The sequence below is a fragment of the Lutimaribacter degradans genome (assembly GCF_023703375.1).
GTDB lineage: Bacteria > Pseudomonadota > Alphaproteobacteria > Rhodobacterales > Rhodobacteraceae > Lutimaribacter > Lutimaribacter degradans.
In genome coordinates this window covers 56,518-169,611 of record NZ_JAMQGO010000007.1, presented here as the reverse complement: position 1 = coordinate 169,611, position 113,094 = coordinate 56,518, and the positions used below count along the sequence as shown (strand labels likewise).

Annotated in this window: 111 protein-coding genes and 1 pseudogene (2 of these 112 cut by a window edge); 60 read left to right on the top strand and 52 right to left on the bottom strand. The window is 62.5% G+C overall.

Annotation, left to right across the window (positions count from 1 at the left end):
* The 4 genes in view from M8744_RS12080 to M8744_RS12065 are tightly spaced (at most 27 nt apart) and all read right to left on the bottom strand, a layout consistent with a single transcriptional unit that may run on beyond the window.
* Positions 1-196: the start of an extracellular solute-binding protein gene (locus tag M8744_RS12080; RefSeq protein WP_251417025.1), read on the bottom strand. 833 nt of this gene lie to the left of the window's left edge; the window shows 196 of its 1,029 coding nt (coding positions 1-196); it begins with the start codon at positions 194-196; the stop codon falls past the left edge of the window.
* A gap of 27 nt (positions 197-223) precedes the next feature.
* Positions 224-1,024: an ABC transporter permease gene (locus tag M8744_RS12075; protein ID WP_251417019.1), complete on the bottom strand. Its 801-nt coding sequence runs from the start codon at positions 1,022-1,024 to the stop codon at positions 224-226.
* On the bottom strand, positions 1,017-1,919 hold the full coding sequence (locus M8744_RS12070; RefSeq protein WP_251417013.1) for an ABC transporter permease: 903 nt from the start codon (positions 1,917-1,919) through the stop codon (positions 1,017-1,019). Before M8744_RS12070 ends, M8744_RS12075 begins: the two co-directional genes overlap by 8 nt.
* Before the next feature lie 4 nt (positions 1,920-1,923).
* The gene (locus tag M8744_RS12065) at positions 1,924-2,997 is read right to left on the bottom strand and encodes an ABC transporter ATP-binding protein (RefSeq protein ID WP_251417009.1); all 1,074 of its coding nucleotides are present in this window, start codon (positions 2,995-2,997) and stop codon (positions 1,924-1,926) included.
* A gap of 221 nt (positions 2,998-3,218) precedes the next feature.
* On the opposite strand from M8744_RS12065, the gene M8744_RS12060 reads away from it, so the two are divergent.
* From M8744_RS12060 to M8744_RS12050, 3 genes are read left to right on the top strand one after another with little or no spacing between them, the layout of a single operon-like run.
* Entirely contained in the window at positions 3,219-3,950 is a 732-nt protein-coding gene (locus M8744_RS12060; protein ID WP_251417003.1) for an ABC transporter ATP-binding protein, read from the top strand.
* A 26-nt stretch (positions 3,951-3,976) separates the two neighbouring features.
* Positions 3,977-6,313 carry an ABC transporter permease gene (locus tag M8744_RS12055; RefSeq protein ID WP_251416982.1) on the top strand — a complete coding sequence of 779 codons (2,337 nt, stop codon included), beginning with the start codon at positions 3,977-3,979 and terminating at the stop codon, positions 6,311-6,313.
* Positions 6,314-6,316: 3 nt separating this feature from the next.
* Positions 6,317-7,525, top strand: coding sequence for an efflux RND transporter periplasmic adaptor subunit (locus M8744_RS12050; protein ID WP_251416978.1), 1,209 nt, complete (start codon positions 6,317-6,319; stop codon positions 7,523-7,525).
* 3 nt (positions 7,526-7,528) lie between these two features.
* Here the strand turns inward: M8744_RS12050 and M8744_RS12045 are convergent, their stop codons facing one another.
* Genes M8744_RS12045 through M8744_RS12025 form a run of 5 tightly spaced genes read right to left on the bottom strand, consistent with a single transcriptional unit; the run spans position 7,529 to position 14,086 of the window.
* Positions 7,529-9,088 carry an indolepyruvate oxidoreductase subunit beta family protein gene (locus M8744_RS12045; protein ID WP_251416972.1) on the bottom strand — a complete coding sequence of 520 codons (1,560 nt, stop codon included), beginning with the start codon at positions 9,086-9,088 and terminating at the stop codon, positions 7,529-7,531.
* Positions 9,085-11,235 carry a thiamine pyrophosphate-dependent enzyme gene (locus M8744_RS12040; protein ID WP_251416969.1) on the bottom strand — a complete coding sequence of 717 codons (2,151 nt, stop codon included), beginning with the start codon at positions 11,233-11,235 and terminating at the stop codon, positions 9,085-9,087. Before M8744_RS12040 ends, M8744_RS12045 begins: the two co-directional genes overlap by 4 nt.
* Before the next feature lie 9 nt (positions 11,236-11,244).
* Complete coding sequence (locus tag M8744_RS12035; protein WP_251416962.1) at positions 11,245-11,727, bottom strand: MarR family winged helix-turn-helix transcriptional regulator; 483 nt, start codon at positions 11,725-11,727, stop codon at positions 11,245-11,247.
* A complete protein-coding gene (locus M8744_RS12030) occupies positions 11,724-13,289 on the bottom strand; it encodes a phytoene desaturase family protein (RefSeq protein WP_251416957.1) in 1,566 nt (521 codons plus the stop codon). Before M8744_RS12030 ends, M8744_RS12035 begins: the two co-directional genes overlap by 4 nt.
* 5 nt (positions 13,290-13,294) lie before the next feature.
* Positions 13,295-14,086 (bottom strand): cyclase family protein, encoded by a 792-nt coding sequence (locus M8744_RS12025; RefSeq protein WP_251416951.1) that lies wholly within the window; start codon positions 14,084-14,086, stop codon positions 13,295-13,297.
* A 109-nt stretch (positions 14,087-14,195) separates the two neighbouring features.
* On the opposite strand from M8744_RS12025, the gene M8744_RS12020 reads away from it, so the two are divergent.
* From M8744_RS12020 to mnmH, 7 genes are all read left to right on the top strand, one after another.
* On the top strand, positions 14,196-15,767 hold the full coding sequence (locus tag M8744_RS12020; protein ID WP_251416945.1) for a phytoene desaturase family protein: 1,572 nt from the start codon (positions 14,196-14,198) through the stop codon (positions 15,765-15,767).
* Positions 15,768-15,802: 35 nt separating this feature from the next.
* A complete protein-coding gene (locus M8744_RS12015; protein WP_251416938.1) occupies positions 15,803-17,332 on the top strand; it encodes an ABC transporter substrate-binding protein in 1,530 nt (509 codons plus the stop codon).
* Between the two features lie 83 nt (positions 17,333-17,415).
* Positions 17,416-18,417 carry an ABC transporter permease gene (locus M8744_RS12010; RefSeq protein WP_251416931.1) on the top strand — a complete coding sequence of 334 codons (1,002 nt, stop codon included), beginning with the start codon at positions 17,416-17,418 and terminating at the stop codon, positions 18,415-18,417.
* Positions 18,410-19,261 carry an ABC transporter permease gene (locus M8744_RS12005; RefSeq protein WP_251416925.1) on the top strand — a complete coding sequence of 284 codons (852 nt, stop codon included), beginning with the start codon at positions 18,410-18,412 and terminating at the stop codon, positions 19,259-19,261. Before M8744_RS12010 ends, M8744_RS12005 begins: the two co-directional genes overlap by 8 nt.
* On the top strand, positions 19,258-20,124 hold the full coding sequence (locus M8744_RS12000; RefSeq protein WP_251416919.1) for an ABC transporter ATP-binding protein: 867 nt from the start codon (positions 19,258-19,260) through the stop codon (positions 20,122-20,124). The genes M8744_RS12005 and M8744_RS12000 overlap by 4 nt, the downstream gene beginning before the upstream one ends.
* A complete protein-coding gene (locus tag M8744_RS11995; protein WP_251416912.1) occupies positions 20,121-20,924 on the top strand; it encodes an ATP-binding cassette domain-containing protein in 804 nt (267 codons plus the stop codon). The genes M8744_RS12000 and M8744_RS11995 overlap by 4 nt, the downstream gene beginning before the upstream one ends.
* A 132-nt stretch (positions 20,925-21,056) precedes the next feature.
* Positions 21,057-22,097, top strand: a complete 1,041-nt coding sequence (gene mnmH / locus M8744_RS11990; protein WP_251416894.1) for a tRNA 2-selenouridine(34) synthase MnmH — start codon at positions 21,057-21,059, stop codon at positions 22,095-22,097.
* Here the strand turns inward: mnmH and selD are convergent.
* Positions 22,084-24,261, bottom strand: a complete 2,178-nt coding sequence (gene selD / locus M8744_RS11985) for a selenide, water dikinase SelD (RefSeq protein ID WP_251416876.1) — start codon at positions 24,259-24,261, stop codon at positions 22,084-22,086. The genes mnmH and selD overlap by 14 nt on opposite strands.
* Before the next feature lie 109 nt (positions 24,262-24,370).
* The gene (locus tag M8744_RS11980) at positions 24,371-25,885 is read right to left on the bottom strand and encodes a malonate--CoA ligase (protein WP_251416861.1); all 1,515 of its coding nucleotides are present in this window, start codon (positions 25,883-25,885) and stop codon (positions 24,371-24,373) included.
* 106 nt (positions 25,886-25,991) lie between these two features.
* On the opposite strand from M8744_RS11980, the gene M8744_RS11975 reads away from it, so the two are divergent.
* Positions 25,992-26,915 (top strand): DMT family transporter, encoded by a 924-nt coding sequence (locus M8744_RS11975; protein ID WP_251416856.1) that lies wholly within the window; start codon positions 25,992-25,994, stop codon positions 26,913-26,915.
* A gap of 64 nt (positions 26,916-26,979) precedes the next feature.
* Here M8744_RS11975 and M8744_RS11970 read toward each other — a convergent pair whose 3' ends face one another.
* From M8744_RS11970 to M8744_RS11950, 5 genes are all read right to left on the bottom strand, one after another.
* The gene (locus M8744_RS11970; RefSeq protein ID WP_251416853.1) at positions 26,980-28,320 is read right to left on the bottom strand and encodes an NAD(P)/FAD-dependent oxidoreductase; all 1,341 of its coding nucleotides are present in this window, start codon (positions 28,318-28,320) and stop codon (positions 26,980-26,982) included.
* Positions 28,317-29,135, bottom strand: coding sequence for an ABC transporter permease (locus M8744_RS11965; RefSeq protein WP_251416848.1), 819 nt, complete (start codon positions 29,133-29,135; stop codon positions 28,317-28,319). The genes M8744_RS11970 and M8744_RS11965 overlap by 4 nt, the downstream gene beginning before the upstream one ends.
* Positions 29,136-29,138: 3 nt before the next feature.
* Complete coding sequence (locus tag M8744_RS11960; protein ID WP_251416843.1) at positions 29,139-30,029, bottom strand: ABC transporter permease subunit; 891 nt, start codon at positions 30,027-30,029, stop codon at positions 29,139-29,141.
* Between the two features lie 3 nt (positions 30,030-30,032).
* The gene (locus tag M8744_RS11955) at positions 30,033-31,157 is read right to left on the bottom strand and encodes an ABC transporter ATP-binding protein (protein WP_251416830.1); all 1,125 of its coding nucleotides are present in this window, start codon (positions 31,155-31,157) and stop codon (positions 30,033-30,035) included.
* 66 nt (positions 31,158-31,223) lie between these two features.
* Positions 31,224-32,309, bottom strand: a complete 1,086-nt coding sequence (locus tag M8744_RS11950) for a polyamine ABC transporter substrate-binding protein (RefSeq protein ID WP_251416824.1) — start codon at positions 32,307-32,309, stop codon at positions 31,224-31,226.
* Positions 32,310-32,455: 146 nt separating this feature from the next.
* On the opposite strand from M8744_RS11950, the gene M8744_RS11945 reads away from it, so the two are divergent.
* On the top strand, positions 32,456-33,148 hold the full coding sequence (locus tag M8744_RS11945; protein ID WP_252409439.1) for a GntR family transcriptional regulator: 693 nt from the start codon (positions 32,456-32,458) through the stop codon (positions 33,146-33,148).
* 80 nt (positions 33,149-33,228) lie between these two features.
* Complete coding sequence (locus M8744_RS11940) at positions 33,229-34,626, top strand: aspartate aminotransferase family protein (protein WP_251416811.1); 1,398 nt, start codon at positions 33,229-33,231, stop codon at positions 34,624-34,626.
* 100 nt (positions 34,627-34,726) lie between these two features.
* Here the strand turns inward: M8744_RS11940 and M8744_RS11935 are convergent, their stop codons facing one another.
* Entirely contained in the window at positions 34,727-35,911 is a 1,185-nt protein-coding gene (locus tag M8744_RS11935; protein ID WP_251416805.1) for a M24 family metallopeptidase, read from the bottom strand.
* Between the two features lie 258 nt (positions 35,912-36,169).
* Between M8744_RS11935 and M8744_RS11930 the strand changes: the two genes are divergently transcribed.
* The 6 genes and pseudogenes from M8744_RS11930 (at position 36,170) to cobO (ending at position 42,401) form a co-directional block, all read left to right on the top strand.
* On the top strand, positions 36,170-37,270 hold the full coding sequence (locus tag M8744_RS11930) for an ABC transporter ATP-binding protein (protein WP_251416784.1): 1,101 nt from the start codon (positions 36,170-36,172) through the stop codon (positions 37,268-37,270).
* Positions 37,271-37,383: 113 nt separating this feature from the next.
* Positions 37,384-38,493, top strand: a complete 1,110-nt coding sequence (locus tag M8744_RS11925; protein ID WP_251416777.1) for an extracellular solute-binding protein — start codon at positions 37,384-37,386, stop codon at positions 38,491-38,493.
* 89 nt (positions 38,494-38,582) lie between these two features.
* Positions 38,583-40,163, top strand: coding sequence for an ABC transporter permease (locus tag M8744_RS11920; protein ID WP_251416772.1), 1,581 nt, complete (start codon positions 38,583-38,585; stop codon positions 40,161-40,163).
* 14 nt (positions 40,164-40,177) lie between these two features.
* Positions 40,178-41,023: pseudogene (locus M8744_RS11915) on the top strand (ABC transporter permease); the annotation flags it as partial.
* Positions 41,023-41,799: an SDR family NAD(P)-dependent oxidoreductase gene (locus M8744_RS11910; RefSeq protein WP_251416759.1), complete on the top strand. Its 777-nt coding sequence runs from the start codon at positions 41,023-41,025 to the stop codon at positions 41,797-41,799. The pseudogene M8744_RS11915 and the gene M8744_RS11910, both read left to right, overlap by 1 nt.
* A gap of 2 nt (positions 41,800-41,801) precedes the next feature.
* Positions 41,802-42,401 (top strand): cob(I)yrinic acid a,c-diamide adenosyltransferase, encoded by a 600-nt coding sequence (gene cobO / locus M8744_RS11905; RefSeq protein WP_251416751.1) that lies wholly within the window; start codon positions 41,802-41,804, stop codon positions 42,399-42,401.
* 80 nt (positions 42,402-42,481) lie between these two features.
* Here the strand turns inward: cobO and M8744_RS11900 are convergent, their stop codons facing one another.
* Positions 42,482-43,075, bottom strand: coding sequence for a cysteine hydrolase family protein (locus M8744_RS11900; RefSeq protein WP_251416734.1), 594 nt, complete (start codon positions 43,073-43,075; stop codon positions 42,482-42,484).
* A 108-nt stretch (positions 43,076-43,183) separates the two neighbouring features.
* On the opposite strand from M8744_RS11900, the gene M8744_RS11895 reads away from it, so the two are divergent.
* Positions 43,184-43,807: a 2-hydroxychromene-2-carboxylate isomerase gene (locus M8744_RS11895; RefSeq protein WP_251416731.1), complete on the top strand. Its 624-nt coding sequence runs from the start codon at positions 43,184-43,186 to the stop codon at positions 43,805-43,807.
* Positions 43,808-43,902: 95 nt separating this feature from the next.
* On the opposite strand, the gene M8744_RS11890 is transcribed toward M8744_RS11895, so the two are convergent.
* On the bottom strand, positions 43,903-44,769 hold the full coding sequence (locus M8744_RS11890; protein ID WP_251416729.1) for a branched-chain amino acid aminotransferase: 867 nt from the start codon (positions 44,767-44,769) through the stop codon (positions 43,903-43,905).
* Positions 44,770-44,938: 169 nt separating this feature from the next.
* Between M8744_RS11890 and M8744_RS11885 the strand changes: the two genes are divergently transcribed.
* The 6 genes from M8744_RS11885 (at position 44,939) to dxs (ending at position 50,218) form a co-directional block, all read left to right on the top strand.
* Complete coding sequence (locus M8744_RS11885) at positions 44,939-45,436, top strand: MarR family winged helix-turn-helix transcriptional regulator (RefSeq protein ID WP_251416715.1); 498 nt, start codon at positions 44,939-44,941, stop codon at positions 45,434-45,436.
* A complete protein-coding gene (locus M8744_RS11880; protein WP_251416696.1) occupies positions 45,433-46,146 on the top strand; it encodes a response regulator in 714 nt (237 codons plus the stop codon). The genes M8744_RS11885 and M8744_RS11880 overlap by 4 nt, the downstream gene beginning before the upstream one ends.
* 81 nt (positions 46,147-46,227) lie before the next feature.
* Complete coding sequence (locus tag M8744_RS11875) at positions 46,228-47,157, top strand: histone deacetylase family protein (protein ID WP_251416681.1); 930 nt, start codon at positions 46,228-46,230, stop codon at positions 47,155-47,157.
* Positions 47,154-47,396, top strand: a complete 243-nt coding sequence (locus M8744_RS11870) for an exodeoxyribonuclease VII small subunit (RefSeq protein WP_251416678.1) — start codon at positions 47,154-47,156, stop codon at positions 47,394-47,396. The genes M8744_RS11875 and M8744_RS11870 overlap by 4 nt, the downstream gene beginning before the upstream one ends.
* A 3-nt stretch (positions 47,397-47,399) precedes the next feature.
* Positions 47,400-48,266 (top strand): polyprenyl synthetase family protein, encoded by an 867-nt coding sequence (locus M8744_RS11865; protein ID WP_434481366.1) that lies wholly within the window; start codon positions 47,400-47,402, stop codon positions 48,264-48,266.
* A gap of 26 nt (positions 48,267-48,292) precedes the next feature.
* The gene (dxs, locus tag M8744_RS11860) at positions 48,293-50,218 is read left to right on the top strand and encodes a 1-deoxy-D-xylulose-5-phosphate synthase (protein ID WP_251416662.1); all 1,926 of its coding nucleotides are present in this window, start codon (positions 48,293-48,295) and stop codon (positions 50,216-50,218) included.
* Positions 50,219-50,233: 15 nt separating this feature from the next.
* Here the strand turns inward: dxs and M8744_RS11855 are convergent, their stop codons facing one another.
* Both M8744_RS11855 and M8744_RS11850 read right to left on the bottom strand, forming a co-directional pair.
* Positions 50,234-50,827 (bottom strand): exopolysaccharide biosynthesis protein, encoded by a 594-nt coding sequence (locus M8744_RS11855; protein WP_251416645.1) that lies wholly within the window; start codon positions 50,825-50,827, stop codon positions 50,234-50,236.
* Entirely contained in the window at positions 50,827-51,684 is an 858-nt protein-coding gene (locus tag M8744_RS11850) for an SDR family oxidoreductase (protein ID WP_251416642.1), read from the bottom strand. Before M8744_RS11850 ends, M8744_RS11855 begins: the two co-directional genes overlap by 1 nt.
* Positions 51,685-51,790: 106 nt before the next feature.
* On the opposite strand from M8744_RS11850, the gene paaA reads away from it, so the two are divergent.
* The 5 genes from paaA (at position 51,791) to M8744_RS11825 (ending at position 55,450) form a co-directional block, all read left to right on the top strand.
* Complete coding sequence (gene paaA / locus M8744_RS11845) at positions 51,791-52,774, top strand: 1,2-phenylacetyl-CoA epoxidase subunit PaaA (RefSeq protein ID WP_251416639.1); 984 nt, start codon at positions 51,791-51,793, stop codon at positions 52,772-52,774.
* A gap of 120 nt (positions 52,775-52,894) precedes the next feature.
* Complete coding sequence (paaB, locus tag M8744_RS11840) at positions 52,895-53,176, top strand: 1,2-phenylacetyl-CoA epoxidase subunit PaaB (RefSeq protein ID WP_251416636.1); 282 nt, start codon at positions 52,895-52,897, stop codon at positions 53,174-53,176.
* A complete protein-coding gene (paaC, locus tag M8744_RS11835) occupies positions 53,176-53,925 on the top strand; it encodes a 1,2-phenylacetyl-CoA epoxidase subunit PaaC (protein WP_251416620.1) in 750 nt (249 codons plus the stop codon). The genes paaB and paaC overlap by 1 nt, the downstream gene beginning before the upstream one ends.
* Entirely contained in the window at positions 53,922-54,398 is a 477-nt protein-coding gene (gene paaD / locus M8744_RS11830; protein WP_251416591.1) for a 1,2-phenylacetyl-CoA epoxidase subunit PaaD, read from the top strand. Before paaC ends, paaD begins: the two co-directional genes overlap by 4 nt.
* Positions 54,399-54,406: 8 nt before the next feature.
* A complete protein-coding gene (locus M8744_RS11825) occupies positions 54,407-55,450 on the top strand; it encodes a 2Fe-2S iron-sulfur cluster-binding protein (protein ID WP_251416564.1) in 1,044 nt (347 codons plus the stop codon).
* Positions 55,451-55,518: 68 nt separating this feature from the next.
* Here M8744_RS11825 and M8744_RS11820 read toward each other — a convergent pair whose 3' ends face one another.
* The 3 genes from M8744_RS11820 to M8744_RS11810 form a co-directional block, all read right to left on the bottom strand.
* Positions 55,519-56,244 carry a metallophosphoesterase family protein gene (locus tag M8744_RS11820; protein WP_251416561.1) on the bottom strand — a complete coding sequence of 242 codons (726 nt, stop codon included), beginning with the start codon at positions 56,242-56,244 and terminating at the stop codon, positions 55,519-55,521.
* Between the two features lie 158 nt (positions 56,245-56,402).
* Complete coding sequence (gene serA / locus M8744_RS11815) at positions 56,403-57,998, bottom strand: phosphoglycerate dehydrogenase (protein ID WP_251416557.1); 1,596 nt, start codon at positions 57,996-57,998, stop codon at positions 56,403-56,405.
* A gap of 86 nt (positions 57,999-58,084) precedes the next feature.
* Complete coding sequence (locus M8744_RS11810) at positions 58,085-59,227, bottom strand: phosphoserine transaminase (RefSeq protein WP_251416553.1); 1,143 nt, start codon at positions 59,225-59,227, stop codon at positions 58,085-58,087.
* A gap of 228 nt (positions 59,228-59,455) precedes the next feature.
* Here M8744_RS11810 and serB point away from each other — a divergent pair, with 228 nt between their 5' ends.
* Positions 59,456-60,325, top strand: coding sequence for a phosphoserine phosphatase SerB (serB, locus tag M8744_RS11805; protein ID WP_251416550.1), 870 nt, complete (start codon positions 59,456-59,458; stop codon positions 60,323-60,325).
* Here serB and M8744_RS11800 read toward each other — a convergent pair whose 3' ends face one another.
* Positions 60,326-61,321: an asparaginase gene (locus M8744_RS11800; RefSeq protein WP_251416545.1), complete on the bottom strand. Its 996-nt coding sequence runs from the start codon at positions 61,319-61,321 to the stop codon at positions 60,326-60,328.
* Positions 61,322-61,487: 166 nt separating this feature from the next.
* Here M8744_RS11800 and M8744_RS11795 point away from each other — a divergent pair, with 166 nt between their 5' ends.
* Both M8744_RS11795 and M8744_RS11790 read left to right on the top strand, forming a co-directional pair.
* On the top strand, positions 61,488-62,015 hold the full coding sequence (locus M8744_RS11795) for an invasion associated locus B family protein (RefSeq protein WP_251416541.1): 528 nt from the start codon (positions 61,488-61,490) through the stop codon (positions 62,013-62,015).
* Positions 62,016-62,355: 340 nt separating this feature from the next.
* Complete coding sequence (locus M8744_RS11790) at positions 62,356-63,534, top strand: aminotransferase class I/II-fold pyridoxal phosphate-dependent enzyme (RefSeq protein WP_251417111.1); 1,179 nt, start codon at positions 62,356-62,358, stop codon at positions 63,532-63,534.
* Here M8744_RS11790 and M8744_RS17890 read toward each other — a convergent pair.
* Complete coding sequence (locus M8744_RS17890) at positions 63,531-63,653, bottom strand: hypothetical protein (protein WP_491624918.1); 123 nt, start codon at positions 63,651-63,653, stop codon at positions 63,531-63,533. The genes M8744_RS11790 and M8744_RS17890 overlap by 4 nt on opposite strands.
* Here M8744_RS17890 and M8744_RS11785 point away from each other — a divergent pair.
* Together M8744_RS11785 and M8744_RS11780 are read left to right on the top strand one after the other, a co-directional pair.
* Positions 63,610-66,501: a DNA translocase FtsK gene (locus M8744_RS11785; protein WP_491624917.1), complete on the top strand. Its 2,892-nt coding sequence runs from the start codon at positions 63,610-63,612 to the stop codon at positions 66,499-66,501. The genes M8744_RS17890 and M8744_RS11785 overlap by 44 nt on opposite strands.
* Positions 66,502-66,581: 80 nt before the next feature.
* Positions 66,582-67,187 (top strand): LolA family protein, encoded by a 606-nt coding sequence (locus M8744_RS11780; protein WP_251416504.1) that lies wholly within the window; start codon positions 66,582-66,584, stop codon positions 67,185-67,187.
* Positions 67,188-67,274: 87 nt separating this feature from the next.
* Here the strand turns inward: M8744_RS11780 and M8744_RS11775 are convergent, their stop codons facing one another.
* From M8744_RS11775 to trhO, 7 genes are all read right to left on the bottom strand, one after another.
* On the bottom strand, positions 67,275-68,201 hold the full coding sequence (locus M8744_RS11775) for a calcium-binding protein (protein ID WP_251416501.1): 927 nt from the start codon (positions 68,199-68,201) through the stop codon (positions 67,275-67,277).
* Positions 68,202-68,285: 84 nt separating this feature from the next.
* The gene (locus tag M8744_RS11770) at positions 68,286-68,561 is read right to left on the bottom strand and encodes a DUF5665 domain-containing protein (protein ID WP_251416484.1); all 276 of its coding nucleotides are present in this window, start codon (positions 68,559-68,561) and stop codon (positions 68,286-68,288) included.
* Entirely contained in the window at positions 68,554-69,090 is a 537-nt protein-coding gene (locus M8744_RS11765; RefSeq protein ID WP_251416481.1) for a DUF1643 domain-containing protein, read from the bottom strand. Before M8744_RS11765 ends, M8744_RS11770 begins: the two co-directional genes overlap by 8 nt.
* Positions 69,087-69,992 carry a tRNA pseudouridine(55) synthase TruB gene (gene truB, locus M8744_RS11760; protein WP_251416478.1) on the bottom strand — a complete coding sequence of 302 codons (906 nt, stop codon included), beginning with the start codon at positions 69,990-69,992 and terminating at the stop codon, positions 69,087-69,089. Before truB ends, M8744_RS11765 begins: the two co-directional genes overlap by 4 nt.
* Before the next feature lie 63 nt (positions 69,993-70,055).
* Positions 70,056-71,381 (bottom strand): UDP-glucose dehydrogenase family protein, encoded by a 1,326-nt coding sequence (locus M8744_RS11755; RefSeq protein ID WP_251416475.1) that lies wholly within the window; start codon positions 71,379-71,381, stop codon positions 70,056-70,058.
* A 116-nt stretch (positions 71,382-71,497) separates the two neighbouring features.
* Positions 71,498-73,384 carry a polysaccharide biosynthesis protein gene (locus M8744_RS11750; protein WP_251416472.1) on the bottom strand — a complete coding sequence of 629 codons (1,887 nt, stop codon included), beginning with the start codon at positions 73,382-73,384 and terminating at the stop codon, positions 71,498-71,500.
* 233 nt (positions 73,385-73,617) lie between these two features.
* The gene (gene trhO / locus M8744_RS11745; RefSeq protein ID WP_251416469.1) at positions 73,618-74,532 is read right to left on the bottom strand and encodes an oxygen-dependent tRNA uridine(34) hydroxylase TrhO; all 915 of its coding nucleotides are present in this window, start codon (positions 74,530-74,532) and stop codon (positions 73,618-73,620) included.
* A gap of 98 nt (positions 74,533-74,630) precedes the next feature.
* Here trhO and pncA point away from each other — a divergent pair, with 98 nt between their 5' ends.
* The 5 genes from pncA (at position 74,631) to M8744_RS11720 (ending at position 79,506) form a co-directional block, all read left to right on the top strand.
* A complete protein-coding gene (gene pncA / locus M8744_RS11740) occupies positions 74,631-75,236 on the top strand; it encodes a bifunctional nicotinamidase/pyrazinamidase (protein ID WP_251416466.1) in 606 nt (201 codons plus the stop codon).
* Positions 75,237-75,254: 18 nt separating this feature from the next.
* Positions 75,255-75,638 (top strand): hypothetical protein, encoded by a 384-nt coding sequence (locus tag M8744_RS11735; protein ID WP_251416434.1) that lies wholly within the window; start codon positions 75,255-75,257, stop codon positions 75,636-75,638.
* On the top strand, positions 75,631-76,476 hold the full coding sequence (locus tag M8744_RS11730) for an FkbM family methyltransferase (RefSeq protein ID WP_251416429.1): 846 nt from the start codon (positions 75,631-75,633) through the stop codon (positions 76,474-76,476). The genes M8744_RS11735 and M8744_RS11730 overlap by 8 nt, the downstream gene beginning before the upstream one ends.
* A 72-nt stretch (positions 76,477-76,548) precedes the next feature.
* A complete protein-coding gene (gene pncB, locus M8744_RS11725) occupies positions 76,549-77,841 on the top strand; it encodes a nicotinate phosphoribosyltransferase (protein WP_251416414.1) in 1,293 nt (430 codons plus the stop codon).
* Between the two features lie 90 nt (positions 77,842-77,931).
* Positions 77,932-79,506 (top strand): class I adenylate-forming enzyme family protein, encoded by a 1,575-nt coding sequence (locus M8744_RS11720; RefSeq protein ID WP_251416411.1) that lies wholly within the window; start codon positions 77,932-77,934, stop codon positions 79,504-79,506.
* A gap of 6 nt (positions 79,507-79,512) precedes the next feature.
* Here the strand turns inward: M8744_RS11720 and aroQ are convergent, their stop codons facing one another.
* The 4 genes from aroQ to M8744_RS11700 form a co-directional block, all read right to left on the bottom strand.
* Complete coding sequence (gene aroQ / locus M8744_RS11715) at positions 79,513-79,950, bottom strand: type II 3-dehydroquinate dehydratase (protein ID WP_251416408.1); 438 nt, start codon at positions 79,948-79,950, stop codon at positions 79,513-79,515.
* 246 nt (positions 79,951-80,196) lie between these two features.
* Positions 80,197-80,706: a peptide-methionine (S)-S-oxide reductase MsrA gene (gene msrA, locus M8744_RS11710; RefSeq protein ID WP_251416393.1), complete on the bottom strand. Its 510-nt coding sequence runs from the start codon at positions 80,704-80,706 to the stop codon at positions 80,197-80,199.
* Positions 80,703-81,152 (bottom strand): peptide-methionine (R)-S-oxide reductase MsrB, encoded by a 450-nt coding sequence (gene msrB / locus M8744_RS11705; protein WP_251416375.1) that lies wholly within the window; start codon positions 81,150-81,152, stop codon positions 80,703-80,705. The genes msrA and msrB overlap by 4 nt, the downstream gene beginning before the upstream one ends.
* An 89-nt stretch (positions 81,153-81,241) precedes the next feature.
* Positions 81,242-81,748 carry a dual specificity protein phosphatase family protein gene (locus M8744_RS11700; RefSeq protein ID WP_251417094.1) on the bottom strand — a complete coding sequence of 169 codons (507 nt, stop codon included), beginning with the start codon at positions 81,746-81,748 and terminating at the stop codon, positions 81,242-81,244.
* A gap of 407 nt (positions 81,749-82,155) precedes the next feature.
* On the opposite strand from M8744_RS11700, the gene M8744_RS11695 reads away from it, so the two are divergent.
* The 3 genes from M8744_RS11695 (at position 82,156) to recR (ending at position 85,045) form a co-directional block, all read left to right on the top strand.
* Positions 82,156-83,925 carry a DNA polymerase III subunit gamma/tau gene (locus M8744_RS11695; RefSeq protein WP_251416358.1) on the top strand — a complete coding sequence of 590 codons (1,770 nt, stop codon included), beginning with the start codon at positions 82,156-82,158 and terminating at the stop codon, positions 83,923-83,925.
* Positions 83,926-84,027: 102 nt separating this feature from the next.
* Positions 84,028-84,372, top strand: coding sequence for a YbaB/EbfC family nucleoid-associated protein (locus M8744_RS11690; protein ID WP_251416356.1), 345 nt, complete (start codon positions 84,028-84,030; stop codon positions 84,370-84,372).
* Positions 84,373-84,451: 79 nt separating this feature from the next.
* Positions 84,452-85,045 carry a recombination mediator RecR gene (gene recR, locus M8744_RS11685; RefSeq protein ID WP_251416341.1) on the top strand — a complete coding sequence of 198 codons (594 nt, stop codon included), beginning with the start codon at positions 84,452-84,454 and terminating at the stop codon, positions 85,043-85,045.
* A gap of 83 nt (positions 85,046-85,128) precedes the next feature.
* Here recR and M8744_RS11680 read toward each other — a convergent pair whose 3' ends face one another.
* Entirely contained in the window at positions 85,129-85,872 is a 744-nt protein-coding gene (locus M8744_RS11680; protein ID WP_251416324.1) for a DUF1013 domain-containing protein, read from the bottom strand.
* Positions 85,873-85,996: 124 nt separating this feature from the next.
* On the opposite strand from M8744_RS11680, the gene M8744_RS11675 reads away from it, so the two are divergent.
* Positions 85,997-86,647, top strand: coding sequence for a ribonuclease T2 family protein (locus M8744_RS11675; RefSeq protein WP_251416321.1), 651 nt, complete (start codon positions 85,997-85,999; stop codon positions 86,645-86,647).
* 78 nt (positions 86,648-86,725) lie between these two features.
* Here M8744_RS11675 and M8744_RS11670 read toward each other — a convergent pair whose 3' ends face one another.
* The 3 genes from M8744_RS11670 to M8744_RS11660 all read right to left on the bottom strand — a co-directional run bounded on the left by M8744_RS11670 (position 86,726) and on the right by M8744_RS11660 (position 89,056).
* Positions 86,726-87,133: an H-NS histone family protein gene (locus M8744_RS11670; protein ID WP_353049792.1), complete on the bottom strand. Its 408-nt coding sequence runs from the start codon at positions 87,131-87,133 to the stop codon at positions 86,726-86,728.
* 121 nt (positions 87,134-87,254) lie between these two features.
* Positions 87,255-88,238: an NAD(P)H-quinone oxidoreductase gene (locus M8744_RS11665; RefSeq protein ID WP_251416318.1), complete on the bottom strand. Its 984-nt coding sequence runs from the start codon at positions 88,236-88,238 to the stop codon at positions 87,255-87,257.
* Between the two features lie 134 nt (positions 88,239-88,372).
* Positions 88,373-89,056, bottom strand: coding sequence for a COQ9 family protein (locus tag M8744_RS11660; protein ID WP_251416315.1), 684 nt, complete (start codon positions 89,054-89,056; stop codon positions 88,373-88,375).
* Positions 89,057-89,171: 115 nt separating this feature from the next.
* Between M8744_RS11660 and rpsU the strand changes: the two genes are divergently transcribed.
* Entirely contained in the window at positions 89,172-89,378 is a 207-nt protein-coding gene (gene rpsU / locus M8744_RS11655; protein ID WP_009806335.1) for a 30S ribosomal protein S21, read from the top strand.
* 70 nt (positions 89,379-89,448) lie between these two features.
* On the opposite strand, the gene M8744_RS11650 is transcribed toward rpsU, so the two are convergent.
* Genes M8744_RS11650 through M8744_RS11640 form a run of 3 tightly spaced genes read right to left on the bottom strand, consistent with a single transcriptional unit; the run spans position 89,449 to position 92,104 of the window.
* Positions 89,449-89,907, bottom strand: a complete 459-nt coding sequence (locus tag M8744_RS11650; protein WP_251416304.1) for a GAF domain-containing protein — start codon at positions 89,905-89,907, stop codon at positions 89,449-89,451.
* Positions 89,904-90,932 (bottom strand): alpha/beta hydrolase, encoded by a 1,029-nt coding sequence (locus M8744_RS11645; RefSeq protein WP_251416302.1) that lies wholly within the window; start codon positions 90,930-90,932, stop codon positions 89,904-89,906. Before M8744_RS11645 ends, M8744_RS11650 begins: the two co-directional genes overlap by 4 nt.
* Complete coding sequence (locus tag M8744_RS11640; protein ID WP_251416296.1) at positions 90,932-92,104, bottom strand: thiolase family protein; 1,173 nt, start codon at positions 92,102-92,104, stop codon at positions 90,932-90,934. Before M8744_RS11640 ends, M8744_RS11645 begins: the two co-directional genes overlap by 1 nt.
* Before the next feature lie 100 nt (positions 92,105-92,204).
* Between M8744_RS11640 and M8744_RS11635 the strand changes: the two genes are divergently transcribed.
* From M8744_RS11635 to M8744_RS11625, 3 genes are all read left to right on the top strand, one after another.
* Positions 92,205-92,540 (top strand): STAS domain-containing protein, encoded by a 336-nt coding sequence (locus tag M8744_RS11635; protein ID WP_251416294.1) that lies wholly within the window; start codon positions 92,205-92,207, stop codon positions 92,538-92,540.
* A complete protein-coding gene (locus M8744_RS11630; protein WP_251416293.1) occupies positions 92,533-93,048 on the top strand; it encodes an ATP-binding protein in 516 nt (171 codons plus the stop codon). The genes M8744_RS11635 and M8744_RS11630 overlap by 8 nt, the downstream gene beginning before the upstream one ends.
* 189 nt (positions 93,049-93,237) lie before the next feature.
* Positions 93,238-94,812 carry a gamma-glutamyltransferase family protein gene (locus M8744_RS11625; protein ID WP_251416292.1) on the top strand — a complete coding sequence of 525 codons (1,575 nt, stop codon included), beginning with the start codon at positions 93,238-93,240 and terminating at the stop codon, positions 94,810-94,812.
* 52 nt (positions 94,813-94,864) lie between these two features.
* Here M8744_RS11625 and M8744_RS11620 read toward each other — a convergent pair whose 3' ends face one another.
* Positions 94,865-95,683, bottom strand: a complete 819-nt coding sequence (locus M8744_RS11620; RefSeq protein ID WP_251416291.1) for a sulfotransferase family protein — start codon at positions 95,681-95,683, stop codon at positions 94,865-94,867.
* Positions 95,684-95,839: 156 nt separating this feature from the next.
* Between M8744_RS11620 and M8744_RS11615 the strand changes: the two genes are divergently transcribed.
* Complete coding sequence (locus M8744_RS11615) at positions 95,840-97,417, top strand: DUF5928 domain-containing protein (RefSeq protein ID WP_251416289.1); 1,578 nt, start codon at positions 95,840-95,842, stop codon at positions 97,415-97,417.
* Positions 97,418-97,425: 8 nt separating this feature from the next.
* Positions 97,426-97,812, top strand: coding sequence for an HIT domain-containing protein (locus M8744_RS11610; protein WP_251416269.1), 387 nt, complete (start codon positions 97,426-97,428; stop codon positions 97,810-97,812).
* On the opposite strand, the gene uraH is transcribed toward M8744_RS11610, so the two are convergent.
* On the bottom strand, positions 97,809-98,168 hold the full coding sequence (uraH, locus tag M8744_RS11605; RefSeq protein ID WP_251416256.1) for a hydroxyisourate hydrolase: 360 nt from the start codon (positions 98,166-98,168) through the stop codon (positions 97,809-97,811). The genes M8744_RS11610 and uraH overlap by 4 nt on opposite strands.
* A 154-nt stretch (positions 98,169-98,322) precedes the next feature.
* On the opposite strand from uraH, the gene puuE reads away from it, so the two are divergent.
* The 5 genes from puuE (at position 98,323) to M8744_RS11580 (ending at position 103,896) form a co-directional block, all read left to right on the top strand.
* Positions 98,323-99,735 (top strand): allantoinase PuuE, encoded by a 1,413-nt coding sequence (puuE, locus tag M8744_RS11600; protein ID WP_251416238.1) that lies wholly within the window; start codon positions 98,323-98,325, stop codon positions 99,733-99,735.
* Positions 99,732-100,553, top strand: a complete 822-nt coding sequence (locus tag M8744_RS11595) for a bifunctional allantoicase/(S)-ureidoglycine aminohydrolase (protein WP_251416220.1) — start codon at positions 99,732-99,734, stop codon at positions 100,551-100,553. Before puuE ends, M8744_RS11595 begins: the two co-directional genes overlap by 4 nt.
* Before the next feature lie 58 nt (positions 100,554-100,611).
* Complete coding sequence (locus M8744_RS11590) at positions 100,612-101,097, top strand: ureidoglycolate lyase (protein WP_251416205.1); 486 nt, start codon at positions 100,612-100,614, stop codon at positions 101,095-101,097.
* Positions 101,098-101,148: 51 nt separating this feature from the next.
* Complete coding sequence (locus M8744_RS11585) at positions 101,149-102,498, top strand: uracil-xanthine permease family protein (RefSeq protein ID WP_251416202.1); 1,350 nt, start codon at positions 101,149-101,151, stop codon at positions 102,496-102,498.
* A 165-nt stretch (positions 102,499-102,663) separates the two neighbouring features.
* Positions 102,664-103,896: an MFS transporter gene (locus M8744_RS11580; protein WP_251416199.1), complete on the top strand. Its 1,233-nt coding sequence runs from the start codon at positions 102,664-102,666 to the stop codon at positions 103,894-103,896.
* 17 nt (positions 103,897-103,913) lie between these two features.
* Here M8744_RS11580 and M8744_RS11575 read toward each other — a convergent pair whose 3' ends face one another.
* The 6 genes from M8744_RS11575 to M8744_RS11550 all read right to left on the bottom strand — a co-directional run bounded on the left by M8744_RS11575 (position 103,914) and on the right by M8744_RS11550 (position 109,155).
* Positions 103,914-104,831 carry an ornithine cyclodeaminase family protein gene (locus M8744_RS11575; RefSeq protein WP_251416197.1) on the bottom strand — a complete coding sequence of 306 codons (918 nt, stop codon included), beginning with the start codon at positions 104,829-104,831 and terminating at the stop codon, positions 103,914-103,916.
* Positions 104,828-105,445 carry an HAD-IA family hydrolase gene (locus M8744_RS11570; RefSeq protein ID WP_251416194.1) on the bottom strand — a complete coding sequence of 206 codons (618 nt, stop codon included), beginning with the start codon at positions 105,443-105,445 and terminating at the stop codon, positions 104,828-104,830. The genes M8744_RS11575 and M8744_RS11570 overlap by 4 nt, the downstream gene beginning before the upstream one ends.
* 4 nt (positions 105,446-105,449) lie before the next feature.
* Complete coding sequence (locus tag M8744_RS11565; protein ID WP_251416191.1) at positions 105,450-105,899, bottom strand: YaiI/YqxD family protein; 450 nt, start codon at positions 105,897-105,899, stop codon at positions 105,450-105,452.
* Complete coding sequence (gene sthA / locus M8744_RS11560; protein WP_251416189.1) at positions 105,896-107,323, bottom strand: Si-specific NAD(P)(+) transhydrogenase; 1,428 nt, start codon at positions 107,321-107,323, stop codon at positions 105,896-105,898. Before sthA ends, M8744_RS11565 begins: the two co-directional genes overlap by 4 nt.
* Before the next feature lie 8 nt (positions 107,324-107,331).
* A complete protein-coding gene (gene fghA, locus M8744_RS11555; RefSeq protein WP_251416186.1) occupies positions 107,332-108,162 on the bottom strand; it encodes an S-formylglutathione hydrolase in 831 nt (276 codons plus the stop codon).
* Positions 108,163-108,225: 63 nt separating this feature from the next.
* On the bottom strand, positions 108,226-109,155 hold the full coding sequence (locus M8744_RS11550; RefSeq protein WP_251416183.1) for an AEC family transporter: 930 nt from the start codon (positions 109,153-109,155) through the stop codon (positions 108,226-108,228).
* A gap of 356 nt (positions 109,156-109,511) precedes the next feature.
* Here M8744_RS11550 and M8744_RS11545 point away from each other — a divergent pair, with 356 nt between their 5' ends.
* The 4 genes from M8744_RS11545 to M8744_RS11530 all read left to right on the top strand — a co-directional run.
* Complete coding sequence (locus M8744_RS11545; RefSeq protein ID WP_251416180.1) at positions 109,512-109,805, top strand: type II toxin-antitoxin system Phd/YefM family antitoxin; 294 nt, start codon at positions 109,512-109,514, stop codon at positions 109,803-109,805.
* A gap of 84 nt (positions 109,806-109,889) precedes the next feature.
* Positions 109,890-110,987, top strand: a complete 1,098-nt coding sequence (locus tag M8744_RS11540) for a THUMP domain-containing class I SAM-dependent RNA methyltransferase (RefSeq protein WP_251416177.1) — start codon at positions 109,890-109,892, stop codon at positions 110,985-110,987.
* Between the two features lie 39 nt (positions 110,988-111,026).
* Positions 111,027-112,865 carry a DNA mismatch repair endonuclease MutL gene (mutL, locus tag M8744_RS11535; RefSeq protein WP_251416174.1) on the top strand — a complete coding sequence of 613 codons (1,839 nt, stop codon included), beginning with the start codon at positions 111,027-111,029 and terminating at the stop codon, positions 112,863-112,865.
* Positions 112,862-113,094: the beginning of a DNA recombination protein RmuC gene (locus M8744_RS11530; protein WP_251416171.1), read on the top strand. It continues 943 nt past the right edge of the window; 233 of the gene's 1,176 nt are visible here — the first part of the coding sequence; its start codon is at positions 112,862-112,864; its stop codon lies off the right edge, out of view. The genes mutL and M8744_RS11530 overlap by 4 nt, the downstream gene beginning before the upstream one ends.

The window sequence follows — 113,094 nt, the reverse complement described above, 5'->3', positions numbered from 1 at the left end:
TGATCTTGGCCAGCGCGGTGTCGTTGCTGTCATAGTCGGTGATCGTGACATCGACATCGTATTCCTGTTCGAATTTCTCGATCATCTCGGGGCTGGTGTAGTTGCCCCAGTTGTAGATGTTCAGGCTGCCTTCGGCCTGGGCCGCACCGGCCACGGCCATCGCGGCCAGAACAGTAAATGATCTTGTCAGTTTCATATTGAACCCTCCTGTTGGTTCTGTCGGTTATTTCTTGGTTCGGCTGAGAAAGAAGAACCCCATCACCATCACGACCGATATGGCCAGAAGCGCCGTTGAAATGGCGTTGACCTCGGGGGTGACGACTCGGCGTAGCTGCCCCAGCATGTAGGTGGGCAGTGTATCCTGCCCGGCGGATTTCACGAACTCTGTAATCACCACGTCATCCAGCGAGATGACAAAGGCCAGCATCGCACCGGCCAGGATGCCGGGCCACAGTTGCGGTAGCGTCACGCGCCGAAAGACCCGCCACGGCGTGCCGTAAAGATCCATCGCCGCGTGTTCCAGGCTCAGGTCCATGCCCTGCAAACGGGCGCGGATGGGCATGTAGGCAAAAGGCAGGCAAAATGCCGAGTGTGCAATGATCAGGTAGAACAACCCGGTATAGCCGGTCGCGACCTTGATCATGGCGAAAAAGATCAACAGCGCCACGGCGGTCACGATTTCAGGCACCATCAACGGTTGGTTGATCATCGCGAATATAAGCGTGTAGCCGCGGAATGAGCCTTGCCGCGTCGTGGCCAGCGCTGCCAGAACCGCACAGGTGGTGGCGATCAGGGTGGCCCAGAACGCGATGACCAGCGACCGGACCGTGGCAGCTTGTACCTGGTCATTATCCCAGGCGCTGACATACCAGCGCCAGCTGAACCCTTCCCAGATCGCAACCGACGTGCCGGCGTTGAAAGAATAGACCACCAGCAGGACGATCGGCAGATATAGGATCACGAAACAGGCCATCGCGATGGTGGCAAAGCCGGTCTGACGGCGAATGTCGAAGCCCTTAGCCATGTCGCACCTCTTCGTTTCCGGCGGCGCGAACGTATAGGATCAGCGCGACCATCACGATTGCCAGCAAGGTCAGCGAAAGCGCCGCGCCCAAGGGCCAGTTGCGCCCCGCCCCGAACTGCAATTCGATAAGGTTGCCCAGCATCAGTTGCTTGCCGCCGCCCAGGACGCGCGGCGTGACATAGGCACCGAGGCTAGGTACGAACACCAGGATCGACCCCGCGATCACACCGGGTTTCGCCAATGGGAAAATCACCTTGCGCAGCACCCGCCAGCGGCTGGCGTAAAGGTCGTACCCCGCCTCGACCAACGTGAAATCGAACCGCTCCAGCGAGGCGTATATCGGCAACACCATCAGCGGCAGATACACGTAGGCCATGCCCAGCAGAATCGCGAATTCAGTGAACAGCATCTGTATGGGTTCGTCGATGATCCCCAGCGCCAGAAGAACGCTGTTTATCGCACCCTCGGCGCGGATCAACTCCATGATTGCAAAGGTGCGGATCAGAAGGTTCGTCCAGAACGGGATGATGATCAGCAGCATCCAGATGTCGCGCTTGTCCTTCGGGCGCGTGGCGATGAAATAGGCGGTGGGAAAGCCGAAGACGAATGTCAGAAACGCGGTCAGAAGCGATAGCTTTATCGACCGCCAGAAAATCGACAGATGTGCATCGGCAAGGGTGACTTCCTCGGTAAAGAAATCCTGTTCGAACACGACGTTGAACCAGGCGTCGGTTGAAAACTCCCACAGAATTCCGCCGTAATCGCCCGGTGTCAGGAAAGAATAGACCAGCACGATCAAGAGCGGGCCCGAGGCGGCAAAGATCAAGACCGCCAGCGCCGGCGCAAGCAACAGCCAGCGCGAGCGTGCGGTGCGGGTGGCTGCGGCGTCGCTCATGGCCTCAGTCCCTCAGAACCTGGCCGACGCCGGGAGCCAGCGTAACGGTGACAGCATCGCCCACCGACCAGCCCTGTGCCGTGCCGGGTTGGTTCTGCTGACGCAGCACGAAGCGCGCCCCGCCATCCAGGTCGACGTGAAAATGCGTATCTGTGCCGAAATAGACCACATTGGCCAGCGTGCCGGGCAGGGCCGCACCATCGCCCCCCGACAGGCTGGCATGTTCGGGCCGCACCGCCAGGGTCACGGGGCCGGGGGCCACACCGTCGCGCGGTGCGCGCACCTCCGTCTCGACGCCCGAGGGCAGGCGTATCCGGGCGGTTTCACCCTCGGTTGCCAGCAACTCGACCTCCAGGAAATTCGTGTCACCGATGAAATCGGCGACGAAGCGTTCGGCCGGGTGGTCGTAGATGTCGCGCGGCCCACCGATCTGGCGAATATCGCCGGCATTCATTACCGCGATCCGGTCGGACATGGTCAGGGCCTCTTCCTGGTCGTGGGTGACGAAAACGAACGTGATCCCGGTTTCCGATTGCAGGCGCTTCAGCTCAAGTTGCATGTCCTTTCGCAGCTTGAAATCCAGCGCTGACAGCGGCTCGTCCAGCAACAAGACCTTGGGCCGTGGTGCCAGCGCGCGGGCCAGCGCCACGCGCTGCTGCTGCCCGCCCGAGATTTCGCTGGTCTTGCGGTCTGCCATCGGTGTCATCCGCACCAGTTCCAGCATCTGGTCGACCGTCGCCTTGATCTCGGCGCTTGGCTTGTCGAGCATTTCAAGACCGAAAGCGATGTTCTGCGCCACGGTCATATGCGGAAACAGGGCATAAGACTGGAACACCGTGTTCACCGGGCGGCGATAGGGTGGCAGTTTTACCAGGTCCTGGCCTTCCAGCTTCACCGCGCCATGCGTGGGATCAATGAAACCCGCGATCACCCGCAACAACGTGGTCTTGCCGCAGCCCGACGGGCCCAAAAGCGTGAAAAATTCGTTCTCGCGGATGGTCACCGATACATCGTCAAGCGCCGTGAATGGCGCACCGCGACCAGTGAAAATCTTCGAGACATTCGCGATTTCGATCATGAAGTCGGTCCCCTGTTCATAATTTGATCAAAACTTATCGCTCATCTAAAATCAATTTCTTTGTCACATCGCGGCGCGAACTCGGGCGACCGGGGGTGAAAACATGGGCATGGCCCTAGGCGGCGGGCCTCGTGTCGCGCATGATCGAGCCATGTTTGATGCGGGTCAAAGCGCGGCCCTTGTCGGTTGACACACTAGGTGACGCAGCGCGAGGCAAGGAAATGATGCAAGTAGCACCTGATGCAGACCGCCCGGTGTTTCGCACGCGGGGCCTGACCAAGGTTTATGGCGGCGGCGACATGGCCGAGGTGCGCGCGCTGGATGGCGTTGACCTGGATTTACCCGAGGGTGAGATGGTCGTGCTGTTGGGCCCTTCGGGCAGCGGAAAGTCAACGCTGCTGAATATCATCGGCGGTCTGGATCATGCCACCAGCGGCCAGGCGTGGTTTCGCGATGCCGAGCTGACCGCGATGACAGACCGGCAATTGACGCGCTATCGCCGCGATCACGTGGGATTTGTTTTCCAGTTCTACAATCTGGTGGCTAGCCTGACCGCACGCGAGAACGTGGCGCTGGTGACGGATGTGGCCGAGAACCCGATGGACCCGGACGAGGCATTGGGCCTTGTCGGTTTGTCTGGGCGGATGGACCATTTCCCGGCGCAGATGTCGGGCGGCGAACAGCAGCGCGTGGCCATTGCCCGCGCTATCGCCAAGCGCCCCGGTGTTCTGCTGTGTGACGAGCCCACCGGCGCCTTGGACAGCAAGACCGGCACTGCCGTTCTGGCCGCGCTGGAAGAGGTGAACAACCGCTTTGGAACAACCACGCTGGTGATCACGCATAATGCGGGCATCCGCAAGATGGCGCATCGGGTGATTCGTTTTCACGATGGCCGCGTGGCCGAGATTATCGAAAACGAAACGCGCCTGCCCGCCTCCGAGATCGTCTGGTGATGTTGCACGCGTTGGACAGAAAGCTGGTGCGCGATCTTTGGCGGCTCAAGGCGCAGGTTCTGGCCATCGCGCTGGTGCTGGGCTGTGGCGTGGCGATTTTCCTGACGAGCCTTGGCATGGTGCGCGCGTTGGAGGCGACGCTGGAAGATTATTACAGCCGCCAGCATTTCGCGCAGGTATTCGCCAGTGCCCGGCGCGCGCCCATGTCGGTTCTGCGCGACGTGGCCGCCATTGACGGTGTGCGGGCGGCCGAGGCGCGGGTCACCGGCTGGGTGGTGCTCGATCTGCAGCGCCGGGCGGCACCCGCGTCGGGGCGGGTTCTGTCACTGCCCGCGGATGGTGGGGTGTTGAACCGCCCGGTTCTGGTCGATGGGCGCCTGCCGAGTCCGGACGCCAATACCGAGGTTGCGGTGACCGACCGTTTCGCCCGCGCCAACGGGTTCCGCCCCGGTGACCGTTTTGCCGCCATCGTTGACGGGACGCGGCAGCAATGGACGATAACTGGCACGCTGCGCAGCCCCGAATTCATCTATACGCTTCCACCCGGCGGGTTGATGCCCGATGACGAGGGGTTTGGCATCATCTGGATGCCCGAACGGGCCGCCGCGGCGAGTTTCGGAATGAAAGGCGCGTTCAACGATATTTCGCTGGCCCTGCGCCGCGACGCCAACACGCAAAGGGTAATCGACAGGTTAGATGCCCTGCTGGATGAATGGGGCGGCACCGGCGCCCACGATCGCGAAACCCAGGTCAGCCATTCCTTCATCCAGGCCGAGCTGGACCAGCTGCGCAGCATGTCTGCCGTGCTGCCGCCGATTTTTTTCGGCATCGCCGCCTTCCTGGTGAACATGGTGCTGGGCCGTATCGTGTCTTTGGAGCGGGCGGAGATCGGGTTGCTCAAGGCTCTGGGGTATCGTGATTGGGAAATCGCCCTGCACTATCTGATGATGGCCGCGTTGGTGGCCGCCTTGGGCATCGGCATCGGCTGGTCTGCCGGGGCTTGGTTGTCCGAGGGCATGTCCCAGCTTTATGCTCGCTTTTTCGATTTTCCATGGCTCGTGCGACCGCACGATCTTGATGTCTATGCGCTGGCCGGCCTGATCGGTCTGGCATCTGCCGCACTGGGCGCATTGCGCGCGGCCTGGTCGGCGGCGCGGCTGGCCCCTGCCGTGGCGATGGCCCCGCCCGCGCCGCCCAGGTTCCGCAAGGGCCGGCTGGATGCGCTGGCCCACGCCCTGCGCCTTCCGCAGACCGCGATGATGGTGCTGCGCGGGGTGCTGCGCTGGCCGGTGCGGGCCGGGTTCACGACCTTGGGCCTTTCGCTGGGTGTCGCGATTCTCGTGGCATCGAATTTCATGCTGTCCTCGTTGGACGAGGTCGTGGATATCGCGTTTTTCCAATCGAACCGTCAACATGCCAGCCTGATCCTTGCGCAAGAGGCAGGATTGGAGGCCGTGACCGCCGCGCGGCACTTGCCCGGTGTGATGGCGGTCGAGCCGCAGTTCGACCTGCCGGTAACGCTGCATAACGGCGCGCGTTCAAAGAAGCTGGCGATCACCGCGCGTCTGCCCGGCGGCGATCTGGCCCGCACGCTGGATATCGACGGCGCGCCCGTGCCCCTGCCCGAACAGGGGATACTGCTGTCGGAACAATTGGCCCGGCAGTTGGGTCTTGGCGTGGGCGATGTGGTGCGTGTCGAGTTATCGGGAATACGCGATGGCACCTTCTCGGTGCCGATCGCGGCGATAACGAAGCAGTATATCGGTCTGGGTGCCTACATGCAGCTTGATGCCCTGGCCGCCCACTTGCGCGAGGCCCCGCGCGTCACCGCCCTTAACCTGTGGATCGACATGGGCCAGCTGCCTGAACTTCAGGCGCGACTGAAGGAAATGCCGATGTTGTCGACCGTTGTCATGCTGACCGATATGCGCGACAGCTTTCAGCAAACGATCAGTGAAAACGTCCGTATCACCACGGTTCTGTTCATCACCATTTCGGTGCTGATCACCGTTGGCGTGGCCTATAATGGTGCGCGGATCCAATTGTCTGAACGCGCGCGCGAACTCGCCAGCCTTCGCATCCTGGGCTTTACCCAGGCCGAGGTATCGTCAATTCTGATGGGGGAGACCGCGCTGCTGGCGTTGGTAGCACAGCCGCTGGGCTGGGCCATTGGAGCGTGGATTTCCTGGGCGATGATGACCGGGTTCGACAGTGACCTGTATCGCATTCCGCTTGTCCTGACGCCGGCCAGCTTCGCCAAGGCCAGCCTTGTCACCCTAGCGGCCGTCGCCGCGTCGGCGCTACTGGTGCGGCGCAGGCTGGACCGCGCCGATCTTGTTGCCGTTCTGAAAACACGAGAGTGAGCGATGCACAGACAAACCCGCCTGATCCTGATTGTCCTGCTTGCTGCAGCCATCGTCGGCGCGCTGCTTTGGGCGGCGTTACGCCCGGTGCCCGTCACGGCCGAATTGGCCACTGTCGCGCGGGGGCCGATGCGCGTGACCGTGGATGTCGATGGCACCACCCGTATCCGCGAGGTTTACGAGGTCGCATCGCCCATCGCCGGAACCGCCGAGCGCGCACCCGTGCGGGTGGGTGATCGCGTGATCGCGGGTGAAACCGTTGTTGCCGTGGTTGAACCGATCGCGCCCAGCCTGCTGGATGCGCGCAGCCGCAGCCAGGCGCAGGCAGCCATATCCGAGGCACAGGCGGCGTTGGCCGTGGCCGATAGCCAGCTTTTGCAAGCCGAGGAAGAACTGAATTATGCCCAAAGCCAATACAACCGCGTGCAAGAGCTGGTTGAGCGAGGGGTTGCCTCGATCGTGCGGCTTGAGGATGCGGCGCAAGCGCTGAACGTGCGCCGTGCCGCCCGCGATGCCGCGCAATCGGCCCGCGACATGGCACGAGGCACGCTGGAACGTGCGCAGGCCGCGTTGATCGGGCCGGGCGAGCGCAGTGATGACAGCGAATGTTGCGTGCGGATCGCCGCGCCGGCCGATGGCGTGGTTTTGTCAGTTGATCGCATCAGCGAACGCCCGGTGTTTGCCGGGCAGACGTTATTGTCTATCGGCGATCCGACCGACCTGGAAATCGTCGCCGACCCGCTGTCGCGCGACGCGGTGCGTATACCCGAAAATGCACGTGCTATCGTTGATCGCTGGGGCGGTGACACCGCGCTTGAGGCCCGATTGCGCCAGATCGAGCCTTCGGCGCGCACAGAGGTATCGGCCCTCGGGATCGAGGAACAGCGCGTCGAGGCGATATTCGACATCACCGACCCCGCCGATACGCGCCCGGGCCTGGGCAATGGCTATGCCGTGCGGCTGGCAATCGTCGTGTGGGAGGCGGATGACGCCCTGCTGGTTCCTCTGGGCGCATTGTTTCGCGACGGCGATGATTGGGCGGCCTTCGCGGTGCATGACGGTATCGCGCGGCAGGTGAAGGTCACCTTGGGCCAGCATAACGACCGCGTGGCGCAGGTGCTGGGCGGATTGGCCGAGGGCGACCGGGTGATCGTGCACCCTGGCGACTCGGTGATCGAAGGGGTGCAGATCAGCCCGGCGCAGCCGGAATAGGCCCTAACCGGAGAAAGATCGCACGGTTTTCAGCGCGCCTTCCAGCGCGTCGCCCTTTTCGTCTTGCAATGCCGCCTCGCGCAGGCGGGCCACCCAGTCGGGGCCGTCTTCACGATGCGCGACAAGCGCAGCACCTTCAAGCACGCGATCGAATTTCGACAGGCCGCGCGCGTGGGTGTCGGAATAGCCCTTGATCAGGCGGCGGCAGCGGATGATTTCAACCGCCATGCCGTAGCGATCGGGCAGATGCGCCATCGCGGTGTCAAGCCAGCGGTCAAGATGATCCATCTCCAACGCATGACGCCGAGTTTTCAGGCGCCAGCCCTTCATGCCACCAAGAATGTAAAGCATGATGAAGGCGCGCAAACTGTCGGTGCGCAGGCGGCGCCCCTTGTTGAACCACCGATCAAGCCGTGCCATCCATTTCGGGCTGTCCTCGATCTTGGCGCCTAGCCTCGCGGGTAGCATCCCGGCGACTTCCTCGGCCCTTGGATGCATGAACTCGGTCAATTGCAGCACCTGTGCGTCGCCCGCGCCCATTTCCGCGCGGATACGGTCGAACCGGCGGGCGCGGGTTTTCAGGTCGGCCACGCGGATCACATCGTCATAGGCCATGGCGTTGGCAATGTATTTTGCCGCCTCGTGCGACAATTGATGCCCGTTCTCGGCGTGGTCGCGGGCCAGAACGGTATCGAGCTTGTCCAGGTAGGCCGCGCCGTAATCGACATCCTGGAAGTTCACGACCTTGCGCAGGCCGGGCAGGGCCATTTCCGCGACGGGGGCCGGCATCGCTTCGACACGGGCGACCATTGCCTCCCACTTGCGCATGGCATGTTTGGGGCCGCGCACGCCCTGGGTCACCTGCACGGGTTGCGGCGCGGACTCGGCGATTTCGTTTTCGGGGTTCTGCGCGGCCTCGAAGCCGGCGCCAAAGGCCCGCAGGCTTGCCTCGACTCCCTTGCCGCTGGCGCGGATCGCCTCCTCGAAGGCCGCGCGGTCGAACGGCAGCGCGCCCGAGCCGGCCAGCGCGCCGAACAGAGATGCCGAGATGACCGAGCCTTGTGAAACCGCCGCCTGCTCCATATCGGCCATGATCACGCGCTGCGCGGCAATTTCGGCGGCGGCGCGCACTTCGTCGGCATCGGCGATGCCGTCACCCGGCGTCATCTTTTCCGACACGGCAAGCGCCCGGTGGGTCGACGCGATCAGCGTCGTGCGGTCGGGCGTCACGAAACCGCGTATGATGGCGCGGCCTGCCTCCATCATCTCGGCCGCGATCAGGATATCCACGTCGCCCGAGGCCGGCGCGAGCGAGAACACCGGTTCTGGTTGGCCCGCTTCTTTAGGGGCCATTTCAATGTAATAGATCGTCGCGCCGGTACGTTGCGCCACGCCGGCAACGCTTGTTGCCTGCGCTGCATATCCTTGCGCACGGGCCAGATTTTCGATCCAACTGGTCAGAACGCCACCGCCCTGGCCGCCCACGGCCATGACCGCCAGCTTGATGATGCCTGCCAGCCGTTCATCGGGCGTGCGGGCCCGCAGTTCGGTTGCCACGTTCATTGCGCCACCCCCGTAACGTCAAGCCGCTTGGCATCGCGCCGGGCCTGTAGCCATCCGATCACCTTTTGACGGGTGCCGGACCACCATTTTTCAAGACCGGACGGGTTATGCACCACGTCGGCGCGATAGAAACTGGGGCACAGCACGGCGGCATCCGCCACCTCGCCACAGTTGCCGCAGCCCACGCATGTCTGGTCAATGCTGGCGACCGGATCGTCACGCAGCGGATCATCCAGCGTTTTCAGCGACAGCGACGGGCAACCCGACAGGCGGATGCAGGCGTGATCGCCGGTGCAGATATCCTCGTCGACGCCGAAACGCGGCGCCTCGACCCGGCGGCCATCGGCAATTGCCTTTTTCTTGATCGGCTTTTCGCGGCGCTGCCGGTTCAGCATACATTCCGAACTGGCGACGATTACCTTGGGCCCGTCGTAATCGGTGGTCAGGGCCTCATGGATGATCTCGCGCATCTTGGGTACGTCATAGGTGCGGTCGATCTGGCGAATCCACTCCACGCCCACGCCTTTCAGCGCCTTGGAAATCGGGTTGTTGGTGGATTTCGTGTCGTTGTGCGCGCGCGATGACAGGATGTCCTGCCCGCCGGTGGCGGCGGAATAATAGTTATCGACGATAATCGCCACGCTGTCGGACTTGTTGAACACCATGTTCCCGATCGAAGATGACAGCCCGTTGTGCCAGAAACCACCATCGCCCAGGATCGAGATTGCCCGCCGTTCGCCCCCGCCGTCGAAGGCGGCGTTCGACGCCGGGCCCAGACCATACCCCATGGTCTGCCCGCCAATCTCGAACGGCGGCAAAGATGCAAAAAGGTGACAGCCAATATCGCCCGAGATCTGGTGCTGGCCCAGTTCCTCTTGCACCAGTTTCATCGCGGCAAAGATCGGTCGCTCCGGGCAGCCGGTGCAGAACCCGGGCGGGCGGATCGGTACGGTGCTGAACAGATCGGGAATTTCCGGTTTCGGCTCGTTCGGTGCCAGAACCGCGCCGGGCAACATGTCGGCGGCGTGTTCCTTCAGGAAAGCGGTAACGCCATCCAGCATCACCTGCCCGGTGTACTCGCCCGCAAGCGGCAGCATGTCCTTGCCGTGCAGCTTTATCTTGGAGCCTTCGCGATACAGAATCGAGCCCATCTGCTGTTCGATGAACTCGGGCTGTCCTTCTTCGATGACAAGTACGGCATCCTTGCCCTTGGCAAATTCCAGGAATTCGTCGCGCACCAGCGGGTAGGTCACGTTCAGGCAGTAGATCGGAATGTCGGTTTGGCCGTAAATGTCGGCCAGGCCAAGCCGCTGCAACGCGCGGATCACGCCGTTATACATACCGCCTTGGCAGACAAGGCCGATACGGGATTTTTTCGGCCCGAACTGCTCGTTCAGGCCATTCTCCATGATGAATTTTTCTGCCGCGGGCCAGCGTTTATTCACCTTGTCCTGCTCGTGCATGTAGGACATGGGCGGTAGCACCACGCGCGAGAAATCCTTTTGCGGGTTCGAAAGCGCGTTGCGCACCGACAGGGTGGGCCGGCGGTTGTCGCGTGTCGGGAAACTGCCCGTGACATGGCACGACCGGATGCGCACCATCAGCATGACCGGGGTGTTGCTGGCCTCGGACAGCTCGAACCCGTCGCCGACCGCCTTGACGATAGAAGGCAGGTTGGGCCGCGGGTCCAGCAGCCAGAACTGCGATTTCATGGCGAATGCGTGGCTGCGTTCCTGCATGATGGAACTGCCCTCGCCGTAATCTTCGCCCACGATGACCAGCGCGCCGCCATTCACGCCCGATGATGCCAGGTTGGCCAGAGCGTCCGATGCGACGTTGACGCCGACCGAGCCCTTGAACGTCACGGCCCCGCGGATGGGGTAGTGCACGCTGGCGGCCAGCATTGCCGCTGCGGCGGCCTCGGAGGCGTTCGCCTCGAACCGCACGTCCAGCTCGGACATCAGGTCTTCGGCGTCGGCCAGCACGTCCATCAGGTGCGAAATCGGTGCCCCCTGATAGCCGCCGACATAGCCCACGCCATTTTCTAAAAGCGCCTTGGTCAGCGCAAGGATGCCCTCGCCGGTAAAGGTATCGCCGTCGCCTTTTCGCAGGTGTTCGACCTCGGCCTTGAACGAGCGTTCTGCCATTTCTCTCCCTCAGAAATCGTGGACGCGCACGTTGCGCAGGATCTTTTGCAGCGTGCCGACAAAGGCGCGCTGTTCATCAGCGGATATGCCGCGGAACATTTGGCCATAGCTTTTCACCATGTGCGGCCACAGCCTTTCATAGGTGGCTCGGCCTGCGTCGGTCAGGTAGATCCGCGTGGCGCGGCTGTCGGTGCTGTCGGCCTCGCGGCGGATCAGGCCGTCACGGACAAGGCTGTCCAAGGCACGCGACATGGTGGATTGTTCAACCACCGCATAAACCGAAAGCTCGCGGATGAGGATGCCATCAATAACCGACAGAACGGCAAGCGAGCGCATCTGCGGCGTGGTCAGCCCAAGCGCCGCCATTTCTTCGCGCAGGGACGCATTGTAGCGCCCCATGATGCGGTTCATCAGGTAGGGGGCGAAATTATCCAGCCCCATTTCCCCCAGCCTTGGCGGCGCCCCCGGGGTTGTTTGCGCCTCTTCGATCATGCGCCCAGCCTCTTGGCCAAATTATACCCCGATCCACCACCCAGGCCGGGCCCGGGGTGGGTCGAGGCACCGATATGGTGCAGGTTGCGGAATCGCGTCGCGTTGTTGACCGATTGCGGGAAGGGGCGCCAGACAAAGAACTGATCGATGGTGCATGCACCGCCATATGGATCGCCGCCGACAAGGTTCATGTTCAGCCCGGCAAGGTCGGCGGGCGAATAGGCGCGGCGGGCCAGCTTTATCTTGTCGAAATTGCGGATATGCTGGCGGAGGATGTTTTCCAGCCGGTCGGCGAACGCTTCGCGCGTCGCTTCGGTCCAATCCGGGCCGGTGCCGATCTCGCCCGCGGCGTCGCCCTTGATGGTGCGGGGCGCGTCTGGAATTTGCAGCCACAAGATACCCTTGCCTTCGGGGCAGCGGCTCGGGTCCAGCCGGTGCGGCTGACCCACGCAGATCGTCGGGGCCTCGGGCAGCAGGCCGCGCTCGGCCTCGTTGCAGGATTTCGATACGCTGTCGATTCCGTCGGTCAGATGGATCAGCGCCACGTCTTCCAGCCCCTCGGTGGCCCATTCGGGCTGGCCATCCAGCGCATAGTGCAGTTGGAAATTGCCGCGCCCGTGACGGAAATGCGCAGTCGCCTGCTGCTCGGCATCGCTTGGTTGCTCCAGCAGGCGGCCATAAAGCTGTTGTGGCGTTACGCTGGCGATCACGGCACGCGCGTCGATGCGTTTGCCGTCAGCGGTTTCCACGCCCACCGCACGGTCGCCATCTGTGAGGATGCGTGCGACGTCTACGCCGGTGCGAACCTCGCCGCCGAATGCCTCGATCAGGCTGCGAAAGGCATCTGCCGCGCGTGCTGCGCCGCCCTTGACCACAGGCGCGCCCGCGGCCTCTAGCGCAAAGGCGATGACCCGGCCCATCTGGCCTGAATATGTGCTTTCCGGTGTCAGCCCAGCATGCAGCACCCAAGGGGCGTAAAGCGCCTGTGCCTGCGGGCTTGCATAGCCCGTTTCCAACCAGCCTCGGGCCGGTTGTAAGGCCTGGCCGAGATACGTCTTGAGCCCGTTGAGCCCGCGCTTGCGCGCTTGCCGGAACATCAGCCGAACCATGGGCCAGGACCATAGCGACTGCCCCAGCAGCGAGAACAGAAAATCTGCGTCCTGCTCGATGCTTCCCACGTCTGCCGCGTGCCGGTCGCCATCACCGGCGGCCAGGGCATTGAGTGCAGTGACATTGGCCGCGCGATCCATTTTCAGGAACGCCGCCGTGCCGTCGGGGCGCAGCGCCGCGGTGGGTGTATCGCTGTGGCAGAATTCCAGCCCGTGCCGGGCCAGGTCGTCGGCCAGTTCGGCATAGGCGGGGGACGTGATGAACAGCACAAAGGTTGCCGCCATCACGTCATGATGAAAACCGGGCTGCGTGATTTCTTCGGTCATCATGCAACCGCCCAAACGCTCTTCGCGTTCAAGCAACAGAACCTGCCGCCCCTTTTTTGCCAGCAGGGCGGCCGAGACCAGCGCGTTTATGCCAGACCCTATGACGATATGCGGCAGCCCGGTCATGCGATTCAGCCCTTGGGAACCAGCGCCAACGCGCGGATGGGGCTGCCGGTGCCACGCTGGATTTTCAGCGGCGCCGCGATCAGGATGGCGCCCTTGGCGGGCAGCTTGTCCAGGTTCGCCAGCGACGCCAGGCCAAAGCAGTTGTCACGGTGCAGGAAGTTGTGGGCCGGATAGGGCGGCTCCATCCCGCCGGCGCAGCCCGCGTCGGTGCCGATGCACTGGCTGCCCCAACCAACGATCTTCTTTGAAAGCAGGTATTCCACGCATTCCGGTGTCGGCCCGGGGCTGTGCGGCCCGTTTTCATCGGCATTCAGGAACAGGTTTTCATCATGTGCGCGCTTGTCCCAGTCGGTGCGCATCACAACCCATTCGCCGGCACCGATTTCACCGTGCTCGGCTTCCCACGCCTTGACGTGTTCGGGTGTCAGCAGGAAATCGGCGTCGGCGGCACTTTCCTTGGAGCAGTCGATCACGTTCACGGGTGCCACCACACGCTGGATGTTCAGCGAGTCGGTATAACCGTCTTCGTAATCCTTGCCGGTGATCCAGTGATGCGGCGCATCGAAGTGGGTGCCGGAATGTTCGCCCAGCACCATCCAGTTCCAGGCAAAGAACGGGCCGTCCTCGTCATACTCACTGATCTTGTGAATCTCGATCTGCGGGGTGTTCTTTGCGAAATCGGGTGGCAGCTTCAAAAGCGGTGTGTCCGGGCCAAGCGTGCCCGTGCAATCAACCACTTCGACCGATCCCGAAAGCAGCATCGACCCCAAGTCTGAAAGAACGTTGGCTGCAGTCATTTCAATTGTCTCCCTGATGTGCCGACGGGTTGAACCCGTCTGAATACCACGATTCATGCTAGACAGAATTAAATGCGTTTGCAAATATATATGTGTTAAGGAGATAGTCATGAGCGACAAGACCGATGCCATCGTTATCGGGGCGGGGCACAACAGCCTGGCGTGTGCGGCGCATCTTTCGGCCAAGGGCTGGAGCGTGCGTGTGCTGGAGCAGGCGGGTGTGCCCGGTGGCGCGGTGAAGTCGGGGGAATACACCGCGCCCGGCTTTGTTCATGATTGGGCCGCGATGAACCTTTCGCTATTCGCTGGCTCTGCATTTCATCAGAAATACGCTGAAAATCTGGCCGGACACGGATTGGCGTTTGCGCCGGCATCCGATTGTTTCGCCAGTGTTTTCCCAGATGATACATGGCTCGGTGTCTCCAATGATCCCGAGGTGACAGCGGCACGCATACGCGCCGAAAACCCCCGCGACGCAGACGCGTGGGAGGCCCTGACAGCCGAGTTTCCCGACTTCGCCGAGACCCTTGTCGCGGTTCTGGGAAGCCCCATGAAAGCGCGTGCATTTGCATCTTTAGGATGGAAAACCTGGCGCAAGCGCGGCAGCGGCGGCACGCTGGACTTCGCGCGTTTCCTGCTGTCCAGCCCGCGTGGCTGGCTGTCCGAAACCTTCGAATCGCCCAAGCTTCGCGCGCTGCTTGGGGCATGGGGCCTGCATCTGGATTTCGCGCCCGACATCGCGGGCGGGGCGATGTTTCCCTATCTCGAAGGCATGGCGAACCAGGCGTTCGGCATGGTTCTGGCGCAGGGTGGGGCAAGCACCGTGACCACCGCCCTGGTCAAGATGATCGAGTCGCAGGGCGGCACGGTCACATGCAACGCGCGGGTTGATCGTATCGTGCATGACAACGGCCGCGCCACTGGCGTTGTTCTGGCCGATGGTACCACGCTAAGCGCCGAAAAGGCGGTGATTGCCAATGTCGCGCCAAGGAACCTGGCCAAGCTGACGGGGGATACCGGAGAAAAGAGGTTTGACAGCGGCCTTGCCAAGTATGCCCACGCGCCGGGCACGATGATGATCCACCTGGCGATGGATGCCCTGCCAGACTGGGCCGCGGGCCCCGAGTTGCAAAGCTTTGCCTACGTTCACATCGCACCCGATCTTGACCAGATGGCGCGCACCTATGCACAGGCCAAGGCGGGGCTTTTGCCTGATCAGCCGGTCGTCGTGTGTGGCCAGCCCACGGTGGTCGATCCGGGCCGCGCGCCCGATGGCAAGCATGTCTTGTGGTTGCAGGTGCGCATGGCGCCCGGCCAGATTCTGGGCGATGCGGCAGGCAAGATCACCGCGACCGACTGGGACAGCGCCGCCGAACCCTTTGGCGACCGTGCGTTGGACCTGTTGGAGCAATACGCCCCCGGCACGCGTGACAAGATCATCGGCCAGCGCATCGTTAGCCCCGTCGCGCTCGAGGCTGACAACCCCAATCTTGTTGGCGGCGACCAGGTTTGCGGTAGCCACCACCTGACACAGCATTTCATGTATCGCCCCGTTCGTGGATATGCGGACGGCACGACCCCGATTGACGGGCTCTACCTGACCGGCGCGGCCGTGTGGCCCGGCGGGGGTACGGGGGCCGGATCGGGCTACCTTCTTGGCCGGAAACTGGCCGGGGAATGAATCAAAAACCAAACAAACAACAGGGAAACGCAACAATGAAACTGTCAAGACGCACGCTTTTAAAGGCATCTGCCGCCACGGCTGCATTTGCCACCGCCGGCCTGCCCGCTTTTGCCCAGGATATCGACGAACTGGTGATTGCCTATAACGTCAACCTGCCCAGCTGGGACCCGACCGTTGGCCCCAGCGCTGTGAACCCGACGATCCAGGGACTCTACCAGTCGGTTTTCGACATGTATATTCACCAGAACCCCGACCTGTCGTTCGACGACTCGGGTCTGATCACCGATTGGGGCTGGAACGAGGATAACACGCAGGTCTGGATGGACGTGCGCGAGGGTGTGACCTGGCACAACGGCGACCCCTTCACCGCCGAGGATGTGGCCTGGTCGCTGGAGCGCGCGGGCAATCCCGAGACCGGCAACCCGATCCAGTTCGTCTGGGGCAAGATCGAGAACATCACCGCCGAGGGCAACCGTGTCACCGCGGATGTCAAAGAGTTCGAGCCAACGCTGTTCAAGTGGATGAGCTTTCTCACCGGCTATGTGCTGCCCAAGAAATACTACGAAGAGGTCGGCCCCGATGGGTTCGAGGCCGCACCGATTGGCACCGGGCCCTACATGGTCGACCGATTCGAGCGGAACGCCTTTGTTCGGCTGAAAGCCAACGAAAACTACTGGAAGGGCGCCCCCGAATTCAAAACCGTGACGATCAAGTTCGTGACCGATGCCGCCAGCCGCGTGGCCGAGATCGAATCCGGCAACAGCCACGTCACGCTCGAAGTGCCCTATGAAGAGTTCGACCGCCTGAAGGAAAGGGACGGGTTGGCCGGTGTGGCGCATCCGATTTCCGATATCGGCATGATCTTCATCAACGATATCGACGTGATGACCGACCCCAACGTGCGCAAGGCGATGGCCCACGCCATTGACAAGCAAACCATCATCGACCGGCTGCTGTCGGGTTACGGCGTGGCGATCGACACGATGCAGACGCCGGAATACGCGGCCTACAACCCTGATATCTCGGTGCCGTATGACCCCGAGAAATCAAAAGAGCTGCTGGCGGCGTCGGGCTATGGCCCCGACAACCCCGTGCGCTTTACCATTCAGACCACGCGCGGCTTCAAGCCCAAGGATTACGAGATCATCCAGGCCATCGTGGGCCTTTGGCGCCGCGTGGGTATCGAGGCCGAGATCGAGGTATACGAGATCGCCAAGCATTTCGAACTTCGCGCGGCCGACGACCTGGCCCCGGCGGCGTTCTACAACTGGGGTAATGCCGTGGGTGATCCGACCACCTCGACCGGGTTTGCCATCTTCGGGCCAAGCCCGCACAGTGTCTGGGATGGGCAAGAGATGATCGACATGATCCTGCCGCTCTGGGGTGAGGCGGACGAAGAAAAGCGTATCGCCGGATGGAAGGCGGTAGATGCCAAGATCGCCGAAGATGCACTGGTAATTCCGCTGATGCAGTACCAGCAGCCGATCCTGCACGCGACGGGTGTAAAGGTCACGCCGCACAGCTCGGGCGCGCTGCTGCCGTATCTCATGACGCGGGCATAACGGTTTTCCCTCTCACGGGGCTGCCCGTCGCCATGGCGGCCCCGTCTTTTTCCTTTCGTTGAACTGGGGTTCTCATGCTGCTTATGCGCAGTATCCTTGCGCGCCTTGTCGCGACATGCGTCACGCTTTTCGGCGCGGCGGTGATCGTATTCTTCGTAATACGCGTGGTGCCGGGCAACCCGATTGCCATGATGCTGCCACCGGGCGCGACCGAAGACGACATTGCGCGGCTTCAGGCCCTTTACGGGCTGGACAAGTCGATATTCGAACAATTCGTGATCTGGCTGGGTGGCGTGGTACAGGGTGATTTCGGCACCTCGATTTCCCTGCGTCAGCCGGTGCTCGACCTTGTGCTGGGCCGCCTGCCCGCCACGCTTGAGCTGTCGATCATGGCATTGGTGATTGCGGTCATCATCGGCGGGGCGATGGCCCTGACCGGCACGCTGCGTCGCGAAACGCGCACCGAGGCGGCCATTGATGTGACGGGCGGCATGGCCCTGTCGGTTCCCGATTTCCTGTGGGGGCTTGTTCTGATCCTGCTGTTCGGGGTGCTGTGGCCGGTATTCCATATCTCGGGGCGAGTGTCGCCCTCGCTGGATTTCGACTTTGCCACGCAGTTCTACCTTTTCGAAAGCGTGTTGCGCCTGCGTTTCGACGTATGGGCCGACCTTGTCAGCCACATGTTCATGCCCGCGCTGGCGCTGGCCATTCCGCTGGCGGCCATCATTGCGCAACTGCTGAAACAATCGCTGAAGGAAACCATGCACCTGGATTACGTGACGCTGGCCCGCACCAAGGGCTACCCCGAGGCATCGGTCATCACGCGCGAGGCACTACCCAACGCGGTGTTGCCCACGCTGACGCTGATCGGGGTGCAGTTTACATTTCTGATCGGGGGTACGGTGATCATCGAACGGCTGTTTTCGTACGAGGGGCTGGGCAACATGGCCATCGACGCCGTGATCAACCGCGACCTCCCGCTGATCCAGGGAATCGTGATCCTTTTCGCACTGATCTTTACCGTGGTGAACCTTGTCGTCGACATGACCTATGCCGCCCTTAACCCGAGGTTGCGCCATGCATGATGCACGATCGACGATGCGCCGCCCGATCGGCCTGCGACTGTGGCTGTCGGGCGGTTGGGTGACGTTGCTGGTGCTGGGGGCGATTTTCGCCCCGCTTATCGCGCCGCATGACCCTTTGTACCAAGACCTGTTTGCCGGGCGAATGCCGCCTGTCTGGGTCGATGGTGCCGACCCCAATTTCTTGCTGGGTACGGATTCGTTGGGTCGTGATGTTCTTAGCCGCATCCTATACGGCGCACGCCTTGCCCTTACGGTGGCGTTGGTGGCGGGTGTGTTGACCTGCCTGATCGGCGCGACACTGGGCTTGATCGCGGGTTACTATCGCGGCTGGGTCGATATGGTGATCTCGCGGCTGGTCGATATCTGGATGGCCTTTCCGCCGGTGCTGTTCGCGATTCTCCTGATCGCGGTTCTGGGCACCGGGCTTACCTCGATCATCATTGCCATCGTGGTGATTGACTGGACGCGCTTTGCCCGCGTCGTCAGGGCCGAGGCCATGACCCAGGGAACGATGGATTACGTTGCAAGCGCGCAGGTCGCCGGCCGCACGCGTTTTGGCACGATGTTGACCGAAATCCTGCCAAACGTGCTGCCAACCATCCTGGCGCTGCTGACCCTGGAAATGGGCATCGCCGTGATCGTCGAGGCCATCCTGAGTTTCGTGAACCTGTCGATCTCCACCGACGCGCCCACCTGGGGCGGCATGATCGCCGAGGGGCGAACATCGGTGCATCAGGCGTGGTGGGTTCTGGTGTTCCCGCTGATCACCCTTTTCCTGACCGTCCTCAGCTTCAGCCAGTTGGGCGAAGGTCTGAAGGACTATTTTGACCCGGTGCTGAGATGAGCTTTCTTGACGTCGAAAACCTGACATTGCGCATCGTGCGTGGCCCCCGCATCCTGCGGGCCGTGTCACTGTCGGTGGACCAGGGCGAAGTGCGCGGGCTGGTGGGTGAATCCGGGGCTGGCAAGTCGATGATCGGCAAGGCCATCCTGGGCACCCTGCCGCGCGCGATCGAAGTGGTTTCGGGCCGGATCCGCCTTGACGGGACCGACCTGCAAACCCTGTCGGCCCGCGAACGCCGCCGCCAGATCGGGGCGCAGGTGGCGCTTATTCCGCAGGATCCGCTGACCGCCCTGAACCCGGTCCGCCGCGTGGGTCCGCAGATTACCAACCGGCTGGTCGATATTCTGGGTTGGAGCAAGGACAACGCCCAGGCCCGCGCGCTGGAGCTGTTGGACGAGGTGCACATTCCCGACCCTGCGCGCGTGATGCGCGCCTACCCGCACGAGCTGTCGGGCGGTATGCGCCAGCGCATATTGATCGCCTCGGCCTTCGCGGCCGAGCCCAAGCTGATCATTGCCGATGAACCGACAACGGCGCTGGATGTGACGGTACAAAAGCAGATCCTGCGCCTGATCAAGAACATGCAGGCCAAGCATAACACGGCGCTGTTGTTCGTAACGCATGACCTGGGCGTGGTATCGAAAATCTGCCAGTCTCTTTCCGTGCTCTACGCTGGCAAGGTGATCGAAGACACTGATACGCGACGCTTTTTCGCGGGTCCGGGCCATGCCTATTCGCAGGCTTTGCTACATGCGACGCCGAAATACACCGACCCTGACGACAGCCTGACACCCGTTCCGCAACAGGTGATCGACGCGGTCGAGGCCGAGGTTGCCGAATTTGACAAGGGGCTTGGCGCATGAGTGACATGATCTATGAAATCCGCGATCTGCGCCTGTCCTTTCCCGATATGGCCCACAAGCCGTTGTTCGGTGCCGCGCCACGGGTCGAGGTGCTCAAGGGCCTTTCCTTCGACGTGCCCAAGGGCGAGGTTCTGGGCATAGTTGGCGGCTCGGGTTCGGGCAAGTCGACGCTGGGCCGTGCCATGATCCGGTTGTTGGAGCCCGACAGCGGCACGATACGGTTCGAAGGAACCGACATCACCCACGCCGAAGAAAGCGCGTTGCGCCCGCTACGCCGCAAGTTCCAGATGATTTTCCAGGATCCGATGTCATCGCTGAACCCGCGCCGCCGGGTGGCCGGCATCATCGCCGGTCCGTTGCGCTTGCAAGGCGTGCAGGACACGCAGTCGTGCGTTCTGGAGGCGCTGGACATGGTTGGCCTGCCGCGCAGTTTTGCCCGCCGCTACCCGCATGAGCTGTCGGGCGGTCAGCGGCAGCGCGTGGGCATCGCCCGCGCCGTTGCGCTGCGCCCCGATTTCATCCTGGCCGATGAAATCGTTTCGGGGCTGGATGTGTCCAGCCAGGCGCAGGTGCTGAACCTGCTTGAGCAGTTGGTGAAGGATCTGGGCCTGACGCTGGCATTCATCAGCCATGACCTGTCGGTGATCCGGCGGTTGTGTTCGCGCATCATCGTGATGCATCGGGGCGAGATCGTGGAAAACGCGCCCACCGTGCAGGTGTTCGACGCGCCACAGGCCGATTATACGCGTGAGCTTTTGCAATCCATCCCGTTGCCTGACCCAGACCAGGTCTGGGCCTGAATTTCCGTACCTTGTGCCGCGGCGAACCCGGGGGCGCCGCATCCCCGGGCCTGACCACTGGAATTTCCTGCGCAGTCGCCATGTGGCGGCGGCATCTGGTCAAGGCGCAGGCACTGTGGCATTTGATGCGCCATGGCCATTGCCCTGACATCGCTGGACCAGCTGGCCAGCCTGCCCTTTGACGAGATCATCGACGTCCGTTCCCCTGCGGAATACGCCGAGGATCACGTGCCCGGCGCTATCAATCTGCCAGCGCTGGACAATGATGAACGCGCGATCGTGGGCACGATCTATACACAAGACGACCCGTTCAAGGCACGCAAGGTGGGCGCGGCGCTTGTGGCGCAGAACGCGGCACGGCATCTGCAGGGGCCATTGGCCGACCGGCAGGGCGGCTGGCGCCCGCTTGTCTATTGCTGGCGGGGCGGGCAGCGCTCGGGTTCGTTCACCTCGATCCTGCAACAGATCGGCTGGCGCGCCGATACCGTGCAGGGTGGATACAAGGCTTACCGTCGGCTGGTGGTGCAGGCGCTGTATAATGACCCGGTGCCGCATCGCGTGGTTCTGATCGATGGTGGAACTGGCACCGCCAAGACCCGTCTGTTGGAGCTTTTGGCCGAAGCGGGCGCGCAGGTGATCGACCTTGAAGGGTTGGCAAACCATCGCGGTTCTCTGTTTGGCAGCCTGGGCGCGCAGCCCGCACAGAAGATGCTTGAATCCCGTATCGCCAACGCTTTGGTGCAGGCCGATCCCGCAAGACCGCTGTTCATCGAGGCGGAAAGCGCCAAGGTGGGTGATCTGCTGATACCGCCCTCCCTGTGGCACGCGATGCGTGTTGCACCACGGATCACGGTGCAGGCGCCGATCGACGCGCGCGCGGCCTACCTGGTGCGGGCTTACGCCGACATGACAGAGGATGCCGCGCGCTTGGCCGAAACGCTGGAAGCGTTGCGGCCTTATCAAGGGGCGAAACAGGTAGAAGCGTGGCAAGAGCTGGCAGCGAAAGGCGCGTTCGAGCAGTTGGCCCGCCAATTGATCACCACCCATTACGACCCGCGCTATGCCAAGAAACCCGACGATCGCGCCACGCCGGAAACCGTGCTGTCGCTGAACGCGCTGGATGATGACAGCCTGCGTGCGGCGGTGCCGCGCATTATCTCTATCGCAGGGTGATGCTGGCCGGCCCATCCGAAAGGTGGCCGATGACGGCGGCATCATGCCCAGCCGCGCGCAATTCCATCACCAACCCTTCGGCCTGATCGGGCGCGACCGCCGCCAGCAAACCCCCCGCCGTTTGCGGATCATGCAGAAGCTGGGCCTTGGCCGTGTCGGCGCCCAACACGGGCGCCGCATCCCGGTTGGGCTGGAACAGGGTCGAATGGTGGCCTTGCGCGGCCAGCGCCTCGGCGCCGTCATAAATGGGCACGGCATCCAGCGTCAGTGTGGCCGACAGGCCGGATGCGCGGCAGATCGTCATCAAGTGACCGGCCAGCCCGAACCCGGTGACATCGGTCATGGCGTGGGCACCTGCCAGAAGCTGCGCGGCATCGCCCTGTGGCTTGGCCATCTGCGCCAACATCGCGGCCACGTGCCGCCCGTTGGCCTGCCCCATCATGTCGGCGGCCAGCACCGTGCCGCTGCCGATGGGGCGCGTCACGATAAGCGCATCACCGGCCCTTGCTCCGGTCACCGTGATCGGCGCGGACCCGGCTACCAGCCCGGTAACGGTGAAACCAATCGTAAGCTCGCTGCCCATGGTCGAGTGGCCGCCCACGATGCCAGCGCCGGCATGGGTGAACACGTCATTCGCGGCGCTCATCACCTCGTCCATCGTGCGGGCCTGCATATGGGGGGCCATGCGCGGCAGGATGATCTGAACCAGCGCGGCCTGCGGCTGTGCGCCCATGGCCCAGATATCCCCCAACGCGTGAACCGCGGTGATGCGCGCCATCATGTACGGGTCATCGACAAAGGCGCGCAGGTGGTCGGTGGTGATGACCTGCCGTTGGTCGCCGATGCGCAAAACCGCCGCGTCGTCGCCCGGCCCGGTCAGAACATCGGGCCGTTGCAGAGGTTTCAGGGTGTCCAGGGACTGTTGAAGAACGTCACCGCCCAGCTTGGCGCCGCAGCCCCCGCATAGCGGCTTGGCATCCAAGATATCGGCCACGCCCTGCGCCATCGTGGCGGGGCGCGTGGGCGAATCCATTTGCGGCAGCGCATCCAGGCTGTGCATGAATTTCGTGTCGATCCGGTTTTTCCAGCGCCATAACAGCGGGCCGGACAGGGCAAATCCCAGCTTTTCAGCCAGTGCCACCTTGCCGCCCAGCGAGATAAGTTTGAGGTAATCGCGCTGTGGCTTGAAGATGCGCAAGGGCGTGCCGCTGGCCGCAGCGCGCAGGTTGTCGAACAGGATCGGGGCCGCGCGCACCGCAAAGACACCGGCCTTGGGCCGTGGATGCGCAACCATGTGGGCGCAGTCGCCACAGGCAAACAGAGCCGGATCGCTCTGCACCTGCAACGTCTCGTCGATATTGATAAAGCCGTCGGTCAGGGGCAGATCGGTATCGGCCAACCATCCATGCGGATAGGCCCCGGCGGCACCCACAACCAGATCGGCCCTGACCATCTCGCCACCAGGCAGGACAACGCCCTGTGCCGTCACCTCTTGCGCCCGGGTTCCGGCCACGAAACGCACACCCTGATCGGTCATTGCCCGCGCAAGTTTGCGCCCCGTGGCGTGGGGCACGCCGTTGATACCCTCGCCGCTCTCGATAACCGTCACGCCCGGCGTCGCGCCATCGCTGCGCAGGGCATGGGCCATCGCCATCGACAGTTCGACCCCCGCGACTCCGCCACCGATCACCGCGACTTGGGGGGCGGCCTGGCCGGCGGCCACCCTTGCGCGGAAATCCCGCCAGCGGTCAGAGTAGATATCCAGCGGCTTGGCGCCAACCGCGTGTTCGGCGAACCCCGGCAACGCGTCCATTTCCGCCGTGATCCCGATGTCGATACTGGCGATGTCATAAGCCACCGGCGGTCGGTTTTTCAGGTGGATCAGTCGCTGATCCCTGTCAAACCCCACGGCGCGATCAAGGATGACGCGCGCACCGGCAAACCGTGCCAGGCGCAGAAGGTCGATTTCCAGTTCCTCGCGCGTGTAGTGGCCTGCGATGTGGCCCGGCAACATGCCGGAATAAGGCGCGGTGGCACCGGGGTTGATCATGGTCAGGCGCACACCGGGCAGGGGGGCCATGCCCCATTTGCGCAGCACCAAGGCATGCGTGTGACCGCCACCCACCAGAACGATGTCGCGAGTCAGGGGCAGGTCGGATTGCATCGGCACCTCCGGCAGTGAAGGTCTAGAACTGTCACGACCCTGCCCGCAACCGCAAGGCGCCGCATTGTCACAAGCCCGTCAGGCCGGGCGATCGTCACCGGAAAAGGCCCTAACCTTGGGTGAATAGCCCCTGGTACGCGTCGCGCAGCACGTTTTTCTGCACCTTGCCCATCGTGTTTCGCGGCAGGGAATCGACGACGACCAACTTGCGCGGATGCTTGAACCGCGCCAGCGCATCATGAAGGCTGGCCATGATCGCGTCTGTATCGGGTTCTTGCCCCGGGCGGCGCGCCAGAACACCCACGGGCGTTTCCCCGAAATCGGGGTGCGGCACGCCGATCACCGCCGATTCCAGCACACCTTGGGCCTCGTCCAGAACCAGCTCGATTTCCTTGGGATAGATGTTGTAGCCGCCGGAAATGATCAGGTCCTTGCCGCGGCCCACGATAGTGACATACCCATCGGCATCGACAAACCCAAGGTCGCCTGTGATGAAAAAGCCGTTGTCGCGCAGCTCCTCTGCGGTCTTTTCGGGCATCTGCCAATAGCCTTTGAACACGTTGGGGCCGCGCACCTCGATCGTGCCGATTTCGCCCTGCGGCAGTTCGTTTCCGGCCTCGTCGCACACGCGCAGTTCGACGCCCGGCAAGGGATAGCCGACAGTGCCCGCTCGGCGGTCGCCGTCATAGGGGTTGGACGTGTTCATGTTGGTTTCGGTCATGCCGTAGCGTTCAAGGATGCGATGGCCTGTGCGCGCTTCGAATTCACGGTGTGTCTCGGCCAGCAGCGGCGCAGACCCGGAGATGAAAAGCCGCATGTTCCCTGCAACCTCTGCGGTGAAGTCGTCGCGGTCCAGCAAGCGGGTGTAAAAGGTGGGCACCCCCATCATCACGGTGGCGCGCGGCATGTCGCGGACTACCGTCTCAGCATCGAAGGCGGGGTAGAACATCATCTGCGCACCCGAGGCCAGGCAGATATTCGTCGCCACGAACAGCCCGTGTGTGTGAAAGATGGGCAGCGCGTGCAACAGCACATCATCCGCTGAAAAGCGCCAATAATCGGTCAGAACCTGCGCGTTCGAAAGCAGGTTGCCCTGTGTCAGCATCGCGCCCTTGGATCGCCCCGTCGTGCCCGAGGTGTAAAGGAAGGCGGCCAGATCGTCGTGGTCGCGCGCAACGGTATCGAAGCTCTCGGGGTGGCCCGCCGAAAGATCGGCAAAACTGCCGCTGCCGTCAGCGTTCAGCGTTTCTTGCCGTGTACCCGCCTTGCCGGATACGGGGGCCAGCGCCTCGGCATCATTGCCGTCACACAGGAACAGGCGCGCACCGCTGTTTTCCAGGAAATAGGCCACCTCGGCCGGTGTGTAGGCGGTGTTGAGCGGAAGAAAGATCACGCCGGTTTGCGCACAGGCGGCGTAAACGGCCAAGGCTCGCGGCGATTTCGCGATCTGCACGGCCAGGCGGTCGCCCGGTTGCAGGCCAGACCGCACGATCTGGTGGGCAAATCGCGCGGTCATGCGCAGGAAGGCGTCATGTGTGAGCGTGCTGCCATCGGGAAGATGCAGGAACACGGTGTCGCGGCCTGCGTGTTGTCCGAAAAGCGTGTCGTAAAGCGGATTGGCCATCTGGTCCCTCTTGTCGGTTTGATGTTTACTGCCACAAGGGTACGGGCCGGTCCAGCGGCCTGTCATCGGGCCTTGCCGCCCTTTTCTGACATTCAGGGTTTGGGCCATGCAGCCGATCAAGGGCATCTTTTTCAAACTTGGGTCGGTGACGCTGTTCATCGTGATGTCATCGTTGATCAAGGCCAGCGCTGATCACGTGCCGCCGGGCGAGGCGGTGTTTTTCCGCTCGTTTTTTGCTATTCCGGTGATTTTTGCCTGGCTGTGGGTGCGCGGCGATCTGGCCACGGGGTTGCGGGTGAAATCACGCCTGGCGCATTTCTGGCGCGGCTTCGTGGGCACCTGCGCGATGGGGTTGATGTTTGCCGGGTTGGGCGTGTTGCCACTGCCCGAGGTTACCGCCATCAGCTATGCCGCGCCGCTGCTGACCGTCATATTCGCCGCCATGTTATTGGGCGAAGAGGTGCGCGCCTTTCGCCTGGGGGCGGTGGCGTTGGGCATGGCAGGCGTGTTGATCGTGCTGTCGCCCCGCCTGACCGTGTTCGCGGGTGAAGAGGTGGCAAAAGCCGAAGCGCTGGGTGCGATGCTTGTGTTGATGGGCGCGGTCTGCGCCGCGCTGGCGCAGATCTACGTGCGCAACCTGGTCAAGACCGAGCAGACATCGGCCATCGTGTTCTATTTCTCGCTGACTTCAACAATCCTGGCGTTGATGACGCTGCCCTTTGGCTGGGTCGTTCCGGCCCCGTCCGAGGCGGGGTTGCTGATCCTGGCGGGGTTGCTGGGCGGCACGGGGCAGATATTCTTGACCACGGCCTATCGTTACGCAGATGCCAGCGTGGTGGCGCCGTTCGATTATGCGTCGATGCTGATGGCAATATTGATAGGCTATTTCATCTTTGACGAGGTGCCGACCACGCAGATGCTGTTGGGCGCGGGCCTAGTGATACTGGCCGGTGTCGCCATTATCCTGCGCGAACACCAGTTGGGGTTGCGGCGCGGAAAAGCGCGCCAGGGCATGACGCCACAGGGATAAGCCGGGGAAGACTTCTCCGAGTTGAAAGCACATGTGCGCCGGGTGTTGCCTGGCAAAGTGAAAATCAGTGCAGGCGATCACGAACACCCGCTGCGGCGTAGATCGCGGGCATTAGGGCGCGGCGGAACCGCCCGAGTGGAAAGCGTTTGGCCGGGCCTTGCATCACCCGTGGATAGCGGCGCTGCGGGGCTTTGCCCAATGCCAGGTCGGCCAGAAGCGCGCCGGCATAACTGCCCATTGCCACCCCGTTTCCATGATAGGCAAAACCGGCAAAGGCGCCGGGCATGTTAGGGATCGGCCCGCAAAAGGGCACCAGCCCGGCGGACAGGCATACCATGCCCGACCAGTTGTATGGTGTTTCCACCTTGGCCCAGGCCGGGAACATCGCGTCGAAATGCGCCCGCGTGGTGCGTATTGCGGCCCGGTCGGCGCCAGCCGATGAGGTGAGCCCGCCACGCCGCCCGAAAAGGAAGCGGCCATCGGGCATCAAGCGGAAATAATGCAGCAGGTAGCGCGAATCGAACGCCATCTGTGCGCTTGTCCATCCTGCGGCCTGTTTCTCGTCTTCTGACAGGGGGCGCGTGACCAGCACGCTGGATTGCGCCGGCATATAGCGCGCCGCCATCCAGTCTGGCACGTTCTCGGAACTGTAGCCATTGGTGGCCAGTACAAGCCGCTTGGCCAGAACCCGACCCTTGGGCAGCCCAAGCCCGTGCGTATCGCTGCCCTCGGTGACGCTGGTCACGGGGCTTGTGCCGAACACACGCGCGCCGGCTGCCTCGGCAGCCTTCAGCAGCCCGGAAAGGTATTTCCTTGGATTCAGACCAAAGCCCAGCGGCACCGTGATTCCGCCGTGAAAGGGCCCCGAGAGGCCCAGCCCCTCCAAATCCTTTGCATCGTGCAGGGTCGGGGTGACGCCGTAATCACGGTTTACGTTGGCAGACCCTGTCTCGATTTCGCGCAAGGCGGCGGGGGAATGGGCGAGCAGGGTTTCGCCGTTGGAATGGGTGTCGGCGTTGATGCCATGTGTTTGCAGCAGGTCGTCGACCAGTTTTATGGCGTCCGCCTCGGTGCGGCGCCAGTCGGCCCGCGCGGGTTCACCGAACCGGCGGCGGAGCAGCGCGTCGTCAGCCTTGGCCCCACCCAGGCAGCAAAAGCCGCCGTTGCGCCCCGAGGCGCCCCAGCCGGGGTGTTGTGCGTCCAGCACGATCACATCCGCACCCGCCTTGGCCAGGTGCAGCGCTGCCGACAGCCCCGTGAAGCCCGCGCCGATCACGGCCACATCCGAGCGCAGATCGCCTGTGGCGGGGGGGCGCATCAGCGTTTCGTCCGGCACGGTTTCAGCCCAGTAACTGCCCTGCACCGGGGCGGGGCCATAGGCGTGGTCGGAAAAGATTCGCCTCATGCGGCGCGCGCGGCGGCTTGTGTGTCGCGCTGCTGTGCCAGCGATGCCCGCTTCGATATAAGCGAGGCGGCGACCACCCCGACTGTCACGATTGCGATCATGATCGTGGACAGCGCGTTGATTTCCGGGCTGACACCCAAACGCACGGCCGAAAAGATCTTGATCGGCAGGGTTGTTGCAGACGGACCTGCGGTAAAGGACGCGATCACGAGGTCATCAAGCGACAGGGTAAACGCCAACAGCCACCCCGAGATTACCGCGGGCGCGATGATAGGCAGCGTGACCAGTCGGAAGGCATGGAAGGGCGTGCAACCCAGATCGAGGGCGGCCTCTTCCAGTGACCGGTCGAAGCTGACAAGGCGCGAGGATACCACGACCGATACAAAGCACATCGAGAACGTGGTATGTGCCAGGATAATGGTCAGGATTCCCCGATCCAGGCCGATCCCGATGAACAGCAGCAGCAGCGACAGGCCGGTGATAACCTCGGGCATGACCAGCGGGGCATAGATCATGCCGGAAAACAGCGTGCGCCCGGCAAATCGCCCTGCCCGGACCAGCACCAGCGCCGCCATCGTTCCCAGAACCGTCGCGATGGTCGACGAGACCACGGCAACCTGCACGGTGACCCAGGCGGCATCGAGGAATGATTCATTTCCCAGCAGTTCGCCGTACCACTTGGTGCTGAACCCGGCCCATACCGTGACCAGCTTGGATTCATTGAAGCTGTAGGTGATCAGGATGATCATCGGCAGGTAGAGAAAGGCGAAGCCCAGTGTCAGCGCGGTGGCGTTGAACCATGTAAAGCGGCGCATGGTCTATCCCTCCCGCTCGCGCTGTTTCTGTTCGTTGCGCTGGAACAGGATGATCGGCACGATCAGGATCAGAAGCAGCACCACCGCCACGGCACTGGCCACGGGCCAGTCGCGGTTGTTGAAGAACTCCTCCCACAGGATCTTGCCGATCATCAGCGTGCCGGATCCGCCCAAGAGCGATGGAATGACGAATTCGCCGATGGTGGGGATGAACACCAAGAAACATCCCGCGATGATGCCCTGTTTCGACAGCGGGATCGTGATCAGCCAGAAGGCCGTCAGGCGCGAGCACCCCAGGTCTTCGGCAGCCTCAAGCAGCGCGCCATCCATCTTTTCAAGCGTGGCATAGATCGGCAGGATCATGAACGGCAGGTAGGTGTAGACAATGCCGATATAGACCGCGACATTCGTGTTCAGGATGGTAAGCGGCTGATCTATCAGCCCGATCCAAAGCAGGAACTGGTTCAACAGCCCCTCGGATGAAAGTATTCCCATCCACGAATAGACCCGGATCAGAAAGCTGGTCCAGAACGGCAAGATCACCAGCAGCATCAGGGTGGGCCGCCAGTGGTCGGGGGCCATGGCCATGCCATAGGCGATGGGGTAGCCCACCAAGAGAGTGAACAATGTCGCCAATCCCGCGATCTGGACCGAGGAAATATAGGCGCGCCAATACAGGTCATCGGTGGTCAGAAAGACGAAATTATCGAAATCCAGCCCTGCAAAGAACGTCTTTATGCCCTCCCACCCGGCGGAAAGGTCGAGCTGAGGCAGATAGGGCGGTCGCGCCAGGGCCACGTCGCTGAGGCTGATTTTCAAGACGATCAGGAAAGGCACCAGGAACAGCGCCAAAAGCCACAGGTAGGGGATGCCGATCAAAAGCCAGCGCCGCATGGGTCAGCCCTCCAAGAGAACGGGGGCGGTGTCCGTCCAGCTTAGCCAGACCCGATCTTCCCATGTCAGGCTGCGGCGTGACAGGCGACGGGTGTTGGCGATCTGCGCCTTCATCATCGTGCCATCGGCCAGTTGCACATGATAGGTGGACAGGTTGCCCAGATAGGCAATGTCGATGATCTGGCCTTGCACCCGGTTGGGGGCGTCAGCGGGCTCTTCCGCAGAGATCACGACCTTTTCCGGGCGCATGGCCAGAAAGCATTTCTGCCCCGGCGCAAAGGATTTTTCGGTTTTCACATGCAGCTTTGGCTGCCCCTCGGCCCAGGTGATGTCATAGCCATCGTCCCCGGGGTTGGCCGCGCCTTCGATGATGTTCACGTCACCGATGAAATCGGCCACGTAGACCGAGCTGGGCTGTTCGTAGATGACGGCGGGCGTGGCCACCTGCATGATGCGACCCTCGTCCATCACGGCGACGCGGCTTGCCACGGTCATCGCTTCTTCCTGGTCATGCGTGACGATAACGAAGGTCGTGCCGGTTTTTTCCTGGATATCCATCAGCTCGAACTGCGTTTCTTCGCGCAGCTTGGCATCCAGCGCCCCCAGCGGTTCATCCAGCAACAAGAGCTTGGGCGCCTTGGCGAGGCTGCGCGCCAGCGCCACGCGCTGCCGCTGACCGCCCGAAATCTGGTGCGGTTTGCGTTTCGCAAACCTGTCCAGCCGGGTCAGGCGCAGCATTTCCGATACGCGCACCTCGATCTGGTCTTTTGCCGTGCCTTCCCGTTTCAGTCCAAAAGCGATGTTTTCCCACACCGACAGGTGCGGAAACAGCGCGTATGACTGGAACATCATGTTGACCGGGCGCTTGTTCGGCGGAATGCCCGCCATGTCCTGCCCACCGATCAGGATCTGCCCTTCGCTGGGCGTTTCGAACCCTGCCAGCATACGCATCATTGTCGTCTTGCCGCAGCCCGACGGGCCCAGCAGGGCAAAGAATTCACGCGCGTAGATATCCTGGCTGAGATTGTCGATGGCGGTAAATTCGCCGAACCGCTTGGTCACACCCGTGAACTGGATCAGCGGTTTTTCTTCGGGGTCATCCCACGGGGAAAAGACTGTTGGTGCCATGCCGCTACCTGTCACGAAAAAAGGGGCCCGCGCAGGCTGTCCTGCGCGGGCTGGAATGGCACAGGCTCAGGTGCCGGACTTGATCTTGGTCCACAGACGCGTGACCACCCGCTGCACCCGGACGGGGTAGGGCGTGGTGGTAAAGGTGTTGTCCATCGCCGCGGGGGTGGGGTAGATCGCAGGATCGCCGATCACGTCCTCTGCGAGGAATTCCTGAGATGCCTCGTTGCCATTGGCGTAATAGACATAGTTCGACGCGGTGGCCATGTTCTGCGCATCCATGATGAAGTTCAGGAAAACATGCGCGCCCTCGGGGTTCGGCGCATCGACCGGGATGGCCATCTGGTCAAACCACATCTGGGCACCTTCGTCGGGCGCGTAGTAACTGATTTCGACGCCGTTATCGGCCTCGGCCGCGCGGTCGCGGGCTTGCAGCACGTCACCCGACCAGCCCACGGCCAGGCAGATTTCGCCATTGGCCAGCGCGTTGATGTATTCGCTGCTGTGGAATTTCTGGATATGGGGACGGATTGGCATCAGCACCTCTTCGGCGCGGGCGATCACGTCTGGGTCATGGCTGTCGGGGTCTTCACCCATGTAGTTCAGCGCAGCCGGAATCATCTCGGCCGGGGCGTCGAGCATGTGGATGCCGCATTCCGCCAGCTTTTCCGCGTTCTCGGGCTTGAAGATCAAGTCCCAGCTGGTGACCGGCGCATCCTCGCCCAGAATCTCGCGCACCTTGGGCTCGTTCACGCCCAGGCCGGTGGTGCCCCACATGTAGTTGATCGAGTATTCATTGCCGGGGTCGTATTTCGAGGTCCGGTCTGCGATCACATCCCACATGTTTTCAAGGTTCGGCAGTTTCGACTTGTCCAGCTTCTGGAACGCGCCGGCCGAAATCTGCCGTTGCAGGAAGGTGCCCGTAGGCACGACCACGTCATAGCCCGACCCACCGGCCAGCATCTTGGTTTCCAGCACCTCGTTGCTGTCGAATACGTCGTAAACCAGGTCAATCCCGGTTTCCTGTTCGAATTTTTCCAGCAGCGATTCGTCTATATAGTCGGACCAGTTGTAAACGCGCACCTCTTCGGCGGTTGCGGCAACGGCGGTCAGCGCGCAGGCGGCGGTCATGGTAGCCAGGCGTTTCATCATGTGTTTTCTCCCATCGGTCACGGGTCTGTCGCCCGTTGACCTGAATTTGATCATATCTTGTCGCACCGGACAATGTAGAAACTTTTCCACGACGCCGCTAAACTCGCAAGGGAGCGTGCAAAACAGCCGGGGGTTTTCCCGAAAAGATGAATGATATGGCCCAGAAAACAGGCGAGCAGCCCGGCGGTGGCGCGCGTATGCCCGCACACCAGTTGATCTATGGAGAACTGCGCGAGTTGATCCTTTTCGGTGAAATCGCGCCGGGCGAGGCCGTGACGATCCAGGGGCTGTGTACCCGTCTGGATGCCGGGATGACGCCCGTGCGCGAGGCGATCCGCCGCCTGATTTCCGAAGGCGCGCTGGAATTCCAGGGAAATCGCCGCGTTTGCGTGCCGTATCTGACGCCCGCCCGGGTGGCCGAGATCATCTTTGCCCGTCAATGGCTGGAAGCGCGTCTGGCACTGCGCGCGGCCGAACGGGCCACGGCCGATGACCTGCAAGACCTGGCCCGGATCGACAGCGCGCTGGACCGCGCCATCGAAAGGGGCGAGTTGCACGCCTATTTGCGGCAGAATTACCTGTTCCACCAAAAGATCTACCAGATCGCCGATGCCCCCATCCTGTCGGAGATGGCCGAAAGGTTGTGGCTGCGGTTCGGTCCCTCGTTGCGGGTGATGATCGGCCGTGTCGGCACCCAGAACCAGCCGGATAAACACCGCGCGCTGATGGATTGTATCCGCACCGGCGACGCCGAAGGCGCGGCACGCGCCATGCGCGAGGACATGTTGCAAGGCATGGAGCAGATCCGCGCCATGCTGGAGCGAGGCCCCGTTACCTGATTCGATTGACAGTGGTGAATTTGATCATATTCTGACCTGAACGTATGAACAAAGCTCCTTCCCGTCAGTTCGAGGCCGCAATGACACAGATTACCAATCACATGCCCACCGCCGAATTGCAGGCGCTGGACGCTGCCCACCACATGCACCCGTTCACCACCCAGGATGAGCTGGCCGGGCGCGGCGCGCGCGTCATCACTCGGGCCGAAGGGGTTTGGATTCACGACAGCGAGGGTAACAAGATCCTCGATGCCATGGCCGGGCTGTGGTGTGTGAACGTGGGCTACGGTCGTGACCGGATGGCCGATGTGGCGGCGCGCCAGATGCGCGAGCTGCCATACTACAATACTTTCTTCATGACGACGCATGTGCCCGCTATCGCGCTGGCTCAGAAACTTGCCGAACTGGCGCCGGGCGATTTGAACCACGTCTTCTTCGCCGGGTCCGGGTCCGAGGCGAATGACACCAACATTCGCATGGTCCGCACCTACTGGGCAGAGCTGGGGCAACCCGAGCGGTCGGTCATCATCAGCCGCAAGAACGCCTATCACGGGTCGTCGATGGGCAGCGGCAGCCTGGGTGGCATGGCGCCGATGCATGCGCAAGGTGGCCTGCCCATTCCCGGTATCCACCATATCGACCAGCCCAACTGGTGGGCCGAAGGCGGCAGCACCTCGCCCGAGGAATTCGGTCTGGAACGCGCGCGGCAACTTGAGAAAGCGATCCAGCAGATCGGCCCCGACAAGGTCGCGGCTTTCATTGCTGAACCTGTTCAGGGTGCCGGGGGGGTTATTGTTCCGCCAGACAGCTATTGGCCGGAAATTCGTCGGATCTGCGATGAATACGGTATCCTTCTTATCGCAGATGAGGTGATCTGCGGTTTCGGGCGGACCGGCAACTGGTTCGGTTCGCAAACCGTGGGCTGGCAACCCGATATCATGACCATCGCCAAGGGGCTTTCGTCGGGCTACCAGCCTATTGGCGGTTCGATCGTGTCTGACGCAGTCGCCGAGGTGATCGGCAAATGCGAGTTCAACCACGGCTACACCTATTCGGCGCATCCGGTCGCTGCAGCCGTGGCGCTGGAAAACCTGACCATCATGGAAGAGGAAAACATCGTCGAGCACGTGCGCGATGTGATCGGTCCCCACCTGGGCGCCAAGTGGGAGGCCCTGACCGAGCACCCGATGGTGGGCGAAGCCAAGATCGTGGGCATGATGGGGTCAATCGCGTTGACCCCGCATAAGGACAGCCGCGCGAGATTTGCTGCCGATCCGGGCACTGTCGGCTACATCACGCGGGAACGGTGCTTTGCCAACAACCTGGTGATGCGCCACGTTGGCGACCGCATGATCATAAGCCCGCCCTTGGTGATGCAGCCCGACGAGGCCGACATGCTGATCGAGCGCGCATGGAAATCGCTGGACGAGGCAATGGCCCAGGTAAAAGAACAAGGGTTGTGGGTGGCCGCAAGCTGACACTTGCCCCTTTGAAAAAGGCGTGTTTGCGTTAAATGCTGCGCCGCCGCCTGGCCAGTTATGGTGCAGCCCCTTGTTTCGGGGCTGCTTCAACCCGCCCTTATTCCTTGACGAAAAGCTGCCGGGGGCGATTGCAGAAAGTTTCGGCCGGCCCATCCTCGGTGATCAGGATCGATTCGGTGATCTCGATCCCCCAATTCTTCATCCACAGCCCCGGCATGAAATGGAATGTCATGCCCGGCTCCAGCACGGTTTCGTCCTCGGAACGCAGGGAAATCGTGCGCTCCCCCCAATCCGGCGGATAGCTCAGGCCAATGGGATAGCCGCAGCGCGCACCCCGTTCGATTCCTGCCTTGGTAAGTGCGGCGCCCAATGCCTCGGCGATGTCGCAGGCGCGGTTGCCGGCGCGCGCGGCGTCCAGCCCGGCTTCCAATCCTTCGATCAGCGCCTCTTCGGCGTGGCGCGCCGCGTCGGGCGGCGTTCCCAGCCAGACGGTGCGACAGAAGGGCGTGTGATACCGGCGGTAAACACCTGCCAGTTCGAAAAAGGTGCACTGTTCGTGCTGCATCTGGTCGCCATTCCAGGTGATATGCGGCGCGCTGGCATCCGCACCCGAGGGGCACATGGGCACGATGGCCGGGTAATCGCCCCAGTCGTCGCCCACCCCGGTCAGCGCATCATTATAGATGGCGGCAACCAGTTCGTTCTTACGCAGGCCCGGGCGGGCGCGAGCAATGGCGCCGTCAATCATGATCTCGGCGATACGCGCGGCACGGCGCATGAACCCGATCTCTTCATCCGATTTTATCGCACGCTGCCAGTTCACCAGCCCCGTGGCATCGACCAGGGTGGCGCGCGGCAGCGTTGCCTCAAGCGTCATATGCGCCTTGGCTGAATAGTAATAATTTTCCATCTCGACGCCGATTCGCGCCTGCTCGCCACCAAGTTCGGCAAGCAATTGGCCCAAGTGCTGCATGGCGTGGCGTTCGGTCGATTGCACGTAGTTATCGGGATAGGGGCGGATGCAGTCATCGCTCATCCACACGGTGCGGCGCGCGCCGTTGCCATCCATCCCGCGGCCCCACCAGATCGGGTCACCCTCGGGCAGAAGGATGACGCCCTGGTGCACGTAGAACGACCATCCGTCATAGGCGGTCAGCCACGCCATGTTGGACGGGTCGGTGACGAAAAGGATATCGACCCCCGCTTTTTCCATTGCCTTGCGGGTTTTCGCGATGCGCCGGGCATATTCCGACCGGCTGAACGGGATATCCTTGTCCGTCATGACGTCCTCTTACTGGTGATGGTAACAGGTGCGGTTGTGCCAAAAGCGATGTTCGGATTCTGGATGGAAAACGACCATGCACAGACGCTTTGCACCACTTTGGGGGGCATTTCCAAGTGTTGTGACGATGAAATGGGCAAATGCCACATAAATGGCCAATAAAATTGCAAGCACTGTTGCAACAAACGAAAAGTGGCGCTTAAATTGGGGAAAGAAAACAAGCGGCATAAGCCGTGCTCAAAAAAACGGGGAGCCACTTTGGCTGACACAAATCGTGAAGATGCGTTCGTGGTCTTTGACCGCGTGCAAAAGAGCTATGACGGCGAAACGCTCGTCGTCAAAGATCTGAACCTTTCCATGCCACGCGGCGAGTTCCTGACAATGTTGGGGCCGTCGGGCTCGGGCAAGACGACCTGTCTGATGATGTTGGCCGGTTTCGAAACCGCCACCCACGGTGAGATCCTGCTGGGTGGCCGCCCGATCAACAACATCCCGCCGCACAAGCGCGGCATCGGCATGGTGTTCCAGAATTACGCGCTGTTTCCGCATATGACCGTGGCGGAAAACCTGTCTTTCCCGCTCGAAGTGCGCGGCATCGGCAAGTCCGAGCGCGAGGAAAAGATCAAGGGCGCGCTGGAACGGGTGCAGATGGGGGATTTCGGCGGCCGCCGCCCTGCACAGCTTTCGGGTGGCCAGCAGCAGCGCGTTGCATTGGCCCGTGCGCTGGTGTTCGAACCCGAACTGGTGCTGATGGACGAACCGCTGGGCGCGCTGGACAAACAGCTGCGTGAGACGCTGCAATTCGAGATTACGCACCTGGCGCACGAGCTGGGTATCACCACAGTCTACGTGACCCATGATCAGACCGAGGCGCTGACGATGTCAGACCGTGTCGCGGTATTCGATGATGGTATGATCCAGCAGCTTGCCTCGCCCGACAAGCTTTACGAAGAGCCGCAAAACAGCTTTGTCGCGCAGTTCATCGGTGAGAATAACACGCTCGAGGGCGTGGTAACCGAGATCAGGGGCGACCTGTGCGAAATTCGCCTGGATAACGGCGAGATCATCGACGCCAAGCCGGTGAACGTCTCGAAGGTCGGAGAGCGCACGCGCATGTCGATCCGCCCCGAACGGGTCGAAATGAACAAGGAGCGCCTCCAGGAAGGGGCGCACACGCTCAAGGCCGAGGTGCTGGAGTTCATCTACATGGGTGACATTTTCCGCACGCGGCTGCGGGTTGCGGGCAATGATGATTTCATAATCAAGACCCGTAACGCCCCCGATCAGTTGCGCCTGAAGCCGGGCGAAAAGATCGAAATCGGCTGGCTACCTTCTGATTGCCGCGCGCTTGATGCGTGAAGCCGTATTAGTCGCGCGCGGCATGACCGTCGCGCGTGGCCTTGGGATCGCAAGCGAGGCCGGCGCCGCGACCCACAAAGCAAATGTCCGGACCAAAAACAGGGAGCTCTTCAATGAAGCTTAAAACCACGTTACTTGCCACTTCGGTGCTGACCATGTTCGGTGGTGTCGCATCCGCACAGATGGCCAATGACATGACGATCGTATCCTGGGGCGGGGCTTATCAGAACAGCCAGCTCAAGGCATATGTAGAGCCCTACCAGGAGATGAACCCCGATGTTTCCGTGGTCTGGGATGAAAGCTCGGCCGAGGCCGTGGCCAAGCTGCGCGCCCAGGACGAAGCGGGCAACCTGACCTGGGATCTGGTCGATGTGACCGCCGCCGACGCCATGCGCCTGTGCGACGAAGGCCTTGCAATGGAAGTCGACCATGACGAAATCCTCGCCCCGGCACCCGATGGGACACCGGCCAGCGAAGATTTTGGCGACATGATCGTCAGCGACTGCTTCATTCCGCAGATCGCCTATTCCTACACGTTCGGCTATCGCAACGACGTGGCCGAGTGGAACGGCAACGAACCCACCGAGATCTGCGACGTGTTTGACCTGGAAACCTTCCCGGGCAAGCGTAGCCTTGAGCGCCGTCCGCACAACAACATGGAATGGGCCCTGATCTGCGACGGCGTGCCGCGCGATGAGGTCTATGACACGCTCGAAACGTCGGAAGGCCAGGATCGCGCTCTTGCCAAGCTGGACGAGATCAAGGACCAGACCATCTGGTGGACGGCAGGTGCAGATACGCCCCAGCTTCTTGCCGATGGCGAGATCGTATTTGGTTCGACCTACAACGGCCGCCTGTTCAGCTTGATCGTCGAACAGGACCAGCCCGTGAGCATGATGTGGGACAGCCAGTCCTACGACCTGGACGGCTGGATCATACCCGCTGGCCTCGAAGAAGATCGCCTCGCACGGGTGTTGGATTTCCTCTACTTTGCGACTGACACGCAGCGTCTGGCCGATCAGGCGAAATACATCTCGTACGGCCCGGCCCGCAAATCGTCGGCCCCGCTTGTCAGCGATCATGCCGAACTGGGAATCGCAATGGGGCCGCATATGCCGACCAACCCGGAAAACGCGGTCAACTCCTTCGTGCAGAACTACGAATGGTGGGCTGACTACCGCGACGATCTTGACTCGAAGTTCCAGGCTTGGCTGGCGCGCTGAGTTTTTGAGTTGAAAGACCAGAGGGGCCCCTTATCGGGGGCCTCTCCGCACCGGCCCCGTCAAGAGGGCGACAGAAAACAGGGAATATGATGTCAGATCAGAGCCTGACCAGCAGCGCCGCTGCGCCGACACCGTCCAACGGCCCGATGCTTGCCGCTGACGGAACGCCGCTCAAGAAATCGCTCAACCGGGCCCTGCGACGCCAAAAGACGCGCGCGCTGATGCTGATTGCGCCGCTCTTGATCTTTATTCTCGTGACCTTCATCGCGCCGATCGCGGACATGCTGTTCCGTTCGGTCGAAAACCAGATCGTCTCGGAAACCCTGCCGCGCACTGTTGTTGCCATTAATGAGTGGGAGCCCGAGGAAACGCCCTTGCCGCCCAACGATGCGTTCGAGGCGATTTACCGCGACATCTTCGTCGCCGCCGAAGAAAAGACCCATACCCGGCTTGGCTCACGCCTGAATTATGAAACCACCGGGATTTCTTCACTATTTCGCAAGTCCGGCCGGGCCGTGGACGATGTGGGTGAGCGGTATGTCGATGCCATTTCCGACGCGCTGCCCGACTGGAAAGGTGCCGGCCCTTGGGCGGTTCTGGGTGACGCTGCTCATCCGGCCTTGCCCGGCTACAACGATGCCTGGAAAGATTTTGCACGTGTGAGCACCGCCAGCGGCGATGATCCCGCAACGGAAAAGCCTTGGGAATTGCTTTTCGTGGCGCTTGCCGAAGAGCTGCGCGCCGGTGCGCTGAACGAATATGATGGCCCGCTTGGCACCGAGCTGGCGCAACTTTCCACCGCGCTCGAACCCGTTGCACCTGTAGATTACCGGGCCGCGATGGTCGAAGTCGACGAAGATTGGGAAGATCCTGATATATGGGCCACCATCAAGACCTATGCCCCGCCGTTTACGCCGGGTTATTTCCTGAATGCCGCCGACATGAAGTACTCGGCCGACGGGATCGAGGTTAAGCAGGAATCGGAACGTCTCTATGGGATGTTGTTCCAGCGCACGCTTTTGATGTCGCTCACGATTACCCTCGCGACCATCTTGCTGGGCTACCCGGTGGCCTTTCTCATGGCCAATCTGCCGATGCGGATATCGAACCTGTTGATGATCTTTGTCCTGTTGCCCTTCTGGACATCGCTTCTTGTGCGCACGTCAGCCTGGAAGGTGTTGTTGCAGCAAGAGGGTGTAATCAACGACCTTCTGGTCTGGATCGGATTGATCGCCGATGACGGGAGATTGGTGATGATCAACAACGCCACCGGCACGATCATCGCTATGACGCACATCTTGCTGCCGTTCATGATCTTGCCGCTTTATTCGGTGATGCAGACGATTCCGCCATCATATGTCCGTGCGGCCAAATCTCTTGGCGCAACGAACTGGACAGCCTTCTGGCGGGTCTATTTCCCGCAATCCGTGCCGGGAATCGGGGCCGGGTCGATCCTCGTGTTCATCGTTGCCATCGGCTATTACATCACACCCGAACTGGTGGGGGGCACCACTGGCGTGTTCATCTCGAACCGGATCGCCTATCACATTTCCACCTCGCTCAACTGGGGTCTGGCCGCTGCGCTGGGTTCGATCTTGCTGGTGGTCGTGCTGATACTTTATTGGACCTACGATCGTATCGTGGGCATCGACAACGTGAAGCTGGGGTAACGAACATGGCTGCTCTTCCTCCTTACACGACCCTGGGTCAACGGATCTGGCACTACACTTTTCGGACGATCGTGGGCCTTGTCCTGTTCTTCCTGATTGCGCCGATCCTCGTGATCATTCCACTCAGCTTCAACGCCGAGAATTTCTTTACCTATACGCCGGGTATGCTGGCGCTGGACTCCGAGGCGTATTCGCTGAAGCACTACCGGGATTTCTTTAATAATTCCGACTGGCAACAGGCGATGCGCAACTCGCTCATGATCGCCCCGGCGGCGACGCTGATTTCGGTCGGCCTTGGAACGCTGGCGGCAATCGGGCTGTCACAATCGCATGTGCCATTTCGGCGTGCGATCATGGCAATCCTGATTTCGCCGATGATCGTTCCGCTGATCATTTCCGCCGCGGGGATGTATTTCTTTTATTCGCGGGTCGGTTTGCAAGGCACCTATCTTGGCGTTGTTCTGGGCCACGCGGCGCTGGGTATTCCTTTCGTCATCATCACTGTCACCGCCACGCTCGTGGGATTTGATCGTTCGCTTACCCGCGCGGCGGCCAACATGGGGGCCAACCCGGTGACCACCTTCTTTCGGGTGCAGATGCCCCTGATCTTGCCCGGCGTCATTTCGGGGGGGCTGTTTGCTTTCATCACCTCGTTCGATGAGGTGGTCGTGGTTCTTTTCGTCGGGTCGGCAGGACAAAAAACCCTTCCCTGGCAAATGTTTATCGGTCTGCGCGAGCAGATATCGCCGACCATCCTTGCTGTTGCGACCATCCTTGTGGCCTTGTCGATCATGTTGTTGACGACGGTCGAATTGTTGCGGCGCCGTTCAGAGCGGTTGCGCGGTATAAGTCCAGGCTGATGCGCATCGAGGGAACCACGGCCATTGTCACGGGGGGCGCGCAGGGCATCGGCGCGGCCTTGGTGCGCGCGCTCAAGGATGCGGGTGCGGCCAAGGTGATCAGCGCCGATCTGCACCCCCATGACACGGATGGCGCGGATGAATGCCTGACATGCGACGTGTCGCGCCAGGACCAGATCGAAGCGATGATCGACCACGTCGAAGCCACCCACGGGCCGGTGGGTTTGATGTGTTCGAACGCCGGTATCCTTACGGGCAAGGACAGCACGTTCGACAACATCGCCTTTGCCGATGCGCAGGTGTGGGACCAGGCATGGGCCGTCAACGTCATGGCCCATGTGCACGCAGCCAGGTATCTGATTCCAAAGATGAAATCGCGGGGCGGAGGGTATTTTCTGCACACCGCTTCGGCCGCTGGTTTGCTGAACCAGGTGGGAAGTGCGGTTTATGGCGTGACGAAACACGCCGCCGTCGGTTTTGCCGAGGCTCTGGCCTTTGGCCATCGGGATGATGGCATTGGGGTCAGTGTCCTGTGTCCGCAAGGGGTCGATACCGAGATGGTGCGCGATGCCAAGAACAACCCGGCCGTTCTGGATGGTGTTCTGCCCCCCGCGCAGGTGGCGCAGGAATGTATAGAGGCGATTGAAAACAAACGATTTCTCGTATTGCCGCACAAGGAGGTTGCACAATACATGCAGGTGAAGGCAAATGACTATGACCGCTGGATCGGCGGCATGGCGCGCCTTCAACGCGTGATGAAAACCCAAGGCGAGTGACAATGAGCGAGAGCGAAAGCTACCAGTCGCGCATGAAAAAGGTGCAGGCGGCGCACCGCGAAAAGCAGCAGGAATTGCGCGACCCAGACAAGGGTCTGGTTCTGGTAAATACCGGAAATGGAAAGGGAAAATCATCATCTGCCTTTGGCGTGGCGATCCGGGCTCTGGGCTGGAAACAGCGTGTTGGCGTGGTGCAGTTCGTCAAGGGCACCTGGATCACCGGCGAGCGGCAATTCTTTGAGCGATTGGGCGGTGTCGACTGGTACATGATGGGGGAAGGGTTCACCTGGGACACGCAAGACCGCGGACGTGACCGCCGCGCCGCCGAGGCAGCCCTGGCCAAAGCCGCCGAGATGCTGGCAAGCGGCGACTATGATCTTGTTATCATGGATGAAATCAATATCTCGCTGCGCTATGAGCAGATCACACCGCAGGCCGTGATCGACGCGTTGGAGGCCCGTGACGCGCGCACGGGCGCCATCCTGACGGGGCGGGATGCGCCGGTCGAGATTTGCGATTATGCCGATCTCGTGTCAGTGATCGATGAGGTGAAACACCCCTATGCTGCGGGCATCAAGGCGCAACGCGGCGTCGATTTCTGACGCTCGCGTATATTTATACCTCTTGAAAATATCCAGAACGCGCGCGGTTTCACCAGGAAACCGCGCGGCGTTCTAGGCGCTCAATCCGGGATGTCACCGGCACGGGCAACCACGGCGAACCGATCGGCGAGCGCGGCCAGGGCAGCGCGGTGAATTTCGGCGGCGCTCAGCTCGGTTCCGGCCGTCGGATCGGGCAGGGCACGGGTCGCGGCGGCATCCATCACCACAGTGGGCATCGCGCCGTGATCGACCGCAGAGCGTGCGGTGGCCGACAGGCACATATGTGTCTGGAATCCGGCCAGTATGGGCTGCCGGTCGGGATGGGCGGCCAAGGCTTTTGCCAGCGTGGTGCCGGCATAGGAATTGGGCAAACCCTTGTCGATGATCGTTTCGCCCGGTTCGGGTGCCACGCTGTCATGGATCGCGCCACGCGGGGCGTCAGGGTCGAACGCGCCGCCCGCTTTGCCCTTGTGACGGATATGGATGACGGGCGTGCCCGCCTTGCGGGCGCGGGCCAGCAACCCGGCGGCGACCCGTTCGGCGTCTTCGACTCCGTCAAGCCGCAGGGGGCCGTCGAAATATTCGTTCTGGATGTCGATCAGCACCAGTACGCCCTGTGACAGGGGTGTGGGTTTCAGATCGGCACCGGAAAGTTGCAGCAGCGTTTTGGCCATTCGTTTCTTCCTTTTCTGATTGACCGGATGATGCAGCAAACTGGGCAGTCTTCAAGCGCCCTTGCGCGGTTTCGTGCTATGTTGCCCGCACTTGCAGGAAGAGGGAGCATGAAAGCGATGGAGTTCTGGTTCTCGGTTGGCAGTACATACAGCTACCTGTCCGTGATGCGATTATCGGAACTGGCCGAGGCGCGGGGGGGTTCGGTGGATTGGCGCCCCTTCAACGTGCGCGAGATCATGGTCGAGATGGACAATGTGCCCTTCGCCACGAAGCCCGCCAAAGCTGCCTATATGTGGCGCGATATCGAGCGCCGCGCCGCGGCCCACGGCTTGCCGGTCAAGGTTCCGGCGACCTATCCGCTGCCGCAATTCGAAGAGGTGAACCGCATTGCCACGCTGGCCCGGCAAGAGGGCTGGTGCGTGCCTTTCGTGCGCGAAAGTTACCGTTCATGGTTCCAGGACCGCGTTCCCGCCGGAACGCCCGAGTCGCTGGCGGCCATCCTGCCCGGCCTGGGGCAGGATGTTGCACGGGTGCAGGCGCGGGCCGATGAGCCGGCGATACATGCTGCGCTTGGGGCTGCAACGGATGAGGCCCGGGCACGCGGTATATTTGGCGCGCCGAGTTTCGTGGCGGCCGGGACCGAAATGTTCTGGGGCGATGACCGCCTTGAAGAGGCATTGGAGTGGCACACGACGCGTGGCGGAGCGCACGACGCGGCAGGACGGGGTTAACCCCGCCTTACGATACACTTGCGCGGTATACCTTTTGAACGCAAACGCCCCCGCAATTGCTTGCGAGGGCGGGCCAGGTCACGCCGCAAACCGGCTTAGCTGCGCACCAGTTTCTCGTACTCTTCGGCGATTTCGCGGGTCAGGGTGCCGACCTCGAAATTGTAGTCGCCGATTTGCCCGACCGGGGTGACCTCGGCCGCGGTGCCGGTCAGCCAGCACTGTTCGAACCCTTCCAGCTCTTCGGGCATGATGTGGCGCTCGACCACCTCGATGCCCTTTCGGGTCAGCATCTCGATCACTGTCTGGCGGGTGATGCCATTCAGGAACGCGTCGGGCGTGGGGGTATGCACCTTGCCATCCTTGACGAAGAAGATGTTGGCGCCCGTCGCCTCGGCCACGTAGCCGCGGTAATCCATCATCATCGCGTCCGAGCAGCCCTTGGCCTCGGCCGTGTGCTTCGACATCGTGGCGATCATGTAGAGGCCAGCCGCCTTGGCCTGGCTGGGCGCGGTGGCCGGGTCGGGGCGGCGCCACTTGGCGATATCCAGCTTGGCGCCCTTCATCTTGGCGTCGCCATAGTAATTGCCCCATGACCAGACGGCCACGGCCATGCGCACCGGGTTGCGGGCAGACGCGACGCCCATGTCTTCGCCCGCGCCGCGCCAGGCGAAGGCGCGCACATAGGCGTCTGTCAGTCCGTTAGCCTTGAGCGTCGCGTCTTTCGCGGCTTCGATTTCATCCACGCTATAGGGAATCTCAAAGTCGATCAGGCGGCCCGATTGCAGCAGGCGTTCGGAGTGTTCGCGGCTTTTGAAAATCTTGCCGCCGTAGCAGCGTTCGCCCTCGAATACGGAGCTGGCATAATGCAGCGCGTGGGTAAGCACATGTACGTTCGCCTTGCGCCAGTCCACCAACTGGCCGTCCAGCCAGATCTTGCCATCCCGATCGTCATAGCCTGCCATTTGCGCTCTCCTCGGCTTGATCTTTGCACATGTTGCGCCCAATACGTCCGATACGGTCATAAAGTTACGCAAAAACTGCGATTCGCTACCAAATGCGTCTTGGAAAGTCAACAAGGCTGACATAAACTGCACAGAAGACAGGCATAAGGCGAAAGCCAAAGGGGGGCATATGTCGGACCCGTCCACCGGAGAAAACCTGCTTTTCCTGACTGATGAGCAGTTGCGACAGGGGATCGAGGCGATGTTCTTTGCCTATCGCGGGTTCACCGCCGATCCTGACCGTATCCTGGCCGACATGGCCTATGGTCGGGCGCATCACCGCGCGATCCATTTCATCAACCGCGCACCGGGCACCACGGTAACCAACCTGTTGGCCATTCTGGGTGTTACAAAGCAATCGCTGAACCGTGTGTTGCGCACCCTGATCGAGGATGGTCTGGTCGAAAGCAGGGTGGGCCGCACCGACAAGCGCGAGCGCCACCTTTACCTGACCGATGCCGGAAAGGCGCTGGAGCAGCGTTTGTCGGATGCGCAACGGGCGCGGATGCGTGCGGCCTATCGCGTGGCCGGGCCGCAGGCGGTGGCCGGGTTTCGCCAAGTGCTGGAAGCGATGATGGACCCCGATATGCGCCGCCGGTACCAGGCACTGAAGGAGAGTGGCGCATGAACGACATAGAGGCCCATCTGCTGATCGTCGATGATGACGAACGGATCCGCAGCCTGCTGGCGAAGTTCCTGGTCAAGCACGGGTTTTTCGTGTCCGCGGCGCGTGACGCGGCCCATGCAAGGCGCCTGCTGGCGGGGCTCGATTTCGACATGATCGTGATGGACGTGATGATGCCGGGCGAGGATGGCGTCAGCCTGACCCGCGCGATCCGCGAAACCTCGGCCACGCCCATTCTGCTGCTGACCGCCAAGGGCGAAACCACAGACCGCATCGCCGGGCTGGAAGCGGGCGCTGACGATTACCTGGCCAAACCGTTCGAGCCGCGCGAATTGCTGCTGCGCATCAACGCGATCCTGCGCCGCGTGCCCGAGCCGGAAACGGATGCAACCATTCCCAAGGTGCTGCACCTGGGCGCTGTCCGTTATGATATCGAGCGGGGCGAGCTGTGGCGCGGCCACGAGCCGGTGCGCCTGACCGCCACCGAAAGCCAGCTGATGCGGATTTTCGCCGCGCAGCCCGGTGCGCCGATCAGCCGGGCCAAGCTGGTCGAGGACCTGGGCCGGGGTGGGGCCGCGGGTGGTGGCCATGCGCAGGAACGCGCGGTCGATGTGCAGATAACACGGCTGCGCCGCAAGCTGGAGCAAGACCCGAAACAGCCGCGCTATTTGCAGACGGTGCGCGGGGCGGGTTACATGCTGGCGCCGGATTGATCCTTGTCGCGACGGGGTTGCATGTCACGGTCGAGCGCTTTTGGCGGGAATTTACTTGGCAAGACGACTATAGGGGGGAGTATGGGAACCGCGCTTTATTGGCATGACGATTGCCTGGGCCACGTGACGCCGCCGGGCCACCCGGAACAGGTGGCGCGGCTGGAGCATGTGCGCGCCGCGCTGGCGGGGATGGGCGGGCTGGACCGGCGCGAGGCGCCGCTGGCCCAGGACGCGACGATCCTGCGTGGCCATCCGCAAAGCTACCTTGACAAGATCGTGGCGTCCGAGCCCGCCGCAGGCACGGTGCAACTGGATGACGACACGCATATGTCGCCCGGTTCGGTGGCGGCAGCGCGGCGCGCGCTGGGCGGGGCCGTGGCGGCGGTGGATGCCGTGATGGCGGGCGAGGTGACGAATGCCTTTGTCGCCACGCGCCCGCCCGGCCATCATGCCGAGCGCGAGACGCATATGGGCTTTTGCCTGTTCGGCAACGTCGCGCTGGCCGCGAAACACGCGATGGAGGTGCACGGGCTGACGCGCGTGGCGATCGTCGATTTCGACGTGCATCATGGCAACGGAACGCAGGATCTGCTGTGGGACGAGGGGCGGGCGCTGTTTTTCTCGTCGCACCAGAGCCCGCTTTGGCCGGGCACCGGCGCGCCCGATGAAAAGGGGGCGCATGACCAGGTCGTGAACCTGCCCCTGGCGCCGATGACGGGCGGGGCCGAGATGCGCGCGGTTTACGAGGAACAGGTGTTCCCGCGCATCGACACCTACAGGCCCGAGCTGCTGATGATCTCGGCCGGGTTCGACGCCCATCGCGCCGACCCGCTGGCCAACCTGAACTGGGAGGTCGCGGATTACGTGTGGCTGACCGAAAAGCTGTGCGATCTGGCCGCGAAACATTGCGGGGCGCGTGTGGTGTCGGCGCTGGAAGGCGGCTATGACCTGGAGGCGCTGGCGGAAAGCGCGGCCGCGCATGTCAAGGTATTGAAGGAGAAGGGCGCATGACCGAAAAACCCTTGGAAGAGATGAGTTTCGAAGAGGCGATGCGCGCCTTGGAAGAGGTGGTGGGCCAGTTGGAGCGCGGCGACGTGCCGCTGGAACAGTCGATCACCCTGTACGAACGCGGGGCCGAGTTGAAGAAGCGCTGCGAAGCCAAGCTGAAAGAGGCCGAGGAAAAGGTGGCCGCCATCACCCTTGACGGTGAGGGCAACCCCACCGGCACCACGCCCGTCGAAGGGATGTAAAGGGTGCTGGACCGGGTGCGCAGCGACGTGGCCGCGCAGGTGCAGGCGCATCTCGACGTGGCGATTGGCCAGTATGATGGCACCGTGGCCGAGGCGATGGGGTATGCCAGCCGGGGCGGCAAGCGCCTGCGCGCGCTGTTCGTGATGGAGGGCGCGCGCCTGCACGGGATCGCGCCCGATCATGCGGTCTGGCCCGCCACCGCGATCGAGGCGCTGCATGCCTACAGCCTGGTGCATGACGATTTGCCCTGCATGGACGATGACGACGAGCGCCGGGGCATGCCCACAGTGCATCGCCGGTGGGACGAGGCAACCGCCGTTCTGGCGGGGGATGCGTTGCAGACGCTGGCCTTTGAACTGGTCGCCGACCCGCGCGGCCACCCGGATGGCGCGGTGCGCGCCGACCTGGGGTTGAGCCTGGCGCGCGCTGCCGGTGCGGGCGGCATGGTGCGGGGCCAAGCGCTGGACATCGCCGCCGAAACCGCGCCCACCCCGCTGACGCTTGAGCAGATCACCGACCTGCAGGCCGGCAAGACCGGCGCCCTGATAACTTGGTCGGCCTGCGCCGGGCCGTTGATGGCGCGCGCCGACCAGAAGCCGTTGAAAACCTATGGCGATTGCATCGGGCTGGCCTTTCAGATCGCCGATGACGTGCTGGACGTGACGGGCGATCCCGAAAAGACCGGCAAGGCGGTGGGCAAGGATGCCGCCGCCGGCAAGGCCACCTTTGTTTCGCTGCTGGGGCTGGACGCGGCCAAACGCCGTGCGGCCGACCTGGTGACGGAAGCTTGCGATGCGCTAGCTGTTTACGCAGACGCGGCAGACAGCTTGCGGCATGCCGCGCGCTTCGTTATTGCCCGCGACAGCTGAGCCAACCCCCCGGGAGGGGAGCCGAGATGACAGACACGCCCGCCACACCGCTTCTCGATACGATCGGCGCGCCAGCCGACCTCAAACGCTTGTCGGATCGGCAATTGCGCCAGGTGGCCGATGAGTTGCGGGCCGAAACCATCGCCGCCGTCAGCGAAACCGGCGGTCATCTGGGCGCCGGGCTGGGCGTTGTCGAGTTGACCGTGGCGCTGCACGCGATTTTCGACACGCCACGCGACAAGCTGATCTGGGACGTTTCGCACCAATCGTACCCGCACAAGATCATCACCGGGCGGCGCGACCGCATTCGCACCATCCGGCAAAAGGGCGGGTTGAGCGGGTTCACCAAACGCTCGGAATCGCCCTATGATCCGTTCGGCGCGGCACATTCCAGCACCTCGATCAGCGCGGCGCTGGGCTTTGCCGTGGCGCGTGACCTGGGCGGCAGCATCGAGACGGGCCTGGGCGATGCGATCGCGGTGATCGGCGACGGCTCGATGAGCGCGGGCATGGCGTTCGAGGCGATGAACAACGCGGGCCACCTGAACAAGCGTTTGTTCGTCATCCTGAACGACAATGAAATGAGCATCGCGCCGCCCGTTGGGGCGCTGTCGTCTTACCTGAGCCGGCTTTACGCCGGGGAGCCGTTCCAGGAATTCAAATCCGCCGCCAAGGGCGCGGTCAGCCTGTTGCCCGAACCGTTCCGCGAAGGAGCCAAGCGGGCCAAGGACATGCTCAAGGGTATTGCCGTGGGCGGCACCCTGTTCGAGGCGTTGGGGTTTTCCTATGTCGGGCCGATCGACGGGCATGATTTCGACCAGTTGTTGCCGGTTTTGCGCACGGTCAAGGCGCGGGCGACCGGGCCGATGCTGATCCATGTTCTGACGAAAAAGGGCAAGGGATACGCCCCGGCCGAAAACGCCAGGGATGGTGGCCACGCGACCGCCAAGTTCGACCTGGCCACCGGCAAGCAGAAAAAGGCGCCCAGCAACGCGCCCAGCTATACCAGCGTGTTCGGCCGCACGTTGACGGCGCTTGCGGCCGAAGACCCGCGGATTTGCGCAGTGACGGCGGCCATGCCCGGTGGCACGGGGCTGGACCTGATGGCCGAGCGCTACCCCAGCCGCGTCTTCGACGTTGGCATTGCCGAGCAGCATGGCGTCACCTTTTCCGCCGCGCTGGCGGCGGGAGGGATGCGCCCGTTCTGCGCGATGTATTCGACGTTCCTGCAACGCGGGTATGACCAGGTGGTGCATGACGTGGCGATCCAGCGCCTGCCGGTGCGGTTCGCGATCGACCGTGCGGGGCTGGTGGGGGCCGATGGCGCCACCCATGCCGGGTCGTTCGATATTGCCTACCTGTCGAACCTGCCCGGTTTCGTCGTGATGGCCGCCGCCGACGAGGCCGAGCTGACGCATATGATTGCCACCGCTGCGGCCCATGACGAAGGGCCCATTGCCTTTCGCTATCCGCGTGGCGAAGGGTCGGGCGTGACGATGCCCGAACGCGGTGAACCCCTGGAAATCGGGCGCGGCCGCATGATCTGCGAGGGGTCGCGCGTGGCGATCCTGTCTTTCGGCACGCGGCTGGGCGAGGTGATGAAAGCCTGCGAGGCCCTTGGCGCGCGCGGCGTGTCGCCGACGGTGGCCGATGCCCGCTTTGCCAAGCCGTTGGACCGGGAACTTATCATGCGGTTGGCCCGCGATCACGAGGCGCTGATTACCATCGAAGAGGGCGCCGTGGGCGGGTTTGGTAGCCACGTGGCGCAATTGCTGGGCGACGAGGGCGTTTTCGACACCGGGTTGAAATTCCGCTCGATGGTGCTGCCCGATACCTTCATCGACCATGCCAGCCCCGCTGACATGTATGCCTCGGCGGGTCTGAGCGCCGAGGATATCGAGGCAAAGGTTCTGCAGGTTCTGGGCGTCGAGGTGATGGGGAAGCGGGCGTAATTCCAGGCGCCGCGCCTACCAGATCGCCCCCCAAACCTGGAACAGCGTCACCCCAAGCGCCCCCAGGAAGGCATAGCCCAGCACCACGAACAACCCGTCGCGCGTGACGAGACCGATGGACAGCAGAGATATGGCCGTGGCGCCGATGCTGGTCACCATCGGTAGCGGTTCGAGCAGCGGCCAGGGCAGGGCAGTGGCCATGATCGTCAGCACCACCAGCCATTTCAACGGTCTGTGCGTCAGGAAGGGCAGGCGGCGGCGGGTGCGGCGATCGACCCAGCCAAGCGGCTTGTGCAGAAAGTCGATGGCGCGTTCCACCCTGTCGCGGTCCAAAGAACGATCCAGCAGCATTGCCGGAAGCCAAAGGTGGTCGCGCCCCAAGAGGTATTGGCTGGTGGTCGTGACGATGATCAACATGCCCATCGTCGGCGCGCCGGGAATGGCTGACAGGGGCGAAACCAGAATAAGCCCGATCAGCAGGACCAGCCCGGAAAAGGACCGGTCTCCGACATGGCCGATGATCTGGCGGAGCGAAATATGCTCGTCGCCCTCGTCGGGGCGCAGCGCCTCGAGCAAGGCGCGCAGGCTGTCGGGGCCGGGGGCGGTCATCACGCGCGGTCCGACGCCAGGATGGCGGCCAGCCCCTCGCGGTAGGTGGGGTGGTGCAGGGTGATGCCCAGCTTGGTCTTGATGCGGTCGTTTCGCATGCGCTTGGATTCGGAATAAAAGCTGCGTGCCATGGGTGAAAGGTTCGCGGTATCGAAATCGACCGCCGGAGGCAGCGGCAGGTCCAGCAATTCGGCGGCGTGGGCGATCACGTCTTGCGACGGGGCGGGTTCGTCATCGCAGACATTGTAGATTGCGCCGGGGTCGGGCGCCGCCATGGACGCGGCCAGAACTTGCGCGATGTCGTCGACATGGATGCGCGAAAAGACCTGGCCGGGCTTGATGATGCGCCGGGCATTGCCCGCGCGCAGCCTGTCAAAGGCGCTGCGACCGGGACCGTAGATACCGGGCAGGCGAAAGACATGCAGCGGCAGGCCGGGGATGTCGGCCCAGCCGCGTTCGGCGGCAACCCGCGCCTTGCCCCGCGCGGTGCCGGGGGCCAGCGGCGTGGTTTCATCCACCCAGCCGCCCTGGTGATCGCCGTAGACCCCGGTAGTGGAAAGGTAGCCAGCCCAGTGCAGACGTGGCGCGGCTTGCGCGATGTCCTGCCTGAACTCGGCCAGGACAGGGTCTTTCCCCTCGGCGGGCGCGACCGAGGACATGATGTGAGTCGCACCCGCGATGATGGCGGCAATGTCGTCTTGTCCCCATAACAATGGCCGCACCCCCTGATCTTGTAGATCTTTGACTTTATTGGGGTTTCTCGTGGTTCCATAGATAGTCCAGCCCCGCGTCAGCAACAGCGGCGCCAGGGTTTGGGCCACGTATCCGTGGCCGAAAGAAAGCAGGGTTTTTTCCATGCGTGATAAATGGGTTAGAGGGCGGGCCGGGGCAAGTGTTACAAAAAACTCTTTGAGAAAGTGTTTTTGTAACTTATAACATGTGAAGCGACAGGAGGAGCCACGCATGTACAGCCAGGGCCTGATCGGTGCTGACGGACGCACCGCGGAAACACCGGAGTTTCTGGAAGCCTTCCAGCGGCGCGTCGACGCCGAGGAAAAGATCGAACCGAACGATCCGATGCCCGAGGGATATCGCCGCACGCTGGTGCGCCAGATTGGCCAGCACGCCCACTCGGAAATCGTGGGTATGCTGCCCGAGGGCAACTGGATCACCCGCGCGCCCAGCCTGCGCCGCAAGGCCGCGCTGCTGGCCAAGGTGCAGGACGAGGGTGGGCATGGGCTTTACCTGTATTCGGCCGCCGAAACCCTGGGTGTCAGCCGCGAGCAGATGACCGAGGAACTGCACTCGGGCAAGGCCAAGTATTCAAGCATCTTCAACTATCCCACGCTGACATGGGCCGATATCGGCATCATCGGCTGGCTGGTCGATGGTGCGGCGATCATGAACCAGATTCCGCTGTGCCGCTGCTCGTTCGGGCCCTATGCGCGCGCGATGATCCGCGTTTGCAAGGAAGAGAGCTTTCACCAGCGCCAAGGTTACGAGATCGTCATGACGCTGGCGCAGGGCACGCCCGAGCAAAAGGCTATGGCGCAGGACGCGCTGAACCGTTGGTGGTGGCCTTCGATCATGATGTTCGGCCCGCATGACGCCGACAGCCAGCACAGTGACCAGTCGATGGCGTGGAAGATCAAGCGTTTCACCAATGACGAACTGCGCCAGAAATTCATTGATGCCACCGTGCCGCAGGCGGAATACCTTGATCTGAAAATCCCCGATCCCGACCTGAAGTGGAACGAGGAAAAGGGTGGTTTCGATCATGGCACGATCGACTGGGACGAGTTCTGGCGCGTCGTGAAGGGGCACGGGCCAATGGCGCGTGACCGGGTCAAGGACCGCAAAGTGGCCTGGGACAACGGTGCCTGGGTGCGCGAGGCCGCGCTGGCACATGCCGAAAAGCGCCGCACGCGCAAGATGGCGGCAGAGTAACGCGGGCCGGCCGGGACGACGCTTGATGCCTTTGGCAACATCGCCCCGCCTACCGTCCCGCATTTTCGGGGTGCGCTCTCGACCCCCGGAACTTGTTCAGAAAGATGAAGGATCAGGGCCATGACAACGACACCTCTTTGGGAAGTGTTCATCCGCCCGCGCAACGGGTTGAGCCACAAGCACGTGGGCAGCATACATGCCGCCGACGAGGTTATGGCGGTGCAAGCCGCGCGCGATGTCTATACGCGGCGGGGCGAGGGGACTTCGATCTGGGTGGTGCGTTCGGCCGATATCGTGGCCAGCGACCCGGACCAGGCCGGTGAGAATTTCGAGCCGACCGCCGACAAGATTTATCGCCACCCGACATTCTACGAAATCCCCGAAGACGTGGGGCATATGTGATGTCGATCCACGAGGCACTTCTGGAACTGGCCGACGACCACCTGGTGCTAGGGCACCGGATCGGCGAATGGTGCGGCCACGCGCCGATGCTGGAAGAGGACCTTGCCATGCCGAACATGGCGCTGGACCTGATCGGATCGGCCCGCACGCTTTATGACCATGCCGGCAAGCTGGAAGGTAAGGGCCAGTCCGAGGACGACCTGGCCTATCTTCGCGGCGAACGGGAGTATCGCAACTGCCTGCTGGTGGAACGCCCGAACGAGGATTTCGCCCATACCATGCTGCGCAGCCTGTATTTCGCGGCCTTCATGCGCCCGTTCTGGCTGAAGACACTGGAAACAAGCGGCGATGAAACCGTGCGCGGCGTGGCCGGCAAGGCGGAAAAGGAAATGGCCTATCACATTCGGCACGCCGGTGAGTGGGTGATCCGCCTTGGTGACGGCACCGAGGAAAGCGCCGCACGGATGCGCGACGCAGTGGCGGCGCTGCATATATATACTGACGAGCTGTTCGAAAGCTCACCCGCCGCACACGAGGCCGAGGCCGCCGGCATGCTGCCGGTGCGCGCCGAGATGCGCGACGCCTGGGACGAGGTGATCGGCCAGGTTTTCGCCGAGGCGATGCTGGAAGCGCCCGATGTGCCCTACCCGCAGACCGGCGGGCGCAAGGGGCTGCATGGCGAGGGGCTGGGCCATCTGCTGGCCGAGATGCAATCGCTACATCGTGCCCATCCGGGGGCCACGTGGTGAGCGACGCTGCCCGCGCCTGGGATGCCGCGGCGGCGGTGCCCGACCCCGAGGTGCCTTGCGTCAACGTGGCCGAGCTGGGCATCCTGCGGGATGTACGGCTGGAGGATGGCGTGGCGGTGGCAAGGGTCACGCCCACGTATTCCGGCTGTCCGGCGACGCTGGCCATTGAACTGGCGATCGAGGCGGCGCTGCGCGATGCCGGGTTCGATGCGCGGATCGAGCGGGTGCTGACCCCGCCCTGGACGACCGACTGGATCACCGATACGGGGCGCGAAAAGTTGCGCGCCTACGGCATTGCCCCGCCGGAAGAAAGCGGCGGAAAGGCCACGCTTTTCGGTGCGGCGCAGGTGACCTGCCCGCGTTGTGGCAGCCGCGAGACCGAGCGGCTTTCGGAATTCGGCTCGACCGCGTGCAAGGCGCAGTACCGTTGCCTGAGCTGCCTTGAGCCATTCGACTATTTCAAATGCATCTGAGGGGGACGATGATGTTCCATGACCTGACAATTCGCGATGTGCGGCACGAGACGCCCGACGCGGTGTCCATCACCTTCGAAACTCCCGAGGGCGGTTTCGACTGGAAGCCGGGCCAATACCTGACGTTGCGCGCCGATGTCAGGGGCGAAGATGCGCGGCGGTCCTATTCCATCGCGTCGCTGCCGGGCCAGCCGCTTTGCGTGGGGGTAAAGAAGGTCGAGGGTGGTTTGTTTTCGCCCTTCTGCCAGGATCTGAAGCCCGGTGACAGCATCGCCGTTATGCCGCCGGAAGGGCGTTTCGTGACCCATGGCGAGAATAACCTAGTGCTGATCGCTGCCGGGTCTGGCATCACGCCGATGGTGTCTATCGCCGGGGAAGCGCTGGCGCGCGGGGCGCGGGTCACGCTGGTTTATGGCAACCGCAATTTCGAGTCGATCATGTTCCGCGACCAGCTTGATGCACTGAAAGACAGGTATGTCGACCGTTTCACGCTGATCCATGTTCTCAGCCGCGAGCCGCAGGATGTCGATCTGCTGAATGGGCGGATAACGGGTGAAAAGATCGCGGCACTTGGCCGTGCGGGCGCAATCGACCTGGACGGAGCCGACGGTGTTTTCCTGTGCGGGCCGGGCGACATGATCGACGATGTGACCGCCACGCTTGAAGGGCAGGGCGTGCCGCGTGAGCGTATCCATTTTGAACGGTTCTACCAGGATGGCGAGGCGCCGCGCGCGCCGCGGTCGGCCCAGGCGCAGGCCGCAGCCGAGGCGGGCGCCAGCGTCGAGGTGATCCTGGATGGCACACGCCGCCAATTCACGGTGAGCGCCGAGGATGACACTGTTCTGGATGCCGCCGCGCGGGTCGGGCTGGAGTTGCCGTATTCCTGCAAGGGGGGCATGTGCTGCACCTGCCGTTGCAAGGTGACGGATGGCAGCGCCGAGATGGCGGTGAACTATTCGCTTGAGCCGTGGGAGTTGGAGGCCGGGTTCACGCTGGCCTGCCAGACGCGCCCGACAAGTGACAAGCTGGTGCTGGATTTCGACGCGGCCTGACGTGCCATGCCTTCGACCTTTCAAGCGGGCTATGGCGGGCAGGGGTGAACCCGCTTCGTGTAGCCTTGCTACCCCAGCGCAACGCGGCCTTGGGCACCGAGTTCCCACACCTTGCCTGCCTCGAATACGGCGGCGGTGATGGGGCGGCCGTAGCCCGCGCCGCTGTCAAGGTTCACGCGGTTGCCGTGATGCTCGGCGCTTTGCACCGGCGTGTGCCCGTGCACGATCAGGGCGCCGTGGTCGCGCGGGTCATCGTGAAACTCTTGCCTGATCCACAGCAGGTCGGTTTCGGTCTGTGCATCCAGTGGCACGCCGGGGCGGATGCCGGCATGGGCAAAGAACAGGCCGCCGGCCCTGTGCGACAATTGCAGATGCCGCAGGAAGCGCTGATGCGCGTCGGGAACGGTTTCTCGCAGCTCGTCTGCAAGGTCGAACATGCGCCGGCCCGTGATTTCGGTCACGCCGTAAGAGGCCGCGGTTTCGCGCCCACCGATGCGTTCGTGCATCCAGTCGAACCCCACCAACAGATACGGGTCATGCACGGGCGGCGTGTTCAGGTACCATTCCATCAGCCGGTCGTGGTTGCCTTTGAGACAGGTCCAGTTCCGCCCCTCGGCCAGCCCCGAGGAGAGCAGGTCCAGAACACCGCGGCTGTCTGGTCCGCGGTCGATGTAGTCGCCCAGAAAGACGACCGGCGCCTCGGGGCCGCCATCCGCCTCGATCAGGGCAAGGGTGTCTTCCAGCATGCTGCGCTGGCCGTGAATATCGCCGATGGCGTAGATGGGTCGCGTCATGCCCCTTGGGGTAGCGCAACCGCGACGCAGGAGAAAGCGGCAATTGCGCCGAACGCCAAGGCCGGCGTCGTGGTGGTTGGGTTCGGGGCGTGCCGTGCACAAGAAAGGGCGCCACCCTGCGGGGTGACGCCCTGCCATGCATGCCCGAGGTACCGCGATCAGACCACGTCGAATTCCAGCGGCTTGATCTGGCGGAACAGCCCGGTTTCCTGCAACGCGTCAAGAACGGATGCGGAGGGTTCGCCATCGAGATAGAGCAACGCAATCGCTTCCCCGCCGGCGGCTGCCCGGCCCAGCGTGAAGTTTGCGATGTTCACGCCGTTCTCGCCCATGGTGCGGCCAAGCGCGCCGATAATGCCGGGCACGTCCTCGTTGGTGGTATAGAGCATGTGCGCCCCCACCTCGGCGTCGATGTTGATGCCCTTGATCTGGATAAAGCGTGGTTTGCCGTCGGAAAAAACGGTGCCCGCAACCGAGCGTTCGCGCTTTTCGGTGACGACGGTCACCTTGATGTACCCCTCAAACGCGCCGGACTTGTCCTGGTTTGTCGTGCTGATCTTGATACCACGCTCCTTGGCCACCACGGGTGCGCTGACCATGTTCACGTCGGGATTGACGCGTTTCATGATGCCTGCCACCACCGAGCAGTTCAGCGCCTCAAGATTCATGCTGGCCACGACGCCATCATAAAGGATGTTGATGGCCTTGATCGGCTCGTCCGTCATCTGGCCGATGAAGGCGCCCAGATGGCTGGCCAACTGCACCCAGGGGCCCATCACCTTGGCCTCTTCGGCGGTCATCGACGGCATGTTGAGAGCGTTTTCCACCGCACCATCCAACAGGTAGTTCGACATCTGCTCGGCCACTTGCAGGGCCACGTTTTCCTGCGCTTCCGTCGTGGCGGCGCCCAAATGCGGGGTGCAGACCACGTTGGGCAGGTTGAACAACGGGTTCTCGGTCGCCGGTTCCTCGGCGAACACGTCGAAACCCGCGCCGGCCACGTGGCCGGATTTCAGCAACTCGGCCAGGGCCTGTTCGTCGACAAGACCGCCACGGGCGCAGTTGATGATGCGCACGCCCTTCTTGGTCTTGGCCAGGTTCTCTGCCGAAAGGATGTTGCGGGTGTCATCGGTCAGCGGCACGTGCAGCGTGATGAAATCGGCACGCTTGAGCAGGTCTTCAAGCTCGACCTTTTCAACGCCCATCTTCTCGGCCTTTTCCTCGCCCAGGTAGGGGTCGTAGGCCACGACCTTCATTTTCAGGCCGCGCGCACGGTCACAGACGATGCCGCCGATATTGCCCGCGCCGATCACGCCCAGTGTCTTGCCGGTCAGTTCGACCCCCATGAAGCGCGACTTTTCCCATTTGCCCGCATGGGTCGAGGCGCTGGCCTCGGGGATCTGGCGCGCCACGGCGAACATCATCGCAATCGCGTGTTCGGCGGTGGTGATCATGTTGCCGAAGGGCGTGTTCATCACGATCACGCCCTTTTTCGAGGCCGCTTCCTTGTCGACGTTGTCGGTGCCGATACCGGCGCGGCCGATCACCTTGAGCCGGTCTGCCTTCTCCAGAAGGGTCGGTGTCACCTTGGTGGCCGAACGGATGGCAAGACCATCGTAATCGCCGATGATCTCGGCCAGTTTTTCCTTGTCCTTGCCCAGTTCGGGCATGAAATCCACGTCGATGCCACGATCACGAAAGATCTGAACGGCGGTTTCTGACAGTTTGTCGGATACGAGAACTCTGGGAGCCATGTGTCTGGTCCTTTGAATCTGTTAAGGGGAACGCTTGTCAGTGCTGCACGCCTTGCGGCGATGACCGGCCCTGATGAGCAGTATTCTTATTGCGCGTCGATTTCAGCGTGGAACGCCCAGTCGAGCCACGGGAGCATCGCGGCCACGTCGGTCGTTTCCACCGTTCCGCCGCACCAGATGCGCAGGCCCGCCGGTGCATCGCGATAGGCGCCCACGTCCAGCGCAACACCTTCGGACTCAAGCCGCTTGGCCACGGACTTGGCAAAGGCGGGTCCATCCTTGATGCGGTCATCGGTGAATTTCAGGCAGACGCTGGTGTTCGAGCGCGTGGCCGGGTCGTTGGCCAGGTTGTCGATCCAGTCGCGCGAATCGCAGAAATCCCAGATCGCCTGCGCATTGGCATCGGCGCGGCCCATCAGGCCCTTGAGCCCACCAACCGACCGCGCCCAATCAAGCGCGACAAGATAATCCTCGACCGCGAGCATGCTGGGCGTGTTGATCGTTTCACCGCGGAAAATACCGTCGATCAGCTTGCCGCCCTTGGTCAGGCGAAAGATCTTGGGCAGGGGCCAGGGGGGTGTATAGCTTTCCAGCCGTTCAACCGCGCGGGGCGACAGGATCAGCATGCCATGCGCCGCCTCGCCGCCCAGCACCTTTTGCCAACTGAAGGTGGTGACATCCAGCTTGTCCCAGGGCAGATCCTGGGCGAAGGCGGCGCTGGTCGCGTCGCAGATCGTCAGGCCCGCGCGATCTGCCGGGATGACGTCGCCCGATGGCACGCGCACGCCGCTGGTGGTGCCGTTCCAGGTGAATACCACGTCGGTGTCGTAATCGATCGCGCCCATGTCGACGATATCGCCGTAGTCGGCTGTCAGAACCTCGGCATCCAGTTTCAACTGCTTGACGGCATCCGTCACCCAGCCCGCGCCAAAGCTTTCCCAGGCGACCATGGTGGCCTTGCGTTCGCCCAAAAGCGACCACATCGCCATTTCGACCGCGCCGGTATCGGATGCGGGCACGATGCCGATCTTGTAGTCGGCCGGAATGCCCAGCAACTCTCGCGTGCCTTCGATCGCCGATTTCAGCTTGTCCTTGCCCACGGCGGCGCGGTGCGACCGGCCCAAGGCGGCGTCTGAAAGTTTGCCGAGTTCAAATGTGGGGATCTTGGCGCAGGGGCCAGAAGAAAAACGCGGATTTGCCGGCCGCGTTGCCGGTTTGGTCATAGCCATGATGTGCTACCCTTCCAGATAAGCGCCCCTCGTTGGGGAGGGGTGTCCCACGGACTGAAATACGGAGGGTGCCTTCTCATGGCAAGCGCAGAAATGACGCAGGCCCGGCGTTTCATGGGCGAAATGCGACAATCTGCGTTCCTATAGGAAACCGCGCGGTCGGGCTGGCGAAGCCTATCGGCTTGGCGCTATAGAGCCTGCGAAACGCAGAATGGAAAGGCCCGCCCGATGTTCACCTGCACCCTGATCGCCAAGCCCGGCACATTGGACCCTGCATTGGTCGAAAGCCTTCGCAACGCCTGGGGCGGGGGTGACGCGCTGTGGTTGTCGCCGGACGAGGCGGCCGAATTCTCGTTGGCCAACATGCCTGAAAATCGCTGGGCGGTTTGGCAGGATGTACAGAATCTGGCCACCGACCTGGTGATTCAGCCCAGCCAGGGGCGGCGCAAGAAAATGCTGCTGGCCGATATGGACAGCACCATGATCGAGCAGGAATGCATCGACGAGCTCGCCGACGAGGCCGGGGTGGGTGCGCATGTCAAGGATATCACGGCGCGCGCCATGAATGGCGAGCTGGATTTCGAAGGCGCGTTGACCGAGCGGGTCGCCCTGCTGCGCGGCCTGGATGCCGCCGTGATCGATCACGTGTTGAACACCCGCATCACCTATATGCCCGGCGGCGCCACGCTGTTGGCGACGATGAAGGCCAACGGTGCCCATGCGGCATTGGTGTCGGGCGGGTTCACGGCCTTTACCGCGCAGGTGGCTGCGCATCTGGGGTTCGATGAAAACCGTGCCAACACCCTGCTGATCGAGGATGGCCGCCTGACCGGCGAGGTGGTCCGCCCGATACTGGGGCGCGAGGCCAAGGTCGAGGCACTGGAGCAGATCAGCGCCCGGCTGGGGTTGGCCCCGCATGATGTGATCGCCGTGGGCGACGGGGCGAACGACCTTGGTATGCTGCACTTGGCCGGCGCGGGCGTGGCGCTGCACGCCAAGCCTTCGGTCGCGGCGCAATGCGACATGCGTGTGAACCACGCCGATCTGACGGCGCTATTGTTCCTGCAAGGTTACGCGCGGGCCGATTTCGTTGGCTGATCAGGCCAACGCCGCGGTTGGCTGCATCCGCCCCGTTTCCAACCCGTCCCAGTTGCGGATGGGCGCGTTCACGTAGCTCCGCGCGGCCGGGTGGGCCGGGTCAAGCAGCCCCAGCCGGATCAGGATCGCCCCGATGGCACATTCTGCCGCGCGGGTGCCGCCATCGGTGATCTTGAGTGCAACGCCCAGCTTTTTCTCTGGGATGATGGCGATGAAGAACGCCTCGGCCCCGGTTTTCAGCGCCACGCGCCCGTCGCAGGCACGCATGAGTTCGGTACAGGCGCGGCCCTCGCCGGCGACAAGTTCGGGATGGGCGATCATTGCATCGCGCAGGGCGGCGGCTGCGCTGGCCTGCGTGCTTGTGCCTTCGCGCGCGGCGGCGAAGCGGGCCATGGCGCGCGCCATGCCGTGCAGCGTGGTGGCGAAATTCGGCGCCGAACATCCGTCGACGCCGAAACCCGGCGTGGGTTCGCCGGTGATTTCTTCATGCGCCTCTTTGACGGCCTTTTGAACCGGGTGATCGGGGTCGACGTAATCGGGCCCCGCGCCCAGATGATCGGCCAGCGTGAGAAAGCCGGCGTGTTTGCCCGAGCAGTTGTTGTGAATCCGGCAAGGGCTTTCGCCCGCCCGGATCAGCGCGTCGCGCAGGGCGATATCGCGCGGCTCCTGAGGGCCGCAGCGAAAGTCATCATCGGTCTTGCCAAGATCATCCAGCCAGGCACGTACCGCGTCTACGTGAATCGCTGCGGCATTGTGCGACGCACAGGCTAGCGCCAATTGGCGTGACCCCAGCCCACGCGCCGCCGCAGCCCCGCTGGTGACCAGCGGCAGCGCCTGGATCATTTTCGACGACGAGCGCGGCAGAACCACCGCTTCCGGATTGCCCCATGCCTGCACGATCTGGCCGGTGTCATCGCAGATCACCGCGTGGCCGCGATGCATGCTTTCAAGAAACGGGCCGCGCCAGAGTTCGACCATATCAACCGCGTCAGGCATCTTTGGGTTCCTTCACGTCTGTGCGAAAATTCGCCAATGGCCCTTTCGTGGGTGGCGGATTTCACGTTAATATCGCAATGTCGAGCGCGATTGGTGCCGTAATAGCAAAGCGAAAACAAGCGGCATCGCGGAATTGAGGCTTAACGAACAGCTGGAGGCTGGTCACATGGTATCACGGTTTGCGAAGGGTCTGGCCTGCGCCGCATTGGTGTTGGCAGGGTCTGGCGCATGGGCGCAGGAAACGAGCGACAACCAGGTTGCCGCCAAAACCGATTGGAGCGTGTTCGAAGACACCGAACCCAAGGAATGCTGGGCCGTCTCTTCGCCCAAGGAAACGGTGAACACCCGTGATGGGCGCGTCGTTTCGGTGCGCCGGGGCGAGATTCTTTTGATGGCTTATTATCGCCCCTCTGCCGATGTGTCCGGACAGATCGGTTTCACCGGCGGCTATCCGTTTGCCAGCGGGTCCACGGTGAACCTGAATGTCGACGGCACCGAGTTCGAGCTGTTCACCGAGGGAGAGTGGGCCTGGCCCGCCTCGACCGCGGATGACAGCAAGATCATCACCGCGATGAAGCGGGGCGCAAGCGCGATTCTGACTGCGCGGTCCAGCCGGGGCACCACGACGAAAGACACCTTCTCGTTGCTGGGTTTTACCGCCGCGCTGGAAGAGGCCGAAAGCCGCTGCCAGTAACGGATCTGTTCTGAATCATTCGCCAGCGCCCGACCCAGTTCGGGCGCTTTTTGCGTGTCGGGAATGCCGCGCCCGCGCCTCCAGCATCGATGCTGATCGCCGGACCGGGTGCATCATCTGAAAAGCGCGCGAAATCTCTGCAAGATTTCCGGCGTGCCAGATGCCGATGCGCGGCCGATGCCAGTGGGCCTTGGCACTTGTCGGTTCGGAACGTCAGGGGCTGTCTGAAATGCCACAACCCCCGGATTGTGCGCTCGTTTTTCTGGACGCACCCGCAGCCATTCTGTAACGTGACATCAAACAGGGGCGCAAAAGACCCCACACTTTGAGGCAGTCACAAATGTTTCCCGAGCGGTTTTCGAACCTACCGGCCTACGCGTTTCCGCGCCTGCGCGCGTTGCTTGACCCGCATCCTGCGGGCGGGGCGGTGCGTCACATGACGATTGGTGAACCGAAACACGCTTTCCCTGCCTGGATCGCCGACATCCTGGCGCGTGAAATTGCAGGATTCGGCCAATACCCCCCGAATGACGGCACACCCGAACTTCGCGCCGCGATCAGTGATTGGCTACATCGTCGCTATGGTGTGCGGCCTGACCCGGAAACTCAGGTCATGGCGCTGAATGGCACGCGTGAGGGGCTTTATAACGCCTGCATGGCGCTGGTGCCCGAGGAAAAGGCAGGCCAAAAGCCGGCCATCCTGATGCCCAACCCGTTTTACCAAGTCTACATGATCGGTGCGATTTCGGTGCAGGCCGACCCGGTATTCGTGCCAGCCACGCGCGAGGGCGGTTTCCTGCCCGATTACACGAGTTTGCCGCCTGACCTGCTGAACCGAGTGGCGGCGGCTTACATCTGTTCGCCCGCCAATCCGCAGGGGGCCGTGGCCAGTCGTGCTTATTGGGCCGAACTGATCGGCTTGGCCGAAAAATACGATTTCCAGGTGTTCGCCGACGAATGTTACAGCGAAATCTACCGTGGTGATCCGCCCGTGGGCGCGTTGGAAGTGGCCGCCGAGCTGGGCGCGCATCCCGACCGCGTGGTGGTATTCCACTCGCTGTCGAAACGCTCGAACCTGCCGGGGCTGCGTTCAGGTTTCGTGGCGGGGGGTGCGGAAAGCATCGCGCGGGTAAAGCAGCTGCGCGCCTATTCCGGCGCCCCCTTGCCGCTGCCGCTGCAGCGCGTGGCCGAAGCGGTCTGGGCCGATGAGGCGCATGTGCATGAAAACCGCGCGCTTTACCGCGAGAAATACGTGGCTGCCGACGAGATTTTCGGGGGTATGAACAGTTACCAGGGCCCCGAGGCCGGGTTTTTCCTTTGGCTGCCGGTCGAGGACGGCGAAACAGCCGCCCTGAAATCCTGGACCGAGACGGGCGTGCGCGTTCTGCCTGGCGCTTATCTCAGCCGGGACACGGAACAGGGCAACCCGGGCAAGGGCTATATTCGTGTGGCGATGGTGGCCCCGATGGACGAGCTGCGCGACGGGCTGATTGCCCTGCGCGATTGTATTTACGGCTAAGAACAAGAACCGCAAAGGACGAGGCGAGGCATGGCATACCAGACACGGGGGCGAGACCCGCTTTTTGACAGCAACATGGCCGAGGCGATTGAAAAGCGTGGCAAGGAACTCTTGGGGATCGCCCTGATGGTTCTGGCCGCCGCCGCTGCCGCCATGGTCATAAGCTATCACCCCGATGACCCTTCGTTCCTGTCGGCCACGGATCAACCCGTGCAAAACTGGTTGGGCCGCTTCGGCGCGTCGATCGCCGCCCCCTTGTTCATGATCGTCGGCTGGGCGGCCTGGGGGCTGCCGGTGGTTCTGGGTGCCTGGGGTTTGCGCCTGGTCTTGCACCGCGGGGCCGAGCGGGCGGTCGGTCGTTTGATTTTCGGGCCGATCTGGATCGCCGTTCTGTCGCTCTATGCCGCGTCGCTGACGCCCGGGGCGGCTTGGTTGCAGGCACATTCTTTTGGCCTTGGGGGTCTTTTCGGCGATACGGTGATGGGATCGGTGCTGAACATCCTGCCCGTTGATGCCGTTTTCGGGCTGAAAGCCCTTTCGCTGGCGCTTGCCGTGGTGCTTGTGCTTTTGGGCGCGTTTGTCCTGGGCTTTACCCGTCTTGAATTGCGCGCCGTTGTGCGTTTCCTGCTGGTGGGCCTTGTGGTTATCTATGCCGGGTTTATGCGCTTGATGGGGTATGGTGCCAGGGGCACCATGCATGTTGCGCAGGGGGTGCAGGCCCGCGCCGCCGAACGCCGTGCCGAACGCGCCCAGGCGCAGCAAGAGGCTTGGGCGGCCGAGGAATGGGCCGCTTCCCACACAGCGTCGGTACCTCCCGCGCCCCGGGTGCGGCGTGCCGATCCTGTCATTGACGACCACGCCCCCGAACAGGACGCATATCCCGAGGAACCGCAGCGCGGTGGCCTGTTTGCAAGGATGCCATCGCTGATCCGGCGCGACCCGATGCCCGAGCCCGAACTTGTCATGCAAGAAACTGCGTTGGATGACACCGATATCGATATGCCCGGCGATGACCGGATCAAGGCCAAGATTGCCGATGTGATAAAAAGCCGGGCCCGCGTCGGCCCCGCCGTGGCCGCAGCCGCACCGCTGACCAAGGGGCGTGGCCGTGGGCCCGACCCGCTGCTGTTGAACACCGACCGGCGCGCGCCAGACGGGTTGCCGCCCGAACCGCCGCTGACTGCCGCACACGCTGCGCCCGACCCTGAGTCACGGTCCGAACCGGCCATTGAGTCCTATTCCGAGGCGCCGCAGCCTGCACCCGCAGCCTATGAGCAGACGCCGCAACCCGATGGCTTGCCGTTGACGGACACGCCGCCGCGCAAGATGCAGATCCCCGTGCCCGAACCGCGCAAGGTGGTGCAGCACCCGCCGCGCAAGCCGGTGCAGCCCTCGGTTCGCGCCCGTGCCGAGGCCCAGCCGACGCTGCCGCTGGAAGACCGTGCCGACCAGGCCTACGACCTTCCGCCCCTGTCGCTGCTGGAAAGCCCCGAAAACGTGCAGCGCCTGCACCTCTCGGACGAGGCGCTGGAAGAAAACGCCCGGATGCTGGAGACCGTTCTGGATGATTACGGCGTCAAGGGCGAGATCGTAAGCGTGCGCCCCGGCCCGGTTGTCACGATGTACGAGCTTGAACCCGCGCCGGGCCTCAAGGCCAGCCGGGTGATCGGCTTGGCCGACGATATCGCGCGCTCGATGTCGGCGCTATCGGCCCGCGTCAGCACGGTGCCGGGCCGTAGCGTGATCGGGATCGAACTGCCCAATGACCACCGCGAGATGGTGAATTTCCGCGAGGTTCTTTCCAGCCGCGATTACGGTGATGGCACGCAAAAGCTGCCGTTGGCCTTGGGCAAGGACATTGGCGGCGACCCCGTGGTGGCCAATCTTGCCAAGATGCCCCACCTGCTGATCGCGGGCACCACGGGTTCAGGCAAATCCGTGGCGATCAACACCATGATCCTGAGCCTGCTTTACAAGCTGACACCGGATGAATGCCGCCTGATCATGATTGACCCCAAGATGCTGGAACTGTCGGTCTATGATGGCATCCCGCATCTTCTGTCGCCGGTTGTCACCGACCCCAAGAAGGCGGTCGTGGCCCTGAAATGGGTCGTGGGCGAGATGGAAGAACGGTATCGCAAGATGTCGAAGATGGGCGTGCGCAATATCGATGGCTACAACAGCCGCGTGGCCGACGCGCTGGCCAAGGGCGAGATGTTCAGTCGCACGGTTCAAACCGGGTTCGACGATGAAACCGGCGAACCCGTGTTCGAGACCGAGGAATTCGCCCCCGAGAAGATGCCCTATATCGTTGTGATCGTCGACGAGATGGCCGACCTGATGATGGTTGCCGGCAAAGAGATCGAGGCCTGCATCCAGCGGCTTGCGCAGATGGCGCGGGCCAGTGGCATTCACCTGATCATGGCCACGCAGCGCCCATCGGTCGATGTGATCACGGGCACGATCAAGGCGAACTTTCCCACCCGGATTTCGTTCCAGGTGACGTCGAAAATCGACAGCCGCACCATCCTGGGTGAACAGGGCGCTGAGCAACTGCTGGGCCAGGGTGACATGTTGTACATGGCGGGAGGGGCCAAGATCATGCGCTGCCACGCGCCCTTCGTTTCCGACGAAGAGGTGGAAGAAATCGTGAACCACCTCAAATCCTACGGACCGCCTGAATATGTGGGGGGCGTGGTGGAAGGCCCCGATGACGAAAAGGCCGACAATATCGATGCGGTGCTGGGCCTGAATACCGGCGGCAACACAACCGGCGAGGACGCCCTGTATGATCAGGCCGTGGCGATTGCGATCAAGGATCGCAAATGCTCCACCTCCTACGTTCAGCGCAAGCTGGGGATCGGGTACAACAAGGCGGCGCGCCTAGTGGAACAGATGGAAGACGAAGGTATCGTGAGCGCCGCCAACCACGTGGGCAAGCGCGAGATTCTGGTGCCCGAGCAATAATTCGCCGTGATGCGCCCCTGTCGCGCGAACGTGACAACGGGCCTGTGGCAAGAAGCGAGAACAGGGCTTATCTACATGTCATGATGTTATTGCGCTCCCTCATTGCCGCCGCGCTTCTGGCGGTCACCGCCCTGCCTGCCGCGGCAGAAAAACTGTCGCTGGCAGAAATTTCGCGCTATCTGAACGATCTTCAGACGGCACAGGGGGCGTTTACCCAGATCAACGATGACGGCACGATCGACACCGGCACCATCTATATCAAGCGGCCGGGTCGCGTGCGCTTTGAATACGCGGCGCCCAACCCGGCGCTGGTGCTTGCGGGTGCAGGCAGCGTGGCGGTATTCGACGCGCGCTCGAACACCGGGCCCGATGTTTATCCGCTGAAACAGACGCCGCTTTCGATCATTCTGGATAATAATGTCGATCTGACCCGCGCGCGCATGGTGGTGGGCCACACCAGCGACGGCACGACAACAACCGTCACCGCGCAAGACCCCGACAACCCGGAATACGGCAACATCCAGCTTGTATTCACCGCCAACCCGACCGAGCTGCGGCAGTGGAAAATAAACGATGACGCCGGCGGCACCACCACGGTTGTGCTGGGCGAAATGCGCGTGGGTGGTTCGATCAGCAACCGTAAGTTCGATATTCAAAGCGAGACACGGGACCGCACAAACCGATAGGTTTGGACTGCGCCCGTCGGTGGCGATTGGGCGCCGTGCGCCGCGCCAAGCCGAGAGAGAGCGACATGTGCATCCGCCCGTGGCTGTTCAGGCCCGTATCAATGCCACATGGTCGAGCGTCAGCCCGATATCGGCGGATACCGACAAGATCGGGATTCCATCCAGCGTAAGCGCCAATTGCCCTTGGGTTTCGCCAGGTTGCAGGTTCAGCGCAGGCTCGCTGCCATCACCGTCATAGACCACGATGATCTGATCCTCGGCCGGGTCGAAATCATGAAGATGCGCGGCGGTTTCGATCCAGTCGCCGACAAACACGGTGTCAGCCCCGTCGCCGGTATCGACGTGGTCGGCACTGCCCGCTTCGATCACATCATTGCCCCCACCACCGTTCAGGTAATCGGCGGCATCATCGCTGCGGCCGGTCAGCGTATCGTCGCCCCAGCCACCGAACAGCGTGTCAGCCCCTGCGCCGCCATCCAGCGCATCGTCGCCCAGGCCGCCATTCAGCATATCGGCACCCCCGCCCCCCAGCAGGCTGTCATTGCCATCACCGCCCGCCAGGCTGTCATCGCCGGAATTACCCCGCAGCAGGTCGTCATCGGCCGCGCCGAAAAGCGTGTCGTTGCCCATCCCGCCCGACAGGGTGTCATTCCCGGTGTCACCCTGAAGCGTGTCGTCGCCCGCGTCACCGGATAAAAGGTCATGGCCGTCTTGCCCATGCAGGTCGTCGGCGCCCGCGCCGCCCGACAGGGTATCGTTGCCCGCGTAACCGCCCAGTTCATCGACCCCGGCGCCACCGGTCAGCACATCATCGCCGGCTCCGCCGACCAGCGTTTGATCCCCAACCGTCAGGTCGTCCGGCCCCGATGCCAAAAGGTCATCGCCGGTATTCGTATCATCGCCCGTGGAGTCGGGGTTGTCGATTTCGTCCAGATCATCGTCATCCGACGGAGAAACGCCCACAATGGCCGCCCCGGCCAACATCAGGCCCAGAAGGTTTGCAATCATCAACATGTTCCACACCCCAGCACCAAGGAACCCCCGGCGCACTATGCCACCAGGGGGGCGGGCGTGGTCAATTTCATTCGCCCCGGGTGGTTAACGGGGTTCGGCGATCTGGTCGGCAATCTCGCGCGCCCATTCGCCGACGATGGGCAGAAATTCAAACTGCGACAGCCACCAGGCGGCCAATGACACCAGCATCGTCGCGCCCAGGGCAGAGCCCAGGCCAAAAGCCAGCCCACGCATGAACTGGAACATGATCAGCCTGGCGGGGCGGTTGTGCAGCTGCACGAAACGGTGGCTATTGAGTTTCGCGACCTCGGCGCTCAGCCGGGCCATCGCCTGTTTCAGGTCGGCGGGGTCGTCACTCATCACTGGTCCTTTCCTCGCGTCCGGGCAGCCATAGTTGCGGCTGCTCGGAATAGGCGATGTAAAGCGGGTGCCTGGGGTGGCCAGCCCGGGTCAGGCCCAGATGGTGCACCGCGCGGCCTGTTTCGCGCAACAGCGCCTCAACCTGTGTGCCACGGTCCAGATGCGCGCCATGCGCCCCCCAGGCGGCAATGATACGGTCAGCCCAGGGGCAGCTTTCGGCGATGGCCTTATCATTCTCGGGGCCTACCGGGTCTGCGGCGGCCCGCATCTTTTTCGGGTCGGTATCACGCCAGGCAAAAATGTTGGCCACGCGAAAAGCCCCGAACCCCAGCGCCCGTGCGCGGCGCTCGCAGCGTTCGACCGTCGGGTCATTCTGCACCTCGGTCGCGGTCGATGGGTTCAGCATGACGAACAGCGCGCGCGGCGCGGCGTCATCCCAGACGCGGGTCAGCAGGTACCGATAGCGTTCGCAATCGGAATAGACGGCGGTAGATCGCGCATCGCCCTTTTGATGCGCGCGGGTGATCATGTCTGGAAAACGCGGCTTGGGTGCAGTTCACCGGCCTTGAAACGGCCGACGGCTATTGCCTGCCCGTCATGCGCGGCCCAACATTCTTCGCCGTATTCCACGTCATGGGCGATCACCATGCCGGGGTTGCCGTTGCGCAGGCGTGCGGCGCCCTGGTCGGTGCAGGTTACTTTCGGCAGGTCTGCGAGTCCGGTTTCAAGTGGCAGCAACAGATCATCGAGTTCGGGCGTGCGCGCCAGTTCTTCGATCCGCGCCAGCGTTACACCGTCTTCAACGTCGAACGGCCCCGACCAGACCCGGCGCAGGCGCGTGACATGGCCATGGCACCCCAGTGCTTCGCCCAGGTCGCGGGCAATGGCACGCACGTATCCACCCTTGCCACAGGTCATTTCCAGGACGGCATGATCGGCATCGGGCCGGTCGGTCAGCAACAGCTCCTCGATCCACAGGGGGCGGGCGGCAATTTCCACGTCTTCGCCATCGCGGGCCAGCTTGTAGGCGCGCTGCCCGTCGATCTTGACGGCGGAAAACTTGGGCGGCACCTGCATGATCTCGCCCAGGAACCCGCCCAGCGCAGTCTTGATCTGGTCGTCGGTCGGGCGTGTGTCGCTTTGCGCGATCACCTCGCCTTCGGCGTCATCGGTGTTGGTTGCCTGGCCCAGCCGCACGGTGAATTCATAGGCTTTCATCGCGTCGGTGACATAGGGCACGGTTTTCGTGGCCTCGCCCAGTGCCACGGCCAGAACGCCCGTCGCCTCGGGGTCGAGCGTACCGGCATGGCCGGCCTTGTTGGCGTTTAAGGCCCAGCGAACCTTGTTCACAACGGCGGTCGAGGTCAGCCCGGCGGGCTTGTCGACCACCAGCCACCCCGAGATATCGCGGCCTTTTTTCCTGCGTCCCATGCGCGTGACCCCTTTCAAGGAAAGCGGCGGGTTAGCCCAAGCGCGCCGCGCTGTCAAATCGGCCTAGGCATCCTTGTGAAAGGCCGGTCGCCCGATGGAATCATAGGCGTCAAAGCCCGCGCGCTTGGCGTCTTTCGCGCTGTAGATATTGCGCAGGTCGGCCATGCGTGGCGTTGCCATTTTCTTCGCCACCTTCTTGAGGTCGAGGGCCCGAAACTCGTTCCATTCCGTCAAGACAACCAAGAGATCGGCGTTCTGTGCCGCCTTGTACGGATCATCGAACCACACGACACCGGGCAGCAGCGCATCGCCCTCGTTTCGGCCCTGCGGATCCACAACACGCACCTTGGCGCCAGCGCCCACCAGCGCGGGCACGATGGTAAGGCTGGGAGCGTCGCGCATGTCATCGGTGTTGGGCTTGAACGTTACCCCAAGCATGGCGATCGTCTTGCCGTTGAAGCTGCCACCGGAAAGATCGAGCAACTTGTCGATCATGCGGCGCTTGATCTCTTCGTTGACCTTGATGACCGTTTCGGTGATCTGCATCGGCATGGCGTGTTCCTGCCCGATCCGCGCCAATGCCTTGGTATCCTTGGGAAAGCACGACCCGCCATAGCCCGGCCCGGCATGGAGGAACTTGTTGCCGATGCGCCCGTCAAGGCCGATACCCCGGGCCACCTCTTTCACATCGCCGCCCACGCGTTCGCACAGGGCCGCGATTTCGTTGATGAAGGTGATCTTGGTCGCCAGGAAGGCATTGGCGGCGTATTTGATCATCTCGGCCGACTCCAGGTCGGTCGTGACGATGGGAAATTCGCGCAGGTAAAGCGGCCGATAGATCTCGGCCATGACCTCGGCGGCGCGTTCATTCTGAACGCCGACGACAACGCGATCGGGTTTCATGAAATCGTCGATGGCGGCACCTTCGCGCAGGAACTCGGGGTTGCTGGCCACGTCGAAATCAAGATTCGGATTGGTTTTGCGGATCGTCTGCTTGACCTGTCGGTTCGTTCCAAGCGGTACCGTCGATTTCGTCACGACGACGATATAGTGATCGGCCGTTCGGGCGATTTCCTCGGCTGCGGCCATCACATAGGTCAGATCGGCATGGCCATCGCCGCGGCGGGTGGGGGTACCCACGGCGATGAACACGGCATCGGCATCTTGCAGGGCATGCGTCAGGTCCAGCGTGAATGACAGGCGCCCGGCCTCGACATTCTTTGCCATCAACTGTTCCAGGCCCGGTTCGTATATGGGCACCTGGCCGTTTTCCAGCTTCTCGATCTTGGCAGGATCCTTGTCGACGCAAATCACCTCGTGCCCGAAGTCAGAAAAACACACCCCTGACACAAGCCCGACATAGCCTGTGCCGATCATCGCAATTTTCATGGTCTGGTCCTGCTACTGCCTGTTTTCCTAAAGGTATTCGGCAGCGCGCCCATGCGTGTCAACGCAAGCAAGGGTGCCGAAGGCGTTTCGTCGCCGGGCGTGGCCAAAAAGCCGATTCAGGTCGCCGTTGCGCTGCCCGTGTCGGCGTCTTTCAACTGTGGCTCGACCCAGCGCGCAACGGCCTTGCGCGCGGCGGCTGCGTCACGGCTTTCGATAGCTTCACGCAGATCGCGCAGAGCGTTGGCAACCTCGATCTCCGACAGGAAACCCTCTTTCGCGCGCATGATCTTGGAATGTGGCGTTTTCAGAAGGTCCGTTGTCAAAAGCAGCTCTTCGTGGAGCTTTTCGCCGGGCCGCAGGCCGGTGACCCGGATTTCGATATCGCCGCCAGGATTGTCGTTGTCGCGCACCGTCAGGCCGGCACCTTCGATCATCTGGCGGGCCAGTTGCCTGATCGGCACCGGCTTGCCCATGTTCAGAACGAAAAGGTCGCCCCCCTGCGCGTAAGATCCAGCCAACAGCACCAGCCGGGCCGCTTCCGCGATTGTCATGAAATAGCGCGTCACCTCGCCATGGGTCAGGGTGACCGGCCCGCCGCTGGCAATCTGTTCGCGAAACAGCGGGATGACCGATCCGGACGAGCCCAGCACGTTGCCAAAGCGCACCATCGAGAAAAGCGTGCCCCGAGAGCGCGTGGCCAGGTCCTGCACGACAAGTTCTGCCAGGCGCTTCGACGCGCCCATGATGTTGGTTGGCCGCACGGCCTTGTCGGTCGAAATAAGGATGAAATGCGCCACGCCGGTATCATGCGCCGCCTGAGCCACGATCCGCGTGCCGAACACGTTGTTCCAAAGCCCCGAGATCTCGTTGGCCTCGACCATCGGCACATGCTTGTAGGCGGCGGCATGCAACACCACCTCGACCTTGTGTTCGGTCATGATGTGCCGGATCAGGCCCGCGTCGGTGACTGACCCGAGGATCGGAATGATTTCCGTTCCGGTTCCGTTGATTTGGGTGCGAAGGTTGCGGTCGATCTCGTACAGCGCCAGTTCTGCATGATCGACCAGGATAATGCGCGCCGGCTTGCATTTCAGCAATTGCCGGCACAACTCGGCCCCGATCGAGCCGCCGGCCCCGGTGATCATGACAGTCCGGCCACTATAGGCAGCGGTCGCATCGGGGAGAGCCGAATCAAGGTTCTGCCGGCCCAGCAGTTCATCCAGGGGCATGGCCGCGTTCTTCAGGCTTATCTCGCCCGTGCTGACAAGCGACGCGAAAGAGGGCAACGAATGAACCTCGATACCCAGCGGTTTCAGCCGGCTCGCGATATTCGTCTGTTGCTGCGCGCTGGCCGAGGGCATGGCAAGCACGATACGGTCGATGCGTTTGCCATTGGTCAGCCTTTTCAGCGCGGCGGGCGAATAGACGGGTGTGCCGGAAACGACCAGCGATTGCAGCGTCGGATCGTCATCGACAAAGGCGACCAATTCGACCGCGTTATCGGTGCGCAGGGCCGCCGCCAGCTGTTGCCCGGTTTGCCCGGCTCCGTACACGATGACACGAAACTTCTGACGGCCGCGATTGTAGATCGCGATCGTGATCTGCCGCAGGATCATGCGCCAGGCCATGGCCATGACGAGAAACATCAGCGTGAAGATGACCGAGATTTTCCACGGAAGATGCTGCGCCATCCATGTCGTCAGCACCAGCGCCGCCACACCCACGATCCCGGCAAACCATATCGTGCGTGTGAAGCCCCGGCTTTCAAAGGCGTTCAGCTTGATCCTGGGCAAACCCAAAAGGCTGCTGGTCAGGGCCGATATTCCCATCAGGCACAAGATCAGCGGGGCAGATGCCGAAATCGTGGGCCATGAAATCGCGATGCTTGTGTTCAGGGCAAGTGCGCAAAGAAAGGCAAAAGGCACGATCGCAGTGTCGAGGAATAGAAACACGATTTGTTTTTGAAAACGCGAAAGCGAAGTCACCAGTTTGAAAAGTGTCATGTCGATCCTGCCAACAAAGCCATCAGGCCAAAGAAATACAAACCGGGTTATCCTTGACGCAATTTGAACCGTGTTTGACCAAAACTGGGGGCGCCAGTGTAAAACAATTACGATCCATAGCAGAGGCGTATGGTTCGGGCCAGTCTTTTGCTTGTTCAATAGGCGTGGGCGTTCAGCCTCGAAAATGAAATAGCCCAATTTCGAGGCGGTTCCCCAATACAGGCTGCGCCTTTTCAGACAGGCGAAAGACCGCCAAGGTGGCGTTCGCCACGTTCATGGGCAAGCTCGATCTGCCGCTGGCGCTCACGAAAGCGAGCCTTGTCATCTTCGCTTGTCTCGTCGATGCACTGGTGACAACTGACGCCGTGCTCATATTCGGGGCGTTTACGATCATCCGGCAGCAGGGGCCTGCGGCACGCATGGCACAAGACATGGGGCCCCTCTTGTAGCCCGTGTTCCACCGACACGCGGTTGTCAAAGACAAAACATGCACCCTGCCAGGTGCTTTCGTCGGCGGGCACCTCTTCGAGATATTTAAGGATGCCGCCCTTGAGATGATAAACCTCGGCCACGCCTTGCCCGAGAAGGAAGTTCGTCGATTTCTCACAGCGGATGCCGCCGGTGCAGAACATCGCCACGCGCTTGTTGTGAAAGCGGTCCTTGTTTTCTTCCCACCAGGCGGGAAATTCGCGAAAGCTTTTGGTTTGCGGGTCAACCGCGCCTTCGAAAGTGCCGATGGCGATCTCGTAATCGTTGCGCGTGTCGATCACCACCACGTCTTCGCTGAGGATCAGGTCGTTCCAGTCTTGCGGATCGACATAATGGCCGACGCGGGCGCGCGGGTCGATTTCCGGTTGGCCCATCGTCACGATTTCCCGCTTAAGCTTGACCTTGGTGCGGGCAAAGGGCTGTTCGGAGGCGGTGCTTTCCTTCCATTCCAGATCGGCACAACCGGGCAGGGCACGCACATGGGCCAGCACCGTGTCCAGGCCCGCACGATCGCCCGCGATGGTTCCGTTGATGCCCTCGCGCGCCAGCAGCAGCGTGCCGGTCACGCCCTTGTCTTGCATCAACTGCAAAAGGGGCCTGCGCAATGCGGCCGGATCATCGAAGCGGGTGAAATGATAAAGGGCAGCCAAGATATACATGCCCGCGATTTACGCCCATGCGCGCCTTCCCGCAAGCCGCAGGATTGACGCGGGCGCGGTGCCCACCTACGCCTTTTGCCAGGCAAAGGAGACACCCCATGACCGACACCGCGCTGATCGTGATCGACGTTCAAAACGATTTCTGCCCCGGTGGTGCGCTTGCAGTGGCGCAGGGCGACCGGATCGTGCCGGGGGTCAACGCGCTGATGGGGCAGGTGGGCGCCGTGATCCTGACGCAGGATTGGCACCCGTCCGATCACAGCTCCTTCGCGTCGCAGCATCCGGGCCATGCGCCGATGGAACAGATCGAAATGCCCTATGGCCCCCAGGTGCTGTGGCCTGACCATTGCGTGCAGGGCAGCGATGGCGCCGCATTTCACCCCGACCTGAACACCAACCGCGCCCAGATGATCGCGCGCAAAGGGTTCCGCCGCGACATCGACAGCTATTCGGCGTTTTTCGAAAATGACCAAACCACGCCCACGGGGCTTGAGGGCTATCTGCGCAGCCGCGCCATTGACAAGCTGGTGTTCTGTGGCCTGGCCACCGATTTCTGCGTTGCCTGGTCGGCGCTGGATGCGGCCAGGCTGGGGTTCGACGTGACCGTGCGGCTGGATTTGTGCCGGGCCATCGACATGGACGGATCTTTGGATGCGGCGCTGGGCCGGATGGGCGATATGGGCATCGCTCTGGTGAACAGCTAACGGATACAAGGTTTGGTAATGAGGTCCTATTTCCACGCGATCGAGGATTTTGGCCAGCAATCGGGTGAGTTCCTTGGTATTTTCGACGGCGACCTGAAACGGATCCACACGTTCAACCCATTTGGCGGCAGAGGCGTGCGGGCAGTTCGAATCGCAGGCCCCCGTATCCATGCGATTTCGCATGGCCGGGGCAGCGCGCAGGATGGCACACCCATTGCGCGCTTCGATGCCGTTCTGGAGGGTTTGCGCGATACGCTTGCCGCCGATCACCCTTGGGACCGTGCCGCGCGCAATGCCTTGCCAAATCCACGCCTGGCTGATCTGCTTCTATTGTGGGCCGTCCTGCTTGCGCGTAGGTTGCCGGCCGGAAAAACCGCGCCGTATCGAGGATATCATGGTTGAATTTGCCGCACGCGCCATGGCCGCGCACGAGCAGCGCCCCGAAGACGACAGCCTGTCGGATGCTTTCGGCACTTACCGGCCCAACATGCTGCAACGCGCGTTGATCGGGCTGGCGCGTGCCACGCCACTGCATCGCGGGCGGTTGCGCCATATCACCAGCCAATGGATCTACCGGATGGGACGCCCCCTGGATATCGAGCGGCTTGGCTGCAATTTCCGCGTTGGCAACCGCGACAATCTGATCGAATACGGGCTGCTGCTGAACCCTGGCTATAACCAGTCCGAGATCGAGTTTCTGTCGGCGCCGTTGGGCCCGGGCAGCGTGGCTCTCGATATCGGGTCGAATATCGGGCTTTATACCCTGCCATTGGCCAAAACCGGCGCCCGGGTCATCGCGATCGACGCCAATCCGGTGATGGCGGCGCAACTGCGGTTCAACCTGCGCGCCTCGGGGATGTCCGACGCCGATGTGGCCAATGTTGCGGTAGGCGACAGCGACGGCATGGGCAACCTGGAAATCCGCCGCGATGACGTGGCGATGGTCAATGTCGTGGCCGACGAGGCGGGTGGCGCAATCCCGATCCGGCGGCTGGACAGCGTGCTGGCCGAAATGGGCGTGACCCGCGTCGACGTGCTGAAAATCGATATCGAAGGGTTCGAGGACAAGGCGCTGGCCCCCTACCTGGCGCAAGCGCAGGGTGACATGATCCCGCGCCGTATTGTCATCGAACGCGCCGGGCCACAGGACTACCCCGCCTGTTTCGAACAGTTCGAGCGGCTGGGTTTCACGCTGCATGGGCGCACGCGCAACAACTCGATGTATGTGCGGCCAGAGTGACGGGCCGCACGCCCCCTTGCCTTTGGTGTGCGGGATTTGGTCTAAGTCACCCGCAATAGCAGGAGCCGCCCCATGGTCGACATCGCCACACGTGTCTGGAATCATAAGTGGAAGATCGATCCGATCGTCCGGTCGCTGATCGACACGGATTTCTACAAGCTGTTGATGTGCCAGTCGGTCTTTCGAAACAGCCCCGACACGCAGGTGACCTTTTCCCTGATCAATCGCACCAAGTCGATCCGGCTGGCCGAGTTGATCGACGAGGGCGAGCTGCGCGAGCAGCTTGATCATATCCGCTCACTTCGGTTGACTCGCGGCGAAAGCACGTGGCTGCGCGGGAACACCTTTTACGGCAAGCGCCAGATGTTCCGCCCCGATTTCATGGAATGGTTCGAGAAATTGCGCCTGCCGCCCTATCACCTGGAAAAGCGCGACGGTCAGTACGAACTGACATTCGAAGGCAGCTGGCCCGAGGTGATGTTGTGGGAAATTCCCGCCCTCGCCGTGTTGATGGAGCTGCGCGGCCGTGCCGTTCTGCACGAGATGAAGCGGTTTGAATTGCAGGTGCTTTATGCCCGCGGCATGACCAAGTTGTGGGAAAAGGTCGAAGCCCTGCGCCAGATTGACGGGCTGCGCCTGGCCGATTTCGGCACCCGGCGGCGACATTCCTTTCTGTGGCAGGATTGGTGCGTGCGCGCGCTGCAAGAGGGGCTGGGTGAGAAATTCGTGGGAACCTCGAACTGCCTGATCGCCAAGAACCGCGATCTTGAAGCGATTGGAACCAATGCGCACGAGCTGCCGATGGTTTACGCGGCGCTGGCAGAAAGCGATGAAGAATTGGCAAGGGCGCCCTACCAGGTGCTTGCCGATTGGCATGAAGAGCACGAGGGCAACCTGCGCATCATGTTGCCTGACACTTACGGCACCGAAGGGTTCCTGGAACGTGCGCCCGATTGGCTGGCCGGCTGGACGGGTATTCGCATCGACAGCGGCGACCCGGCGGCCGGGGCCGAGGCCGCGATCAAATGGTGGAAGGCTCGCGGCGAAGACCCGACGAAGAAACTGGTGATCTTTTCCGATGGTCTGGACGTTGCAGAAATCGCCGAGCTTCAGGCGCAGTTCGGGGATCGCGTGCGGGTGTCCTTTGGTTGGGGCACGTTGCTGACCAACGATTTCCGGGGCCTCACCGCAGGCGACGCGCTGGCGCCGTTCTCACTGGTTTGCAAGGCGGTGTCGGCCAATGGCCGCCCCACGGTCAAGCTGTCGGACAACCCGGAAAAGGCGATGGGCCCCAAGGACGAGATTGCGCGCTACAAACGCGTGTTCGGCGTGGGTGAACAGCAGCGGATCGAGGTCGTGGTTTGATTTCCGCCTTGCGGATATAAATCCCGCCTGCTTGCAATTGCGAAAAATCGCGGCAAACTTCTCTCCCGCAGGAGGAGGCCCGCGAAAACCATGATCCCCATTACCCCGCCCACGCCAGACAACCCGCCGCGTGAAACCGTCAATGACATGATCCGCGCCAGCGCCAGGCGCAACCCTGCCCGGTTGGCCGTTGTCTGTGGCGACACCACGCGCACCTGGGCGCAGTTCGATGCGCGGGCAAACCAGGTGGCCAATGCGCTGATCGCCTTGGGCGTGGGCAAGGGCGACCGCGTGGCAATGCTGGCGCCGAACTCGGTGGAATATGCCGAGGTTTTCGTCGGCACACTGCGCGCGGGGGCGGTGATCACGCCGCTTTCAACCCTTGCTGCCGGTGAGGCATTGGAAAAGATGCTGCTGGATTGCGGAGCCAAGGTGTTTTTCCTGGCCTATCAATATCGTGATCTGGCGTGGCCTTTCCTTGGCAACCTCCCAGCGCAAACGGTGGCGATGGATTTCAACGCGAGCCTTCCCGGCTTTGAAAGCCTGCTGGCCGATGCGCCCGCAACCGACCCCGGCGTTGTTGTCTCGCTCGATGATCCTTGCAACCTGATCTATTCCTCGGGCACCACCGGAACGCCCAAGGGCATCCTGCACAATCACTGGATGCGCGCGGCGCAGATGTCACGGGTGGGGCCCAACGGATATACCGATGACGATGCGCGCACGCTGATTTCGACACCGCTTTATTCGAACACCACCATTGTCTGTTTCCTGCCTGCGCTGGTGGGCGGGGGCACTGTCTACCTGATGCCGAAATTCGATGCGCGCCGCTACCTCGAGATGGCCCAGTCGGAGCGGATCACCCACACGATGCTGGTGCCCGTGCAATACAAGCGCATCATGGATGTGCCCGGTTTCGATGATTTCGACCTGTCTTCGATGCGGCGCAAGTTCTCAACCTCGGCACCGCTGCGCGCGGATGTGAAGCGTGACGTGCTGGCGCGCTTTCCCGGCAAACTGATGGAGTACTACGGCCTGACCGAGGGGGGCGGCGTCACCGTTCTGATCGCCGATGAACACCCTGACAAGTTGCACACCGTGGGCCGCCCGGCGGAATTTTCCGAGATTCGGATCATTGACCCGGAGGGTCACCCGCTGCCCCCCGGCGAAGTGGGCGAGATCGTGGGGCGTTCCCCCACCATGATGTCGGGATATTTCGGGCGTGATGACCTGACCGCCGATTATATCTGGACCGATGAGAATGGCACACAGTTCTTCCGCTCGGGCGACATGGGCTCTTTCGATGCAGACGGGTTCCTGACCCTGTCGGACCGCAAAAAGGACATGATTATTTCCGGCGGGTTGAACATCTTTGCCAATGATCTGGAACTTGTGCTGCTGGATGACCCTGACGTGACCGATGCCGCCGTGGTCGGCGTGCCCTCTGACGCGTGGGGGGAAACGCCGCTGGGGTTGGTGGTTTTGCGCCAAGGTGCCGAGCGCGGGGAAGATGATATTCGTGATGCTGCCAATGCCCGACTTGGCAAAAGCCACCGCTTGTCCGCAGTGGAAATCCGCGATTCGTTGCCGCGCAGCTCGATCGGCAAGATCTTGAAACGCGAACTGCGCCAACCCTATTGGCAGGTTGCAGGCCACGACATCTGACGTGGATCAGCCCAGCATATGCGCGATCTGGCGCAGCGCCAGCAGGTAGCCATGCGTGCCGCAGCCCGCGATCATCCCGTCGGCCCGTGCCGAGACAAACGAGTGGTGGCGAAACGCCTCGCGCCGGTGAATGTTCGAAATATGCACCTCGATCACCGGGCCGTCATACATGTTCAGCGCATCCAGTATGGCCACGGACGTATGGCTGTAGGCCGCCGGGTTGATGACGATGCCGCCGGCAGCCCCACGCGCTTCCTGTATCCAGGTGACAAGCTGACCCTCGTGGTTGCTTTGCCGGAAATCCGCTGTCAGCCCCAGTTCAGCGGCCAGCGCGGCGCAGGTTGCCTCGACATCGGCCAGGGTCGCGGCGCCGTAAATTTCGGGCTCGCGTGTGCCCAGCAGATTCAGATTCGGCCCGTTGAGGATCAGTATGTTCCGGCTCATGTGGCGATGCCCTTGTCGTGTGTTGGGTCGTGTTCTGGCCCAGCGGGCACTTCGGCCAAGTATCGGGCCTGATCGGGGTCATGTCGAGAGGGTTGGCCGCTGCCCCCCGCAATGCCTTTTTGCCGTGTTTCAAAAGGGCCTGTGCCGTCCGTGCCCGGGTCATGGTTCCATCGTTCCGGGTACATCCGGGAAGATGTGAGGGGGCCGCACCCCCTCTCTTGGCGCATGGAACCTGCGGCGCAAACCCTACTCTGCCGCGTCACGCCGGGGAAGCACCCAGTCCGGGCGGGGGAAGTGGCAGGTATACCCGTTCGGTAGCCGTTCAAGGTAATCCTGATGCTCGGGTTCGGCTTCCCAGAAATCGCCCACGGGCTCTACCTCGGTCACCACTTTTCCGGGCCACAAGCCCGACGCCTCGACATCCTTGATCGTGTTCAGCGCTTCTTCTTTCTGGGCTTCGTCGACGTAATAGATCGCGCTGCGATAACTCATGCCGACATCATTGCCCTGACGGTTCAGAGTGGTGGGGTCGTGGATCTGGAAGAAGAATTCCAGCAGCCGCCGATAGCTGATCCTTGCGGGGTCAAAAATGATCTCGATACCCTCGGCATGCGTGCCGTGGTTCCGGTAGGTCGCGTTGGGCACGTCCCCGCCAGTATAACCCACCCGCGTGCGGATCACACCGGGCAGCTTGCGGATCAGGTCCTGCATGCCCCAGAAACAGCCCCCCGCCAGAACGGCGCGTTCTTCGCTCATGTCACGTCCTCCACTTGGTCGATATATTTGCCGTAGCCTTCGGCATCCATGTCATCGCGATGAATGAACCGCAAGCTGGCCGAGTTTATGCAATAGCGCAGCCCGCCCCGCTCGGGCGGCCCGTCGGGGAATACGTGCCCAAGGTGGCTGTCGCCGTGGCGAGAGCGCACTTCGGTGCGGACCATGCCGTGGCTGGCATCGGTCAGCTCGACCACGTTGTCAGGTTCGATCGGTTTAACGAAACTGGGCCATCCGCAGCCCGATTCGTATTTCGCCGCGCTGGCGAACAATGGCTCGCCCGAGACGATATCAACGTAGATCCCCGGCGCCTTGTTGTTTAGGTACTTGCCCGTCCCCGGCCGCTCGGTGCCGTTTTCCTGCGTGACCCGGTATTCCTCGGGGCTGAGCGTCGCGATGGCATCGGGTGATTTTTCATACGTGGTCATTGCGGCCTCTTCCGTTCCTGTGCACAGAACATCAAATGGGGCATGACAGCGGTTTTGCCAAGGATGGTCGCGCGGTGGTGATGATCCTGTCACGCATTGTGGCGATGCACGAATTCCGGCGGCCGCACCCGCACGGCCCATTCCATCTGTGCCTCGGTCTCGACCGCGCAGGGCCGAACGTGACGCAGACGTTCCAGCGCGGCGGCCGGGTCTTCGCCCGCTTCGCACATCAACCTGAGCGCGATCATGCCCGAACGCCCGCAGCCACCGTGGCAATGCACCAGAACGCGCCCGCCCCCCCGCAACGCAGAAAGGGCAAGGCGGCTGACCTCGGGCCAGCGATCGGCGGTTTGTTTGTCGGGGATGCCCATGTCCTCGATCGGGATGTGAAACCAGCGGCTGCCGCTATCCTGCATCTTCTGGCCCAACCCCTCGGCACCGAGATTGACCAGCTCGGTCTTGGTCACCAGCGTCAACACAAGTGCCGGCTGCCATTCGCGCATATGCTCGATATCGGCGGCATGGTCGCCATCAAGGCCAGGCATCGGGCAGATCGCCAGGATGCCACCGGCCACCGGCAACGCATGGATGACCATCTGGCTCACTGTTCAAGCCCCTTTCGCGGTGCATGTGGCGCGCGGGCCCGCGCGTGGCCAACCGATATGTCGGTGGCCCATCTGCAAACAGTGGCAAGCCCCGTTTCATTCATGCGCATGGCACCCCCCACTGCATGGCATCCCCCGCAGCCATGTGTGCGCGGCCAAGCATCCGCGCATCCTTGATGGCAGGTTATCGAAACGGTGCAATCTGGCAAGCTTGCAAGGGGAAATGCGCCCGGAATCGCCCGCACAGGTGCAACGGGGGCACGCTAGGGCCGGTGATTGCGGGTCACCCCGCCGGGTTCGGCGCAGCGGGCCCGTTCGCAAAGATCGAAGGTGGACCTTGGGCGTGCCGGGCACTACCTTGGCCGCGTCGAACCAGAACACACCCCGGGGCCATTGGCATGAGCGATACCGAGAATCAGGTTTATCAGGTGCTGGCCCGAAAATACCGGCCTGAAACCTTTGCCGACCTGGTAGGCCAGGATGCGATGGTGCGCACCCTGAAAAACGCCTTCGCGGCCGACCGCATCGCGCAGGCCTTCATCATGACGGGCATTCGCGGAACCGGCAAAACCACAACCGCGCGCATCATTGCCAAGGGCATGAATTGCATCGGCCCTGACGGAAATGGTGGCCCCACCACCGACCCTTGCGGCCAATGCGAACATTGCGTGGCCATCATGGAAGGCCGCCATGTCGACGTGATGGAGATGGACGCCGCATCCCGCACCGGCGTGGGCGACATCCGCGAGATCATCGACAGCGTGCATTACCGCGCGGCCAGTGCTCGCTACAAGATCTACATCATCGACGAGGTTCACATGCTGTCAACCAGCGCGTTCAACGCGCTGCTCAAGACACTGGAAGAGCCGCCGGCACATGTGAAATTCATCTTTGCCACGACCGAGATTCGCAAGGTGCCTGTCACCGTGCTTTCCCGGTGCCAGCGGTTCGACCTGCGCCGGATCGAACCCGAGGTGATGATTGGCCTGCTGCGCCGGATCGCCGATGCCGAGGGCGCGCAGATCGCCGATGACGCGCTTGCGCTGATCACCCGCGCGGCCGAAGGCTCGGCACGCGATGCGACCTCCCTTCTGGACCAGGCGATTTCGCACGGGGCGGGCGAAACCACCGCCGACCAGGTGCGCGCGATGCTGGGCCTGGCCGATCGCGGCCGGGTGATGGATCTTTTCGACATGATCATGAAGGGCGACGCTGCCGGCGCCCTGTCCGAGCTTGGCGCGCAATATGCCGACGGGGCCGACCCGCTGGCAGTGCTGCGCGACCTGGCCGAGATCACGCACTGGATCTCCGTGGTCAAGATCACCCCTGAGGCCACCGACGACCCGACCGTCAGCCCCGATGAACGTGCCCGCGGTCAATCCATGGCCGATGCGCTGCCGATGCGCGTGCTCAGCCGCAGTTGGCAGATGTTGCTAAAGGCGCTGGACGAGGTCGCGGCGGCCCCCAATGCCATGATGGCCGCGGAAATGGCCGTGATCCGCCTGACACATGTGGCCGAGCTTCCCAGCCCCGAAGAGCTGGTGCGCAAGCTGAAAGATGCCCCGCCCTCCGCACCCGGCCCCGGTGGCGGTGCCACGGCCGGGCATGGTGGCGGTCAGTCAACGCCGGCGCAAGGCGCACCCGCACCGACCCATGGCAGTGGCGCTGGGCCCCATGCCCATGGCGGCGCGGGGTCCGTGGTGGCGCTGGCCCAGGATGCCGAGCATGCGCTTGCGCGGTTTCCCAGCTTTGATCACGTGGTCGAGCTGATCCGCGCCAATCGCGATGTGAAGCTGCTGGTCGAGGTTGAAACCTGCGTGCAACTGGCCAGTTATCGCCCCGGCCGGATCGAGTTCGTCCCGACCGAGCGGTCGCCCCAAGACCTGGCGCAACGCCTTGGCAGCGCGCTGCAACGCTGGACGGGCAATCGGTGGGCCGTCACTCTGGTGAACGAGGGCGGCGCCGAGACCATCGCGGCACGCCGCGACGCCGCCGCGCTCAAGCTGCGCCGGCAGGCCGAGGCACATCCGATGGTGCAGGCTGTCCTGGCCCGCTTTCCCGAGGCGCGCATCACCCAGATCCGCACGCCGGAGGAAAAACAGGCCGCCGCGCAGGTTGACGCATTGGCCGAGGTCGAAGACGAATGGGACCCCTTCGAAGAGAATTGAGCCGCCGTTTCGCGCGGCCGCCCTACTTGTTCAAGCGGGCAAGCGTTGCGATATGTGAAGGAAAGGCGGTGCCCCTGCGCCGCACCAGTCAGGAGATATGAGATGCTGAAAGGTTTGGGCGGTCTTGGCGATATGGCCGGGATGATGAAGAAAGCGCAGCAGATGCAAACCCGCATGGCCGAGCTGCAAGAGGAACTGGCCACCATGATGGTCGAGGGCGAAGCCGGAACCGGTTTGGTCAAGGCTAGCTGCACCGCCAAGGGCGAGCTCAAGGGCCTGGATATCGACCCTTCGATCTTCAATGGCGATGACAAGGAAGTGGTCGAAGACCTGATCCTGGCCGCGATCAAGGATGCCCAGGCCAAGGCCGCCGAACGCGCGCAACAGGAAATGTCCAAGCTGACCGAAGAGCTGGGTCTGCCCAAGGACATGAACCTTCCCTTCTGATCTTCCTCTTGCTTTAAATACCCCGGGGAGCGCGAGGGGCTGGCCCCTCGCTTCTGCCCTTTGAACCGGGCGCCGCGCCATGAATTCCACCCGCGATATCGAAGCGTTGATCGACGCCATGGCCAAGCTGCCCGGGCTTGGGCCGCGCTCGGCTCGGCGGGCGGTGCTGCACCTCATTCGCAAGCGCGCGCTGTTGATGCAGCCCCTGGCCGATCTCATGGGGCAGGTCGCTGCCACTGCACGCGAGTGCCTGAATTGCGGCAACGTGGGCACCACCGACATCTGCGACATCTGCGCCAGCGAAAAACGCGGCAATGGCCAGATCTGCGTGGTCGAGGACGTGGCTGACTTGTGGGCGATGGAGCGGGGCCAGGTGTTCAAGGGGCGGTATCATGTTCTTGGCGGCACGCTCAGCGCACTTGACCAGGTGGGCCCCGAACAACTGCGTATCCCCAAGCTGATCGACCGGGTCGATGCGGAATCGGTGACCGAGGTGATCCTGGCATTGAATGCCACCATCGACGGCCAGACAACGGCCCATTACATCGCCGACCAGCTTGAAGGCCGCGTGAGCCTGAGTTCATTGGCGCAGGGCGTGCCCATCGGCGGCGAGCTTGATTACCTTGACGACGGCACGATCGCTGCCGCGCTCAACGCGCGAAAATCGTTCTAGCGGTGACACGGCCCGACGATGGCGTCAAAGAAAAGGCCCGATCCGTCGGATCGGGCCTGCCTTCGTTGCAAAAGAGCGAATGATCAGGATTTTTCATCCTCATCATCGTCATCGTCGTCGGGCAGGTTGAAAAAGCTGTCCGCATCGGGAATGGGGTCTTCTTTTTCGTCATCATCCCTGAGGCTGAAGGTTTCCAGGCCTTCAATGGCGGTCGGCACGCGCGGGCTTTCATCCATTTCCAGCGATTGTTCGGTCGACAGCAGCTTGCGGCGCGCATCGTCGTCCATCGTTTCGCCTGCCTTGGCCCGCTTTTCCGCAGCCTTCTGCACAATGGTATCCAGTTCGGATTGCTTGCACAGGCCCAGGGCAACCGGGTCGATCGGCTGCATGTTCGCGATATTCCAGTGCGTGCGTTCACGGATCGACTGGATCGTCGGCTTGGTGGTCCCGACCAGCTTGGAAATCTGGCTATCGGTCAGTTCGGGGTGGAACTTGACCAGCCACAGGATCGCGTTGGGCCGATCCTGGCGTTTGGACAGCGGCGTATAGCGCGGACCGCGGCGTTTTTCTTCGCCCACGGCGGCCGGGTTATGCTTTAGTTTCAGAGTGTACAACGGATCTGCTTCACCCTTGGTGATCTCGTCCTGGTCAAGCTGGTTGTTGGCAATCGGATCAAAGCCCTTTACGCCGGTGGCAACATCGCCATCGGCGATGCCCTGTACCTCAAGCTCGTGCATGCCGGTGAAATCGGCGATTTGCTTGAAGGTCAGCGTGGTATTGTCGACCAGCCAGACGGCGGTTGCCTTTGCCATGATCGGTTTGTTCATCTCGGCTCTCCTGAACTCAAATCTTTCCCGTTGCCGGAAAACGGCTGCCCGGGGAAGGGCGGGTTTCCATTGTTGGGGAACTTGGCGCCTGTATAGTGGCGCAAACCGGATAAGGAAAGAGTGAATGCGCTGGGTTGTTATTCTGTGCGTGCTGATCGGCAGGGCGCTGCCAGTGGCCGCAGAAAACGATCATGCTGGCGAATTCGACTATTACGTTCTGTCGCTCAGTTGGTCGCCAAACTGGTGCGCGCTCGAGGGAGACGCGCGCAATTCATCGCAATGCGATGCGTCGCGCGATTTCGGCTGGATACTGCACGGTTTGTGGCCGCAATATCAAACGGGCTGGCCGTCGCATTGCCACAGTCCCTACCCACAGCCCACTCGCGCCATGACGCGCGATATGGCCAATATCATGGGAACCAGCGGGCTGGCCTGGTATCAGTGGAAAAAGCACGGAACCTGCTCGGGGCTGACGGCGTCTGACTATTACGCAACTGCGCGCCGGGCCTTTGAAGCGGTGAACCGACCGGCGGTGTTCCGAAAACTGACCAAGCCCGTTCGACTGCCAGCGCAAGTGGTCGAGCAGGCGTTTCTCGAGGCCAACCCGGGATGGGAACCTGACATGTTGACCATCACCTGTTCTGAAGGCCGAATTCAAGAGGCTCGGCTCTGCCTGTCGAAAGACCTTGACCCAGTGCCGTGCGGGCGCGACGTGGTGCGCGATTGCACGCTGGGTAATGCGGTTTTCGATCCAATCCGCCAAATCGAAAACTGACGTGCTGTTCCGTCACGAAAATAAAACTTTCGCGAGAAATTAAATTGACCGAGGCAATTTACCCCGGCCAATTCGGTATCAGATCAGCAAGTCGTCCAGAGACTTACCGTTGGCAAGGGCCTCTTTCACCCAGTCTGGGCGGCGGCCGCGACCCGTCCATGTGGTCATGGGGTCATCTGGATGGCGGTATTTGGGAATACCCGAACTACGGCGTGCCTTTTTCCCGCCGATAAGCTCATTAAGGGTAAAGCCCATTGCCTTTGCTTTTTCTTCCAGTTCTGCCAATGCCTTCTGGCGCTGGCGCTCCTTGTAGGTGTCGATGGTGCGGTCGACCTGCTTACGCAACGCGCGAAGCTCGTCCAGAGACATGTCATCAAGATTGAATTTCATCGCATCTTCCGTTTGCTGATGCCCCTGCGGGCGATGGCCGAATTGAATATTATTGGCCGATATCCATGAGTGATTGGATAAAGTTTCGTACTGCACTTTATTTCGAATTGCCAAACCGTAATTCGAACCGTCTACAATATATAGGGCATTTCCCAAAAAATGAAAGCCCCGCCAAATGGCGGGGCTGCAAACGAATGCCAATTCCGAAAGAATGTGGTTACACCACTTTAAGCACGATCTTTCCGATATGCTTGCTTTCTTCCATCCGTGCATGGGCCTGGGAGGCCTTGTCCAATGGAAATTCGCTGTCCATCACCGGCGCAATCTTGCCCGCACTCAACAATGGCCAGACTTTCTGACGTAACACTTCGGCAATTTCGGCTTTTGCCAAGTCGCTTTGCGGCCGCAGCGTGCTGCCCGTGATGGTCAGGCGACGGCGCATCAATTGGCCCAAGTTCACCTCGACCTTGGGGCCCTGCAGAAACGCGATCTGCACAAGGCGTCCATCATCCGCCAGGGCCCGCAGGTTGCGCGGGATGTAAAGACCGCCCACCATGTCCAAGATAACATCGGCGCCACCCTCTTCTTTCATCACCTCGACGAAATCCTCGTCATTATAGATGATGGTGCGATGCGCCCCCAGCTTGGCACAGGCCGCGGCCTTGTCCTGGCTGCTGACGGTGGTAAAGACGCGCGCACCCAGTTCGCGGGCCAATTGAATGGCGGTGGTGCCGATGCCGCTGGCCCCGCCATGGACGAGAAACCGTTCACCCGCCTTCAGGCCGCCGCGCATGAACACGTTGGTCCAGACCGTGAAAAATGTCTCGGGCAGGCAGGCGGCTTCGCGCATGTCCATACCTTCGGGCACGGGTAGGCAGTGGGCTGCCGGCGTTGCCACGTATTCGGCGTACCCACCACCGGGAAGCAGCGCGCAAACCTTGTCGCCCAGTTTCCAGTCATGCACGTCCTCACCCAGGGCCGCGATCTCGCCCGATGCTTCAAGCCCGGGCAGGTCACTGGCATTGGGTGGCGGGGCATAGTTTCCGGCGCGCTGCAACGCATCGGGGCGGTTCACGCCTGCCCAGTGCACCTTGATGACCACCTCGCCCGGCCCAGGGGTAGGGCGGGGGCGTTCCACGGGTTTCAGAACCTCGGGGCCACCCGGCTCGCTGATTTCAACGGCGCGCATCGTTTCGGTCATGATGTTCGATCCCTTTGATGTTGCTCAGCGCGATTCGTAGCACAGGAAACCGGAAACGCCACGTATGCCGTTGTGTCGCCCTTGGGCGATGCTATTTCACGGTTTGGCGCGTGGCCGGCCAGCCGGCGGGCGGGTCAGCGGTTGCGCCATTGCCCGGGCAAATCATCTGCGGCGCGCGATGGCGCGCGAATCTTGCCGATCAGCGCCAGCGGCCCGGCAAAGACGGTATTGAAGGCGCGATTGTCCCGCAAGCTGGCCTTGACCTTTTCGAACTGCATCACGTCGTCGATACGCCGATCAAGAAACTCCCAGGTGGCCTGGTTTCCATCGCTTTCGTCGCCCAGCCAATACAGGACTGTGCTGCTGTAGACGCCTGAAAGAATCGTGCGCTTGGTATACCAGTTCACATCGTCCGATCGGTCGCCCAACGCGGTCCAGATCTTGTCGGCCGTGCCCCATATCGCCCGTGCGCCGTCGCTTGCGTATTGCGGCAACGCGAACAGTGTGGTGCCACGCCGCACGATTTCCTTGTCTTCCGCGGCTTCGATGCGAAACCGCACCGCCGCAGCCACGCGGTCGCGAAAGCGCAGGGCGCTCAAATCTTCGTCGTGGATGCGGCGCAACATCTGGTCGTCGCCGCGTTTGTGATAGGCAAGTGCCAGGTCGACGGCACCGCGCGGGCAGACGGCCCGAGCCACGTCCGGGGCAACGCCTGAATCGGCCACTACCGCGTCGAAACTGGCCTGCCCCCATCCGTCGAAGGGCACATGCATCAAGGCGGCATCCAGCAACTGGTCGATAACCTTTTCATTCTCCATCGGGAACTCCGTCGATCAATGTGCGTTACCCTAGACAAGTAGGGCGCGCTTTGCTATACGGCCAACTCCTGCAAATCTGATTGCAACTCTTACTTAGAAAGGTGGTGAAAACCACATGCAGGTTAGTGTTCGTGACAACAATGTCGATCAGGCGCTTCGTGCCCTGAAGAAAAAGCTGCAGCGCGAAGGCGTGTTCCGCGAAATGAAGCTCAAGCAGCATTTCGAGAAACCGTCGGTCAAGAAGGCCCGTGAAAAGGCCGAGGCGATTCGCCGCGCCCGCAAGCTGGCACGCAAGAAAGCGCAGCGCGAAGGTCTGCTGTAAAGCTTTCGTCCTGACGGACAAATGTTGACGACCCCCGGGCGCAAGCTTCGGGGGTTTGTCGTTTTTGGGGTCACGTGTGTCCGAACACCTGGCGCAGCAGCGCCGCCATCCCCGCGGCATCCGCCTGGGTAAAAGCTGCGGCTTGGTCACTGTCGATATCCAGCACCCCCAGCAAGTCACCGGCCTTGTTCCAAACCGGCAGCACCAGTTCCGACCGGGTGGAGCTGGAGCAGGCGATATGGCCCGGAAATTCTTCGACATCGTCGACCATCTGTGCTTGGCCCGTGCGCGCCGCCGCGCCGCATACCCCACGCGAAAACGGAATCACCAGGCATCCGTGGCCCCCCTGGTAGGGGCCGATCTTCAGTAGATCGGGCGCGGTCACGCGATAAAAGCCTGTCCAGTCGAACCGGTCGTCGGCGTGGTGCAATTCGCACGCCATCGTTGCCATCAGCGCCACGCTGTCATCCTCGCCCTCGGTCAGCGCGGCCAAGGTTCGGGACATCGCGTCATAGTCGATTTGGGTCATGCGAATACCTGTTTCAGCCACGCGGCGCATTTGTATACGGCCTCGTTGCCCTGCGGGATGATCTTGCACAACGATGCAAAGGCATGGACCTGGCCGGGATAATCGGCTTGCGCCACCTCGACCCCGGCATTTTGCAGGGCCTGAGCATAGATTTGCCCGTCATCCCACAGTGGATCCTGACCCGCCGACACGATCATCGCGGGCGGTTGCCCCGCCAAGTTTGGTGAAAACAGGGGCGAGACGCGCGGAGCAAGCCTGTCCTGTGTTTCGGGCAGGTACTGATCCAGATACCATTTCATCCGCAAGACCGGCAAAAGCGGCTGGTCATGCAGGGCCTGCATGGATCGGGATGTCATGCGGGCATCGACCGCCGGATAGAGCAGCAGTTGCGCGGCAGGCAGCGGCAGGGCGGCCTCGGCCAGGTCATGCATCAGGGCAGCGGCCAGGTTGGCGCCGGCGCTGTCGCCCCCCACGGCCAGTCGGCCGGGCGTGACCGCGATATCGGTCTCGCCCGCGACAAGCGCGCGATAACAGGCCAAAACATCTTCGGGTGCGGCGGGGAACCTGTGCTCGGGCGCCAGGCGATAGTCATAGGACACCACCCTCAACCCTGACCGCGCGGCCAGTTTCCCACAAAGCCCATCATGGCTGTCGAGGCTTCCCTGCACCCAGCCGCCGCCATGCAGGTAAAGCAACAGCGGCGCCTGTTCCGCCCCTTGCGGCATGTACAATCGCGCGGGGCGGGGCCCTTCGGCGCCGGGCAGGGTGATGTCGGATTTGCGAACCGATGCAGGCGTGGGCAGGTCAAAGCGGGCTGCCATCATCTCGATCTGGGCGCGGCTTTCCGCCAGGCTGGGTGTTTCGCCCGGCACGCGCACAAGGCGCACCAGATCGCACACCGCTTGCGCACTAGCGTCGATCTGGCGGCCATCGACCACCGGCAGACGTCCAGAATATAGCGCGCGCTTTGCCCATTCGGGCAATTGCACGCGCAAGAAAGCCCAGACAAGGTGCAGTTTCCGCATCAGACCCGCTCGATCGCAATGGCGGTGCCCTCGCCGCCGCCGATGCAGATCGCGGCCACCCCGCGCTTTAGCCCGCGTTTTTCCAACGCGTTCAGAAGCGTCACCATGATCCGCGCGCCCGAGGCGCCGATGGGGTGGCCCAACGCGCAGGCCCCGCCATTCACGTTCACGATGTCACGCGGAAGGCCCATTTCCTTCATGAACGCCATGGGCACAACGGCGAACGCCTCGTTCACCTCCCACAGGTCAACATCGCTTGTTTTCCAGCCCAGCCGTTCCAGCAATTTCTTGGCCGCCGGCACCGGGGCAGTTGGGAAATCCTTTGGCAATTGCGCATGGCTGGCATGGCCCAGAATGCGGGCGCGCACAGTCAGGCCCTGTGCCTCGGCCGCGTCTTCGCTGGCCAGCACCAGCGCCGCCGCACCATCTGAAATCGACGACGAGTTCGCCGCGGTCACGGTGCCATCTTTGCGGAAGGCCGGTTTCAGCATGGGAATCTTTTCCGGGCGCGCCTTGGCGGGCTGTTCGTCCTTGCTGATGATTTCCTCGCCAGTGCGCGCGTGGACGGTAAAGGGCGTGATCTCGTCTTCGAAAGCGCCCGAGCGCTCCGCATCCAGCGCGTTTTCCAGCGAGGCGATGGCATATTGATCCTGATCTTCGCGGGTGAACTGGAATGCTTCGGCGCAATCCTCGGCGAAGGTGCCCATCAGGCGGCCCTTGTCATAGGCGTCTTCAAGACCGTCCAGGAACATGTGGTCAACGACCTGGCTGTGCCCGATACGCGCGCCGCCGCGCATCTTGGGCAACAGATAGGGCGCGTTCGACATCGACTCCATCCCGCCTGCGATCATCGTGCCGGCATGGCCCAGCGCGATCTGGTCAAAGGCCATCATCGCGGCTTTCATTCCCGATCCGCACATCTTGTTCAACGTGGTGGCGGGCACCTCTTCGCCCAGGCCCCCGGCGAAACCCGCCTGACGTGCAGGCGCCTGCCCTTGGCCCGCCGGCAGAACGCAGCCCATCAACACCTCGTCCACCGTTGATGTTCCGGCCTGTCCAAGGGCAGCGCGAATGACCGCGCCGCCAAGATCGGCTGCGGTGACACCATCGAAAACCCCCTGGAACCCGCCCATCGGCGTGCGCGAGGCACCGGCAATCACAACGTTTTTCATGGCTCTCTCTCCTGATGCTTTGCCCCTGCATACCGAATGGTAACGAATGGCGTCTAGCCTCTGTCGCGGTTGCAGGTGTTTATGTGTACGGACGGAGCGCATGAATTTGACGGTAAGACGGGTTGGGCCGCTCAAGGTGGTGGATGTCCCGGAAAAACGGATCGACGCCGCGGCTGCCATCGCGTTCAAGGACGCGATGCGCGATATATCAGATGTATCGTGCAGCGACCTGTTTCTGAATCTTGAAAATGTCGGTTTCGTGGATTCCAGTGGTCTTGGGGCCATCGTGGCCGCAATGAAAAATCTTGGGCCCGAGCGCCGGTTGCATCTTGTCGCGCTGTCCCCGGCTGTTGAAAAGGTGTTTCGGCTGACCCGGATGGACAGCGTGTTCACCTTGCATGACAGCATCGACGCTGCTTTGGCAGACCATGGCTGACAGAACGAAGGTTGGCATGGTCTGGGCCGAACAGGCCGCGCCGCATGAAAATGCCGCCTTCATCATCCGTTTTCACGCATCGCCCCTGAATGTGCGCGACGCGCTCCGGCTGTTGCTTGGCTACCTCGACCCGCTCGATTTGCCGATTGACCAGGTCGCAACGATCCAGATCGTTCTGGCCGAGGTTCTGAACAACGTGACCGAACATGCCTATGATTCCGACGGTGGCCTGATCTGCATGCAGGCTAACGTGGTCGAGGCCGGGCTAAGCGTGACGATACGCGATCGCGGCGCCGCCCTGCCGCCCAAGCTGATACTTTCGGAGGGTTCTGGAGGGTTCGATCCCCAAGCCTTGCCCGAGGGCGGATTTGGGTGGCACCTGATCCGTAGCCTCGCAAGTGAGCTTGCCCATTGCCGGCAGGCGCGCTGGAACGAACTCAAGATCGTATTTTCGTTGGGTGGTCCACAAAGCGACGAATTGCCTTTGAATCGCCCGAATCCCTTCTGAAAGAAACCAAAATCAAAGGTCATAACAGGAGTGTAGCTGCAATAAGCTTCCCTCGGCGTCGCGTGTTAACAGCCCCCACCCAGTGCGTGGCGCCGAGGTTTCTATCTTCCACGTGACCCGCGTATTCGATTTGGCATTCTGTTAGTGCCAGACTACTGTTCCGCCGGAACGGACAGGAGACAGCCAATCATGCGTGATTTTCATACCCCGGGTCGATCGCAGGTTCTGGCCAGCAATGGCATGTGCGCCACGTCGCATCCCCTGGCGGCCAAGGTCGCCGTCGACATCCTGAACCAGGGCGGCAACGCGATGGACGCGGCCATTGCCGGTGCCGTGCTGCTCGGCATTGCCGAGCCGCAGATGACTGGCATTGGCGGCGATTGTTTCGTGCTGTATCAGCGCCCCGGCGAAAGCAGCCCGCGCGCCTTGAACGGATCGGGCTGTGCACCCGCCGCTGCTTCCGCCGCCGCGCTACGCGACCGCGGGCTGGAGGCGGTGCCGTTGAACGGCCCCGAGGCGGTGACGATTCCCACCGCAATGGCAGCTTTCGCGCATCTGTCTGAAACCGAGGGCAAGCTGGGCCTCGACACCTTGCTGGCCCCCGCGATCCACTATGCTGACGAAGGTATCCCTGTTGCCCCGCGCGTCGCCTTCGACTGGCCTACGGCGGCGAAATGTCTGAACCCGACCGCGCAAAAGCATTACCTTGTCGACGGGCAGATTCCCGCACCGGGCCAGATCTTTCGCGCGCCGGGCCAGGCCGAGGTGCTGCGACGCGTCTCGAAGGACGGCTTAAAGGCCTTTTACGAAGGCGAGGTGGCCGAAGACATGGTCACAGCCCTTCGCGCGTTGGGCGGCGTACACGAATTGGCGGATTTTGCTGCCGCCGCGCCCATCGACAGCACGCCGATCAGCGGCGATTACAAGGGGGCCGAACTGGTTGAGCATCCGCCGAACGGCCAAGGCGCGACGGCTATCCTGATGCTGAATATCCTGTCGCATTTTGACATCGCCTCGATGGAGCCGTTCGGAACGCAACGCGCCCATATCGAGGCCGAGGCCGCCAAGCTGGCCTATGATGCGCGCAACCGTTTTCTGGCCGACCCCGATTATACCAACCGGCTGGACCACATGCTTGCCCCCGAAACGGCGGCAAAACTGGCTGCCCTGATCGACCCGGCCAAGGCAATGCCGGTTGCGGCCCCCCTGACCGAAGCAGTACATAAGGACACGGTCTATATCACCGTGGTCGATCGTGATCGTATGGCCGTCAGCCTGATCTATTCGATCTTTCATGGCTTTGGATCGGGTATCGCCTCGGACAAGTTCGGCATACTGCTGCAAAACCGCGGCGCCGGCTTCACCCTGGAGCAAGGGCACCCGAACGAACTGGCGGGCGGCAAACGGCCTATGCACACGATCATTCCGGCAATGATGCGCCGTGGCGATGCTATGATGCCGTTTGGCGTGATGGGCGGTGCGTATCAACCCAACGGTCATGCGCGTTTCGTGTCCAACATGGTGGATTTCGGAATGGACCCGCAATCTGCCATCGATGCGCCACGCGCCTTTACGGACAAGGGCACCATGCAGGTTGAGCGTGGCTATAGCGATACGGTGCGCGCCGAGTTGGCCGAAATGGGGCACACGGTGCAAATCCCCGAAGGGCCCATCGGCGGTGCGCAGGCTATCCTCATCCGCGAGGATGGTGTGCTGGAAGGCGGGTCGGACCCCCGCAAGGATGGCATCGCGCTGGGGTATTGAGCCCGGCCAACACGAATGCACAAAGCCCGCCATGATGGCGGGCTTTTCTGGGTCAGTCGCCCAGCTTGGCGTGCACCTCCTCCAGGTCGATTTCACCGATGGGCATCTTGTTCGACGGGTCGTCGAAATCGTATTTGAAAAGCGCGAAATCGCGGTGATAGATTTCCTTCATCAGGTGCATGGACAGGTCGTCGAAATAATCCTCGACCGGGTGCGCACGCTTGGGTCCATGCCCTTCGGATTCGTTGAAGCGTGGGATATTGTCCAGATTGACCTGTTTCGGCGTCTCGATGGCGCCCAGAACCTGGCCCATGCCGTCATTGAATTTCTCGGTCCAGAAAATCTTGTCATAGGTGCCACCGTTCAGGATGAACGTGCTGACATGGCCTGACATCGCCGACCAGTGAATGTCGGGGTCCATTGGCCGGCGCCAGCGAATGGTGTCGCGCGCGAACAGAAGAAACCGGCGGAACGATTTGATCTGGTCGAATTCGAACCCGTCTTCGGGCTCTCCCACCTCGACCCCGTATTTCTGGATCAACAGCGGCACCAGGTTGCCGCGATACCGTTTGCCGTTGCGTTGAATACCGCAGATCTTGTCAAAAAACGACGACAGGATGCGTGTGTAAGGGTTCCGCACGCAGGTGAACGCATAAGAGGCATGCGTCGTCACGTTGGCCTCGATCTTGGGCTGGCTGTCTTCGAGCGCCCATTTGTGCATCCCGCTGGTCGCATCGTGAATGTCGCCGTCGAAGAACTCACCATGGTCAGAGAAATACATTATCTGCCCGATGGTCGAGCACGCGCATTTGGGGACGACGCGATAGACGACGCTTTCGCTTTCGGTCATCCAGGTTCCCGGAAACCCCATTTTGCCTCATCTGCCTCCATCAAGAGCGTCTTTTCATCTGCTGCGCTCGTGCAAATTTCAAAAAATCAAATTTCGCCTGTTTATTCAACGCGGGTTCATCTTTATCTAGATACCGTGACGGCGTAACCCAGTAAACAGAGGCTTTAAGGCAACCTTATGGCGAAAATCGCATTTATCCTGCTTTGCCACAAGGACCCCGAAGCCATAATCAAGCAGGCTGAACGCCTGACCGCCGTGGGCGATTACATGGCGATCCATTTCGATGCGCGCGCCAAGGCCTCGGACTATCAGAAAATTCTTGATGCGCTGCGGAACAACCCGAATGTCGCCTTTCCCAAAAAGCGGATCAAATGCGGCTGGGGTGAGTGGAGCCTGGTGCAGGCCACGCTTAACGCCGTCGAAACCGCGGTTGAGGAGTTTCCGCGCGCCACGCATTTCTACATGCTGTCGGGCGATTGCATGGCCATCAAGACGGCAGAGTACATCCACGAATTCCTCGACCGTGACGACTGCGACTATGTCGAAAGTTTCGATTATTTCGAAAGCGACTGGATCAAGACCGGCTGGAAGGAAGAGCGGTTGATCTATCGCCACTGGTTCAACGAGCGTACGCAAAAGCGCCGGTTTTACTGGATGTTCGAAGCGCAGAAACGGCTTGGGCTCAAGCGTGAAATTCCACAAGATATCCAGGTAATGATCGGCAGCCAGTGGTGGTGTCTGCGCCGCCGCACAATAGAATCGGTTCTGGATTTCACCCGCAAGCGCCACGACGTGATGCGCTTTTTCCGCACCACCTGGATTCCCGACGAAACCTTTTTCCAAACACTCGTGCGCCACCTTGTCCCCGAAAACGAGATTCGCAATCGCACGCTGACCTTTCTGATGTTCACCGATTACGGTATGCCTGTGGTCCTTTATAATGACCATTACGACATGTTGCTCAGCCAGGATTTCCTGTTCGCGCGCAAGGTCAGCCCCGAGGCGACAGAGTTGCGCGCAAGGCTGGGTGCGCTTTACGCGGCCGAGGATGTCGTATTCCAGATCTCGAACGAAGGGCGCAACCTTTACAAGTTCCTCGCCGGGCGCGGGCGCATCGGCCGCCGGTTTGCAACCCGGTTCTGGGAAACCGAGTCGACACTGGGCCGCGAACGCGAGCTGATGATCATCGTGTGCAAGAAATGGCACGTGGCAAAACGGCTTTTGGAGAAAATTCGCCAGGTTACCAACATCCCGGCCATTGAATATCTCTTTAACGAGGAATCCACCCAACTGCCCGACCTTGGCGGCATCCAGTCAACGATCGGCAAACGCACGCGCCACCGTCGGGCCCTGATGCGAATGTTGTTCGACTATTTTGACAGTGACCGCCTGATCGTGTGCATGGACCCGAACAACATCGACCTGTTGCATGATTTCTGCGGCGACCGCTCCGTAACCCGGTTGCTCGAGGTCGAATGCCAGTTCTCGGATGATTACCTGATCGGTCACGCGATGCGCGTGGGCCTGGCCGGCATGCAAACGCCCCGCGAAACGCTGGAACGGCTGCTGCCGACGATCCGGCAGGATATCACCTTTGAAACCGATCGTATTCGCGATGCCAATTTCGACAATCACAACCGCATCCGCGAGACGAACAGCATCGGGGAAAACGTGCCACCGATTGCCAAATTCCTCTCGATACCCGAAGAGAAGGCACAAGAAATCGCTGAAACAAACTATCTCTTTGCTGACTGAGGTGCCCGATGGCCTATGCCTATGACGACCAGAACATCTTTGCCAAAATCCTGCGCGGCGAGATTCCCAATAACACGGTTCTGGAAACCGACCACAGCCTGGCCTTTCATGACATCCAGCCGCAGGCGCCCGTTCATGTTCTGGTCATCCCCAAGGGGCCATACGTGAATTACGATCATTTCGCGGCCCAGGCGTCGGAGGCTGAAATCACCGACTACGCCCGCGCCATCGGCGAGGTGTGCAAGCTGGTCGAGGTTGCGCCGGGCAATGACGGCGACGGTTACCGCCTTATTTCAAACGCTGGCGAAGCCGGCGTGCAAGAGGTGCCGCACCTGCACATGCATGTTCTGGGCGGGCGCGTGCTGGGCCGTATGCTCAAGAAATTCGACGATTAACTGCCGCGATAGGTCGAATAGCCATAGGGCGACAAAAGCAGCGGCACATGGTAATGTGCGTCCGGGTCGGCCATGCCGAAACGTATAGGCACGATGTCCAGAAACAGTGGAGCGTCGCCGGCAAGGTCATGCCGGCGCAGGTAATCGCCCGCGTGGAACACCAGTTCGTAGGTGCCGGTGGCAAATTCGGAAACGGGCAGAATCGGGCTGTCGGTGCGACCGTCACTGTTTGTCATTGTTTCGGCCAGTTTTTCACGCCGCTCCTCCGACAGGTGAAAAAGCTCGATCCGGATGCCGTCGCCAGGCACGCCGCGGGCGGTATCCAGTACATGGGTCGTCAGGTATCCGTCAGCCATGAAGCGCTCCTTTTTCGCAGCAGGGTAGCTGATGGTCCGCGGTTTCATAGGAAAAAAGGGCAATCAATAGCCCCGGAAAGTGTTTCAAGAATTTTTTGAAAGCATGGCGGGGCATGGCTGTCTTACAACTCATTCAATTGTGAAGGAGTCCATGATGCAGCGTTATCCGCGCAACATGATCGGCCACGGCCCCAACCCGCCCGACCCGCAATGGCCCGGCGGCGCCCGGATCGCCGTGCAATTCGTGGTGAATTACGAGGAAGGCGGCGAAAACTGCGTGCTGCATGGTGATGCCGCCTCGGAGGCGTTCCTGAGCGACATCGCCGGCGCTGCTCCTTGGCAGGGGATGCGGCATTGGAACATGGAGTCGATCTATGACTACGGCGCGCGGGCCGGGTTCTGGCGGTTGCACCGCCTGTTCACGGGGTCCGACATTCCCGTAACGGTCTACGGCGTGGCCAGCGCCCTGGCGCGCAGCCCCGAACAGGTCGAGGCGATGAAGGACGCCGGTTGGGAAATCGCGTCACACGGGCTGAAATGGGTCGAGCATCGCGACATGCCCGAAGAGCAGGAGCGCGCCCAGATAGCCGAGGCCATCCGCCTGCATACCGAGGTGGTCGGCGCGCGCCCGCTTGGCTGGTACACCGGGCGCTGCAGCGAAAACACCGTGCGTCTCGTCGCCGAAGAAGGCGGGTTTACCTATATCTCGGACATGTACGACGACGATCTGCCCCATTGGCTTGAGGTCGGCGCGCGTGACCAGTTGATCATTCCCTACACGCTCGAAGCAAATGATATGCGCTTTGCCACCGCACCCGGCTACATCACGGGTGAGCAATTTTTCCAGTATCTGAAAGACGCGTTCGATGTGCTTTACGCCGAGGGGCAGGCAGGCAGACCCAAGATGATGACCATCGGCCTGCATTGCCGCCTGATCGGGCGGCCCGGCAAACTGGCGGGGCTGCAGCGCTTCATCGACCATATAAAGAAGTTCGATGACGTCTGGTGCCCGCGCCGTATCGACATCGCGCGGCACTGGGCCCAGACCCACCCGCACAAGCGGCGCGAAAGGCCCAGCCAGATGGATCGCGAGACCTTCGTTTCCCGTTTCGGCGGTGTTTTCGAACACTCGCCCTGGATCGCCGAGCGCGCGCATGGGTTGGAACTTGGCCCCGCGCATGACACCCCCGCCGGGCTGCACAACGCGCTGGCGCGGATGTTCCGCAGCGCCAGCCATGATGAACGGCTGGGTTTGTTGAAGGCTCATCCCGACCTGGCAGGAAAGCTGGCCGTTGCGAAACGCCTGACGGCCGAGTCGACCTCGGAACAGGCCAGCGCGGGGCTTGATGCGCTGACCGATGCCGAACGCGCGCGGTTCACCGAGTTGAACAACGCCTACGTGTCCAAGCACGGCTTTCCCTTCATCATCGCCGTCCGTGACCACGACAAGGCTGGCATATTGGCCGCCTTTGAAACCCGGATCGCCAACGACACCGAAACCGAATTCGCCACCGCCTGCGCACAGGTGGAACGCATCGCTCGCCTGCGCCTGGAGGATATGCTGTGACCTATGCCTTCCCTCCCGGTGGCCTGCCGGACCAAGGCGTCGATCCCGAAGGAACGGCGGTTTTCACCGATGCCTATGCCGTGCTGCCCGCCTGCACGATGCGCGACATCGTCACCAGCTTCCTGCCTGGTTGGCAGAAAGCGCGTGCCTGGATCATCGCCCGACCCCTGTCGGGCTTTGCCGAAACATTCGCGCAATACGCGGTCGAGGTGGCGCCGCGCGGCGGTTCGGACAACCCCGAGCCCGAGACCGGCGCGCAGGCCGCCATCCTGGTCGCCGATGGCGAAATGACCCTGGAAATCGGGGGCGACGCCCATACCCTGCGGGCAGGCGGCTATGCTTACCTTGCGCCGGGTGCGGTTTGGTCGGTCCGAAACACGGGCGATGCGCCGTTGAAATTCCACTGGATTCGCAAGCGCTATGAACCGGCACCGGGCATCGAAAGCCCGGACAGCTTCGTGACCTCGGACCAGGACACGCCGGTGAACTGGATGGCCAATACCGACAAGTGGGGCACCACGCGCTTTGTCGACCCGTCCGACCTGCGCCACGACATGCACGCGAATATCGTCACCTTCCTGCCCGGGGGGCGTATTCCCTTTGCCGAAACCCACGTAATGGAACACGGGCTTTACGTGTTGCAGGGCACCGCGCGCTACCTGTTGAACAAGGATTGGGTCGAGGTAGGCCCGGGCGATTTCATGTGGCTGCGCGCCTTTTGCCCGCAGGCCTGCATCGCCACCGGCGATGAGCCATTTCGCTATCTTCTTTACAAGGATGTGAACCGCCACCCCTCGCTACGCGTTCCCGCGCTTTAGCAATACCGTCCGGGGGCGGGGGCAGACGGCCCCTGCCACCATCAGCCGGAGGCCCGCCATGCCCATCATTCGCACCCAGCCACTGACCGCGGCCGACTTCGCCGCTTATGGCGATGTCCTGCAGGCCACGGGTGACCCCGACCGGGTCATAAACGCGGGCTTTTGCGGCCGCTGGCATGATCGCGCGCGGCTGGATTTCGGGGTGGATGGCCGCGCGGGCATCAGCATCTTCGATGCGCAGCCGCGCAGCCTGCCATATGTATGCGACCTGCTGGAACGTCACCCCGAGGGCAGCCAGGCCTTTCTTCCCATGCATCACAATGACTGGCTGGTCATCGTCGCGCCAGACGCGGGCGGGCGGCCGGGCCAGCCACATGCGTTTCTGGCCGGGCCGGGGCAGGGCATAAACCTGTTCCGCGGCACCTGGCACGGGGTGCTTACGCCGCTTCATTCGCCGGGGCTGTTTGCTGTCGTCGACCGCATCGGCCCGACGCCGAATCTTGAAGAGTACAGGCTCGACCCGCCCCTGACAGTCGAAGCTTAACCAAAAGCCCCATCGAAAAAGGGGTGCAACCAACAAGGAGAGACCGGGACAATGACACATACATCACTGGGCACCGCGGCCGAGCTGCGCGACCCGAATTACACCCCCCCGCTGACGCACGCGGTTCCGCTGGGCATACAGCACGTTCTGGCGATGTTCGTATCCAACGTGACACCCGCGATCATCGTTGCTGGGGCCGCCGGGTTCGGCTTCGGCTCGAACAGCCCGGATTTCCCGAACATGATCTACATGATCCAGATGGCGATGCTGTTTGCCGGCATCGCAACGCTGTTTCAGTCGATCGGCATGGGGCCAGTTGGCGCGCGCCTGCCCATCGTGCAGGGCACCTCGTTCGCGTTTCTGCCGGTGATGATTCCGGCGGTTGCGGGGCAGGGCGTGGCCGGTCTGGCCGGGCTGATGACCGGCGTGATGATCGGCGGCGTTTTTCACTTTTTCCTGGGCACGGTGATCGGGCGCATCCGGTTTGCCCTGCCGCCTTTGGTGACAGGGCTGATCGTTCTGATGATCGGTCTGTCGCTGATCCAGGTCGGCATCCAGTATGCCGCGGGCGGCGTGCCCAAGCAGGGTTCACCCGAGTTCGGCACGGCCGCGATGTGGATTCCGGCGCTTGTCGTGATCGCGGTCACGCTGGGGCTCAAGTTTTTCACCCGCGGGCTGGTTTCGGTTGCCGCGGTCCTTCTGGGGCTGATTGCCGGGTATATCGTGGCGCTTGGTATGGGGCAGGTAAGTTTCGCCAACGTCGCGAACGCCGCTGTCTTCGCCCCGCCCATGCCATTCAAATGGGGGATTGAATTCAACACCGCCATCATCATCGGCATGTGTTTCATGGCCGTGATCTCGGCCATCGAAACGGTGGGTGACGTATCGGGCATTTGCAAAGGCGGCGCGGGCCGAGAGGCCGAGGATCGCGAAATCGCCGGTGCCACCTATGCCGACGGTCTGGGCACGGCCATCGCGGGCATATTTGGCGGGCTGCCCAACACGTCGTTCAGCCAGAATGTCGGGCTGATCTCGATGACGGGAGTGATGAGCCGCCACGTCGTGACAATCGGTGCCGTGTTTCTCATCGTTTGCGGGCTGGTGCCAAAGATCGGTGCAATCGTATCGACCGTGCCGATCAACGTGCTGGGCGGTGGCGTGATCGTGATGTTTGGCATGGTGGCCGCGGCGGGTATCAACATGCTGGCCGAGGTGCACTGGAACCGCCGCAACATGGTGATCTTTGCCGTATCCCTTTCGGTGGGGCTGGGCCTGCAACTGGTGCCCGACGCGTTGCAGCATTTGCCGCGTAGCCTGCAAATCCTGCTGACCAGCGGCCTGCTGCCAGCGGCGGCGCTGGCGATCGTTCTGAACCTTGCCCTTCCCGAAGAGCTGGAGTGACAGGTGTGGCGCCGCAGCGATGGTGCGGCGCCGTTCGGGGGCTCTGCCCCCGTCTGCCTGCGGCAGACTCCCCCGGGATATTTCGGGAGAGAGGAAGCATGTCAGGGTGATTGACCTGTCGCGCGACACGACGCATCTTGCGCCGACGCGACAGGAGACCTGATCATGCAAGCAAAAACCCCTATGATGACGCCCGTGTTGATCGTGGGCTGCATGATCATCCTTGTCAGCTTCGCTGTGCGTGCCTCGTTCGGAGTGTTCCAGATTCCGATTGCAGAGGAATTCGGCTGGCTCAGGGCAGAGTTCAGCCTTGCCATAGCCATTCAGAACCTGGCCTGGGGTATCGGGCAGCCCCTGTTCGGCGCACTGGCCGAGCGCCTGGGCGATCGCATGGCGATAATCCTGGGGGCGTTCACCTATGCGGCGGGGCTGGTGCTGTCATCCTTTGCCGTCACGCCCGAGGCGCACCAGATGTTGGAAATCCTGGTCGGGTTCGGCATCGCGGGCACCGGGTTTGGCGTGATCCTTGCCGTGGTTGGCCGGGCAAGCAGCGACGAGAACCGTTCCATGAGCCTGGCCATCGCCACCGCCGCGGGGTCGGCGGGGCAGGTGTTCGGCGCGCCGGTTGCCGAATGGCTGCTGACGATAATGCCCTGGCAACAGGTATTCCTGGTGTTTGCCGTTGCCATCCTTGCCTCGCTCTTGCTGCTTCCGGCCATGCGGGCCCCTGCCGCCAGCCGCGACGAGATCGAGGAAAGCATGGGCACGATCCTGCGCCGTGCCTTTCGTGACCCCAGCTATACGCTGATCTTTCTCGGCTTTTTCTCGTGCGGGTATCAACTGGCTTTCGTGACCGCGCATTTCCCCGCTTTCGTGACCGAGATGTGCGGCCCCATCGCGCCGGGCGGAATGCTGGACAGTATCGGCATTGGCACCACTTCGGCGCTTGGGGCGGTGGCGATTTCGCTTATCGGGCTGGCAAACATCGCGGGCACGCTGACCGCGGGCTGGTTGGGAAAGCGGTATTCCAAGAAATACCTGCTGGCGGGCATCTACACCGGCCGCACGATCATCGCCGCCGCCTTTATCCTGTTTCCGATCACGCCGGCCACGGTGCTGTTGTTTTCCGTGGCCATGGGCGCACTGTGGCTGGCCACCGTGCCGCTGACCAGCGGCCTGATCGCGCATATCTATGGCCTGCGCTACATGGGCACCCTTTACGGGATCGTGTTCTTTTCCCACCAGTTGGGCAGTTTCATGGGCGTGTGGCTGGGCGGTCGGATGTATGACATCTACGGCGATTACACCGTGGTCTGGTGGATCGGCGTTGCCGTGGGCGCGTTCTCGGCCATCGTCCACCTTCCGGTGAAGGAGCGGCACCTGACCGCGCCCGCCTGAAGGCGTGCGCCCTCAGGTCACTGGGCAGCACGCCAGGCATCGAGGATGTAGCGGCTTGTCATCAGGTCGAGATGCGCGCCGCCGCCGTTCTTGAACAGGGTTATCTCTTCGTCGGACTGTCGGGCGAACGCATCGGGCGCATAGTAATCGGCCACCACGTCATCGCGGCTGATTACGCCCTGTTCCAGCGGGATCTTCAGCTCGCCGATATGCCCCAGCGTGGTGTTGTAACTGTCGACAAAGATGCGCGCGCGGGTCAGGGCGGTATCGTCGGCCTCGCGCATGTCGGGGCGATAGGCGCCGATCAGGTCGACATGCTGTCCCGGTTGCAGCCAGTCGCCCTGTATAAGGGGGCTGGTGCTCATGGTGGCGCAGGTTACGATATCGGCGGCGCGCACCGCGGTTTCCAGGTCATCGGCCACGGCCATTCCGGGAAAGTCACCGGCCATTTTGGCTGCGGTTTCGCGCGTGCGGTTCCAGACGGTAAAGCGCGCATCGGCAAAACCCGCGCCATAGGCTTGGGCCAGCGACCGGCCCACCGTGCCCGCGCCCACGATCAATACGTTGCGGCTGTCGGGGCGGGCCAGTTTGCGCGCCGCGCACAGGCTGTCGCCGGCGGTTTTCCACTTGGTGACAAGGTGAAAATCCACCAGCGCCTCCAACTCGCCCGTTCGATCATCAAACAGCGTCACCGCGCCGTTGACCATGGGCTTTCCGCGCCCTGGATTGCCCGGGAAAACGCTGGCCGATTTCACCGCCAGCCCCATTCCGTCGATCCAGGCCGCGCGGTTCAGCAGAGTATCGGGGTCACGATACAGGAAAATGTCGTCGATCTGCGCCTTGGGCAGACGGTGGCCGGCGTCGAAGGCCGCGCACAGCGCCAGCCAGTCCAGCAGTTTCTCGCCTGCGTCGAAGGGGATGAAGGGAACGGTCATGCTAGCTCCTTTTCGGTCAGCAGGCCATGGGCCACCAAGGCCTGCGCCAGCCCCTTGGCTCCATCGAACAAATGCCCATGCCAGCCGCGTGCCGTTGCGGCTGCGACGTTTTCGGGCCGGTCATCGGTGAAGAACAGGCTTGCGCCCGACAGGCCGCTGGCCAGTTCCAGGGTTTCGTAAATCTCGGGCTCGGGCTTGACCGTGCCAACATGAGCGGAAATGACCCGGCCATCGAACTCGGCCAGAAATGGATAGGCCTGTTCGGCAATCTCGAAGGGTTCGGCGCCGAAATTGGACAACGCCCAGCAGCGTACGCCGCGCGATTGCAACGCACGCATCAGCGCCACGGTATCATCTTTCGCGGGGCTGGCCATTTCAAGCCAGCGATCGTGCCACAGCCGGATCGCATCGGCCCATTCGGGGTGTTCGGCGGCCAAGCCGTAAATCGTTTCGCGGAAAGGTTCGCCTCGATCGACGGAAAGGTTTGCCGACTCTATCGGCACTTCGGCGAACAGGCGCTTGCGGGCATCTCGCCCGATTTCGCGGTCGTAAAACGCGGCAGGTTCCCAATGGATTAGCACCCGCCCGATATCGAAAACCACGGCTTCTGGCATCCAACTACCCCTGTTTCGCCTTGCGCAAAGCACGTTCCAGCGCATCAAGGAAACGCGAGCGGTCGGCCTTTGTAAATCCCTTGCCGCCCCCCTGCATGAAGGGGTTGGCGGCGCGCAGGTCTGCCATCAGGTCGCGCGTGGCCAGCACCGTGCCAATATTCGCGCCAGTCAGCGCCTCGCCGTTGTGTTTCAGCACCTGCGCGCCCGCCTCGACGCAGCGCGCGGCCAGCGGGATGTCACCCGTTATCACCACGTCGCCCGGCCCCGCACGCTCGGCGATCCAGATGTCGGCCACGTCGGGCCCCGCCTCGACGATAATCGTTTCGACCAACGGGTTTTGCGATGGGCGCAGACCGCCATTGCTGACGATCTTTACCGGCACCTTGTGGCGGGTGGCCACGCGCTCGGCCTCGGCCTTGACGGGGCAGGCATCGGCGTCGATGAACAGCGTCATGTGCCCTTGTTGCCCTTGGGCACCTTGTATTCCTCGGGGATGGGCATGCGGTTGAACGCATCCAGCCCGGCAATGCGATACGCCTCGGCCAGGGTGGGATAGTTGAAGGTGTTCTGAACGAAGTAATCCACCGTGCCTTTCAGGTTCAGCACCGCCTGGGCGATGTGGATCAGTTCGGTTGCGCCTTCGCCGACGATTTGCACACCCAGCACGCGGCGGGTTTTCAGGCTGACCAGCATTTTCAGCATCCCATGGTTCAACCCCATGATATGGCCCCGGCTGGTTTCGCGGAAGCGTGCCACGCCGACCTCGTACGGGATGCCGCGTTCCTGCATTTCCTCTTCGCTCATGCCGCAGGTGCTGATTTCCGGTACCGAGTAGATTCCATAGGGAAACCAAGGACTTTCCGGCAGGGTCGGGGTGTCAAGCGCGTGGCAGGCCGCCACCCGCCCCTGCTGGAGCGAAGTCGACGCAAGCGAGGGGTGTCCGATCACGTCGCCGGCGGCATAGATATGCGGCACATCCGTCTGGTACGTCTTGCGATCGACCGACAGCCGCCCGCGATGGTCGGTTTCCAGCCCGGCCTTTTCCAGCCCCAGCTTGTCGGTGGCGCCCATGCGGCCGGCGGCAAACAGCATCATCTCCGCCCGCACGTGGCGGCCGTTTTGCATGGTGATCTCAACGTGCTTGCCGGTGTCTTCGATCTTTTCCACTTGCGAGCCCAGCCGCAGATCGACGCCGTTTTCCTTGATCTGGTGCGTGAAATCCGAAATCAGCGCCGCGTCGATGAAATCAAGAAAGCTGTCGCGCGGCTCGATCAGCGTCACGCGCACATCCAGCGCAGCGAACATGGTGGCATATTCCACGCCGATCACGCCGGCGCCCACCACGGCCAGCGAGCGGGGAATCTCGGGCATGTCCAGAAACTCGTCACTGTCCAGCACGGTGCGCCCGTTGAAGGGCACGTATTCGGGTCGATAGGTGCGGGTGCCGGTGGCGATCAGGAACTTGTCTGCGGTGATGCGGCGGGTTTCGTCGGCCTCGGTCGCGACTTCGATCTCGTGCGGGCCGACAAAGCGCGCCAGCCCGTGCAGCGTGTCGACATGGTTGCGGTTGAACTGGTGCTCAAGCACGTCAACCTCGTGCTCAAGCGTCATGTGCAGGCGCGCTTTCAGGTCACCTGCGCCGATATCGTCCTTTACCCTGTAGGATCGGCCGTAAAAGCTGCGTTCACGCCAGCCTGACAGGTTCAGCACCGTTTCGCGCAGGGTTTTCGACGGAATCGTGCCGGTATGCACCGACACGCCGCCCATCTTGTCCTTGCGGTCAACGACCAGCACCTTGCGCCGCAGCTTGCCCGACTGGATCGCTGCCGCGCGGCCAGCCGGGCCCGACCCGATGATGATGAGATCGTAATCAGCCATTTCGCGCGTCAGGCATAAAGGGCTTCGGCGTGAAAGGCGACGTGATCTTCGATGAAGGTCGAGACAAAGAAATAGCTGTGATCATAGCCCTTTTGCAGGCGCAGGCTGGCTGGCACGCGGCGGGCGTTGACGGCCTGTGCCAGTGCCTCGGGTTGCAACAGGTCGATGAACTGGTCGCTGCTGCCGGTATCGACAAGTAGCGGAATATCCAGCCCTTTTTCCCGCATCAACAGTGTGGCGTCATGCGCGGCCCAGGTGCTTTCATCGTCACCCAGATAGGCTGAAAGCTGCTTGCGGCCCCAATCGCCGTTCGTGGGGTGGCAAATCGGGGAAAACGCGCTGACCGAGCGGAACCGCCCCGGCAGCCCCATCGCCAGCGTCAGTGCACCGTGCCCGCCCATCGAATGGCCGGTGATGGCTTGCCGGTCGGCGTCGAGCGCAAAGGTGTCGAACACCAGGTTGGGCAGGTCGGTGGCGATGTAATCCCACATGCGGTAATTGGGCGCCCAGGGCGCCTGCGTGGCGTTCACATAGAACCCGGCGCCCTGGCCCAGATCATAGGAGTCGTCATCGGCCACGCCCTCGCCCCTGGGCGAAGTATCGGGGAAAATCAAGGCGATACCCTGTTCCGCTGCCCAGGTCTGCGCGCCTGCCTTGACCATCGCGTTTTCATGCGTGCAGGTCAGGCCGGACAGATACCACAGAAGTGGCACGGGGCCATCCTGCGCCTCTTCGGGCAGGAACAGCCCAAAGGTCATGTCACAGCCGGTGGCGGTGGATTTATGGGTGTAGACGCCTTGCGTGCCGCCGAAGCAGCGGTTTTCAGAAACGGTTTCCATGGTCTGGTTCCCTTGTCGTCCAGTTGGCCCATGGCTACCGGACGCGGGCCTTGGCGGCAAGGATCAGAAGCCGGTGACCCAGGCGATCACGGCCGAAACCGTGACGATGGAGCAGAGGGTGGACACGAGGATCGAGGCGGACACACGATGTGGTGCTACACCGTAGTGCTGCGCCAGTATGTAGACGTTTCCGGCCACGGGCAGGGCGGCGGCCGCGATCATGACGCCCGCGGCATACGGGTCGACCGGGAACAGGATCAGCGCGGCAAAGGCCACCGCCGCCGGGTGCAAGACCAGCTTGCAGAACGACAGCCAGCCCGCGGTTGTCAAACGCTCGGCCGATTTGCTGGCAAGGCTGGCGCCGATGGCGAACAGTGCGCCGGGCGTGGCTGCAGCGCCCAGGATCGACACGAAATCATTCAACGGTTTCGGAATGGGGATGGCCAGCGCCGACCAGGTGAGGCCCAGGCAAATACTTACGATCATTGGGTTTTTCAGCAATCCCATGCCGACCGTGTTCAGGATTTTCACGGAAACGCGGCCATCGCGCGCGCCCGTGATCAAGATCACGATAAGCGAGCCGAACACGACCAGGTCGACGGCCAGAACCAACATCACGGGGGCAATCGCGGCCTCGCCCAGCAGCATCACCAGCATCGGAATCCCAAGGAATCCGACGTTTCCGATGACGGCGCATTGCGCCTCGATCGCGGCCTCTTCGACGCTGAGACCGCGCAGGAACGCGACGGCGGTTGCGATGCCGTAGATGAAGGCGGTGCCCCAAAGATAGGCGGTGACGAAGCGCAGGTCGAACACGTCGGTTAACGACAGGTTGGCCGAGAAACGGAACAGCATTGCCGACAGGGCAAAGTAGAACACGAACTTGGTCAGCCAGGCGGTCGCCTCTTCGGTGAAAAACCGTGTGACACCGGCAAGATAGCCCAGCCCTATCAGGGCAAAGAACGGCAGGGTTTGCAGGAATATCTGGGCCATGCACCTTTGGTAGCATGGGGGGCGGTGCGGTCAATGGCGGTAATGCGTCCTGCCGCCGGGCCGCGCGGTCACGGGGCCGAAGCGCGCGGTTTTTCAACGCCGTGCCGCCTGCCGGGGCGGCGGGGCAGGCCATTGTTTGCAAAAGCATTCCAGCCCCTCGCGCGCCGAAACCCGCGCCCGGAAACCGCGCGGTGTCGTGCAATACGGGCCCGACTGCACGATTTGCCCTGAAAACCGCGCGCGTCCAAACGCGGCGCGCGGCGGGTTTGCGCATCGTTAACCGGGGTGGCGTGCGCTGGGCCAAGCCCGTGTTAACCGCTTGCCCGCAGGATGGCCGAAACGACACGAGGTGCGACATGACGAAATGCGATATGGGCCTGCCGCTGCAAATGGCCGAGCTGCGCCGCCGCCCCGGCACGGTGATCCGCGACGTGGCGCATCGGGGCCAGCGGTTCCTGATCTACAATAATCGTCGTGAAATGGCCGCGCTGGTGACAGTGCGCGACCTTGAGGCGCTGGAACGTGCGGGCGGTCAAAGCACGGAACGACAGGTGCAAAAGATGCTGGAACGGTTGGGCCGGCACGATGCGCTGCGGCAGGTGATGCAGGTGGTGGAGCGGCTTGACGGAGAAGGCCGGTTGCGGCCCTGATCGGTTGGCTGGTCCGCGGTGGGGGCGGGCAGCCCCCACCATTTCCCCCTGTTGCGCGGCGGCAATCCCCGCTATGCCGCGCGCATGAGCGAATTCGAGATTTTCCTTGTCGCGCCCCCGGGGTTGGAGCGCGTTCTGGCCGACGAGGCGCGCCTGGCGGGTTTCGCGCTGCCCGAAGCGGTCGAGGGGGGTGTTGTCACCCGTGGCGGCTGGCCCGAGATATGGCGGGCGAACCTTGTCTTGCGCGGCGCCACGCGGGTTCTGGTACGGGTGGGGGAATTCCGGGCCTTTCACCTGGCGCAGTTGGACAAGCGGGCGCGCAAGTTTCCGTGGGGTGACGTGCTGCGCGTCGATGTGCCGGTGCGGGTCGAGGTTACCAGCCATCGCTCGAAGATTTACCATGAACGGGCGGCGGCCGAACGGATCGGGCGTGCAATTACCGAAGAGTTCGGCGCGCGTGTGGCGTCTGATGCCCCCGTGACGCTGAAGGTGCGGATCGACGACGACATGGTGGTTTTGTCGGTCGACAGCTCGGGCGAAAGCCTGCACAAGCGCGGCCACAAGCAGGCCATGGGCAAGGCGCCGATGCGCGAAACGCTGGCCGCGCTGTTCTTGCGGCAGATGGGGTTCGACGGCACGCAGACGGTGGTTGACCCGATGTGCGGCTCGGGCACTTTCGTGATCGAGGCGGCCGAGATGGCCGCCGGCCTGTGGCCGGGGCGTGACCGGGAATTTGCGTTTCGGCACCTGGCCGGGTTCGATGCCGGCGCGTTCGACGCGATGAAGCGCACTGTGCGGCCCGCTGTGCCGCAGGCGCGGTTCTACGGGGTTGACCGCGATGCGGGCGCGGTGCGCATGGCGCGCGACAACGCGGGCCGGGCAGGGGTTGGCGATTGGGCGTTCTTTGCCGAAGGCGCGATCAGCGACCTGACCCCGCCCGACGGGCCGCCCGGTATCGTCATCGTCAACCCGCCCTACGGTGCGCGGATCGGCGACCGCAAGCCGTTGTTCGGGCTTTACGGGGCGCTGGGCGAGGTGTTGCGCACGCGGTTTTCCGGCTGGCACCTGGGGCTTGTGACCAGCGATGGCGGCTTGGCCAAGGCCACTGGCCTGGCCTTGCATACCGGGCCGGCCGTGCCGCATGGGGGCCTGCGCATCCGGCTGTATCGCGCACGACTGTAACAGTGGCAGAATCGCGTGGGTCATGCTAGGTCTTGTGGGATGAATACCCATGCCCCCAATATGCGCCCTGTCATACGGCAGTTGGACGATGCTGCGGTCAACCGTATCGCTGCCGGCGAGGTGGTGGAGCGCCCCGCCTCGGCCGTCAAGGAACTGGTGGAAAACGCGCTGGACGCGGGTGCGCGGCGCATCGACGTGGCGATTGCCGATGGCGGCAAGACGCTGATCCGCGTGGCCGACGATGGGTGTGGCATCGCCGGGGCGGACCTGCCGCTGGCCTTGTCGCGTCACGCGACCTCGAAGATCGACGGCAGCGACCTGCTTAACATCCATTCCTTCGGGTTCCGGGGCGAGGCGTTGCCATCGCTTGGCGCGGTGGGGCGGCTGAGCATCACCAGCCGCGTCGCCGGTGGCGAGGGGGCACAGATTACCGTGTCCGGCGGTCAGGTGGGCACGGTCAAGCCCGCCGCGCTGAACGGTGGCACGGTGGTAGAACTGCGCGACCTGTTCCACGCCACGCCCGCGCGGCTGAAATTCCTGCGCACGGACAGGGCCGAGGCGCAGGCGATTTCGGACGTGGTGAAACGGCTGGCGATGGCCGAGCCTTTCGTGGGCTTTACCCTGCGCGATGTCTCGGGCGGGGGCGAGGGCCGCGTGGTGTTTCGGGCCGATGCGCAATCGGGCGACCTGTTCGATGCCTTGCACGGGCGGTTGGCCGGTGTGCTGGGCGGCGAGTTTGCCGAGAATGCCCTGCGGATCGAGGCCGAGCGCGACGGGCACCACCTGTCGGGCTTTGCCGCGCTGCCCACCTATTCGCGCGGGGCGGCGGTGGCGCAGTTCCTGTTCGTCAATGGTCGGCCCGTGCGCGACAAGCTGCTGGTGGGGGCGTTGCGGGCGGCCTATTTCGATTTCCTGTCGCGCGACCGCCACCCGGTGGCGGCGCTGTTCGTCGATTGTGCGCCCACGCTGGTGGACGTGAACGTGCACCCGGCGAAATCCGAGGTGCGGTTTCGCGATCCGGGCGCGGTGCGCGGGTTGATCGTGGGGGCGCTGCGTGCGGCACTGGCCGAGGCGGGGCACCGCGCCTCGACCACGGTGGCGGGCGCGACGCTGGGGGCGATGCGGCCCGAACCCGCCGCAGAGGCCCCGCCGCGCGTCTACCAGATGGACCGCCCCGGTGCGCAGGCCCGTGCGACGGCGTACCAGGGGCAGGCGCCCGGTTTCGCTGAGATGCGCGGCGATTACAGCGCGCGGGTCGAGCCCGTACCGGACACGGCCCCGCACGCCGGTGACGAGCGGTTGCCGCTGGGCGCGGCGCGGGCGCAGGTGCATGAAAACTATATCGTCGCGCAGACGGAAACCGGGATCGTCATCGTCGATCAGCACGCCGCGCATGAGCGGCTGGTTTACGAAAAGCTCAAGCGCCAGATGGCGGAGAACGGCGTGGCGGCGCAGGCATTGCTTATTCCGGAAATCGTGGAACTGTCCGAGGGTGATTGCGCCCGGCTGATGGACCACGCCGGAGACCTGGCGCAACTGGGGCTGACGCTGGAGCCCTTTGGCGGCGGCGCGGTGGCGGTGCGCGAAACGCCCGCGTTGCTGGGCGAGGTCAACGCCAGCGCGATGATCCGCGATATCCTGGACGAATTGGCCGACCAAGGTGACAGCCTGACGGTGCAGGCGCGGTTGGAGGCCATCCTGAGCCGGGTGGCCTGTCATGGCTCGATCCGCTCGGGCCGGCGGATGCGCGCCGAGGAAATGAACGCGCTGCTGCGCGAGATGGAGGCCACGCCCCATTCCGGCCAATGCAACCACGGCCGGCCCACCTACGTGGAACTGAAACTGAGCGATATCGAAAGGCTGTTCGGGCGGACATGATCCAGATCGGTGATCAGACCTATACGCTGGGCGACCCGGTGGTGATGCTGGTGGTTGCGGGCGCGGCGCTGGGGCTGCTGATCGTCATACTTCTGATCGCCGCGGTGCGCGCGGCGGGGCGCAGCGCGCGCGTGGCCGCGCCGCTGGCGCAGCAGATCGGGCAGTTGGGCCAGCGGGTCGAGGCGCTGGGCCAGGGCCAGCAGCAACTGGCCGGGGGGCTGACCCATGT

Coding starts and splice junctions, on each gene's coding strand:
- M8744_RS12075 (WP_251417019.1), bottom strand. CDS start 1,024: ATGGCTAAGGGCTTCGACATTCGCCGTCAGACCGGCTTTGCCACCATC.
- M8744_RS12070 (WP_251417013.1), bottom strand. CDS start 1,919: ATGAGCGACGCCGCAGCCACCCGCACCGCACGCTCGCGCTGGCTGTTG.
- M8744_RS12065 (WP_251417009.1), bottom strand. CDS start 2,997: ATGATCGAAATCGCGAATGTCTCGAAGATTTTCACTGGTCGCGGTGCG.
- M8744_RS12060 (WP_251417003.1), top strand. CDS start 3,219: ATGATGCAAGTAGCACCTGATGCAGACCGCCCGGTGTTTCGCACGCGG.
- M8744_RS12050 (WP_251416978.1), top strand. CDS start 6,317: ATGCACAGACAAACCCGCCTGATCCTGATTGTCCTGCTTGCTGCAGCC.
- M8744_RS12045 (WP_251416972.1), bottom strand. CDS start 9,088: ATGAACGTGGCAACCGAACTGCGGGCCCGCACGCCCGATGAACGGCTG.
- M8744_RS12040 (WP_251416969.1), bottom strand. CDS start 11,235: ATGGCAGAACGCTCGTTCAAGGCCGAGGTCGAACACCTGCGAAAAGGC.
- M8744_RS12035 (WP_251416962.1), bottom strand. CDS start 11,727: ATGATCGAAGAGGCGCAAACAACCCCGGGGGCGCCGCCAAGGCTGGGG.
- M8744_RS12030 (WP_251416957.1), bottom strand. CDS start 13,289: ATGACCGGGCTGCCGCATATCGTCATAGGGTCTGGCATAAACGCGCTG.
- M8744_RS12025 (WP_251416951.1), bottom strand. CDS start 14,086: ATGACTGCAGCCAACGTTCTTTCAGACTTGGGGTCGATGCTGCTTTCG.
- M8744_RS12020 (WP_251416945.1), top strand. CDS start 14,196: ATGAGCGACAAGACCGATGCCATCGTTATCGGGGCGGGGCACAACAGC.
- M8744_RS12015 (WP_251416938.1), top strand. CDS start 15,803: ATGAAACTGTCAAGACGCACGCTTTTAAAGGCATCTGCCGCCACGGCT.
- M8744_RS12010 (WP_251416931.1), top strand. CDS start 17,416: ATGCGCAGTATCCTTGCGCGCCTTGTCGCGACATGCGTCACGCTTTTC.
- M8744_RS12005 (WP_251416925.1), top strand. CDS start 18,410: ATGCATGATGCACGATCGACGATGCGCCGCCCGATCGGCCTGCGACTG.
- M8744_RS12000 (WP_251416919.1), top strand. CDS start 19,258: ATGAGCTTTCTTGACGTCGAAAACCTGACATTGCGCATCGTGCGTGGC.
- M8744_RS11995 (WP_251416912.1), top strand. CDS start 20,121: ATGAGTGACATGATCTATGAAATCCGCGATCTGCGCCTGTCCTTTCCC.
- mnmH (WP_251416894.1), top strand. CDS start 21,057: ATGGCCATTGCCCTGACATCGCTGGACCAGCTGGCCAGCCTGCCCTTT.
- selD (WP_251416876.1), bottom strand. CDS start 24,261: ATGCAATCCGACCTGCCCCTGACTCGCGACATCGTTCTGGTGGGTGGC.
- M8744_RS11980 (WP_251416861.1), bottom strand. CDS start 25,885: ATGGCCAATCCGCTTTACGACACGCTTTTCGGACAACACGCAGGCCGC.
- M8744_RS11975 (WP_251416856.1), top strand. CDS start 25,992: ATGCAGCCGATCAAGGGCATCTTTTTCAAACTTGGGTCGGTGACGCTG.
- M8744_RS11970 (WP_251416853.1), bottom strand. CDS start 28,320: ATGAGGCGAATCTTTTCCGACCACGCCTATGGCCCCGCCCCGGTGCAG.
- M8744_RS11965 (WP_251416848.1), bottom strand. CDS start 29,135: ATGCGCCGCTTTACATGGTTCAACGCCACCGCGCTGACACTGGGCTTC.
- M8744_RS11960 (WP_251416843.1), bottom strand. CDS start 30,029: ATGCGGCGCTGGCTTTTGATCGGCATCCCCTACCTGTGGCTTTTGGCG.
- M8744_RS11955 (WP_251416830.1), bottom strand. CDS start 31,157: ATGGCACCAACAGTCTTTTCCCCGTGGGATGACCCCGAAGAAAAACCG.
- M8744_RS11950 (WP_251416824.1), bottom strand. CDS start 32,309: ATGATGAAACGCCTGGCTACCATGACCGCCGCCTGCGCGCTGACCGCC.
- M8744_RS11945 (WP_252409439.1), top strand. CDS start 32,456: ATGAATGATATGGCCCAGAAAACAGGCGAGCAGCCCGGCGGTGGCGCG.
- M8744_RS11940 (WP_251416811.1), top strand. CDS start 33,229: ATGACACAGATTACCAATCACATGCCCACCGCCGAATTGCAGGCGCTG.
- M8744_RS11935 (WP_251416805.1), bottom strand. CDS start 35,911: ATGACGGACAAGGATATCCCGTTCAGCCGGTCGGAATATGCCCGGCGC.
- M8744_RS11925 (WP_251416777.1), top strand. CDS start 37,384: ATGAAGCTTAAAACCACGTTACTTGCCACTTCGGTGCTGACCATGTTC.
- M8744_RS11920 (WP_251416772.1), top strand. CDS start 38,583: ATGTCAGATCAGAGCCTGACCAGCAGCGCCGCTGCGCCGACACCGTCC.
- M8744_RS11910 (WP_251416759.1), top strand. CDS start 41,023: ATGCGCATCGAGGGAACCACGGCCATTGTCACGGGGGGCGCGCAGGGC.
- cobO (WP_251416751.1), top strand. CDS start 41,802: ATGAGCGAGAGCGAAAGCTACCAGTCGCGCATGAAAAAGGTGCAGGCG.
- M8744_RS11900 (WP_251416734.1), bottom strand. CDS start 43,075: ATGGCCAAAACGCTGCTGCAACTTTCCGGTGCCGATCTGAAACCCACA.
- M8744_RS11895 (WP_251416731.1), top strand. CDS start 43,184: ATGAAAGCGATGGAGTTCTGGTTCTCGGTTGGCAGTACATACAGCTAC.
- M8744_RS11890 (WP_251416729.1), bottom strand. CDS start 44,769: ATGGCAGGCTATGACGATCGGGATGGCAAGATCTGGCTGGACGGCCAG.
- M8744_RS11885 (WP_251416715.1), top strand. CDS start 44,939: ATGTCGGACCCGTCCACCGGAGAAAACCTGCTTTTCCTGACTGATGAG.
- M8744_RS11880 (WP_251416696.1), top strand. CDS start 45,433: ATGAACGACATAGAGGCCCATCTGCTGATCGTCGATGATGACGAACGG.
- M8744_RS11875 (WP_251416681.1), top strand. CDS start 46,228: ATGGGAACCGCGCTTTATTGGCATGACGATTGCCTGGGCCACGTGACG.
- M8744_RS11870 (WP_251416678.1), top strand. CDS start 47,154: ATGACCGAAAAACCCTTGGAAGAGATGAGTTTCGAAGAGGCGATGCGC.
- dxs (WP_251416662.1), top strand. CDS start 48,293: ATGACAGACACGCCCGCCACACCGCTTCTCGATACGATCGGCGCGCCA.
- M8744_RS11855 (WP_251416645.1), bottom strand. CDS start 50,827: ATGACCGCCCCCGGCCCCGACAGCCTGCGCGCCTTGCTCGAGGCGCTG.
- M8744_RS11850 (WP_251416642.1), bottom strand. CDS start 51,684: ATGGAAAAAACCCTGCTTTCTTTCGGCCACGGATACGTGGCCCAAACC.
- paaA (WP_251416639.1), top strand. CDS start 51,791: ATGTACAGCCAGGGCCTGATCGGTGCTGACGGACGCACCGCGGAAACA.
- paaB (WP_251416636.1), top strand. CDS start 52,895: ATGACAACGACACCTCTTTGGGAAGTGTTCATCCGCCCGCGCAACGGG.
- paaC (WP_251416620.1), top strand. CDS start 53,176: ATGTCGATCCACGAGGCACTTCTGGAACTGGCCGACGACCACCTGGTG.
- M8744_RS11825 (WP_251416564.1), top strand. CDS start 54,407: ATGATGTTCCATGACCTGACAATTCGCGATGTGCGGCACGAGACGCCC.
- M8744_RS11820 (WP_251416561.1), bottom strand. CDS start 56,244: ATGACGCGACCCATCTACGCCATCGGCGATATTCACGGCCAGCGCAGC.
- serA (WP_251416557.1), bottom strand. CDS start 57,998: ATGGCTCCCAGAGTTCTCGTATCCGACAAACTGTCAGAAACCGCCGTT.
- M8744_RS11810 (WP_251416553.1), bottom strand. CDS start 59,227: ATGGCTATGACCAAACCGGCAACGCGGCCGGCAAATCCGCGTTTTTCT.
- serB (WP_251416550.1), top strand. CDS start 59,456: ATGTTCACCTGCACCCTGATCGCCAAGCCCGGCACATTGGACCCTGCA.
- M8744_RS11800 (WP_251416545.1), bottom strand. CDS start 61,321: ATGCCTGACGCGGTTGATATGGTCGAACTCTGGCGCGGCCCGTTTCTT.
- M8744_RS11795 (WP_251416541.1), top strand. CDS start 61,488: ATGGTATCACGGTTTGCGAAGGGTCTGGCCTGCGCCGCATTGGTGTTG.
- M8744_RS11790 (WP_251417111.1), top strand. CDS start 62,356: ATGTTTCCCGAGCGGTTTTCGAACCTACCGGCCTACGCGTTTCCGCGC.
- M8744_RS11785 (WP_491624917.1), top strand. CDS start 63,610: ATGGCCGAGGCGATTGAAAAGCGTGGCAAGGAACTCTTGGGGATCGCC.
- M8744_RS11780 (WP_251416504.1), top strand. CDS start 66,582: ATGATGTTATTGCGCTCCCTCATTGCCGCCGCGCTTCTGGCGGTCACC.
- M8744_RS11775 (WP_251416501.1), bottom strand. CDS start 68,201: ATGTTGATGATTGCAAACCTTCTGGGCCTGATGTTGGCCGGGGCGGCC.
- M8744_RS11770 (WP_251416484.1), bottom strand. CDS start 68,561: ATGAGTGACGACCCCGCCGACCTGAAACAGGCGATGGCCCGGCTGAGC.
- M8744_RS11765 (WP_251416481.1), bottom strand. CDS start 69,090: ATGATCACCCGCGCGCATCAAAAGGGCGATGCGCGATCTACCGCCGTC.
- truB (WP_251416478.1), bottom strand. CDS start 69,992: ATGGGACGCAGGAAAAAAGGCCGCGATATCTCGGGGTGGCTGGTGGTC.
- M8744_RS11755 (WP_251416475.1), bottom strand. CDS start 71,381: ATGAAAATTGCGATGATCGGCACAGGCTATGTCGGGCTTGTGTCAGGG.
- M8744_RS11750 (WP_251416472.1), bottom strand. CDS start 73,384: ATGACACTTTTCAAACTGGTGACTTCGCTTTCGCGTTTTCAAAAACAA.
- trhO (WP_251416469.1), bottom strand. CDS start 74,532: ATGTATATCTTGGCTGCCCTTTATCATTTCACCCGCTTCGATGATCCG.
- pncA (WP_251416466.1), top strand. CDS start 74,631: ATGACCGACACCGCGCTGATCGTGATCGACGTTCAAAACGATTTCTGC.
- M8744_RS11735 (WP_251416434.1), top strand. CDS start 75,255: ATGAGGTCCTATTTCCACGCGATCGAGGATTTTGGCCAGCAATCGGGT.
- M8744_RS11730 (WP_251416429.1), top strand. CDS start 75,631: ATGGTTGAATTTGCCGCACGCGCCATGGCCGCGCACGAGCAGCGCCCC.
- pncB (WP_251416414.1), top strand. CDS start 76,549: ATGGTCGACATCGCCACACGTGTCTGGAATCATAAGTGGAAGATCGAT.
- M8744_RS11720 (WP_251416411.1), top strand. CDS start 77,932: ATGATCCCCATTACCCCGCCCACGCCAGACAACCCGCCGCGTGAAACC.
- aroQ (WP_251416408.1), bottom strand. CDS start 79,950: ATGAGCCGGAACATACTGATCCTCAACGGGCCGAATCTGAATCTGCTG.
- msrA (WP_251416393.1), bottom strand. CDS start 80,706: ATGAGCGAAGAACGCGCCGTTCTGGCGGGGGGCTGTTTCTGGGGCATG.
- msrB (WP_251416375.1), bottom strand. CDS start 81,152: ATGACCACGTATGAAAAATCACCCGATGCCATCGCGACGCTCAGCCCC.
- M8744_RS11700 (WP_251417094.1), bottom strand. CDS start 81,748: ATGGTCATCCATGCGTTGCCGGTGGCCGGTGGCATCCTGGCGATCTGC.
- M8744_RS11695 (WP_251416358.1), top strand. CDS start 82,156: ATGAGCGATACCGAGAATCAGGTTTATCAGGTGCTGGCCCGAAAATAC.
- M8744_RS11690 (WP_251416356.1), top strand. CDS start 84,028: ATGCTGAAAGGTTTGGGCGGTCTTGGCGATATGGCCGGGATGATGAAG.
- recR (WP_251416341.1), top strand. CDS start 84,452: ATGAATTCCACCCGCGATATCGAAGCGTTGATCGACGCCATGGCCAAG.
- M8744_RS11680 (WP_251416324.1), bottom strand. CDS start 85,872: ATGAACAAACCGATCATGGCAAAGGCAACCGCCGTCTGGCTGGTCGAC.
- M8744_RS11675 (WP_251416321.1), top strand. CDS start 85,997: ATGCGCTGGGTTGTTATTCTGTGCGTGCTGATCGGCAGGGCGCTGCCA.
- M8744_RS11665 (WP_251416318.1), bottom strand. CDS start 88,238: ATGACCGAAACGATGCGCGCCGTTGAAATCAGCGAGCCGGGTGGCCCC.
- M8744_RS11660 (WP_251416315.1), bottom strand. CDS start 89,056: ATGGAGAATGAAAAGGTTATCGACCAGTTGCTGGATGCCGCCTTGATG.
- rpsU (WP_009806335.1), top strand. CDS start 89,172: ATGCAGGTTAGTGTTCGTGACAACAATGTCGATCAGGCGCTTCGTGCC.
- M8744_RS11650 (WP_251416304.1), bottom strand. CDS start 89,907: ATGACCCAAATCGACTATGACGCGATGTCCCGAACCTTGGCCGCGCTG.
- M8744_RS11645 (WP_251416302.1), bottom strand. CDS start 90,932: ATGCGGAAACTGCACCTTGTCTGGGCTTTCTTGCGCGTGCAATTGCCC.
- M8744_RS11640 (WP_251416296.1), bottom strand. CDS start 92,104: ATGAAAAACGTTGTGATTGCCGGTGCCTCGCGCACGCCGATGGGCGGG.
- M8744_RS11635 (WP_251416294.1), top strand. CDS start 92,205: ATGAATTTGACGGTAAGACGGGTTGGGCCGCTCAAGGTGGTGGATGTC.
- M8744_RS11630 (WP_251416293.1), top strand. CDS start 92,533: ATGGCTGACAGAACGAAGGTTGGCATGGTCTGGGCCGAACAGGCCGCG.
- M8744_RS11625 (WP_251416292.1), top strand. CDS start 93,238: ATGCGTGATTTTCATACCCCGGGTCGATCGCAGGTTCTGGCCAGCAAT.
- M8744_RS11620 (WP_251416291.1), bottom strand. CDS start 95,683: ATGGGGTTTCCGGGAACCTGGATGACCGAAAGCGAAAGCGTCGTCTAT.
- M8744_RS11615 (WP_251416289.1), top strand. CDS start 95,840: ATGGCGAAAATCGCATTTATCCTGCTTTGCCACAAGGACCCCGAAGCC.
- M8744_RS11610 (WP_251416269.1), top strand. CDS start 97,426: ATGGCCTATGCCTATGACGACCAGAACATCTTTGCCAAAATCCTGCGC.
- uraH (WP_251416256.1), bottom strand. CDS start 98,168: ATGGCTGACGGATACCTGACGACCCATGTACTGGATACCGCCCGCGGC.
- puuE (WP_251416238.1), top strand. CDS start 98,323: ATGCAGCGTTATCCGCGCAACATGATCGGCCACGGCCCCAACCCGCCC.
- M8744_RS11590 (WP_251416205.1), top strand. CDS start 100,612: ATGCCCATCATTCGCACCCAGCCACTGACCGCGGCCGACTTCGCCGCT.
- M8744_RS11585 (WP_251416202.1), top strand. CDS start 101,149: ATGACACATACATCACTGGGCACCGCGGCCGAGCTGCGCGACCCGAAT.
- M8744_RS11580 (WP_251416199.1), top strand. CDS start 102,664: ATGCAAGCAAAAACCCCTATGATGACGCCCGTGTTGATCGTGGGCTGC.
- M8744_RS11575 (WP_251416197.1), bottom strand. CDS start 104,831: ATGACCGTTCCCTTCATCCCCTTCGACGCAGGCGAGAAACTGCTGGAC.
- M8744_RS11570 (WP_251416194.1), bottom strand. CDS start 105,445: ATGCCAGAAGCCGTGGTTTTCGATATCGGGCGGGTGCTAATCCATTGG.
- M8744_RS11565 (WP_251416191.1), bottom strand. CDS start 105,899: ATGACGCTGTTCATCGACGCCGATGCCTGCCCCGTCAAGGCCGAGGCC.
- sthA (WP_251416189.1), bottom strand. CDS start 107,323: ATGGCTGATTACGATCTCATCATCATCGGGTCGGGCCCGGCTGGCCGC.
- fghA (WP_251416186.1), bottom strand. CDS start 108,162: ATGGAAACCGTTTCTGAAAACCGCTGCTTCGGCGGCACGCAAGGCGTC.
- M8744_RS11550 (WP_251416183.1), bottom strand. CDS start 109,155: ATGGCCCAGATATTCCTGCAAACCCTGCCGTTCTTTGCCCTGATAGGG.
- M8744_RS11545 (WP_251416180.1), top strand. CDS start 109,512: ATGACGAAATGCGATATGGGCCTGCCGCTGCAAATGGCCGAGCTGCGC.
- M8744_RS11540 (WP_251416177.1), top strand. CDS start 109,890: ATGAGCGAATTCGAGATTTTCCTTGTCGCGCCCCCGGGGTTGGAGCGC.
- mutL (WP_251416174.1), top strand. CDS start 111,027: ATGAATACCCATGCCCCCAATATGCGCCCTGTCATACGGCAGTTGGAC.